Genomic DNA, 112,351 nt, shown 5'->3' with positions numbered 1-112,351 from the left:
CGGCACACCGTCCGAGGGCATGTGGGTGGAGATCCCGTGACCTCCGGGGGCCCTGGTCTCCGGGCCCTCGGTCTCCGGGCCCTGGTCCCGGAGACCGTGGGCCCGACGGGGATCTCCACCCCTGGGGCCGGCCCGCCTACTTCGCGGCGCGGGCCAGCCCCAGCGCGTATTCAGGCCACCAGTCCCCGGCCTTCGGGCCGCCCTTGCAGTCGCCGTCCGACTCCCCCGGGCGCTTGATCCACAGATAGGCGTCCACCAGCTCGTCGCCCGTCTCCGTCGTCGGGGTCTCGCCGAGGGCGCGGCCCGGCGGGTTGCACCAGTTCTCCGCGGGGTCGCCCCCGTCGTACGGGCCGTTGCCGTTACGACTGGTGTCGATCACGAACGGCTTGCCGCCGACCTTCGCCGACAGCCGCTTGCCGAAGTCCGTGCTGGCGGCCGTGGTCTGGAAGTTGGACACGTTCACCGCGAAGCCGTCAGCCGCCGCGACACCGGCCCGTTGCAGAGGCTCGAACAATGCGTCGGGCGACTGCCATCCCGCGTTGCCCGCGTCGACGTACACCGTCGTCCCGGGCTGCTGCTTCAGACGCTCGACCGCGCCCTTGAGCAGGGCGTACCGCTCCTCGTGGAACTCCTGCGGCGTGCACCCGTCCACCAGGTGCAGCAGCGCGTCCGGCTCCAGGATCACCGTGGCCCGGCGGTCACCGATGCCCTGGGCGACACCGTCCACCCACGCCCGGTAGGCGTCGCCGTCCGCGGCACCTCCCTTGGAGAACTGGCCGCAGTCCCGGTGCGGGATGTTGTACAGGACGAGCAGTGCGTCCCGGCCGGCCCGCTCGGCCGCCTCGGTGTAGCCCTTCGCGGCCCCCTGCGGATCGTCCGGGCTGAGCCACTCCCCCATGGGCTGTTCCGCGATCTTCCGGATCAGCTCGGCGTTCCCTTTGTCGCCGTCCCCCGCATAGGCGGCGACCTGCCGCGCGGCGCTGCCGTCGGGGTTGACCCAGTACGGGTCGTCGCCCTCGGGCTGTTGGCCGACGACGGCCGGTGCGTCCTTCCCCCCGCCGTCGGACGAGCCGGCCTCGGACGCGCCGTCGCCGGACGAGGAGCACCCGGCCAGCAGCAAAACCGCGGCCGCCCCGGCGACCGCACACGCTATTCGTCCGGTGTAACTGCCGTACATCCGCTCCCCCTTGTACTGATGCACTGCCCGGTCGAATCCATCCTGGCACAGCGACCCGAGCCCCGGACGCCCCCGCCCGGATCCGGACATCTTGCCAAAAACCCGCCGGGTGAGGCGCCGCGTCGGCCTACAGTGTCGTCCCGGTACGAACGACTCGACCTCCCGCGTCGTGCCCGGGCCACTCCCGCGGTCCGGGCAGCGCGGTGGAGGACCGGCCCGGCCGGCGCTCCGAGGGGGAGCGGACGCCGACCGGGCCAGGCTGGTTCAGACGTGACTCCGCTCCGGACCCTTCTCCGCCGTCAGGTACGCGGAGACGATGACGTTGGCCGTGTAGGCACGGGTCTCGTGGTCGTACGTACCGCCGCAGGTGATCAGCCGGAGCTCGGCCCGGCCGTCCTCGCGCGGCCCGTACGCCTTCTGCGCGTCGAAGCGTTCCCGGGTGACGACCTGGACGTCGTCGATGGTGAATTCGGCGACCTTCCCGTCGGATCTGCTCACCCGGACCTTCTCGCCCGGCCTCGCGGCGCTCAGTCCGTAGAACACGGCGGGCTTCGTCTCCGTGTCGACGTGGCCGACGAAGAGCGCGGCACCCTCCGTGCCCGGCTCGGTGCCCTCGGCGTACCAGCCGACGGCGCCCGGGGTCGCGAACGGCGGTGGCTCGATCGCGCCGTCGTCGTCGAGGCCCCGCCGTACGACGGTGGCCTCGATGTCGAGGGAGGGGATCTCGACCCGCTGCGGCGCGGCGCCGTCGAGCGGATCGTGGGCCGGCGGCAGCGGTGCGCCCAGGGGGCGTCCGACCGCCGCGACGTCACCGGTCGTCGGGGCCGAGTTGCCCGCGGTGGCCGCGCGGCCCCACAGCCACAGACCCAGCAGGAGTACGGCCCAGGCGACACCGGTCAGCAGGCGTCCGCTTCCGGCGGGACGATCCGCGGCGGACATGTCAGTGCTGCGCCGGGCGGCGGCGTCGCGCGCTGCGGAACGCGACGGCGACGGCCGCGACGGCGCCCAGTCCGAGGCCGATCACCGCGTGCCGGGTGCCGGGGCCCTCATCGGCCGCGGCCTTCTCGGCGAGCACCGCGGTGCCTCCGCCGCCGGCCCGCACGGGGGCGACGGGCGAGGGGCGGCCGTGGTGGACGACGGTGACGGTGCCGGTGGCCTTGCCGTGGCCGTCCTTGCAGGTCACCCAGACCTCGTACTCATCGGGTGCGGCGTCGGAGCGGATCCGGGCGTGCGCGACGAGGCCTTTGCCGTCGGCCGGTTCGAAGCGCGCTTCGGAAGCGAACGCCTCGGAGTTGCCGCGGGCCGACTTCCCCTTGCCGCAGACGTCGACCCTGAGTTCCACCTCCCCGCCGGGGGAGACACGGGAGGGGCTGACCGAGACCGTTCCGGTCCGGTCGTCGCTCACGGGAGCGGCGGGGACGGCGGGGACGGCGGGGACGGCCAGTGCAGCGGATGTGGGAAGGGATATCGCCCCGGCCGCGACTGCGGCACAGAACGTGAGGTGCAGTGAACGCATCGTAAACCTCCTGAGGGAAGGTTCACGCGCGAGGCGGCGTCCCGCATCCGCTGTAGGCCGGTCGGGTCACCGCACGGGCAGGTCCACGAGGTCGACGAGGTCGGCGATGGAGCCGACGACGGTGGAGGGCCGGAAGGGGTACCGGTCGATGTCGGCCTCCGAGGTCAGGCCGGTGAGGACGAGGAAGGTCTGCATGCCCGCCTCCAGACCGGCGAGCACGTCGGTGTCCATCCGGTCGCCGATCATGGCGGACGTCTCGGAGTGGGCGCCGATGGCGTTGAGTCCGGTCCGCATCATCAGCGGGTTGGGCTTGCCCGCGAAGTACGGCGCCTTCCCGGTGGCCTTGGTGATCAGTGCGGCGACCGAACCGGTCGCGGGCAGCGGGCCCTCGGCGGACGGGCCGGTCTCGTCCGGGTTGGTGCAGATGAAGCGGGCGCCGCCGTTGATCAGCCGGATCGCCTTGGTCAGGGCTTCGAAGCTGTAGTTCCGGGTCTCTCCCAGGACGACGTAATCGGGCTCGTGGTCGGTGAGGACGTAGCCGATGTCGTGCAGTGCGGTGGTGAGCCCCGCCTCGCCGATGACGTACGCCGTACCGCGCGGCCGCTGGTCGTCCAGGAACTGGGCGGTGGCCAGGGCGGAGGTCCAGATGTTCTCCACGGGCACGTCCAGCCCCATGCGCTTGAGGCGCGCGTGCAGGTCCCGGGCCGTGTAGATGGAGTTGTTGGTGAGGACCAGGAACGGCAACCCGGACTCCCGCAGCCGCTTGATGAAGGCGTCGGCCCCGGGGATCGGCGTGCCCTCGTGGATGAGGACACCGTCCATGTCGGTCAGCCAGGATTCGATCGGCTTGCGCTCTGCCATGTGACGGGCTCCTGCCGTACGCGCTGTGCACTCGAGGTGCTGGACGCCGGCGGCACCGCGTTGTGCAGCGCCGACGCCCTGATTTTAGACCGAGGGGCGCCGCCTGCGGTCAGCTGCCGGTGGCCGATTTCCAGGCTTCGACGTACTCGTCGAGGCCGGTGCTGATGGTGGACCGGTCCGGCTCGAAGATCTCCACGCCCTTCATCAGCCCGGCGAGCTCCACGGCGTTGGCGTCGGTGGCCTCGATGTCCTTGCGGACGCTGACCCGCCGCCGACCGCGCTGACGTCCTTCTGGGCCTGTTCGGAGAGCATGAAGTCGAGCGGTTCCTTGCCGCACCCGCTCCCAGCGGCAGCCCGTCGGCGTCCCGCGAGATCCTGTGGATCAGCAGCATCGGCAGTGCGGGCGGGGTGCCGATCAGCAGTGCCTCGCGGGGCCCCTGGCCGGATCAGTCCCGTACGCGGCGGATCCTCCGTGCCCCGGCCAGCGCGGCCACCCCACCGGCGAGCAGCACGCCCGACGCGATCCCGGCCGCTGCTGCCTGGTCCGCCCGCCCGGTGCGGGCCAGTTCGGGATCCTCCTCCGTGCCGCCCTCCTCGCCGGCGTCCGCACCGGGGCCGGTGGCCTCCAGGTCCGTGCCGCCGTCGAGGGCGCCCTCGACGATGTCGAAGGTGTAGTCCTCCGACTCCCCCACCCAGTCACCGTCGCCGTTCTTCTCCTCCGCCGCCGCCAGCCGCTGCACGACGGCCGCGTTGGCCGTGACCCGGCCGGGCTCGGTGTCCGAGGTGAAGGCCATCCGGACCTGGACGGTGACGGTGTCCCCCGCCGGGACGGTGAAGCCGGGGAAGTCGTCGTCCTCGCCGCCGCCGAAGACGCCGATCTGTTCGTGCCGCTCCGTGGTCTCCCAGGAGACCCGGTGCCGCGTGTCCGGGTCCGCCTCCTCGGAGAACTCCAGCTGGATCCGGGTGGGGGAGAGCGCGCGGCCCTCGTCGGTGAGCACCAGCACCGGGTGGATGGCCACGCACCGCTCGGAGGTGGTGTTGGTGAGGTCGAGGTACCAGGTCCCGTAGCCGCCACCGGCGGCGTAGGTGTCCGGGCCGCCGTGGATCCGGGTCTCGATCGGGAAGTGTTCGGCGTCCGGATCACCGCAGGTGGCCTGCCGGTCGTCGGCGACGACGGCGGTGGGTGCCGCCGGTGCGGAATCCGCCTGGGTGCCGCCGAGGAGGACGGCCGGTACCGCGAATCCGGCCGCCAGCCCGAACGTCCCGAGGGTGGAGAAGACACGGCCCTCGCGCGGCCGTGCGGGGGGTTTGGGGCCCATCGGAGAACACCCTTCGCTGCTCGCGAACGACCGGCGCGGAGGGCCACCGGCTGCCGCGGACGACGCTGCCACGCGTGCGCGGGGGCTGCCACCGCCTGCCGGTGAAGACCGCCCGTTCGGGCGTCGGAATCCGCCCGATCAGCTCTGCTCGGCCCGCTCCGCCGCGGCCCGCTTCCCCGCCCCACCCAGGTCCCCGGCCTCGCCCGCCCGGCCGAAGAGCGGCGCGAGGACGAGCTGGGCGGCGCCTTCGGCGACGGGGCGGTCGCCGCCACCGGCCACGGTGACGGGCACGGCGGTGGGGGCGCCCTCCCGCCGGGCACGCTCCTCGACGACGGCGCGGACCCCGCTCACGTAGGCGTCCTCGTGGGCGGCGACGACGCGTCCGCCGAGTACGACCCGGTCGATGTCGAGCAGTCCGACGAGGTTGGCGGCGCCCGCCCCCAGGACCCTGGCCGCCTCGGCGATGTCACCGCGGGCGGCGGCGGTGAGGCAGAGCACCTCGACGCAGCCGCGCCCGCCGCAGCCGCACGGGGGCCCGTCCAGTTGCAGGGTCTGGTGGCCGAACTCCCCGGCCCCGGTACGGGCCCCGCGGTGCAGGGCGCCGCCGAGGACGAGCCCGGCGCCGAGGCCGGTGCCCAGGTGGAGGTAGGCGAAGTCGGCCTCGGCGGGTTCGCGCAGCGCCAGACCCAGGGCGGCGGCGTTGGTGTCCTTGTCGACGACGACGGGCAGCCCGGTGTGTGCGGCGAGGGCGTCGCGCAGCGGGTAGCCGTCCCACTGGGGGAAGCCGGTGACCCGGTGCAGCACCCCGCCCCGGTGGTCCAGCGGCCCCGGCAGGGCGGCGCCCACGCCGAAGACCCGGCGGGCCGCGGTCCCGGGGGCCCGGGGTGCGTCCGCCAGTACGGTCCGCACCGCGCGGGCGGCCTGGGCGAGGACCTCGGCGGCCGGGGCCCCGAGGTCGAGCGGGAGGACACGGGTCGCGACCGTGGTGCCGGCGAGGTCGGCCAGGACGGCGGTGAGCTCGTCGCGGTCCAGGTGGAGCCCGACGGCGTACCCGGCGTCCGGGACCAGCCGCAGCACGGTGCGGGGTTTGCCGCCCGTGGAGGCGAGCCGGCCGGCCTCGGCGGCGAGCCCCTCGGAGCGGAGCCTCACGGTGATCTTGCTGACGGCCTGCGGGGTGAGTCCGGTGCGCTCGGCGAGCTCCAGGCGGCTGATGCCCTGCTCACCGGCGACGCGCAGCAGATCGAGGACGAGCGACGCGTTGTGGTGACGCAGGGCCGGCAGATTCGCTCCGCCACTCCTGCTGTTGCTCCTGTTCACGCCACCATTGTCTCCATCGCTTGCACTTTGGCAACACCGTTGCTTAAGTGGATCGCATGACTGCCAACGCTCCTCTCCGCGTCGGGCTCGTCGGCTACGGCCTGGCGGGTTCCGTCTTCCACGCCCCGCTGGTCTCCGCGACCGAGGGCCTCGTCCTCGACACGGTCGTCACGTCGAACGAGGAGCGTCAGGCGCAGGCCCGCGCCGAGTTCCCCGGCGTGCGTCCGGCCGCCTCGTCCGACGAGCTGTGGCCGCGCGCGGGCGAGCTGGACCTGATCGTGATCGCCTCGCCCAACAGGACCCACGTCCCGCTCGCGAAGGCCGCCCTGGAGGCGGGGCTTCCGGTGGTCGTGGACAAGCCGCTCGCCGGCACGGCCGCCGAGGCGCGTGAGCTGGCGGCCCTGGCTGAGGAGCGGGGGCTGCTGCTCTCGGTGTTCCAGAACCGCCGCTGGGACAACGACTTCCTGACGCTGGCCGGTCTGATCGAGGACGGCGAGCTCGGTGAGGTGCAGCGCTTCGAGTCCCGTTTCGAGCGGTGGCGCCCGCAGCTGAAGGGCGGCTGGCGCGAGTCGGGTGACCCGGAGGAGATCGGCGGCCTGCTGTACGACCTGGGCAGCCACGTCGTCGACCAGGCGCTGACCCTGTTCGGCCCCGCGGTGCAGGTGTACGCGGAGTCCGACGTACGCCGCCCGGGTGCGGCGGCCGACGACGACACCTTCATCGCGATCACGCACGCCGGCGGGGTCCGCTCGCACCTGTACGTGAGCGCCACGACCGCCCAGCTCGGCCCGCGCCTCCGGGTGCTCGGCTCGAAGGCGGGCTATGTGAAGTACGGCCTGGACCCGCAGGAGGCCGCGCTGCGCGAGGGCGCGCGTCCGGCTGCCGGTGTGCCGTGGGGCGAGGAGCCGGAGGCGCTGTGGGGCCGGATCGGTTCCGGCGAGTCCCCGCAGACCGGCGGCGGCGACCCGGTCCGCACCCTTCCCGGCGACTATCCCGCGTACTACGCCGCCGTCGCCTCCGCCCTGCGCGGCACGGGCGAGAACCCGGTGACGGCGCTGCAGGCCGCCGCCGCACTGGACGTCCTGGAGGCGGCGCGGCGCTCGGCCCGCGAGGGTGTGTCCGTAACCCTCCTTCCCCACCACGACGAGGAGCAGCACGCATGAGCACCGGTGCGCCGACCATCTCCGAGCTGATCGCGCAGGAGCGGCGTCTGACGCTGCCGCGTTTCGGCTACGACGACGCGTACGCGCTGGGCGGCCTGCTGGTCGCGCTGGCGCGTGAGCGGCACGCCCCCGTCGCAATCGACATCCGGCGGGGCGGCCAGCAGCTGTTCCACGCCGCGCTGCCGGGTTCGAGCGCGGACAACGACGCCTGGATCGACCGTAAGCGGAGGGTGGTGGAGCGGTACGGCGAGAGCTCCTACCTGGTCGGTACGCGGTTCCGGGCGAAGGGCACCACGTTCGAGGAGTCCTCGCGGCTGGACCTGGACACGTACGCCGCGCACGGCGGCTCGTTCCCGATCGCCGTGGAGGGTGCGGGCGTGATCGGCTCGGTCACCGTCTCGGGCCTGCCGCAGGCCGAGGACCACGCGCTGGTGGTGGAGGCGCTGGAGCAGTTCACGGCGCGTCCCCGGGCCTGACGCAGAGCGCGGCCGCCGGGATCCCGGCGGCCGCGCCCCGCCCCGCGTCTACGCGTCCTTGAGCTCCTGGCGCTGGCGGCCCAGGCCCTCGATCTCCAGCTCGACCACCTGTCCGGCGCGGAGGTAGGGCTTCGGCTCGGGCCGGCCCATGGCGACGCCCGCCGGGGTGCCGGTGTTGATGATGTCGCCCGGGTAGAGCGTCATGAAGTGGCTGAGATAGCGCACGACCTCGCCGACCGGGAAGATCTGCTCGGCCGTCGTGCCGTCCTGCTTGAGCTCCCCGTCGACCCACAGCTTCAGCGGCAGCGCCTGCGGGTCGGGCACCTCGTCCGCGGTGACGAGCCAGGGGCCCAGCGGGTTGAAGGTCTCGCAGTTCTTGCCCTTGTCCCAGGTGCCGCCGCGCTCGATCTGGAACTCCCGCTCCGAGACGTCGTGCGAGATCGTGTACCCGGCGACGTGGCCCAGTGCCTCCTCCGCGGAGTCGAGGTAGCGGGCGGTGCGGCCGATGACGACGGCGAGCTCCACCTCCCAGTCGGTCTTCCGGCTGCTGCGCGGCACCAGCACCGTGTCCTCGGGGCCCACGACGGTGTCGGGGGCCTTGAAGAACAGGATCGGCTCCTCCGGGATCGCCGCCCCGGTCTCGGCGGCGTGGTCGTGGTAGTTCAGCCCGATGCACACGATCTTGCCGATGCGTCCGAGGGGCGGCCCGACCCGCAGTCCCTCCGCGTCGAGCGGGGGCAGGACGTCGGGCGTCTGGGCCGCCTCCCTCACCCGGGTCAGCGCCGAGGCGTCGGCGAGGAGCTCGCCGTCGATGTCGGTGATGAGGCCCGAAAGGTCACGCAGGGTCCCGTTACGGTCCAGCAGTGCGGGGCGCTCCGAACCCGCCGTACCCACACGAAGAAGCTTCAACGGTCCATCTCCCCTTGGTCGAGATCGAGCCCGTCGATGGGTTGCGGCCAGCGAAAGGCTCGTCCGATCCTCCAAGACATCGGATCACTCCGCAAGACCCTGTTCACACACTGGACCCGCCGCCCCTATACGGCCGGGGCCACGGCGGCTTCGGCGGCCGGGGTCTCCCGGTAGAGGTAGGCGCGCTCGACCGCCGTCCAGGTGGTGCTGGTGACGATGTACAGGGCCGCCGCCAGCGGCACGTAGGCGACGGAGACGAGGGTCAGGAAGGACATCAGCGGCATGACCTTCGTCATCGCGCCCATGCCAGGCACGGGCTGCCCGTCGGGGCCGGTGGCCGGTGTCATCGGGTTCGCGGCCATCTGCCGCTTGGTGCGGCCGTAGTTGAAGGTGGCGACGGCGGCGACGACCGCGAAGAGCGCGAGGTAGACCAGCCCCTGCCCGCCGAAGGGGCCGCCGTCGGCGAGCGCGTGGTGCCAGCGTTCGCCGAGCGGGGCGCCGAAGAGCTCGTGGCCGAGCAGCGCGTTGGGCTCGCCGCCGATGCTCTGGCTGGAGAAGAGGTGGTAGAGCAGGAAGAAGGCGGGCATCTGGAGCAGGCTCGGCAGGCAGCCGGAGAGGGGTGAGACCTTCTCCTTCGCGTGGAGCTCCATGAGCGCCTTCTGCATCCGGTCGGGGTTCTTGGCGTGCTTCTTGCGCAGTTCCGTGATCTGCGGCTGGAGCCTGGTGCGGGCCTTCTGCCCGCGCGCCGCCGCCCGCGACAGCGGGTGGACGGCGAGCCGCACGAGGGCGGTGAAGAGGACGATCGCGGCGGCGGTGGAGGCGTGCTGGAAGAACGGCTGGAGCAGGTCGGCGAATGCGCCGACCAGGCTCGCGAAAGCGGACATGAACGCGGACATGGGTGAGCCCTCCGGGGGTCTCGTCGTGCCGGGGAGTGAATGACTCGGCAGGACGATCCGCGCAGGGGGTTCCCTCTACGCGGCCGTCAGGAGGGCGGAGCCGGGTGCTCGGGGCCTGGTGCGCCCCCGGGCGTCGGGATCCCGTTGCGGGAGGAACGCGGTGCGCTTCTCCCGGTCGCGCATGGCGGTGCGCACTCTCGTACGGGGTACGGGGGCGGCGCAGCGGGCGCTGATGACGGAGCAGACGAGGAGTGCCGAGCCGGCGGCCGCGGTGGCGGCGAGCGCGACGGCTGCGGAGAGGCTGCCGCCCTCGGCGAGCAGGACCTCGGTGAGGAACAGGACGAGGAAGGCGGCGGGGCGGAAGAGACGGGCGACGGCGCGGCGTACACGGTTCATGTCGTCGTTCATCGGCCCTCCCCCCGCGTTCGCACCCGTACGTGTCCTCCAGCCGTTATACACGATGGGTGTCCGGCGGCCGAAGGCGCCGAAGGGGGCGGTGGGGGCGGTACCGAGTGTTCTCCCCCCGGTCCTCCGGCCTTCATGAGCACTCCGGTCGACTCCCTCTCACCTTCCCCCTGACCCGCAGTACCGTGTGGTCCATGCGCCCCGACACGCCTGCCGACCACATCACCGAAGCCGAGCGCCTGCTGCGCACCGCGGCGCAGTATCCCGAGGACCACGAACCGCTGTTCCTCCAGGCCGCGGCCCATCTGGAGCTCGCCGGTGAACGTGCCCGCGCGAGCACTCTCTACGACGAGCTGCTGGGACCCTCCGAGACCACGATCGAGCGCCCGCACCTGGTGAAGGCGCTCAAGGCGGCCAACCTGTGGGAGTACGGCCACGAGGCGGAGGCCCGCGCGATCATCGACGGCATCCGCACGGCCGGCCCGCCGGACGCCGCGGCGTGGGAGATCGCCGCGGAGACGCTCGAAGCGCACGACGAGCTGGAGGCCGCCCACGACCTCTTCTCGGCCGCGCTGACGCTGCTCCTCGCGCCGGGCGAGGAGGTCCCGTACACCACCCAGTCGCTGCTGATCGGGCGGCATCGGGTGCGCAGGCTGAGGGGCACCGCCCATGACGCGTGGGACGAGCTGGCCGACACGCTGCACACGGCCGCCGTCCCCCTCGACGAGCTGCACGACCCGAAGCGCCTGTGGGCCCTCGGCTCCTCCGACCCCCACGAGCTGCAGGCCGAGATCAACCGGATCCGCGCCGAACTGGGCACCTACCGCAGCGCGTTGTCCCGTCCGTTCCCGGTCGCCGTACTGCGCTGGCCCGAGGGCGAGCTGCGCGAGCTCCTCACCACCTACCCGGAGCTGGCCCAGGAGTACGTCTCGCACGACGACCACCTGGCCCGCCTGGAGGCGGCGCTGCGGGACCTGCACGCCACGGGCACGCCGAATCTCGGCATCGTGACGGGCACGGTCCCGTCCTACGAGGCCTTCGCCGCCTCGGAGGCCGCGTCCCCGTCCGACCCCGATCTGCTCCCCCAGTACGCCACCACGCTGGCGGCCCGCGGTCGCGCCGTCCCCTGGCCCCCGGCGCGCAGCGCGGCGTGCTGGTGCGGTTCGGAGCGCCCGTACCGCGACTGCCACGGGGCTTCCTGAAGCGTCGGCCCCTGCGGGAGGCCTCATCTGCCGGCGAACACGTCCCGCAGGTCCTCGTCGAGCCTCTTCGCGGCCTCGGCGGTGTCGGGCCGCTGCGCGGCCAGCAGCGCGTGCACATGGCTCTGCAGCACCTGCGTGAACGCGCCGTAGTACGGGGTACGCGGTCGCTGCACCGCCTCGGTCAGCGCCTCGCCGAGCGTCTCGATGTACGCGGCACGCGCCTCGGGCCCCTGCCCTTCGGGTGCTCCCTCCCCTGTGGCCGCCGCCGCCTTGGGCGCGTCACCGGCCGGGCGGAGCGCGGCGGCGACGCGGGGGTGGCAGGGCTTCGCGGAGACGCCGTACGCGGAGGCCCGGGTCGCGGCGAATCCCGCGTCGAGCAGGCAGCGTTCGCTCTCCCGTGAGGTCAGGAAGGCGATGAGGGCCCGGGCGTTCTCGGCACGGGGCGAGTCGCCGGTGACGGAGGTGACGGCGAGGTTCTGCCCGCCGAGCACCGCCTTCCCCGGCAGCCGTTCCACGGCGTACTCCTCCGGGTCCATCAGCTCTTCCAACGCCCCGTAGGCGTAAGGCCAGTGGCGCAGGAAGACCGCCCGGCCCCCGGCGAAGTCGGTGAGGGACTCCGTCTCGTCGGACGTGAGGGCGGCGGGCTGGACACGCCCCCGGCCGACGCGGTCGAGGAGCGTGTCCAGCCCCTTCTTCAGCTCCTCCTTGCCGGAGCTGTACCTCCCTTCGCTGTCGGTGAGTTCGACCTCGGCGTCGGCGAACGCCTCGACGGTGTTGACGGTCAGGCCCTCGTAGAGGTCGAGCTGCGAGGTCCAGCCCGCGAGGTCGTCCCCGCGGACCGGGTTGAGGCCGAGGGTCTTGACGGTCGAGTAGAGCTGGTCCCACGTCCAGCCGGCGGTGCCGGGGTGCCTCTCCTCCGGGATGTCTGCCGCCGTCAGCAGGTCGGGCCGGTAGTAGAGGAGACCCACGTCGGTGTTGAACGGGCGGGCGTAGGAACGGCCCTTCCAGACGGTCGTGGCATGGACCTGTGGGAAGAAGTCGCGTGCGTCGTCGGCGGGCGCGCCGCTCTCCGCGGGGGGCATGGGGCTGATGAGGCCGGCCTCGGCGAATTCGGGGATCCACGTGATGTCGAGGTTGACCACGTCGTAGCGGGCGCTGCCGGACTGCAGGGCGCCGAGGAGCTGACTGCGCTGCTGGTCGGCGGCGCCGGGCAGCTCGACGAGCTTGGCCTGCTCGGCTTCCGACCCGGCGTGCAGACGGTTCCACTCCTCTATGAGCTGCTGCCGCACGCTGCCGGAGCCGGTGACGTCGAGCCCGCTGGCGACGACGATGGGCCCTTCGGCCCTCTGCTCGCCCCGGCCGGGCCCCTGCGCGCCGCCGGGCCCTCCCGTGCAGGCGGCGGAGAGGAACGCGAGCAGACCGCCGAGGGCGACGGCCGTCCTCGCCCCGCGGCGGCGGGAGCGACGCTTTCCGCGGGTCATCGCGCGTCCCCCGTCCCGGTCCTGGCGACCTCCGCCGCGAGCTCGGCCGCGAGGTCGTCGGCCGCGTCCAGGCAGCGTCCACCGCTCGCCTCGGCGAGCCGGTCCCCGAAGCGCCCGCCCGCGCAGGCGCCGTTCTGCAGGGCCACCGTCACGATCCTCACGTGGGGTGTTCCGGCCGCGTCCGCGACCAGGTCCTTCCGCGCGGCCTCCCCGACGGCCTCCAGGTCCTCACCGTCGGTGACCAGGACCAGCAGCCGGGGCTGCTCCACGTCGGGTTCCTCGCGCAGGGTGTCGAGCGCCGCCCTCAGGCCCTCCGCGATGCGGGCGTCGAAGGCGGCGGTCCCCGCGCCGGCGACGGCCTTCTGCGCACCGGCCCTGGTGTGCCGCCCGAACAGCACGAGGTCCGTGGCGGTCTTCCCGTCCTCGACGGCCGCCGTCCGCACCCCGTACTCGTCCTCGGCCCCGAGCGAGCTCATCGAACGGGCCACGAGCTCCTTGGCACCCCCGGTGCCGTCCCAGACGCGTTTGTCCGCCGTCGAGGTCGAGTTGTCGAGGAGGTAGAGCACCTTGCCCGGCCCGAGCGCGCCCCGGTAGCGGCTCAGTGTGTCGGTCAGCGACGCGGACACGTCGGTGCCCCGGCGGGTCGCCGGGATCTGTTCACGGACGGCCGTCGTGTTGTCCTCGGCCCGCAGCACCGAGTCGGCTGCGGGCGGTGCCGGGCCGCTCGTGCCGACGCCACGGAATCCGTCGTCGGTGAAGGACCGCTGCGCGTCCCCGTCCGTGGTCAGCCATGTGTAGAAGGCCTCGACGGCCGCCGTGCGGTCCTCGGCGTCCCGGTCGGCCCCGGCCCAGGTGACCCGGACGAAGGGCACGTCCAGCATCGGCACGTCGGAGGGGTAGTGGGCCACCCGGTGCGCCAGCGCCTCCGTCGCACAGCCGGGGCGGCCGGCCCGGCCCGCCGACAGGTTGAACTGCGCCAGGGTCTGCTCCGGTACGAGCACGGCGGCCCGGTCCTCCAGCGGGTTGTGCGTGCCGTCGGCCAGTGCGCACATGAGCTCCCGCGCGGTGGCGGGCATGGGCCGCAGAACCTGCGCCATGTCCTGTTCGACCGTGGCCGCGCGCCCGGTGCCGGACGCGGCGTAGAGCGCGTGGGTCGCCAGCAGGGCGCCTTCGGTCCCCTCCGGGTCGGGGCGCAGGATCTCGACCGGCTGGGCCTTCTTCAGCCCGGAGATGATCGCGTCCAGCGGATCGTCGGTCTGCAGGGACTGCGGCAGCGACAGGGTGTCCGGGACGCCGAGGACCATCGGTGTGTAGGCGAGGGAACCCAGGCGTTCGAGGTCCACGACGCTCTTCGCCGTGTCCCCCGCGTGCGCCCCGGGCTCGTCGGTCCCGGAGGCGGTCCCGACAGCGGTACCCGGGGCGGTGCCCGCCCCGGTCGCGGCGCCGCCGCCCACGCCCCCGGCCGTCGCCCGCTGCCACGCGCTGCCGGCCGCCGGGATCCAGATGTCCGGCTGCGCGCCGACGTCACGCTGGGGCCGCGCGCAGTCGCCGGAGGGCGGGCAGGAGGTGGGCGGTTCCTGCCAGAGCGAGGAGGACCTGAGGGCCGCCACGGCGTCGGTGGCCTTGGCGTCGTACACCGTGATGCCGACGGTCCGGCAGCCGGCGCCGTCCCGCTCCAGGTAGGTGTCGGCGGCCTTCTTCACGGTGGCCCGCAGATCGGGGTCGGTGAGCACGCGCAGCTCCAGGGGCGAGGCACAGTCACCGCCCGGGGTGGGGGCCAGGAAGTACCACGCCCCTGCCCCGGCGAGCGTGACGACACCCGCCAGCACGAGGGCTGTCGTACGTGTCATACGGCGGGCCAGGACGAGGAGCGCGCGGCGCGACCGGGTGGCCGGTCGCTCCCGCCCCGTCGAGGTCACCGTCCGCGGGACGGCCGCCGGGGGCGGCGGAGGGGGCGGGGGCGGGGGCGGCGGAGGGGGCGGGGGCGGCGGGGGCTTCGCGTCCGCCGGGTGTGCGAGCACCACGTCGTCGCCGTGCCGCAGCTCGTCCGGGATCCACGGATGCCCGTCGACCGCCTTGAGCGGCTCCATCGCCCGGCGTATCCCGGTGACGATCCGGGTGAAGGTGACCGGTTCTCCCTCGCCCGTGGTCAGCAGCCGGTGCAGGGCGGCCGTGAACTCCGTCCCGGTGGCGGGGTCGCCGGGCGGAATCTCCACGCCCGGCTCGGCCGCGGTGAGCAGGGCGAAATTCTGTCCGACGGCGGGGTTGAAGGACCAGAGGGCGTTTCCGGCGAAGCAGCAGTCCAGGATGACGACGACCCAGTCGGCATCGGCGCGGCGTAGCTCGGGCATCACGTCGTCGCGCCAGGACAGGGTGTCCACGAAGGGGTGACGCCGGTCCCTGGTGACCCGGGAGTCGGTGAACATCAGGTTGAGGTCGCTGCCGTCGGTGCGCACGATGCCGTGCCCGGCGAAGTAGACGACCAGCAGCCCGGTCACCTCCTTGCGGGCGGCGGTCAGCACGGCACGCACCCGGAGGGGGTCCACGGTGGCCGTCGGACCGCCGTCCGTGGGGACCACGACGAGGTCCTCGGGGCCGAGCACTCCGGTGGTGCCGTCGGTCAGGGCCTCGCGCATGAGGCGGAGGTTCGTCGCGACGGCGGGAAGGTCGTTCCGGGTGCCCGTGTAGTGCTCGACCCCGATGAGTACGGCTCTGTGCCGCTTGGCTCCGTTCTCCTCGCCGCGGGCGTCGTACGGCGGCACGGCCGCTAGACCTCTCCGGGCTCGTCGCCGCCGTGCGTCCCGTCGGACCCGCCGGACGGGGGCTCGGCCTCCGGGGGCCCGTCCCGGTCGGTGTCACGGTCGGTGTCCCGGCTCAGGCCGGCACCGGGCCCGCGCGACGGCCCGTCGAGGGTGACGCGGGGCGACTCCCCGGGGTCGGCGAAGCGGCGCCGGTTGCGCAGCCAGGTCTCCACGGAGCGCCACGCGTTCTCGGAGACGCTGCGGGCCAGCTCGACGGAGACGACCAGGATGATGTCCTGGATCAGCTCCCCGCCCATCGCCTCGATCTGGGTGAGCGAGTCCTCACGGGTCAGGGCGAGTTCGTCCCGCGCCAGCGCGTCCTCGAGGACCGGTGCGTTCCTCAGCCAGGTGTTCAGGGCTTCGAGGTCGTCACGCCGGGTGTGCGTCCCGACGAGGCTGATCCGTAACTCGACCTTCTCCTGCCCCTGTCGCTGTTCCCGCGCGCCCGTGCCCGACCCGTCCGTCATGCCCGCCCCCATCGGCCCCAGCCCCTCGCCCGCGAGGGGCTGCTCACTGAACACAGAATCATTGCACGGGCGTTGACAGGGGACACCCCTCCGTTCAGCTCCATCTGGAGCGCGTTACGCGCCCCACCGGTCACTCCCGCGCCCACCGGCCGCCTTCACGCCCACCCGTCACTTCCGCGCGCACCAGTCACTCCGCGCGCATCGATCACGTTCACGCCAACGCCCTGGTCGCCCACACCCTCGCCGAGGCCGGGTAGTTCCTCACACAGCGTCCCCGGGGATCGTCTGCTCCGACCAGACGGTCTTGCCCTCGGGGGCGTACCGGGTGCCCCACAGCGAGGCGAGCTGGGAAATGATGAAGAGTCCCCGCCCGCCCTCGTCCACCGCCCCGGCGTACTTCATGTACGGGGCGGTGGTGCTGCCGTCCCGGATCTCGCAGGTCAGGCCCCGGTCGAGGATGAGACGCAGTTCCACCGGGGGGCGGCCGTAGCGGACGGCGTTGGTCACCAGCTCGCTGACGATCAGCTCGGTCGCGTCGGCCGTGTCGCCGTCGAGGTGCCAGTCGGCCATGGCCTTGGAGGTGAGGCGGCGCGCGGTCGCCGGGGCCGTCCTGTCGTAGGGCAGCTCCCAGGCGCCGTACCGGCCCTCGGGCATGGCGTGGGTCCGGGCCAGCAGCAGCGCGGCGCCGGGGAGGTCGTCGCTGTCGGGCAGGGCGTGGGCGACCGCGTCGCAGAGCTCCCGCATCGACCGGTCCGTGGGCGTGAGCGCCTGGCGCAGCGCTCCCGAGGAGGGCTGGGCGTGGCCCCGCAGCTCGCTGCTGTGCAGCACGAACAGGCTGCCCTCCCTGAGCGGGAAGGAGACCTCGGCGACGGGGGTCCGGTCGGCGGTCCCGAGGGGCGGCCCCACGGGCAGACCCACCACGAAGGCGTCACCGCCCGGTTCGACGACGAGGGGGGCGGGATGGCCGGCGGACGCCACCGTGCACGTCTCGGTGAACGGGTCGTACACGGCGTACGCGCAGGTCGCGGCCAGCGGTTCCCGGTGCAGCGCGTCGCTCTTCGGCAGTTGGGCGCGTTCCTCCGCCAGCCGTGCCGCCGTGTCGTAGAGGCGGGCGAGCAGTTCGTCGGGCTCCAGGTCCAGCGCGGCCAGCGCGTGCACGACGGTGCGCAACTGCCCCATGGCGGTGGCCGCGTGGATGCCGCCCGCGGCCACTTCCCCGATGACGAGGGCCGTACGGGCCCCGGACAGGGCGATCGTGTCGAACCAGGTGCCCGCGCCCCCGCCGGGCAGCAGCAGGTGGTCCGTCTCGACGGCGGGCTGCGGCGAGGGGCTCTGCGGCAGCAGCCGGCGCTGGAGGGCGCTGGCGATGGTGTATTCGTGCACGTACCGGCGGGCGTTGTCGATGCCGAGGGCGGCACGGGACGCCATCGCCGCCACCACGGGGACGTCCTCCTCGGTGAACGGCTCCGAGTCACCGCACCGGTAGAGGCTCACCAGCCCGAGGACCGCCCCGCGCAGCGTCAACGGCGCCAGCAGCAGCGTGTGCGCGGCGTCCCTCCGGATGGATCGGGCGCGCACGGCGTCGGCGTCGGCCCACGGGATGTCCTCCAGCGGGTGGACGCGGGCCCGCAGGTCGGACAGCACCCGCTGGTAGGGGGTCCCGATGGCCACCGACCGTACGTCCCCGACCGGGTGCGCGGCCTGGTTGCCGCCGCCGTACGCGGCACGCCGCAGCGGTACGTCGGGGGCGAGCGGCCCGGGCTCGGGGGTCTCGCCGCGCAGGACCGCGTCGACGACCTCGACGACGCCGACGTCCGCGTAACCGGGGACCAGCGCCCCCACCAGGTCACGGCAGGTGGCGTCGACGTCCAGCGTCCGGCCGACACTGTCACGGACGGCGGCGAGCGCCATGTCCCGGCCCAGGCGCCGGACCTGCTCGCTGACGTCGACCACGGAGACGGCGGCCCCCAGGACGGCGCCCTCGTCGCTCTGCCGCACCCCGTGCCCCTCCTGGAGCCGGAACGCCGTCAGGGCGAGGGTGCGCCGTGCGCCTGTCCGATCGTCGGAGCGTGCGCGGAACGGCCGCTCGACCCCGGGCACGCCGGTGCGCAGGACCTCCCGTACGAAGTCCTCCACCCGCTCCGGTTCCTCGAAGGCGCACACGTCACGGAAGGGCCGTCCGCGCAGCCGCTCGGTCTCGTCGGTGCCGCTGCCGGGGGTGGAGCCGGTGCCGGGGGCGGGGTCGACGGCGGGGTCGCTGATCTTCAGGAGGCGGAGCTCCGGGTCCAGCACGTGGACGCGTACGCGGGCCTGGGTGAACAGCACGTCCAGCAACGCCCTCCCGACGACATCGCCGCCCACCCCCGGCCCACCGCTCCCACCGGCCTCCCGGAAGGCCCATCCGGCCCCCGCGACGGGCTCCAGCCGCAGCCCCGCGCCCGCCTCGCCGCCGTTGCCGTGCGCGGCCTCTCTTTCGCCCGCCAGTACGTCCATCACGCGCAGCCCCAGCGCATCGGCGGTCGAGGTCCCGAAGCGCCGCTCGGCCGCCCTGCTCCACCCGGTGATCACCCCGGTCCCGTCCACGACCATCAAGGGCGCGTCAGCCATGAACCCAGCTCCTTCGCCCCCTCACGGGACCCGGAACCCGAGCCTCCGCGCACGCGGACACGTACGCAACCAGCATCGGCCCCCGGCCCGGCACCCGCTACCGGAGGAGAGCGGCCCGCGCGACGGCGTGCCCGGATGCCGGGGCCCCGCGTTCCGTCACCGTTGCCCGGGCGGAGCCCCCACGCCCCGGAGGACCTCGACGCGCTGCGCCGGTGAGCCCGAGTCCGCCCCGCGCGGCTGTGGTCGGCGCGATACTGCTCCGGGGCCGGCAGGTGACCGGCGGGAGGATCCGGGGGACGGATGCAGCCGCACGACGTGATCGAACAGCGGTACGAGCTCACCGAGTTATTGGGGCGGGGTGGGTTCGGGCAGGTCTGGCGGGCCTTCGACAACCGGGTCAGGCGCCAGGTGGCGGTCAAGATCGGCTACCCGCGAACGGCGGACGAGGCACGCCGCCTCGCCCTGGAGGCCGAGCTCGCGGGCAACCTCACCCACCCGAACATCGCGGCCCTGTACGACTACGGCGAGACCTCGCACGCGGGCCGGGAGCTCGTCTACCTGGTGATGGAACTGGTCACGGGCGACACCCTCGCCACGGTCATCGGCCGGGGCGTCCCGCCCGTCCCGTCCTCCCTCGCCTGGGCACAGGACATCTGCGAGGCGCTGGGGGCCGCCCATGACAACGGCGTGGTGCACCGGGACATCAAACCGGCCAACGTGATCGTCACCGGCCCCGGGCGGGGGACGGCGAAGGTACTCGACTTCGGTATCGCCAGACACCGGGCACACCCCGGCATCACCGTCGAAGGACACGTGATCGGCTCGGCACCGTACATGGCACCGGAGCGCTGGAACAGCGGCGCACCGGTCGACGGGCGGGCCGATCTGTACGCCCTGGGCTGCGTCCTGACGGAGTTGCTGACAGGACGACTCCCCTTCACCGGAAGCGAAGTGCACGAACTGCTCGCCCAGCACATCGCGGGCACACCACCCCGCCCCAGCTCGTTACGCCCGGGCCTGCCCGAGGCCGCGGACCGGCTGGTGCTGGACCTGCTGGCCAAGGAACCCGCGCACCGGCCCGCACACGCCCGCCAGGTGGCCGCCCGGCTGGCGGACATGATCCGACGGGCCCAGGACCCGACCGTGGACCACACGGCGCCCGGCCACCCCACACCGCCGCACGCGCCCGCCGACCCCGCGTACACCCCGACCGCCCAACAGACGGCGCCCGGCCCGACGGCCGACCCGGCGGTCGACCCGACAGCCGATCCCGTCGACCGGTCGGACGACCCGGTACGCCTGGCGCTGAGCCGACGGCTGGACGAGGCCCTGGCCCACTGGTCCACCGGCGACGAGACCGAATTCGTACGGCGGCTGGATCCGCTGATCCGCGATCTCGTCAGGGAGCTGGGGCCGGACGACCCCCTGACCGTCGAGACGGGCTACCAGCGGGCCATGTACTCCTGGCAGACGGCACAGAACCGGGCCGGGCTGGAGGACATGCTGCCCCGGCTGATCCGGAACCTCGGTCCCGGCCATCGCCGCACCATCGACGTCCAGGCCGTCCTGACCGGCGACCTCGCCGCGCGGGGGAACGTGGACGGCAGGCCGTTCCTCCCCGAACTCAGGGAGATCATCGACCGGTCCGCGCAGTTGCTGGGCGCCCACGACCCCATCACCCTCACCGCCCGCCTCGACCTGGCCGACGCCCTGGACCGCGAGTACGTCGAAGGCCGGCCCGTGCGGGGCACGGGCGTCCGCACCGACGACCAGGCCGCCCGCCGCCGCGCCCTCCTCGAACCGCTTCTGCCCGACCTCGTCCAGGGACTGGGCGCCGACCACTCCCGCGTCATCGCCACGACGCTGCGCCTGGCCCTCGACACCTACCAGCTGGGCGACCACCGAGCCGCTCTCCCCCTGTACGAGCGGCTGCTGCCGACCTCCCCCGCCGCCCTGGCCAGGAGCGACGTACGCCTGCGGATCCAGCACGCACACTGCGTCGCCGAGGCCGACGACCCCGAACGCGCCCTGGCCCTGCTGGACACCCTGCTCCACACACTCAGGAACAGACCGGGCAACGACTACGCACGCCAGGCACCCCCGGCACTCACCCTGCGTGCCGCGCTCAAGAAGCGGATCCGGCAGGATCGACGGGCGGCGAACCACAACACCCGCACCTGGTTCCGCCGGTGAGCACCCCGGCCACCGTGCCGCTCCTCAGCTCCACCGCGCCGCGGCCTGCGGCTTCGAGGCCGCCCGGATCATCCGCACCTGCCCGATCTCGGCGACGTTCTTCATCAGCTCGGCGTTCAGCCAGGCGATCATGTGCCCGACGGTGTCGTCCGGCGGGGTCTGCCACGGTAGTGCGGAGGGGGCTTCCAGATCGGCGTCGGTGAGTCCGTCGAGGACCGCCAGCCACTGCGTACGCAGATCCCGAAGCCAGGCCACGGCCGCCGCACCGTCGCCGGGCCAGGTGACGTCCGTACGCTCCCGGGGCGTACGTCCCCGCGCGATATCGATGGCGGTGCTCCACCACCACCCGATGTGCCAGGTCACCCAGCCGATCGTGGGAACGGGCACGGGGTCGGGCTCGGTGTCGGCCCAGTCCGGCACCCAGTTCCCGGCGGCGTCCGGCCGCACCGTCCACGTCAGGTCGGCGGGCTCCCACAGGAAGTCCTCGGGCGCGAGGCGCTCCAGGTGGTACGTGAACAGTGACCAGGTCATGTCGAACTGCCAACGCAGCAACTCACGGCGGGGATTGCTCATCGCGCGATCCTCGCACGCGGCCTCCGGGCACCTCCTTCGAATTACGCTCAGCCGTCATCCCGCTCCGCTCGCAGCCACCTGAGCTGGGCCTCGCTGAGCGGAGGCTCGAACCCTGCCGGGAACATGAGCATCCGCGGCTGCGGCCACATGCTTTCGGGCCCGTGCTCGCCACAGTGCAGCGCCAGGAGATGCGGGCCTGTCCCGCAGGCCTCGTGCTGGTACGTACGGCCGTGCGCCTGGCAGAAGTACGAGAACCTCCAGCAGTCGTCCTCATCGGCCGGCGCATGGAGACCGGGGTCACGGATGATCAGCGTCACCGGTTCCTGGCGGTCGAACCGGGGGATGGGCCGGGGGTCGCACCAGAGCAGTCGTTGGGGAAGCACGCGGCCATTCTGGGCCGTCGGCAGGTCGCGGCGGGGGCGGGCCGGATACGGGCGCCGCGAGTGGAGTGGGGCCCGGTGAAGTCCGGCGCACACCGGCGCCATCGATTCGAGCAGGAGCAATTTCGCCGTCATTGATCACGAAGAAGACCGGGCATAGGAAACTGGAGAGTGATGAGCACCGCAAAACCGTCCTCCCCCGGCGTCTCGGCCCGGATGAGCCGCCAGGCACGCCGTGACACCGCGCCCGAGGTGGCGGTCAGGAAGCTGCTGCACGCGTCCGGCTACCGCTACCGCCTTAACGAGCGCGTGCCGGACATGTCCCGGCGCACGATCGACATCGCCTTCACACGGGCCAAAGTGGCCGTGTTCCTGGACGGATGCTTCTGGCACGGCTGCCCCGAGCACGCCACGCAGCCGAAGGCGAACTCCGAGTGGTGGCGACAGAAGCTCGACCGCAACATGGCGCGGGATATGGAAACGACCGAGCATCTGACGGCGGCAGGGTGGACGGTGCTGCGGTTCTGGGAGCACGAGGCACCTGTCCAGGTGGCCGAGCAGGTGGCCGAGGCGGTCGATCGGGAACGATCGAACCGAGGAGCGCAAGGATTGGGTGGGGACCTGTGAGCGAGCTGCGGTTCGTGGATGTGTGCGCGGGCGCGGGCGGTCTGGCTCTGGGCCTGGAGCAGGCGGGCTTCGATCCGGTGCTCCTGTTGGACAACAAGCCGGTGGCCTGCCAGACGTTGCGCCTGAACCGTCCGGCATGGGACGTGCTGGAAATGGACCTCCTGGACTTCGTACCCGACGAATACCCGAAGACCTACGACGTCGACCTGCTCTCGGCAGGGCCGCCTCGGGTGAAGTCCAGCGCGACCGCCGCCCGGGCGGAGACCGAGGAGGAGCAGCGCCTCCTGGAGGCAGCGGTTCTCCTCGCCCATTCCATCCAACCGCGCGCTCTCCTCATCGAGAACGTGCCAGGGCTCGTGGCAGCTCCGGACTTCGAGCCCCTACGCACATTCATCCGCACGGAGCTGGAACACCTCGGATATCGGCTGCACTGGTTCGTCCTGAACGCGGCCGACTTCGGCGTACCGCAGGATCGCAAGCAGGGCGTGCTGGTAGCCCTGAAGGAGCGGTACTCCGACCGCTTCCGGCCGCCGTTGCCGACGGTCGAGAAGCACGTGTCGGTGGGCGAGGCCCTCCGCCGTTCCATGGCGGAACGCGGCTGGTCCGGCGCTGATGCCTGGGCGACTCAGGCCGCCGCCGTGGCGCCGACGCTCGTCGGCGGCTCGGACAACCGCGGCGGAGCTGATCTCGGACCGACAGGGACGAAGAGGGCCTGGGCGCGCATGGGGGTCAACGGGGGCGCACTCGCTGATGAGGTCCCGGGACCCGATCTCGACGGCACCGCCGGGATGATCAAACTCACCGACTCACAGGCTGCTCTCCTACAGAGCTTTCCGAGTGAGTGGCAGTTCGCGGGCAGGAAGACCGCGCGCTACCGGCAGATCGGTCATGCCTCTCCACCGCCGGTCGGCAGGGCCCTGGGCAATGCCCTCGCGGAAGCTCTCGGCGCCTGACAGCACACACATCAGCCCTGACTCCGCTGCGAGTTGATCTTGATTGGCCGGCTACACTTCGCCCATGACCCATGCACTTCATTCACCACGCCTATCTGCGGGTTTCCGCATCGTGGATCTTTTCGCCGGACCCGGCGGCCTCGATATCGCGGCCACGGTGATGGGACTGAAGAGCATCGGAGTCGAGTGGGACGACGCGACCCGTGCGACGCGCGAGGCAGCCGGACTGCTGACCACCAAGGAAAAGGATGTCGCCCTCCTGAGCCCGTGCGACGGACAGGTGGAAGGCGCGAATGTCCTCACGGGCGGGCCCCCGTGTCAGTCGTTCTCTGTGGCCGGTAACCGAAAGGGCCATAAGGCCCTGGAGGACGTCAAGCGCCTGGCCACTCGCTTGGTCGGTCACAAAGAACTCTCCTCCTTTCAAACGGCTTGGAAGACCGTCAAGGCCGAAACCGACAAGATGTCGGACGAACGCACCGGCCTCGTTCTTCAGCCACTGCGCTGGATCATGGAGGCCGAGCTGACAGAAGAAAAGGAGCGCTACGACGTAGTCGTACTGGAGCAGGTACCCACCGTCCTGCCCGTATGGAAGCATTACGCCGAGCTCCTCAAAGAGGTCGGCTACGCCGCCGATGCCCACGTGCTGCACGCCGAGGAATTCGGCGTCCCACAGACACGCCGGCGTGCCGTCCTGATCGCCCAATGGGACCCGAAGAACGTAGGACGGCGGGTGGAATTTCCCAGCGCCACTCACCAGCGCTACAGCAAGGGAGCCACTCGCCTCCGTAAGCAGCCCGCCTCGGAGCACGACCAGGAGGAGCTGCTGTTCCCCACGCCTCGAAAGGCGAAGCTGCCGGTCGAGCCCTGGGTTGCGATGCGGGACGTACTCACTGAGCGTCCACGCGACTTCGAAGTGGTCTCCAACTACGGATCAGGTGGCGACCCCAAGAACCGAGGCCGTCGCACTTCTGACCAGCCTGCAGCGACGATCACGGGAAAGGTCCGGCGCAACCGCGTCTTCCTTCTGAAGGAGACCAAGTTCGGGACCAAGGAGATCGGCGAGGAGTTGGAGCGGCTCACGTTCGAGGAAGCCGGCCTCCTCCAGTCGTTCCCGAAGCGCTACCCCTGGCGGTCCACCGATGTGGCCCAACAGATCGGCAACGCCATCCCGCCCCTTCTGTCCCTGCACATTCTCAGCAGTGCGCTCCGGCTCGGCCCGCCGAGCGAGGAATTGATCAACAAGCTGGCGGCATGGGAACCGAAGCACTCGGATGATGCGGCCGATGAGGTTCTCACCGCGGACGCGTGAACCGGACGGGGCTGCCGTGACAGGCCCCGTCCGGACGTGCTCGAACTTCTCAGTCCTGTGGAGCGGCGGAGCGAGCCCTGTCCCGCAGCGGCGCCTCTGCGGCGAAGCGCTCGAACATCCGAGTAAGGACCTCGCAGGAGGATCGCCGGGCGGTGCCGTCCGCCGGCCCTTCGGGGAGTCGGTCCCACGGGACGGCCGAAGCTGATTCCACCTCTTCGATCCAGTCGGAGAGTGCGAGGTGATCGGGTACGTCGTCGGGAGCTATCACCTCGTACATGAGCGTGCTACCGGCTACGTTGACCGCCGTGCACAGCGCGTTGACCCGATCCCCGAGTCGCGTGGCTCCCTCTCGCGACAAGTCCTCGAGGACCCGCACCAGAGCCAGGGCTGTGGGTTTGTGATCGATGGTGGAGAGCCGAAGAGCGGTGTTGATCATGTCCTGGTTCCCGCAGGCGATCTCTGCGGTGGCGTAATCGGACCCGTCCCTGAACATCTCGGCGGTCCACCACAGCCGGGAGAAGGCCTGACTGTAGTGGGGGCCGACGAACCTGACGCCGCTGACCTTCTTCGGATCGTCGGCGGTCCCTCCGAGCGGCAGGTGTCTCCACAGGACGTAGTCCGGCGCCACGGCCAGGGCCAGGAAATTCCACAGTCCCGGGTCCGCCGCTTCGCCGCGGGTCATCCGCAAGGTCGCGTGCAGTCGCGGCGCCAGCCAGGCATCGGCATCGGTTCTCGCCTCGTCGAACCGATTCATGGCCTCGTCGACGAGCTCTCGCACCGGTTCGACGCTCCATCGGACGGAGTCGCTGTCAATCGGTGTGCTCGCCCGAAGAATCGCCACCTGCGGCAAGCCGTCCTTGCCGGCGCGTACACCGTGGGTGAGGAAGGCCGTGGCTGCATTGCCCGCCAGCAGAGCGAGCCGTTCGGGAGGCTCAACATGGTGTCGACTCATCGACGGAGACCTTCCTGGGCACGATTCACGGCGCGGATGTTCGCCGTCAGATTCTTGGGCACCTGCCCTCGTCTTCCCGCTGCGTAGTGGACCCGTGACTGGATCTCCGCCCAACCCCGTCCGTCGGCTCGGCGGCTGTGCGCCTCCGCCAACGCTTCGGCGAGGGGGACGCCCGGAAACACCTCAGGAAGCATGGAGCGCAGCACCGACTCCCTCCATCCGCTCGGAAGGTGCGGGGTGCCGTCCTCGTCGAATTCGAGGTCGCTCAACGCCGAGTGGAACATGGTCGCCCATGCCTCGCCCGCGATCTGCGCGGCCACCATCCCGGCGGTCGCCTTCTCCAAGGGACCACGAGCACCGGACAGCAGCTCGGGAAGTCCTTCGAAGGACGTATTGATCAGGATCGCCGGCAGGTCCCCGCCGGTGTCGATCAACCAAGGCGCGTCCACGAAGCGGCGCAGCCATTCCTGGGGGCCCTCCCGGAAATCCATCTCCAGGATCTCCAGATCGCGTTGCCTGGTCGGCGTACGGGCAAGCAGGTCCACGACCCAGGGCCTATCCGTCCTGCCGATGACTCGCCCGTCGATTCCACCGTGGCTGCCGACGACGTTCACGTCGAGGAGCGCGCGTGCCGCGTGGGTGGAGCGGCGCACCCGGACCTCACCACGCCAGTGGGTGTCACCCCGACGCCGCTCCAACCGAGTCACGACACGGGTGTTGGTGGCCCCTTCGGTCAGTACGGCGACACAGCTGACCCCGGACCACGGCCCCTCGTCCAGCTCGTCCGTGGGAAGGGAGACCTCCAGGTCGAGGACACCCTCGGTCCAGTCGTCCCGCTCGACCTGATGAAGGGCGACGACCTGGTCGCGTTGGGAGATCAACGAGAGCTGCAGGGGCTTCCCGTCCATGGTCGCCCCTCGAACGGTGACTTCGATCTTCCCGATCAGGGTCGGGTACGCGTACACAGTGCTCACGCCGAAGTCTCCCGTGCCTGCTGGATGTCCACGATCACACCGGCCATGGCGGCGGCCACGGGGTGGCTGCGGACTGCCGTGACGCCCTCGAAGCGAGCCGAACGCACATCCGGATCGATGAGCACTCGTCCGTCGACGACCTGGCAGTTCTCCTTCGCGGACAGGTCCGCCCATTCCAACGAGGGGCGGCCCCCTGATCGCACGTCGAACTTGACCACCGGCAGCATCTGCCAGCGGCTGTCACGCTGCGGGACGGTGAGCGTCACGTCCAGGGTCCAGGCCCCTTCCCCGTCCACCTTCCCGACGACCCGGTCCACGAGTGGGTGCCCTGTGCTACGACGACCGCTCGCTGCCGCAGGCGCGTCGATACGCAGTAGCTTTCGGAGGATTTCCGGGCCGGTCGAGTCGGCGCCGACGGTCCGCCGACCTATCACGCTGCGCAGCGCGCCATCCATAGCGGTGTTGAACTCGGTCAAGCGCCGTGGCGCGTTGGCGTAGGCGGCGGTGAGTTCCTCGGTCGTCCCCCACCTGTCGTGCTCCGGTGGCTCCGCGGCCCGGAGGAACGCCTCGGCCGCGTGCGTCGCCGGGCCGTCCTCACCTGTGGCGAAACCGGCGAGCAGGACGGCTTGGAACGGATCCACTCCTGCGCCCAGGCCCCGTGGCGTACGGGCCGTGACAGACATACGGGTGCCGCGCATGCAGATGATGCGGCTGTGCTTCTCGTCATTGTCCGCAGCGGGAGTTACCAGGAGTACGGCACGATGGTCATGCCCTCCGGCTCTGCGCCCGTCGGCCCGCAGCGGCGGGACGGTGAAGTGCACGTCCCTGGCCGCCACCTGGTCTGGGCCTGTGAGTTCCTCGACCGTTTCGCCGTCGAGGTACGCCTGGACGGCGTGTACCAGCGCCGGGTGCCGGTCGAGGGGGTCGACCCGCTCTTCATGAACCACGACTTCACCGTTGCGAAGCGCGCGGACCGAGGCTTCCAGCATGGCCGACGTCGAACGCCCCGAGGTCATGGCAGCCCAGAAGTTGTCGGACAGCGCCCGACCGAGGGCCGCGTGCAGGTCCTCCAGGCTGTGGTTGCTCCCGGCGGCGTCGTGAGCACCGACGACGAGGAAGGACGTTCCCGGATCGTCGCTGTCCCGATCGAGCCGTAGATCGGCGACCGCCCGTTCATCGGCCCACCAGGACCGGGCCACACCTTCGTGCTCCTTCTCCGTGTCCGACTCGCCGAGCCAGGCGGGTCCTGCGTAGGCGATTCCGTCGACCTCCCGCCAGGGAAGGTCCAGACGACCGACCACCCGACGGACGGTCCGCCCCTCATGCGTCTCCGACAGGGTGCTGTTGATCAGCACCAGGCCCAACCGGCTGGCCGCCCACAAGGTGGCCTTGCCCAAGCCGTAAGAGCCGCCGGCTCGGTCGTTGCTTTTGTGACTGTCGAGTTGCCGGCGGACCACGGCGGCGTATCGACCGTCTCCGTACTCGGGTCCGGTCAGACCGGAGGCGTTGTAGTCGTCGACCCGGAGAAGCAGGAGGGAGGAGTCCTCGCGCAGGGCTCGCAGCCCTTCGGCGAGGGCCCTGCCCACCTTGTGCCGGGACTGCGCCGCCGCTGCGTAATGGGGCTCGAGCTCATCCCACTTCAATGCGGACAGGAAGGAGTGCAGGTGTTCGCCGGTGAGCTCGTGCAGGGTGAACCGCACGCGCACCGGACGCGACGTATCCAGTCGTTCGTCCAGGGAGTTCTGCGTGACTTCCCTGGCCAGCACAGCGAGGTTCGCGTCGAAGGCGAAGACAGCCGCGTTGCCGTACTCCCGGCCACCGTCCTGGTGCGCGACCCTGTGGTACCAGCTGATCGGCCGGTTCGATCCGGCGTCGGCGTCCCTGGTGATCAGGGTGGCGAGATCCGTCTCCAGGATCTCGGCGATCTTGACCAACACCTCGGGCCTCGGCCGGGCCCTGCCCGTCACCCACGCCGAAACAGCCGCACGCGTCAGGCCCAGCTGCTGGCCGAGCCCCTGCTGCGACAGCCCCTTGCGACGGAGCTGCCGCCCGAGCCAGACACCGAAGTCCTCGCTGTCCTCCATTGCCCCACTCCTTCTTCATACCGAGCGGGGACACACGGTAGCACCGCCTTTGACGCCAGTGCTTCGTCAAATGTTGTTTGACGCACACGATCCGCCCAGGCGCCAGCGGAGGTTGTTTTTATTCTTTCCCTTCTGATCGGCTGGCCGATCAGCGGGTGCTACTGTTCATCTCGGCAACTCCCAACCCGGTCCGGGCCGTTGAGGGATGCGCCTCCTGACGGTGCAGAGCTCTGCCCTCATGTTCGATCACGAAGCGGTCTTTACGTACTCCAATTCGGTCAAGAGCACCCATTGGCGTACCTACTGGGAGGGGAACCCCACATGATCGAGGACGACGACGCCTGGATGGCCTGGTTCATCCGGAAGTACGACGAGCTGGAGGACCCGGAGCTCCGGGCCGAGCTCCTGGCCGGTCACGGCATCCACCCCCAGGTCCTGGCTACGGAACGGCGGCGCCTCGCCCGCCCCTCGCGCACCACCGCACCCTCGGAGCCGGTCGCCACCCCTTCCGACCCTCCCGTGCGCCGCATCTCCCGGGCCACCCGGCGTCCCACCACCCCTCGGCGCGCCGGTCGCCCTCGCACCTACCAGGTCACCCGCACCCGCCGGGTCCGTACGAACGGACGGACGGTGACGGTCGTCACGAGGACCGTCACGACGGTCACGACCGTCACCACGGTCACGACCACCGACAGCTGAGCCCGAGCCCCTAGCTGCACCTCCACTCAGCAGCTCCACGTTGTTCCGCGGGGTGCCGGCATACAGCCGGCACCCCGTGCTCCCCCCGCGCGTCCTGGTTCGTTCGCCCTTTGAGACAGGTGCCTCATGACCGACCGGCAGCTCGCCGACTCCTCGCTCCCGCCCGTGATCGAGACCGTGATCCGACAGTCCGCCACCGTCCTGAAGACCTATCAGGTCGATCCGGGGCTGATACAGGAGCACGCCAACGGCGAGCGTCGCATCACCCAAGGCGGCTACGGTGAACGCCAGTTGTACGAACTCGTCCAGAACGCCGCGGACGAGATCGCGGCCGCGCCCGGCGGCAAGTTGCACGTGGTCCTCACCGACAACCACCTGTACTGCGCCAACGTAGGCAGTCCCGTCACGCCGGAGGGAGCCGAGACGATCCTGCGAATGGGCGTCTCCCGGAAGCGCGGCGGGCAGATCGGCCGGTTCGGTGTCGGCGTCAAGTCCGTTCTCTCCGTGAGCGACTCACCCCAGTTCTTCAGCGGGAACGGCACCTTCGGTTTCGGCTTCGACAAGGAGTGGTCCGCTGCCGAGATCGCACAGGCTCTCGGCCAACAGGGTGATCTCCACATGGACACCCCGGTGCTCCGCATGGCCCGTCCTCTCGACGTCGAGCAGGAACGCGCCGACGACGACACCTTGGACAAGCTGCTGCGCTGGGCCACCACCGTGGTCCGCCTGCCACTGACGAAGGGTGCCGCTGAACGCCTCGCCCGCGACATCGTCGGGCACAGGGGTCGCAACGGACGCGAGACCGACGCCTTCCCCGCCCACTTCCAGTTGTTCTCCCCTCATGTCGGCGAACTGTTCCTGCACGACCGCCGCTCGATGCCACCCGTCCGCCGGGAGATCTCGATCGAGCACAAGGGCAACTACCGGACGCTCAAGGAGGTGGCGAGCGGCGCCAAGCAGACGACTGAGCAGTGGAAGGTGTTCTCGGCCTCCTACTCCCCTACCGGCGAGGCCGAGGAGAGCGCGGGCGAACTTCACGGCCGGCCCGTTTTGGAGGTCTCCTGGGCGATGCCCGAGTACACCGTGCGGAACGGCCTGTACACCGTGCCTGTCGGCAAGGGCTCCTTCTGGGCGTTCTTCCCCACCAAGTACGAGGTGTCGTTGACCGGCATCCTCAACGCACCGTGGAAGACGAACGAGGACCGCCAGCACCTTCTCGACGGGAGTCCTTTCAACCGTGAACTCCTGCAGGTCGCGGCACGGTTGGTGATCGACACCCTGCCCTCGCTCGTGCCCGCCGAGGATCCCGCCGCCTACCTCCCCCTGTTGCCGGGGCGCACCAAGGAGAAGCTCAACTGGGCCGACGAGTACTTCCTGCGCCGCGTGTGGGAGTACGCCGCCGACAGCCCTTCCCTGCCCGACCAGAACGGCGTGCTCCAGCGGCCTCGCGAGCTCTTCATCACGCCGCCCAACCTCGACAAGGAATGGGTCCAGATCTGGGCCGAGTACAGCGGTCGCCCGGCCGGCTGGCTCCATCCGTCCGTCGACGCGTCCGACACCACTGTCCGACGCGGCAAGATGAACCACATCCTGGATCAGGCGGGGAAGACGCCCGAGAGCATCAAGGACTGGCTCGAAGCTCTCGTCTCCGACGGCTCGGCGGAAGCCTCGACCCACGCCATCGAGATCTTCTCGCTGATGGTGCTCAAGGACCAGGCCGCACGGCTGCGCGAGGACTCAGCGATCACCGCCGCAGCTCGCCGGGCGAAGATCGTCCTGACCGAGGGCCACGGCATGGTCGCACCTGTCGCCGGAGAGATCTACCACCGGACCTCGGCCGACACCCTCCGTGACGACATGGTCTATGTGCACCCGTCGATCTCGGATCGACCCGAGATGGCCAGGCACCTGCACAACATCGGCATCAGGGTCGCCGACGCGCAGGGACGGTTCGAAGGCGTCCTCGACCAGGGTTTCGCCACCTATGACACCGCCGCCTGGTCCAACTTCTGGGTTCTGCTCAGGAGCGCCGGAGGCAGCGCGCAGACCGAGCGCATCCGCGCGAAGGTGCCGAAGCCCTCGCACACGCTGCGCGTCCGGACCCTGGACGGCCGGTACCGACCGATGCGCGACTGTCTCCTGCCCGGACCGGTGGTACCCGCCGACGGGAGCCGGGACAAGGGCATCACCGTCGACATGGACTTCCACGACAGCGACAGGCCCGTGTTCCGCGACTTCGGGCTGTCCGACCGTCCGACCGGCGGACATCGGCCACAGGGTGAGACCTGGTTCGAGGAGTACCGACAGGCTGTGCACGAGAAGCACCTTCGCGGCCTGCCGAGCACAGCACCCCGCCCCAACATCTCCCGACTCGTCGTCGAGGGCGCCGCGACCCTGGGCCCGCTGCACCTCCTGCCGGTGCTGTCCGACGAAGGCCGCGGCGCCTTCGTGTCCGCCCTGCCGGCGTCCGACATCTCGCAGCACTGGCAGATGCGGTACGGAACCAACGGCAACACGCGCACCCCCGTGGTGTCTCCGCTGCGCTGGATGATCTCCAGGCACGGCCTCGTACGCACCTCCATGGGTCTGACCCGCGTGTCCGAGGCCGTCGGTCCCCAGCTCAAGGCTTTCCATTCCGTGCTGCCCGTCGCCGACATCTCGGACGAGGCGGCGCGCCGGCTGGGCATGCCCACGACCACCGATGAGGTCCCCGCCGGTCGCTGGGGCAAGCTGCTGGACCTACTCCTGCAGAGCGAGGACGACGCCTTCATCGGGCATGCCTATGCCCTGCTGCACCGCGTCGAGTTCGAGTTCCCGGACGATGTGCTCACCCGGTGCCGAGTGGGGAACTCCTGGGAAGGACGCCCGGACAACGAGATCGCCGTCGCGACGGGAGACTCGGAATTCAAGGAACTCGTGCGCGAGGGACTCCCTGCGCTGCTCGTCGCCGAGAAGTCCGACGCCGCCTCCGCAAAGGCGATGATCGAGGACTGGGGCATGCTCAAGGTCTCCGACGTCATCAGCCGGGAGATCGACGCGGTGAAGATCGGGCGGGCCTCCTCCCTCATCGAGGAGTTCCCCACGGTCAAGGCCCGCCTCGGCCAGGCAGGAAACAACTACAAGATCCAGCGCTGCTCCGAGCTCACGCATGTGATGCGTACGCCCATGGGGAGCAAACGGAAGCCCCTCACGTTCTCCAGGAAGGGGCAGACCCTCTTCGTCCTGGACTCCCTCGACCGCCTCCAAGTGCTCCAGGCCGCGGACGAGGAGTTCAAATGGGGCTTCGGGCTCGCGGGTTGCAGCCAGGCCCTCGCCCTCCAGGAGAGGCAGGAGCACGATCAGGCCCTCCAGAAGCGGCTGCGCGAGGTCCGGGAGGCCGAGAGCGTCATCGACAAGATCGCTCTCCTCCTCGGCGAGGAAGCCCTGCGTGGCGGGCTTCCGCCCGGGCTCATGGAGAGCGAGCTCCACGAGCACGGGAGCGAGCCGAGCCTTCGACGCGTCGCCGAGATGGCGTTCAACGCCCATGGCGAGGCGATCCTGCGGATTCACTCCCACGATCTCACGCTGAACTTCCCCACCCGGGCGCCCGCGTCCTTCAGCGGGGGCCAGAAGGCCCTGCTCTTCGTCACCGATCTCGGGTTCCCGGACTCCTTCGCCGGCGCCCAGGTGCCCTCCTTGGAAGCCCGTCTGGAGGTGGAAGGGCCGATCGAGTTCCCGGCCCTGCACCCCTATCAGGAAGACCTCGCCCAAGCACTTCTGGGCCTGCTGGAGAACCCGATGCCGCAGCGCGGCATGCTCAGCCTGCCGACCGGAGCCGGAAAGACGCGTGTCACGGCGGAAGGCGTGATCCGCTGGATCCGTGACCGCGAGAGTCTTCCGGGCCCGGTCCTGTGGATCGCTCAGACCGAAGAGCTGTGCGAGCAGGCCGTGCAGAGCTGGAGTTTCGTGTGGTCGAAGGTGGGCCCTGAACACCCTCTGGTCATCAGCAGGTTGTGGGCGTCCAACGAGGCGACTCCGGTCGACGGACGACCCCATCTGGTCGTCGCGACCGACGCCAAGCTGGACCGCTGTCTGACGGAGGAGAACTACACCTGGTTGCGGGAGGCGGCCTCGCTCGTCATCGTCGACGAGGCACACACCGCGATGTCCAAGCGCTACACACGTCTCCTGGAGCAGCTCGGCCTCACCCATCACCGGACCAGCCGGCACCTGGTCGGTCTGACCGCGACCCCGTACAAGAACAACGCGGAACTGACCCGACTTCTGGTTCAGCGCTTCGGCAACAGGTTGGACACGGGGGTCTTCGACGGCGACCTGTCCGTCGCCATCAAGTCCTTGCAGCACATCGGAGTCCTGGCCCAGGTGAGACACCGAGAGCTGAAGGGTGCCGCCATCGCCCTGACAGCTGACGAGCGTGCCCAGTCCGACACGTTCGCCACCCTGCCCAAGGGCGCGGAACAGCGGCTCGCCGAGGACCACGACCGCAGTCAACGCATCGTCGACGAGATCGCCGCCATGCCGTCCGACTGGCCGGTGCTGGTGTTCGCCACCTCCGTCGCCCATGCCAAGCTGCTCGCGGCCAAGCTGGGTGACAGGGACATCAAGGCCGCGGCCATCGACTCGAGCACGCCCACGAACGAACGCCGCCAGCGGATCAGCGACTTCCGCAAGGGCAGGACCCAGGTGCTCACGAACTACGGCGTGCTCACGCAGGGCTTCGACGCACCGGCCACCCGGGCGGTGGTCGTCGCGCGGCCGACCTACAGTCCGAACATCTACCAGCAGATGATCGGACGTGGTCTGCGCGGCCCGAAGAACGGTGGCAAGGAGAGCTGCCTGATACTGAACGTACGTGACAACATCACCAACTACGGTGAAGAGCTCGCGTTCACCGAGTTCGAGTACCTGTGGGACGAGGCCCAGTGACACCCGTCCTCCCCGCAGAGCACCCGCTCACCCCCGCGCAGCAAGCCGTGGTGGAGCAACCCTGGGATGCCCGGGTCCTGGTCACGGCCGGTGCGGGCGCCGGCAAGACACACACCCTCGTGCGACGACTCGACGTGTTGGTGGAGCGCGAGGAGCTGGAGGCCGGGGAGATCCTGGTACTCAGCTTCTCCCGTGCCGCCGTACGCGAGCTCACGGAGCGGATCGAACGGCACGCCGCCGCCGCACAGCGCATCCGTGTCCAGACCTTCGACGGCTGGGCCGCCGCACTGCTCAACCGCGCCTATCCGGACGTGGACTGGGGGACGTACACCTTCGACAGCCGCATAGAGGCGGCCACCGAGGCGATCGACAAGGGTGCGGTCGAGGGCGGCGAGTACGTGCCCGCGCATGTGGTGATCGATGAGGTCCAGGACCTCGTCGGCGTACGTCGGGAGATGGTCGAGGCATTGCTGGACCGCTTCCAGGAGAACAGCGGCTTCACCGTGGTGGGGGATTCGGCTCAGGCTGTGTACGGCTTTCAGGTGTCCGATCCGGAACAGCGCGCCGAGGAGACCGACCGCTTCCTGGAGTGGGTGCGAGCCACATTCGGCGAGGAGCTCGTGGAGCTCCACCTGGGCGACAACTTCCGGGCCCGTGGCGAGACGGCTCGGATGGCTCTGCCGTACGGCACCCCGTTGCAGCGACTGCCCCGCGATCCGGCTGCGGCCGGTGGCGAGGCGGAGCGTATCCACGGTGATCTCCGTGCGCTGCTGTTGTCGACGCCGAACTTCGGGAGCCTGGAGGACGAGTTCGTACTGGCGGCTCTCCGGGACTATCCCGACACCACTGCCATCCTGTGCCGCGACAACGGTCAGGCATTGACGTTGTCCGGCATCCTGGCCGCAGCCGACGTGCCGCACACACTGCAGCGTTCGGCCCGCGAGCGCTCCACGCCTGTCTGGATCGCCGAGCTCCTCGCCGCGACCGGCACGACCGCCCTCACCAGGGAACGCTTCGAGGAACTGCTGGCAGACCTGCCCATCCCCGCCGGCAGCGTGCCGGAAGCGTTGTGGCGGTCCGTACGGAAGGTGGCGCGCGGCCGTGGTCGGGGAACCCTCGATGTCGTCGCACTGCACCGCGCGGTCGCCGAAGGGCGGCTGCCGGATGAGCTCACCGCGGCGCCGCCTTCCTCGCTCGTGATATCGACGATGCACCGGGCCAAGGGCTTGGAGTTCGATCGGGTCCTGATCGTCGAACCACGAACACTGAAGGAGCCGGCTCCCGTCAGGAAGAAGAAGTACGACTACGATCCGGCTGCCGAGGCCCGGCTGCTGTATGTGGCCATGACGCGGGCCCGGGACGATCTCTACGTCCTGGACGCACCCAACTCGTGGCTCGTCCGGAAGGACAAGAGGATCGACCGCTGGTACCTGGGCGGTCGTAGTGCCTGGGCCCGTAACGGGATCGAGCTGATCGGTTCGGACGTCTCCCACGAACAGCCCCCCGGCACGGAGGGGTTCCAGCAGGACGCAGAGGAACTCCGACGTCATCTGGTGACCGATGTCGCCGCCGGTGCCGAGGCGGAGCTGGTCCTGTTGCACGACATCCCTGTCGACTCGGACCAGTCACCTCCGTACGCGGTGGTGGCCGGGGGGCGACAGATCGCCATGGTGTCCGAACGCTTCAGAACGGACCTGACCCGGTTGCTGCGCCGCACCTCCCGCTCCGAGGTCGATCGATGGCCGCCGTTGATCACCGGCCTGAGGATCGACTGCGTGGAGGGCGTGGCGGGCAGCACCGCCGCCACCGAAGCCGCAGGCCTGGGCTCGCACGGCGCCTGGGTCGCCCCCCGTTTGTGCGGCCTGGGGCGCTTCCACTGGTACGCGAACGACTCCGAGGGGAACACAGAATGAGCGGGTCGGCCCACCAGGCGCACTACGAGATGCGCGACTCGCTCGTCGAGGCCCTCCGTCAGGACCTGCTCGGCCCCGTGGGTGGGGTGGACGAGGTGCTCACGGATGACGCGCCGATCACCATGTATCCGGTCGGTGTGCTCTTCCCGCGCTCCCGTCCGGACGGGGCCGGCAGCGCCGCCCAGGCCGGAACGACCGAACAGGGCGAGCTGGAGTCCGAGCGGGACGGGTTGGACACCTTGCCGCTCGGCGTCCGTCGGGACATCGAGGAAGGACCGGGTGATCTGGGCGTCTCGCTGGCGAACGTGCGGATGCCGTCGTCCATCGGCCTCACTTTTGCCGTCGACCCGGCCGTCTCGGAACGGATCCGGTTGACCGTGAGCACCGCCGTCTACCTTCCCGAGGACGCCGAGGGGAAGCCGGTGGCCGCGAAGCGGACCGAGGCGCGGAGCACGAAGGCCCAGCGGGAGCATTGGCGGCGTTCCGCCCTGCGGATCGAGCCCGTCGATGTGGACGTCACTCGCCCCGGGCTGCTCGACGCCTTCGTTCTTCACCCGGGGCTGGAACTGCGTGTGCTGGTCCGCCCCCGCTCCACGGACGGGACCGTGACCGTGACGGCCACGGTCGTCAACAGTCTCGAGGTCGGCCGGTACGACCTCCGTGACGCGCATTGCTTCTACCAGCCGGTGCTGAGCATCACCGCGGAGGACGGCACCAGCCCGATGTTCGTGGTGCGGCCCACCACTCTCGGAGCGGTCGACCCGGAGCAGGCGCTGAGCAGGCTCCTGCACCGCCATGTGCCGAGCTTCGCCATCGGCCACGGATGCGCGGCATATTGGGATTGGACGCCGCCTCCCGTGGGCGCCGTATCGACGGAACGTCCTACGGTCACCGCCCTGCGGACGGAGTTCGTCCCTTCCCACGAGGTGCTGCTGACCGATTCCAACCCTGGGATCGACGACAAGCCGCTGACCATGTATGGGTTGGGAACAGACCCGACGCATGAGGTCGTGTCGGCGCTGCGCGCCCTGCTGGCAGGGTACGAGCGTTGGATCCTGACCCAGGAGGAGCAGGCCGGTCTGCTGAGCGGCACGGAGGACGGCACCGCTGCGGCGGATCAGATCCTGCTGTGCCGCCGAGCTCTGCGCCGGATGCGTGAGGGCGTGGATCTGCTGGAGGACGCCGAGCGACCGGACATCATGCGCGCGTTCCGGCTGGCGAACCTCGCCATGGCCGACCAGCGAGCACGTACCGTGTGGATCAAGGGGGGCAGGTCCGGCCGGCCGGACGAACAGGCCGGCCGGTGGCGGCCCTTCCAACTCTCCTTCATGCTGCTCTGCCTGGCCGGGATCGTCGATCCCGAACACAACGACCGGGAGGTCTCCGACCTGCTGTGGTTCCCCACAGGCGGCGGTAAGACGGAGGCATATCTCGGGCTGATCGCTTTCACCACCTTCTTCCGAAGGCTGCGGGACGGATCCGCAGGGGCGGGTGTCACCGTTCTCATGCGGTACACGCTCCGGCTGCTCACGCTCCAGCAGTTCGAGAGAGCCGCAGCACTGATCTGCGCCATGGACCTGCTGCGGGCCGCCGACCCGGAGCGGCTGGGACACGAGGAGATCTCCATCGGCATGTGGGTGGGCCGCTCGGCCACTCCCAACTCGCTGACGGCCGCCGAGAGCAAGCTGGCCGACCTCGTACGCCACGAGAACCTCCAGTTGCAGACGGAGAACCCGGTGCAACTGCGCAACTGCCCGTGGTGCGGTGAGCCGATGCGCCCCCGTGACTACGCGGTCGACAGGAACGCCGTACGCATGACGGTGAACTGCCCCTCAGGGAGCTGCCCCTTTCGCCGAGGACTGCCGGTGCATCTCGTCGACGAGGCCGTCTACGCCCATCGTCCGACCCTGGTCATCGCGACGGTGGACAAGTTCGCGTCGATGCCCTGGCGCCCCGCCTCAGCGGCTCTGTTCAACCGGGACATCGACGGGGTCAGGCCGCCCGAACTCATCGTGCAGGACGAGCTGCACCTCATCTCCGGCCCGCTCGGTACGCTCACCGGCCTGTACGAAACGGCCGTCGATGCGTTGGCCGAGCGCCCCAAGGTCATCGCATCGACCGCGACCATCCGACGCGCCGGCGAGCAGGGCACCCGCCTGTTCGACCGTAGGGTGGAGCAGTTTCCGCCCGGCGGCCTCGACGCGAGGGACTCCTGGTTCGCCGTCGAGACGCCTCGCGAACGCAAGGCGGCCCGCTGCTACGTCGGCCTCCTGACCTCCAGCACCAGCCAGGCCACCTTGCTGATCCGGGTGTACGCGGCGCTGCTTCACCGGGCGCATGCCCATGACGCTCCTCCCGAGGTGAAGGACGCGTACTGGACCTTGGTCGGCTACTTCAACAGCCTGCGCCTGCTGTCTGCGGCGGAGCTCCAGGTCCTCGACGACGTCCAGGAACGGCTGGGTCATCTCGCGGCGCGGGACGCCCTCAAGGCGCGTCGCGCTGACGCTCTCACGGAATTGAGCAGCCGAGCGAACGCCAGTGACATCTCCCGCCGCCTCAAGGACATCGAGCGACGGCACCCCAGCCCGGACGCACTTGACGTACTGCTGGCCACCAACATGATCTCCGTCGGTGTAGATGTCGACCGACTCGGGCTGATGGCCGTGATGGGGCAGCCGCAGACCACCGCCGAGTACATCCAGGCGACAAGTCGCGTCGGCCGACAGCACCCCGGCCTCGTCGCGATCATGCTCAACTCCACCAGGTCCAGGGACCGTTCCCACTACGAGGACTTCCAGAGTTTCCACTCCGCCCTGTACCGCGAGGTGGAGTCCACGAGCGTCACACCCTTCTCCGCACGAGCCCGTGACCGAGGCCTGCACGCCGTGGTGGTGGCTCTGGCTCGGTTGATGCTGCCTGCCGCACGGGCCAACGACGCGGCCGCACGCGTGGAGGACTTCCTCACCGATCTCCACGACGAAGTCGGAAGGGTTCTCCTCGCCCGGGTCGCGACGGTCGAGGAGGCCGAGCTCGAAGCCACCACCGCGGCCTTCGAGCAGTTCATCGAATGGTGGAGGAGCGAGGCGCACGACCACCCGAACCTCGTCTACGAGGCAACACGTGCCTCGCGCGGACCCGCGCTGCTGGCCAATTACGACGACGAGTCGGCCACCGTTTCGCCATGGAAAACACTGTGGAGTCTGCGCGACGTAGACGCCTCGTCCACCTTCTTCGAGGAGCGCTGACCATGGGTCCCGTACCGCCCCGCACCCGCCGCCGCGGCCTCCCCTCGACAGCGGCACGAAGCGCTCGCAAGCTCGGCGAGATCCGTCGCGCCCAGCTCATCACGACCTACGGCGTCGGAGCCATGATCGCTGTGGAGAACGAGTCCTTCCTCATCCGGGGCATCGACTCGTGGGACATCTCCGAGGCCCCCTTCATCTCGGAGCCGCGTCTGGCTCAGCAACTGGGAGTCTCCGGGTTCCGGATGCCTCCCGCTCCCGATGCCGACTCGGCCCGGGACGGGGTACGAGCGGTGCGCTTCCCGGAGATGTACTCATGCCCTCACTGCCATCAGTTGCAGCCCTTCCGAAAGTTCAACTCTCCGGCCGGCCGGGCCGAGTGCTCGACATGCCTGGAAAGCCTGGTCCCGTCCCGCTTCGTGATGGCGTGCACCCACGGTCACCTGGAGGACTTCCCCTACTGGAAGTGGGTCCACCGAGGTAACCGGACGGGCACCGGCAGCTGTGGGGGCCAACTGACCTTCCAGGCCGACGGCTCGACCGCATCCCTGCGTGCCGTGCAGATCGGTTGCAGCTGCGGCGTGGAGAAGGTCTCCATGGAAGGGTCGTTCCGACGCCAGGCCCTCCGGGACCTCGGCATCCGGTGCAGTGGCCGCCGCCCCTGGCTCAAGGACGCTCCGGCCGAGAGCTGCCAGGAGCCACCCCGCACCCTCCAGCGTGGTTCCTCCTCGGTCTGGTTCCCGGTCATGCACTCGGCCCTGTCCATCCCTCCGTACAGTCAGGGAATCGCCAAACTCGTAGCACCCTTCTACGACGGCTTGAGGGAAGAGGACCCCGCCTCCATCAAGACGTTCGTACGCGTCATGAAACTGCTTCTCCACCACCCGAAATACACTGACGACGACGTCGTGGCGGAGGTGCAGCGGAGGCGAGCGGACGAGATCGCCGCCGAGGAGCAGGTCGATGAGACGGAAGCCGCCAAGCGTGTCGGCGACTACCGGCGGAAGCTCTACGAGGGCGAGTACCGAAGCCTCTCCACGCCTCACCCCGAAGATGCCACGGAAGAACAGGAGTTCGTCTGCGAACCCCCTCTCGCCCCGCTCGGCACCTTGCGCTCGTCACACGGGCTGGCCCAGGTGATGCTGGTCAAGCGACTGCGTGAGGTACGGGCGCTGCAGTCGTTCCGAAGGGTGGAGGAGCCGAGTCCGGCCGACTCCCAGCTTCGCCAGGCAGCGATCTCATTGGCGAAGCCGAGGTGGCTTCCGGCATTCGAAGTGAGCGGTGAGGGTGTGTTCCTTCGCCTGGATCAGGAGCGACTGCGGGCATGGGAGGAGCAACCGGCTCAGGTCGCTCGCGCCGCTCGGATCCGCGAGAACCACGAGAGGCTGCTGTCGGCACGGGCCGGCGACTCGGACAAGCCGATTCCTCCCTCACCCGCCACTCCTCGCTTCCTCCTTCTGCACGCCTTGGCCCACATACTGATCAACGAATGGAGCTTGGACGGCGGCTATCCGGCAGCGTCCCTGCGAGAACGGCTCTACAGCGAGGAGAACATGGCGGGTGTGTTGATCTACACAGCCACCAGTGACTCCGCCGGCAGTCTCGGCGGCGTCGTCGCGCAGGGGGAACCTGGCCGCCTCGCCTCTTCCCTCCAGGCCGCTCTACGCAGAGCGAGTTGGTGCTCGAACGACCCTCTGTGCATGGAGGCGGAGGCGAGCGGCGCGGACAGCCTGAACATGGCCGCTTGCCACGCCTGTCTACTCCTCCCCGAAACGAGCTGCGAGAACAACAACATATTGCTCGACCGCGCCGCGTTGGTGGGGACGCCGGATGGTCGGGTGCCGGGCTTCTTCACCCTCTGACCCGAAGGCGCAGGCGGTCGGGAGCAGGCAGGGCGCCCCGACCGCCTGATCAGGTCCCTTCCCCGGCCAGGTACAGCAGAATGGTGGGATGTCGTCCACCGATGCTCTGCTGGCCGAACTGGGCGGACACATGGCCGCAATGGTTTCGGAATCGCGCGTGTATGTCCGGGTCGGTCGATTCGCCGAGGCGTTCCCCGACATTACTGAGCTGACTACGCAGATCCATGGACTGCTCGGCAGCGTCTTCGACGACGTGGCCTGGAAGCGCTTTCTCATGGTGCAGGAACTACCGACGCCCCTGCGTATCGTGCACAGCCTGGAGCCCATCGAAGTCGATGAGGCCGCGGCATTCATGGTTTCCGTCGCCACGCGCGACATCGTCTGGCCATCGCACCGCCTCATGGACAACGACGTAGCCGCATTCGCCGCGAAGCAAGTGGTGGGCTTGCTGGGCCAGGGCTCGACATGGTGGACCAACCACGACTCCGACTGCGGCGCTACCAACTCGGTGACACCGGTCTTCGACAGCCTGATCGCCGGGACGAACGGAGAGGTCTTCGCCATGATGATTCAAGTAGCGGACGATTGACCGGCCCCGGTTCGTGATCGGCCCGGCCGGAGCATGCCTCCGTGCTCAGGTCGGTGCCTGCGGCGACAGCGGTTGACCGCGTGGGACAGAAGTGCCGGAAACCGAGCGCCGTACCGGCTGCCCCCTCCGCCGATGACGTCAGACGTGGGAAGCCGCAGTCAGCAGCGTGAACGCGGACCATGCGTGAAACGAGACAGTCAGTGCATGCCCCTGCGTGTCCTTGGAGTCCCGGACCAGTACGGCCTCTGGGCTGATGGCGACCTCGACGCAGTTGTCCCCTCCGCCTCCGCTGTAGGTGCTCTTGAACCAGACCGGTTCCGCGGTGCTCATTGCCCTCCTCGCATCTGTTCCAGCAGGCTCGTCGTGTCCTGATGACTCAGGGCCTGCGAGCGCATCTTGCCATAGCGCTGGAGCATGTGACTTGCAGCTTTCGGATCGTTGATGAGGATGCTGGTGCCGTGCCCCTCGACGTATCCGGCCCACCGGTGGTCGGCAGTTTCGGCCAGGTACATTTCGCCTTCGAAGCCGGCGTGGTCCTCCTGGACCAAGGGCATCACCTGGAGTTCCACGTTGCGGTAGCACCCGACGAGAAGCAAGTGGTCGAGGAGTGCCTTCGTCACCCGCTCACCACCCAGACGCCGCTCCAACAGGGCTTGTTCGATGACGAAACTGAAGGTGGTGTTGGGGCGGTCGATGAGGAGTTGCTGGCGGGCCAATCGATCCGCCACCTGGCGTTCTGACTGCTCCCGGGTAAGCGGGGGCAGATGGCGGTCGAAGACCGCCTGAATGTACGGCTCGGGCTGCAGCAGGCCGGGGATGACCCTGCACTCGTAGGTGTAGAGCGACGTCGTCTCCTCCTCGACTGCCGCCCACTGCAGGAACCACGAAGCCAGGCCCGTCTTCCGTGTCAGGCCTCTTGCCGCCGCCGCCAGTACCCGGGCCGCCGCAGCCCCCAGTACCGCTTCCGAGCGCTCCAGCAGGTCCCTCGGCGGGAACCGCTTGCCCTGCTCGATCTTCGCGATGTACGCCGCCGAGTACTGCACCAGGGGTGCGAACTGCTCCTGTGTAAGGCGGGCTTCGTCCCGCAGTGCCTTGAGTACCGCCCCGAAGGTCCTCAGGGCGTCGGACACCTCCGGCTCACCACAGTTTCCGTTGCCCCCGCCCCTGCCACCGTCGTTGTCCGTAGCCATCCCGTGGCCGCCTTTCCCTGTGCTTGACCCGTCCGCAGGGCCCACTCGTGCCGTACCGTGCGTCGTCCGTGCTGCGCCACCGCTCGGCCGCACCCATGGTTACGTAACGTGACCCACCCGGTCCAGCGCGTGAGCCGGTACAGGTCGGTCTGTATCGGCGCCGTGCCTGTCACAGGCCCTTTCTCCACTCCAGGCTGAACCCCATGCCCACCTTTCACCCCGAATCCCCAGCCCCCGCACGGGTGTTTGCCCAGCGCTTCTCCGCCACCCGGCGTGGAGCACGCCTCGCCCGCCTGCTCGCCGATTTTCAGCTGGCCGAGTGGGGACACCCTCGCGGTACGGGCGACCACGACGCCGTCACGCTCGTCGTGGCCGAACTGGCCGCGAACGCCGCGCTGCACGGCCGCGTAGCAGGTCGGGACTTCGCACTGGTCCTCACGCACGACGCCTACCGGGGGGTCATCCGCATCGAGGTGTCCGACACCCACCCCGCTCAGCCGACCCACGCCGTGCCCGCCCTCGACGAGGACCACGGACGTGGCCTGGTGCTCGTCGACGCCCTCACCACCCGCTGGGGCGTACGCGACCGCGTCGGCCCGGGCAAGACGGTCTGGGCGGAGTACGCACTGCTCGCCGGGCACCCTTCTCCGCACGCACATGCCCCCGTACGCAAGGGGACTCGCTGACCGCCCGGCTGCGTACAAGAACGTCTCTTACGCGCCCGTCTTCTGCCCACCGGACATCCGGCGCGCCCCCCTCCGGTCCCTCGACGCCTTCGATCTGGCCCGAGGGCTGCGGACAGGTGCCGTTCATGCTCGGCCGCCCTCACCAGGCTCCTCGCTGGGGCTGTTCCCCGGGCTGGGTGACACCGAGCCGGAGCCGACGGACGTCAGAAGGGAAGCACTGGACGCGTAAACGCCCGGTCCGTCGCCCAGTTCGCGGCGCCGCGCGCCCAGCGGTTCCGGCTCGCGCAACGAGCGAACCGAGCAGGTGGTCGTGGACACGGAATCGGGCGCCTGGGCAGCGGTGTACGAGGTGCGCGGCCGGTGGCCGGCCCGCCAGGCACCCACCGGCCGAACGGATGCGTCTTCACGTCGGGCCGCAGGGCCAACGCCTGGTGTGCGCAGGTAGTCGCAGGCGCGCTCACCCACCGACGAACTCGCGCCCTGCGGCGGCTGAGGACGCAGGCCGGCCCGGGGCTTCCTGTCCGTCGCCGGAGTGCGAGCGCCTGCGTCACCGCAGCGGCGCTGTCACTCACAGCGCCAGCCCGGCAAAGACCAACGCCCTCCGACGACGGACAGCCACATTCGCGGCGAGGGCAGCCCCCACGACGCCGTCCCGAACCGCCCGGTCGTGGCGTCATAGGGAAAGAGCGGACAACAACTAGCTCGATATGGGGCGGTTTGACTGTCTGCGATTTCCCATCGAGTCCACAGTCCTGAGCCGACGCGGGGGGCCACCCACGGCCCCGCCTGACCCCGCCGGGCCCGCCTGGCCCGCCAGTCGGCCGAGGGCTCCTCGCGTCCGCCGCCGACCACCTCCGTCACGAGGCGGAGCTGACCCACCGCCTCCTCGCGCGGTCCCCTTGGCGGGTTCTGGCCGAGGACGCCGGCACGCTCGGCGCCACGGGGGCAGCGGACCGCGCCCGGCGCCTGCTGGCGAACATACTGGGGCTTCCAGCGGTCACAGGCGCCGAGCAGCAGCCCACCACAGCGTGCCGGGCCCGTCGGCGAGGGGACGCGGCGTGCGTGTCAGGAGGCATCGACGGTGCTGAACCTGGCCTTGGACACATCCACCGAGTTGGGGATCATCGCCTGCGGCCTCAACAGGTCGCGCAGCAGGAAGTCCAGCAACTCGGCACCGCTCATCCCCTTCAGCCTCTGCGCCATCGGGGGATTGACCTGATCGAGTCGCAGGATCTCGACCACGGCCCGGTCGACCAGTCCGGGGATGATGTCGGAACCCGCGAGGATGTTGTTGTGGAGGAGTTCGGGGCGCACCAGCTTGCCCTTCGACCCCGCGTAGGACATCTGGTTACCCCGGTCCATGTGGGCCATTTGGCGCGCCAGTCGATGTGCCTGCCGCTCCTCCACGTTGTTGATGTGCTCGAAGGCGGCAAAGGAGTCCTGCATCTCCTCCTCGCTCAGCTCGCCCCGCGTGAACCGCCGCGTCGCTTCGGAGGGGCTGCCCTTGGACGCCTCGCTCACCAACTGGTCCGGCTTGTCGGGCGCGGTGTGCATTGTGGGGTAATCGCGCTGGACGAAGTCGCTCAGCATGAGCCAGCCCTGGCTCAGCAGTCCGGACTCCTCCAGTCCGAGTTCGATACGGGAACTCGGGCCCTCGCCCTCCTTGCCCACACCGAAGCGTGACTTGCGGCCCTGCATGCCCGCGGGCTCGATGTAGAAGAAGACGAAGCCGTCGTTGGCGAGCATGAACTGGTCGACGTTCATGGTGTTGTGACTGTCGCCGATGCTCCCCTGGTCGAGCTTCGTCTTCGACTTCAGGCTCTTGTCGGCGGACTCCTCGATCCCCTTACTGCGAGCCAGCGGGGTGTAGTGAGCGACCACACTCTGCTGCAGCGCGCTCGTCAACTTCGTCCTGACATCCTGAATCCAGGGGGCCTCGCTCGGGCCGATCTCCCCGCGCTGGTCCGCTCGGTTCATCTCCGACATCTCACGCACGTAACTGGCGCCCTCCATGCCCAGTCTGCCGGTTCCGTACAGGGAAGCCTCGTCCTTCCAGAGGGCCCCCCGGTCGGTCATGTCCTTGTAGGGGACCGCTGCTTCGGCAGGCATCCGACTGTCGCGGTCGACCTGGCCACCGAGGAGTTCCACCTCGTTCCTGATGACATCCAGCGCTTCCTCCAGGTACTTCCGATCCGCCTTGCCCGCCCTTTCCACGACTCCGATGGCCTGGCTCTGGATCTCCCCCAGCAACTCCAGACAGCGCATCGGGTCGCGTTCGGTGGCGCTGTCGTAGGCATCGATCGCGGTGCGCACCGGTTCCGTCAGCGCGCTCATGGGGGCGGGCCTCCCGATGAAGGACTTCCACGTGGCGCTTGTGGAGGGCGGGCTCTTGATCTGCTTCTTCAACTCCTCGTGCCCCTTGCGCTGCACCGCCACCGCGGCTCCCCCGGCTGCGTCAGGTGCACGCTAGACGGAAGCGGAGTGCCCGGACGCCCCGGGTGGTGTGAGGTCAGGGGCCATGCCCTGGGCGAGTCGGCGGCCGTTGGCGGCAGACCGTCGCTCGAAGGCGTCGTTCTCGTCGGAGACCTTCGCGCCCCCGCCGTGGTCGGTTCCCGCTACCGGTCCCATGGCCTGCTGGTGGACGTGGTCGACCTCGTGGAACATCGTCTCGTCGTCCAGGCGGGGCTTCTGACTGAAGATGTCCGAACCGGTGGTGTACGCGATGGCGCCGAACTGCACCGCCGACCGCTGCGCGACCGGGCCGGTGTGCACCCGGACGTGGTCGAAGCTCATCCCGTACGCCTGTTCCGCCCGGCTCCGGATGCGCGGCTCCAGCGGGCTGCCCGGTGACGCGAGAGCCTCGCCCACCGACACCCGGCGCTGGACGGCGGGGCCCTCGTCGGCCTGCCCAGGTTCCGGGTGGCCACAGCCGGATCCGTGCGTGTGGCGTTCCTCCTCGACCGCGCGCGAGACAGCCGCGTTCCCCGCCAGTCGCTGGAGGTGCAGCAGGCGGTCGGCCGCGCTGTTCCGCGCGTTCGCGGAGGAGCGCCCGACCGGGCGGTCGGCCCGTGTGACGGCCTGTGTCTCATGTGCGCGCACGGCGCTCCTTTCGGCGTGGGACGGCTCACCGGCAACCCTTACCCGTTCCGTGTGCTTGCCGACAGGGCCGACGGGGCAGTATCGCGGGCACCGCCTCCGTGCCGTCGGGGCTGAGCCTTCGGAAGCGTCCGCGCTCGACGCGTGTACTGCCGTGCCGCTGTGCCGGACCGTTCGGAGGGACCTCACGAGTGCCGTACCCATGCTCACTCATCAAGTGCGCACTGTGACATTTGTGTGGCGCACTGTGAAGCGGTTGCTCTAGAGTCTGGCGCCTCGTAGCAATCGTCTCGCCGTAATCCGCGGCTATGAAGAGGAATTGGGGCCACCTTGACGGTTCCTGCTCAGCCGAACGGCCCGGGGCCATCCCACAGCCGGTACTCCCATACCGGGACCACCCGCCTGCTCTGCGCGGGTCCGTATCTCCAGGCGCGTTTCCGGCGCCGTGTCGTGGAGGAACTGGTCGAACACGACGGAAGGGCTGTGGCGCCGTCGGTCGGGGTCGACGTGGTCCCCGTGCTGGCGCACGCGTTGCGGGCCCGCAGGCTCGAACTGCAGGCCGGGGGCCTCGTCGCGCTGCTGTGGACCGTCTTCTGGCTGACCGACCTGTACGGGGACGGCTTCGGTTGGATGACCTCCTGGAGCCTGGCCGACGGGTACGGCCAGAGCTACACGGAACGCCAGTTCTTCCTCCCCACCGACCTGTTCCAGGAGGGCGGTTACGTCCAGCGCTATCCGGGCTCCGGCGTCTGGGCGCTCAACTACGCGATCATCAGCGGACTGCTGTGGCTGGTCCGGAACGTGTCGGGGCGCGGCACCAGTGTGTACTCCCTGGACGGCCTGCTGCCCGCGCGCACCGGCTGGGTCGGCCTCCTGCCCTACCTGCCCCGGCTCCTGCTGGCCCTCTACTGGGCGGCGGCGCTCGCCGCCGTGTGGAACAGCTCCGGGAACTGGATGGCCGTGGTCTTCCCGCTGCTGCTGGTGATCCCCGTGTGGCGGCACCGCAACGCGGTCGAGACGGTGATGTACGACCGTCTCCGCATCGAGGCGTTCGAGCAACGGCCCCGGGAGGAACCGACCGGTTCCGAGTGGCTGCGGGAGATCGGCCTGGCCATCGACAGGGAGCAGAACTCCGGAGTCGTCCTGTACGAACCGAACCGGCCCTTCGTCGGGTCCGGGCGGGCGTTGGAGCCCTGGTCCCTCGTGATGGACCTGCGTCGCCGGCCGGAAGCCGACTCGGAGCCGCTCACCGCGGCCGGGGTGCTGAACTGCGTACGGGAGAGGCTGGCCGATCTCGGCCGGCTCCCGGTGCCGTCGTCCGGTCTGGACCGTCTCAGGGATGTCGAGATCGACGAGCTGGTCTATCTGCCGTCCGGGCCCCCGCGACACGAGGTCGATCACGGGGAGGCCGCGACGACGATGCACCGGCTCGCCTCCATCGGTGAGGGCGGGGAGGCCCGTCGGCACTTCCTCCGGGTCCGGGTCAGCGCCTGGGAGCACCAGATGGTGATCTCCGTACTGATCCGGGTGCACACCCAGGGCGAGCTGCTGGTGCTGGAGGTCGTACCGCACGTACTGGACCCGCTCAAGCCGGAGTTCGCTCTCGTGGACGCCATCATCGAGCGGGGACGCGCGTATCCGGCGATCTCGGCGGCCCGGGCCCTGGTGGCCGCACCGTCCGCCGGGGTGGCGGCGGCGTTCTCCGCCGCGCGCTCGCTGGACAGCACGTTCCGCTGGGCTTCGCGCCGCTCCGGGCAGGGGGGCGTGCCGGGAGCCGCTGCCGAAGGAGCCGCGGCGTCCGTACGTGAACTGGCGTCCGTGCGCAACGAGTCACCGCTCCAGCGGATGGACGTCAGCCGCTATCTGAGGACGATCCAGGAGCGCATCGGTACGGGGGCGCTCCAGGCGCTGAGCGAGAAGGGTCATGACACCGGGCAGCTGGAGCAGCAGATCGTCCAGGTGAGCAACGGCGGCGTCTTCATCGGGACGATGAGCGGGGGCGCGGTGGCGACCGGCCAAGGGGCCAGGGCTCGGGCCGATGGTGCGCTGCGGCAGGCGCGCGACCGGCGGAACGGCCGGTGACGGGTCGGCGGGAACGACGGGTCGCGGTGTGCACCGTGGGTACGGCGAACGAGAGAACAGGGGAGCGGCGACATGGGTGGAAGTGACGAGACGGAGCGTGCCGGCCGGGGGCCGGACACCGGCGAGGAGCCGTCGGGTGCGGAGCCGTCGGGTGGTGACCCTTCGGGTGCGGAGCCTTCGGGTGGTATCGCCATCGGCGAGTTCGACGGAGGCGCGGTCGCGGCCGGGTCGCGGGCGGAGGCCGAGGACGCCGGCAGGCGGATCGGCCGGCCGCGCGGCGCGGACGGGCCGCCGCCCGTGATGGCCCCGGTCCCGGGCGGCATCTCCATCGGCCGGATGACCGGCGGCGCGGCGGCGTCGGGCCAGGGCGCGCGGGCCACCGACCGGTCGGAGCGGTTCATCGAAGCGACACCTCAACTCGTGGACGCATTGAGGCTGTTGCGCGGCGAGTCGGGTGAGCTGCAGACGGAGGCCGCCGAGGCCGAGCGGGAGATCCAGGCCACCGGCGGGGTGGAACCCGGCCGGCTGCGGCGGCTGGCTGCGCTGGCCGGACGGGCGGCCGGATCCGTGGCCGGTCAGACGGCGGCCGGGGTGGCCACCGGAGTGATCACGGGGATGCTTCCGTGAGGGGGTGGGACGCCACGAGGCAACGGTGGGAGCCGTCCCCGGCTACGGACGACAGCCAATCGCGCGCGCTGGAGCGGGCTCTGCGGGTCGTGGCCGTCGCGGTGGCGGTGGCGGTCCTGGGCACGGTCGCCTTCGGAGGAGGACGGCTGCTGTTCCGGGACGACGAGGCGCACGGGGCCCAGGCGTCCGAAGGGGCCTCCCCGGGAAGTACGGAGACCACGGGAACAGCCCCTGGTGCCGACGGGACCGAGGAGGGCGACGCCGGGAGCGCGCCCCCCACCGCCGAGGAGCCGCCGCCCGGCTTCGTGGCGGAGGAGGACGTCGAGGGCTTCGGCGTACAGGTCAGGGAGGACTGGCAGCGACGGGAGGAACCGCGCACGGAGGGCACCGTCGTCTTCTACGAGGCGGACGGCGGTGAGGGCTTCCTGCAGATCTACCGGATCTCCGAGACTGGCTACACGCCGTACGACGCCCTGGAGGAGACGGACCGGCTGGTGGGCAGGACCGACGGTTACGAGCGTCTGCGGCTGGAGGAGCCCGACACCGCCGACGCGTCGCAGGCCGCCGAGCTGGAGTACCTCGTGCCGCGCGACGACGGGTCGGTCCGGCGGTCGTTGCTGAGGGCGTTCGTCGCCGAGGACGGGGTGCCGTGGGTGGTCCTCGTCGCCGGTCCCGAGGACGAGTGGGACGCCACGTACGCGGAGTCGGCCTCGGTGGCGGCCTCCTCGTTCTGCCCGCAGGGCTACTGCCCGGCCACGCCCTGATCCGGTGCGGCACCGGCCGGGGCGTGGTGCCGGGCAGGGCGCGGTGCGGCTGCGGGCCTGCCCCGGGGCCCCGCCCGTCACAGCCAGCCGTGGTCCCGGGCTATGCGGGCCGCGACATGGCGGTTCTCCGCACCCAGCTTCATCGCCGCCGCCGAGAGGTAGTTGCGCACCGTCCCGCTGGACAGCGAGGCGCGGGCGGCGATGTCCGCGACCGGGGCGCCGTTCTCGGCGTACGACAGGAGTTCCGCCTCGCGAGGGGTGAGGGGTGACTCGCCTGCCGCGATCGCGTCGGCCGCGAGCTCCTGGTCGACGTAGCGGCCGCCGGTGTGGACGGTACGGATGATCTGCGCCAGGTCGTGCGCCGACACCGTCTTCGGTACGAAGCCGCGTACGCCGACGCTCAGCGCGCGCTTCAGCGCGCCCGCCCTGGCATGGCTGGTCACGATCATCGTGGCGCACCCGGGCACGGAGGTCCGGAGCCGCTCGGCGACCGCCACGCCGTCGAGGCCGGGCATCTGGAGGTCGAGTACGGCGACGTCGGGGCGGTGCGCGGTGGCCATCGCCACGGCCTCGTCGCCGGTCGCGGCCTGGGCGACGACGCTGATGTCGTCCTCCAGGCCGAGGAGGGAGGCGAGGGCACCCCGGATGAGGTGTTCGTCGTCCGCCAGCAGGACCGTGATCATTCGGCTTCCTCCCAGGGAACGCGTGCGGTGAGGCGGAAGGATCCGCCGGGGTTCTGCTCCGTGACCAGTGTGCCGTTCAGCTCGGCCAGGCGTTCCTTCAGCCCGGCCAGGCCTGTGCCGGCGCCTTGTTCCGCGTCGGACACGCCGTCATTCTCCATCACCAGCAGGGCCTCGGTCGGACCCGCGGTGCGCAGGGACAGGGTGCAGCGGGACGCGCCCTGCGCGTGGCGGAGCACGTTCGTCGTACCTTCGCGCACCACCCAGCCGAAGGCCGACTGGACGTCGGAGGGCAGCCGCGACGCCGGGCCGTACTCGATGCGGCAGTCGATGCCCGCGGCTTCCAGGACCGAGCGTGCTCCGGCGAGCTCGGTGTGCAGGTCGGCGGTGCGATAGCCGCGGACCACCGACCTGATCTCACGCTGCGACTCCTGTGCGATGCGCTGCACCTCCACCATGTGCTCGACCGCCTCCGGCCTGCCACGGCGCGCGAGTTGGGCCGCGAGTTCACTCGTGAGCGCCACGACCGCGAGGTTGCGGCCCAGCACGTCGTGCAGGTCACGGCCGAAGCGCAGCCGCTCCTCGGCGACCGCCAGGCGGGCCTGCGTCTCGCGTGCGGCGGCCAGTTGCTCGATCAGCAGGACGCTCCAGCCGGATGCCCGGGACGCGACGGCCATGAACGGCGCCATGAGGCCGCTGGCACTGATGACGAGGACCAGGGCTGTTCCCCTGAGTCCCGCCACGAACGCCCCGGCCAGGCAGGCGACCGTGACGGCCGCCACGAGCGCGGATCCCGGGCGGCGTGGCAGCGCCAGCGCGGGCGGCCCGACGAAGAACATCACCAGCCACACCGTGAAGGTCGTCATGTCACCGTCGTCGATGTGGCCGGACGACCGGAGCACGCATGCCAGGGCCGCCATGGCCAGGGTCACCGCCGTGTACGCCACCGTGAACCACACGGGCCGTGGGCCGACGGCGAGGTAGTGGCGCAACGCGACACGCCAGAGCAGGAACTGGAGGGTGGCGTGTACGGCGCCCAGCGCGGCCACGAGTACCAGGAAGGCCGCCTCCGCGCTCGACTGTGCCACCCAGGCGGCCCACAGGCCCACCTCGGTGACGGCGAGGAAGCCGACGCTGCCCAGAGCGTAGCGGCGGTAGCGTTCGGGGCCGTCCTGGCCGCCGAGCCGCTCCACCCAGTCCTCCACGCTCGTGTTCAAGCTCATGGTCCTCAACTTCCCCAACTCCCCCGGTCCCCCGCTCGTCGGCGGTCGTAGTCAGCTGCGCGGGCTCCAACGGAACCACTGGCGCACACCCAGTGCTGCCACTCCTGTCCAGGCGAGGGCAGTGACCACCAGGCGGAGCTGGTCCATGCCGCCGAGGTCGCCCGTCCATCCTCCCCGTACGAGGTCCATCACCGGGGAGAACGGCAGCCAGGCGCTGATGTCGGCGGCCACGCCGGGCAGCACCTCGCGCGGCATGAAGACGCCGGATCCCGCCATGGTCACCAGCATGAAGGGGAGGAACGTCAGCTGCGAACTCTCCGCCGTCCGGGTGAAGGCGGCCGTCAGTGCGGCGCCGACCACCAGAAGCAGTACGCCGACGAGCATGCCCAGGACCACGAGGTGCGGGGCCGCCGGTGCGTTCGCGTCGAGGACCTGCGTCAGCCCGATGGACAGCAGCACGCTCTGCACCAGCACCAGGACCACGGCGGGCAGCGCGCCACCGGCGAGGATCTCCCAGTCGCGCACCTCCCCTGCGCGCAGCCGCTTGAGCACCAGGCTCTCGCGGCGGGTGACGTACACGCCGACGAGGTTCGTGTAGACGGAGAAGAACAGGGCCATGGCCAGGGTTCCCGGCAGCAGGACCGTCGCGATCGACAGGCCGGTGCCGGCCAGGTCGAGGCTCTTGACCAGGCCGCGCATGGAGAAGGCCATGACGGCCGGCAGGACGAGCGCGGTGAACAGGGCGGCCCGGCTGCGCAGCAGCAGGGTCATCTCCGCGCGGCCGAGGGCGGCCATGCGGGAGGCGGGGCCACGCCGGGAGGGCGGGGTGGTGGTCAGTGGCCGGGCGGTGGTGGTCGTCGTCATCGGGTCTCCTCGGTCTCAAGGTCCTTGGCGATCTCCATGAAGGCCTCTTCCAGTGATGCGGAACGGGCGTCGAGGGCGTGCAGCGCGACGCCGCTGTGCCGGGCCCAGGTGAGCAGTTCGGTGGTCGTGTGCTGCAGGTCCCGGGTCTCCAGGCGGACGGTCCCACCTTCGTTCGAGTGACGGGTCACGCCCATCGGTGCGAGCGGGGGGAGGTCGCCGAGGAAGCGGTCCTGGGGCAGGGTGAAGCTGATCCGGGAGGGGCGTTCGGCCACCACGTCGGCCACCCGCCCGGTGGTGGCTATCAGCCCCTTGTGCATGATCGCCAGCCGGTCGGCGAGCTGTTCGGCCTCTTCCAGGTAGTGCGTGGTGAGCAGCACCGTCGTGCCCTGGGCCTTGAGTTCGCGGATCAGCTCCCAGGTGTCCCGGCGGGACTGGGCGTCCAGGCCGGTCGTCGGCTCGTCGAGGAACAGCACCTCCGGCCGCCCGAGCAGGGCCAGCGCGAGGTCGAGGCGTCGGCGTTCACCGCCGGAGAGCTGCTTGACCCTCACGGTGCGCCGGTCGGACAGGTTGGTCAGTGCGAGGGCTTCGTCGGCGGGGCGGGCGCCGCTGGTGCAGCCCGCCCACATCTGTACGGTCTCCATGACCGTCAGTTCGGGCGGGAAGCCGCCCTCCTGGAGCATCACCCCGATGCGGTGGCGTACTTCCCCCCGGTCGCGGAACGGGTCATGGCCGAGCACCCGGACGCTGCCGCCGGTGGGGACGGCCTGGCCTTCCAGGAGTTCGAGCGTGGAGGTCTTGCCGGCGCCGTTGGTGCCCAGCAGGGCGAAGAGCTCCCCTTGGGCGACCGTGAAGTCGATGCCGCGTACGGCGTCGAACCCCTTGTAGCTGCGTTTCAGTCCCACCGTTTCGATGACTGTGTTCATGCACTCCACACTTCCGGCGATTCGGAGCCGGGGGCAGTGCGGTGTGTCATCGGCTTCGTATGACGGCTGTCATGCGGACCGGTGACATACCGCACTGCCGTCGGGGCCCGCCGCTGAGGGAGCGTGAAGGGCATGCACCACATCAGCGTCGTGCCGGAGAGGTACGGCCGGTGGGCGAGGCCGCACACCCACTTACGGCCGGCCCGCGTCCCCCCACACCGAACCCGGAGTGACATGTGAACAACTCCCGCGCGGCCGGTTCGGCCGCCGCCGCACTCGCCACCGCCCTCGTCCTGACCGCTACGCTCACCGGCCCCGCGACAGCGGCGGAGCCGGGACTCGCCACGACCACCGCCATCTCGACCACCGGCACCACGCCCGCCGCCACCGGCACCACGCCCGCCGCCGCCGTCGCCACGCCCGCCACGCCCGCGACCGACGGCATCACGCACGCGGAGAACGACCGCGTCCCCGAGGGCGCCGTCTGGACCGAGCACTACTTCCCGTCCGCCGACGGCTCCGACACCGAGCTGCACGCCGACGTCCTGCTTCCGGAGAAGCTGCCCGAGGGCGAGGAGGTGCCGGTCATCCTGTCGGCGGGCGCCTACTTCGGGCACTCGGGGGAGCTCTTCTACGAGGGCCTGGAGCACACCGGCCCCTCCGACCGCTTCCAGGACTTCATCGAGGGCACCGACCTGTTCGACCAGGGGTACGCCTTCGTCATGGTGGACCTGCGCGGCTTCGGCGGCTCCACCGGCTGCCTCGACTTCGGCGGACCCGGTGACCAGGGCGACGTCGAGGCCGCGATCGACTGGAGCGCGGCTCAGCCGTGGTCCACGGGCGCGGTCGGGATGTACGGGAAGTCGTTCGACGCGCTCACCGGCCTCATAGGCAACAACCTGGACCAGGACGCTCTGAAGGCCGTCGTCGCCCAGGAGCCCGTGTGGGACGCGTACCGGCTCATCCACTCCAACGGTGTGCCCCGTCCGAACGTCGTCGCCACCGCCCAGTCCTACGGCGCCATCGCCGCACAGCCCCAGATGCCGGACGACGAGGCGCGATACCTGGAGAACTCCCTCTACGAGCAGAAGCACCCGGAGTGCCTCACGGACAACGCGGCCGGATATCGCATAGCCGACCCGGACGACGCCTACTGGACCTCCCGTGACGCCTCGGAGAAGGCCAAGGGCTCCGACACCCCGCTGTTCTTCACCCAGGGCTTCATCGAGTCCAACACCAAGCCCGAGGGCATGGAGGACTTCCTCGCCCACCACCAGGGACCGCAGCGCGGCTGGGTCGGGCAGTGGGACCACGTGCGCGGCAACGACCGGGCCGAGGACGGGCGTCTGGAGATGGGGCGCGAGGGCTGGTTCGCGGAGACCCTGTCCTTCTACGACCAGTACCTCAAGGGTGTCGAGCCGAAGGTCGAATACCCCGCCTACGCCGTCGAGGACAGCACCGGCGCCTGGCGCGCCCAGGAGAGGTGGCCGGTCGCGGAGAGGACCACCACGCTCCGGCTGGGCGGCGGCTCGTACGTCGACGACGGCGGCGGCTCCGCGGCACAGGGGGCCCGGGAACCGTCCGGCACCGCGACCGCGCACGGGACCGCGCCCCGGATCGGGACCGGCACGGCGACCGCGCCCGGGACCGGGAAGCCGACCGATGTGCAGCGCGTCGAGAACGGCACCCGGAGCACCCTCAAGGCCCTGGAGAAGCAGGCCGAGGCCCCGGAGGAGCGGCAGGAGGCCGGCGGGGCCGGCTCCAGCTACGTCGTCCGGTCCGAGCCCGTCGAGCGGTCCACCCGCGTCACCGGAACCCCCCGGATCTCCATGGCCGCCGAGGGAGAGGGCAACGTCATGGTCAAGCTGTACGACATCGCCGAGGACGGCACGGCCGTCATGTTCGACGAGCAGGTCTCCCGGCTGGACTCCGACCGGCCGGCCTTCGACCTCAAGTCGACCGACTGGACTCTCCCGGCCGGGCACAGCCTGGCCGTGGAGATCGGCTCCGTCCGGACCGGCGACTGGCTCGACACCCCGTCCCTGCGGAAGATCGAGGTCAAGGACGCGCGGCTCACGCTCGCCCTGGACGACCCGGCCGACGACGTCGCCACCGGTGGCGCCCGCTCGCCGTACCTCGACACCTACCTCGACCGGCACACGGTGCGGCTGCCCGCCGGGCCAGCGGCCTTCACGGTGCCCTCGGCGCGCGGCGACCGCTGACGCAGGCGCACCCTGCTGTCACCGGCGCACGCCGCTGACCCCGAGCGCAGGAAATCCCCGGTCCGAAATTGCGGACCGGGGATTTCCTCGCGTATATTCAATGGTTCTGTGTGCCCACAGAAAAAGGCCCCTCACCGGGGGCCACTAAGAAACACCATATCCGGCAGGGAGCGATTTTGTCAACTCGCGGGAACGTCGAATTGCAGAAGGAGCAGGAATTCGTCGACCGGCTCTACGACCGCGTCGACGAGCTGCGCGGGGTCACCGCACAGCACGTCGAGGACGCGCTGACTCCGGTCGGTAACGGTCTGCAGGCCCGCCACGAGCGGGATGTGCTCGTCGCCGAGCGGTCCGGCCTGCTGGCGGCCCTGAATGCGGTCGACGGCTCGCTCTGTTTCGGCCGTATCGATCTTCGCGACGGCGCCGCGCACCATATCGGCCGTATCGGAATTCGCGAGGACGACAAGGAACACACGCCCCTTCTGATCGACTGGCGCGCCCCGGTGGCCCGGCCCTTCTATCTCGCCACCGGGCATACGCCCATGGGGCTGCGCCGGCGCAGACACCTCACCACCGAGGGCCGCACGGTGACCGAGCTGCACGACGAGATCCTCGACCTGGGGGACGACGAGCGCAGCGGCTTCGAGGACCCGAGCGGTGACGCCGTGCTGCTCGCCGCGCTGAGCTCCGCCCGCACCGGCCGCATGGGTGACATCGTGCGGACCATCCAGGCCGAGCAGGACCGCATCATCCGCGCCCCGCACCGCGGCGTCCTCGTCGTCGAGGGTGGCCCCGGCACCGGGAAGACGGCGGTCGCGCTCCACCGGGCCGCCTTCCTGCTGTACGAGCACCGTGAGCTCCTGGCCAAGCGCGCGGTCCTGGTCGTGGGCCCCAACCCCGCCTTCCTGCGCTACATCGGCGAGGTGCTGCCCGCCCTCGGTGAGACCGGCGTCATGCTCGCCACGCAGGCCGAGCTCTTCCCCGGGGTCCATGCCCGGGGCACCGACACCCCACGCGCGGCGGCCGTCAAGGGCGGCGTGGGGATGGCCGAGGCGCTCGCCCTCGCCGTACGCGACCGGCAGGCACTGCCCGAACCCGGCGCACCCGTGATCGTCCCGCACGACGACGGTGACCTCGTCCTGGACTGGGAGATCGCCTACGAGGCCCGGCAGGCGGCCCGCGAGACAGGGCTGCCGCACAACCTGGCCCGGCCGTACTTCTCGTTCCACGTCATCGACGCCCTCACCCGGCAGCTCACCGAGCGCATCGGCGCGGACCCGTACGGAGGCCCCAACTTCCTGGGCCCTGACGACGTCGCCCAGCTCGGCAAGGCCGTCGCCGCGAGCGAGGAGGTGCACGCCGCCGTCGGCGGGCTGTGGCCGCTGCTCACCCCGGAGGACTTCCTCGCCGACTACCTCGCCGAACCGGTGTACGTATCCGAGGAGGACGCGGACGCCCTGCGGCGCGCGCCCGGCGCCGGGGAGTGGACGCCCGCCGATGTGCCCCTCCTCGACGAGGCGGCCGAGCTGCTCGGGTCCGACGACAGCGCCGAGCGGGCCGCTGCCGAGGCGGAGCGGCAGGAGCGGGTGGCTTACGCGCAGGGCGTCCTGGAGCTGTCCCGGGGCTCGGAGTCGTACGAATTCGAGGACGAGGAGTCCGAGTTCCTGGCCGCCCACGACATCATCGACGCCGAGCGGATGGCGGAGCGGCAGGAGGAGGCCGACCACCGCAGTGCGGCCGAGCGCGCCGCCGCCGACCGGACGTGGGCGTTCGGGCACATCATCGTCGACGAGGCGCAGGAGCTGTCGCCGATGGCCTGGCGTCTCCTGATGCGCCGTTCGCCGACCCGCTCGCTGACGCTGGTCGGCGACCCGGCGCAGACCTCGGAGGAGGCGGGCATCGGCTCGTGGGACCGGATCCTGGAGCCGTACGTCGGCGACCGCTTCGAGCATGTCCGGCTGGGCGTCAACTACCGTACGCCCGCGGAGATCATGGAGCTGGCGGCCAAGGTCCTACGGGCTCAGGACCCGTCGTTCGAGCCGCCCGGGTCGGTGCGGTCCACCGGAGAGACGCCGTGGACGCGGGACGCCGGCGCGGATCTGGCGGGTGCGGTGGCGCGGGCCGTCGTGGAGCTGACGCCCGAGGAGGGCCGCCTCGCGGTGATCGCGCCCCGTGAGCTGCACGAGGAGATCGCGGCGCCGCTCGACGGGGTCACGCCGGGCGCCGAACCCGACCTCACCCGTGCCGTGGTGCTGCTGGGCCCGCGTGAGGCGAAGGGGCTGGAGTTCGACCACGTGCTGGTCGTGGAGCCGGGGCGGTTCGGGACGAGCGACCTGTATGTGGCACTGACCCGGGCGACCCAACGCCTGGGCATCGTGCACCGGGAGGAGCTGCCCGAGTCGCTGCGCTGAGCGGCCGGGGCGGCGCGTCCGTCCCGCGCGGGCAGGGCGCGGGACGGACGCGGTCGGCGGGGCAGGCGCAGAGACCCGGGCGTCGAGACCCGAGCGTCGAGACCCGAGCGTCGGACCCGGTCTGTTCACTCTTCCGGGGCCCGGAAGCGGAGCGTCCGTCCGACGCTTGAGCTTCGGGATCCGGGGGCCGGGATGCGGGGTCCGGGATGCGGGGTCCGGGATTCGAGCGATGCCTTCAACCGGTAGGGAAAGAAGGGGTTCAGGGAAAACCTCCCCGACCTCCCTGACCCGTCACGGCCAGCAAGTATGACTAATCGTGAGCGACTTGCGGCGCACCGTGACGACTGCTTACGGTGCGAGAACCGAACGACCCCGACACGGTGTTAGAGCACCAGGCCGGGGTCTCACCGCAAGATCGAAGAAAGCGATCCCGTGGCTACCCGGCACATTAACTCCGCCCTGCGCGCCCCCGCATCCTCGCGCCCGTACCCGATGGCCAACCCCGGCTACGGCAAGCGCTCCATGCCCGGCCAACTCCCGCGCAGCGCCGATGATTTCTCTCTGTTGCCCGCCCGTGAGCGGTACATCGCGGGATTCATCGACCAACTCCCCGACGGCGCCTCGATGGACGTCAAGAGCCTCGCCAGGCAACTCCCGCTGTACGGCCAGCAGGCCGTCGGCTCGGCCCTCAAGGCACTGGCAACCGCCGGATACCTCTGCCGCGTTCGATGCCTCCTCGGCGAGCAGGGCCAGGTCCGCTGGGTCTCGCGCACGTTCTGGTCGCGCACGGCCCGCGACAACGAGTGGTGGGCAGCCACCGAAGTCGCCCCGGCCACCCCGACCGCGCGGCCCAGCGCCCCCGTCACACAGCCCAGCCCCATCGAAACCCCCGCTCCCCCGGAGCCCACCTCCGCCGAAGCCTCCGCTTCCCCCGAGCGCACCCCTACGGAAGCCCCCGCGCCCCCAGCAGCCCCCGCGCCCGCCGTGCCCCCGCAGCGCGCCCCGGTCACCGCCGAGCCCTCCCCCGCCTACCTCGCGCTGGCGCGGCTCGGCCGCAGCGACTCCCGTCTGACACTGTCGGCCGCCGACTGCGGGGTCCTGGAGGCCCTGGCCGCCGAGTGGTTCGCGCGCGGCGTGGACGCCGACCACCTCACGCAGGCCCTCACGGCGGGGCTCCCCTCGCGGGTCGACTCCCCGGTCGCCTTCGTGCGCCACCGCCTCACCGACAAGCTCCCGCCGCACGTACCCGCCGCCCCGGCGCCGCCCGCACCGGGCACGCCCGTACACCGCGTGATGCTGGAGTGCACCAAGTGCGGCACCCCGGGCCGCCCCGAAGCCCTCCCCGACGGCCTCTGCCGCCCCTGCCGCCTGCCCGCCGGGGACGTGGCGCCCGAGGTGCCCGTGGGGCGGCCGAGCGAGGAGGAGGTCCGCGCGTTCACCGCCGGGCTGCGGAACCTGCTCAAGTCGCCCTGACGACCCGCACACACGTCCTGGCCGTTGCGGCGTGGCCCGCCTCGCCGGAGGAGACGCGGGCGGGCCAGATCAACTCCCCGATCCCGGCGGCGTCCTGAGCAGGCAACAGCCGCCGCCGGCCGGATCAGGCGTACGCGTTCACGCTGACCGGGCGTGTCCCTGTGTACGGCGTCCAGCCCTGGAGGGTGGCGGGCAGGCCCACGCGGCTGTTGCAGTCGATCACCTGGAAGTGCAGATGCGGTCCCGTGGAGGCTCCGGTGTTGCCCGACCAGCCGACGACCCGCCCCTGGGGGACCCAGTCGCCGGTGTTGTATATCGCCTTGTTCAGGTGCGCGTAGTGGGTGCACTGCCCGTTCGAGTGCCGGATGATCACCTCGATGCCGTTCTGCCAGTACGGAGACCAGTCCGAGACGACGATGGTGCCCGCCTGCGCCGCGGACACCTCGTAGTCGGCGGGCAGGCCGAAGTCCCAGGCGTACTCGTTGTAGGGCCCGGTGTGCGAGTACGTCCCTTCCGGCCCCTGGGTGACCGTGTACGCCTCACCCGCCGGGTACGGCAACTCGTAGTAGTAGTCGACGGCAGCGGCCGGGGACGCCCCCGTCAGCGTGAAGCCCACCGCCGTCAGCAGGGCACTCGCCCCGATCGCCACGCGGCGCAGAACTCTCTTCTTCCCACTCATACGCATCTCCGCTGGTGTGTCACGAGCACCGGACTCCGCACCCGTCGGGGCGAAGGAGTGCAAGCATCCGGCCCCTCCACTCCCTCCGGCAAGGGTGCCTGTCCGATCCCGGGGCAGAACCACGACCGGACTCCCGAACCGGTCCATGGAGCCGGGAACACCCCGGTGAGCCGCCTCGTTGACCCCACGCGCACTGCTCCGAACCGTGAACCGAGGGAGTCCGAGTACCTTGCCCGATGCCTCGTCCACCGTCCCCGTGCCCCCGCTCCCGCCGCTCGCAGCCCAGGCGGAGCGCCTGATCGAGCTCGGGGTGCACGAGCTCGCGCGGCTCTCCGCCGACGACCTGCGCGCCTTCGCCGAGAGCGCCGGCCGGGGAACGGACGACGCCCTCCTGGCGGTCCACCCGGACCGCGTCCCCGCCTCCGCCCTCGCACCGCTGCTCCGCCGCGACGGCAAGCCCGGCTTCGTCGTCGTCGACATGCCCGACGTCGACCGCTTCGCACCCTCGGCCGTCGAACCGCCCGACGCCCCGCTCTACCTCGTCACCGGCGTCGACCGGGGCGACCGCATGGCCAACTGGAGCCCTGAGGAGGCACTGCCGGCCCTCACCGAGGAGGACCGCACCCCGCTCCTGCTCACCGAAGGCATCCACTGGGTGCTCCAGCAGCCGGCCGTCCTCGAACGCAACCGCTGCTTCATGACCATCGGGTCCCGGCTGCGCAAGGCGAACGGCACCCTGGACGCCCGTACGCCCGCGATCTGGATCAGCAACGGCACGGGGAGGGACGGCCGCGAGCGCCGCGACGCCCCGAAGGTCGGCTGGTGCTGGTGGGGCAACCGCCACACCTGGCTGGGCTTCGCCTCCGCGACGGGCCGCACGAGCCAGGTGTCCTGATCAGCCCCAGGTGAGCGGGTCGAGATGCAGGTAGAACCGCAGCCGGCCGTCGTCCAGGGCAATGCCGTACCGCTCCGCGAACGTCACCTCCGCGGCCCGTGCCTGCTCCTCGTCCGCCCATGTCTCGCGCGCCTGGGCGAAGAGGAGTGCCAGATCGGTGTGGCGGTCGGCCCGCCCGAGGCGGCCCAGGTCGATGAAGCCCGACACGTCCAGGGTCCGCGGATCGACGATGATGTTGGGCAGGCACAGGTCACCGTGGCAGACGACCGTGTCGGCGACCTCCTGATCCCGGCGTCGGGGGATCTGCCGGACGAGGCGGGCCAGCAACTCCTCAGGGGGCGTGTGCTGCTGCTCCACGGGGAGGAACTCCGGGTTCACGGCGTCGCGGGCCACCACGTCGCGGGCCTCGGCCACCATGGCGTCCAGACCCCGGCGGAACGGGCACTCCGCCACGGGCAGCTCGTGCAGCAGGCGGACCGCGTCCGCGATGCGACCCCAGGAAGCCCGCAGGTCCTCGGCGGACAACTGGTCAGCGGGTGTGCCGGAGACGGCGCCGGTCACCAGGCAGGCGCCCGTGCCACCCGAGGACCAGTCGAGCACCCGGGGGCCCGGAACGCCCTGCCCGCTCAGCCACGCGGCCCGGTCACGCTCGGCCCGCAGACCGGCCGCGTCCGCAGGGGCTACGCACTTGGCGTACCGCGTCGCGTCCGCGCTGCGGAAGACGGAGGCGCCCGACTCCCCCGAGGTGACCGGCAGCCACGCGCCGGCCTCCGTGCCGAGCAGCGCCGCCGGTGCGGTCGGCCCGGGGTGATCGCTCATGGCGGGAAGTCTAGGGCGGGCGGGGCGTCGCGACATCGCCCGCTGCGGCACCGGACGGCCCGGCATGCCCGCCCACCCCACCGCATCGGGCACAGGATGTCGGGTCCGGAAGGGTGGGTCCTTCCTAACGTGAGGAAGCGAAAGGGAAGGAGTCCGGAATGCTGGACCGGCTGAACCAGGCCATGGAGCAGATCGAGTCACACCTCGACCAGCCGCTCGACGTGGCCGGTCTCGCGCGGATCGCGATGACGTCGGAGTACCACTTCCGGCGCATGTTCTCCGCGCTGGCGGGCCTCCCGCTGTCGGAGTACGTCCGGCGCAGACGGCTCACCGTGGCGGGCGCCGAGGTGCTCGCCGGTGACCGGACGCTGCTGGACATCGCGACGCGCTACGGCTACGGCTCGGGCGAGGCCTTCGCCCGGGCGTTCCGCACCATGCACGGTGTGGGGCCGGGCGAGGCCCGGCGGACCGGTGCGGTTCTGCACTCCCAGCAACGGATGTCCTTCCGCCTCATCGTCGAAGGGAGCAGCAGCATGCGGTACAGGATCGTGGACAGGGCGGATTTCCGGGTGGTCGGCAGGAAGGCCCGCGTCCCGCTCGTGCACGAAGGGGTCAATCCGGCGATCGCCGACTTCATCCGGGGCCTCGGCAAGGACACCCTGGGGCGCATCGCCGCCCTGTCCGACCAGGAGCCGGCGGGGATCGTCCAGGTCAGCGACAAGCTCGACCCGAGTCGGGCCGAGGGGACCGAACTCGACTACTACCACGGGGTGGTGACGGGCGCCGAGGTGCCCGAGGACATGGACGTCCTGGACGTCCCGGCGGGCCTGTGGGCCGTCTTCGAGAATTCGGGGCCGTTTCCGCAGGCGCTCCAGTACCTGTGGCGGGACGTGTTCACGCAGTGGTTCCCGTCGAATCCGTACGCGAGCAGGCCGGGGCCGGAGATCCTGAGCGTGCGCCTGTCCGAGGACGGGACCCAGGCGGACGCAGAGCTGTGGATCCCGGTGGAACGGTCCGCCGTCTGAGCGGGTCCGCTACCGGGCGCCGCCCAGCCTCTCCTCGATCCAGGCGATTCCGAAGTCCAGGACCTCGCCGGCTTCGAAGAGATGGCTGTCGGCCGCACCGACCGTGCCCCGGCGTCCGATTCCGGCGGCCAGCATGTCGCGGACAGCGGGTCGTACGCCGGGTGTTCGGCCCGTACGGCGTCCTGCCAGGGCTGCGGCCGGTCGGCGAGGTCGTACGGCGGGGAGTCGTTCCAGCCGCAGGTCACCATCAGGGTCCCCCGCTCCCCCACGGTCTCGCACAGGGCTCCGATGAGGGTCGGGGGACCTCCGGCCACGTGACCGATGGCGGACAACCGCGTGTGGAACATGACGGTGTCGCCCTCGGCGAGGCCCAGCGCGGTCAGCTCGCGGACGAGCCGACCGCGGGTCACGGGGCGGTCGGCACGCGTGGGGAGGGCGGCCCGGCCGGGGCGCGGTTCGTCCATGGGGGCGACGCTACCGCTCGCACGGCTGAAGGAGCGTTGCCGAGGGAGCGTTCTCGACGAAGACGGGCGCGAGTCCCGGCGCGTTCCGGGAACCGCATGGCGTGATTCAGCCGTCCTCAGGCCCGAAACACCGCGCGAGTCACAGTGGGTGCCGTGCGGGACACGCCACGTATCCAAGGAGCAGCATGACCGCCCACGGCAGTACGCGACCCCGGAACGACCGTCAGACCCGCAGCACCCGCACGGTCCTCAGGGACTGCGCGAAGGGCGTCCTGGTGCTCACGCTCACCCTCGGAGCCACCACGGCCTGCAGCCAGTTGTCGGACGGTGTCGACGAGGCGTCCAAGGGCGGCAGTCAGAAGTCGAGGGACTGGAAGGTCGGCGACTGTGCCGGACCGGACACGAGCCGGTCGAAGGACGGCTTCCAGGGGCTCGACTGCGACGACCCGAAGGCGACGATCAAGGCGCTCGCGGTCAAGGACGGGGAGTTCTTCGCCGGTGCCGTCGAGTGTCCCGCCGGAACCGACGAGATCATCTCGGTGAAGGTGTCCTTCGGCGGGGACGCCTCCAGCGGCGGCATCCCCAGCAAGACCATCTGCGGACGCAACCTCTCCGGTGACCACCCGGGGGACGCGGGCGCGGGCGGCGGCCAGCTCGTGGTGGGGGACTGCGTGAGCGAGGACGCGAAGGAAGTGGCCTGCGCGAGCGGCGGGAGCAAGGTCCTCGCCCTGACCAAGACCGCCGAGGAGTGCCCGGCGGAAGCCGACAACCCCATCGAGCTCTTCCCGAGCCCCGGCCGCCCGTACGACGCGATCTGCACCAGCAAGGCCTGACGGGCCGCGACCGGGCCCGTTCCCTCCGGTCGTGGCCCGACGGCAGGGGGCCGCGCACAGTCGGTGCGCCGATGTGTGCGCGACTCCTTGACGTGCCCCTGCCCAGATGGCTTTATGGGAGCGCTCCCACGCCGTCCGGCGTGTGCGTCACCCCGGCACCCACCCTCTGGAGTCGCAGTGAGATCAGCGAAGAGCACCGCACCGCGCACAGCACGAATGAGCCCCTTAGTCGTCCTCCTCAAGGGCATGGCCGCCCTTCTCGGAGTCGCCCTGCTGGGCGCGCTCGGCCCGGCCTCGGCGCAGGCCCGGCCCGCCCGGGCGGAAGCGGCCGCCACCGGTCTGCACATCAGCGACGGCAGGCTGGTGGAGGCCAACGGCAACGACTTCGTCATGCGCGGCGTCAACCACGCGCACACCTGGTACCCGGGCGAGACGCAGTCGCTGGCCGACATCAAGGCCTTCGGCGCGAACACCGTCCGCGTCGTCCTCTCCGACGGCCACCGCTGGACGAGGAACGGCCCCGACGAGGTCGCGGGCATCGTGGAGGACTGCAAGGCCAACCGGCTCATCTGCGTACTGGAGGTGCACGACACCACCGGTTACGGAGAGGACGCCGCGGCGGGCACGCTCGACCACGCGGCCGACTACTGGATCAGCCTCAAGAACGTCCTCGCGGGCCAGGAGGACTACGTCATCGTCAACATCGGCAACGAGCCCTGGGGCAACACCGACCCGGCCGGCTGGACCGTGCCGACGACCGCCGCCGTCCAGAAGCTGCGCGCCGCCGGATTCGCCCACACGATCATGGTGGACGCGCCCAACTGGGGCCAGGACTGGCAGGGCGTCATGCGCGCCAACGCCCAGGCCGTGTACGACGCCGACATCACGGGCAACCTGATCTTCTCGATCCACATGTACAGCGTCTACAGCACGGCCCAGGCGATCACCGACTACCTGAACGCGTTCGTCGACGCCGGACTCCCCCTCGTCATCGGCGAGTTCGGCGGCCCCGCCGACCAGTGGGGCGACCCGGACGAGGACACGATGATGGCCACGGCCGAACAGCTCGACCTCGGCTACCTGGCGTGGTCCTGGAGCGGCAACACCGACCCGATCCTCGACCTGGCGATCGGCTTCGACCCGAGCCGGCTGAGCTCCTGGGGCGAGCGGATCTTCCACGGCGCGAACGGCATCGCCCAGACCTCCCGGGAAGCCACCGTCTTCGGCGGCGGCACCCCGGGCGACACGGAGGCCCCCACCGCCCCCGGCACCCCGACCGCCTCCGCGGTGACGGCCACCTCCGCGACCCTGACCTGGCCCGCGGCCTCGGACAACGTTGCCATCGCCGGTTACGACGTCGTCCGCGTCAACGGCACCACCGACACCACGGCCGCCTCGTCCACCACCAACGGCGTCACCCTGACCGGCCTCACCGCGGACACGGCGTACACGTTCGCCGTCTACGCCCGCGATGCGGCGGGCAACCGCTCGGCGCGGTCCGCGACGGTGGCCGTCACCACCGACGAGGGCGGACCCACGCCGGGCGTGGGCTGCTCCGTCGGCTACCGGGTGACCGGCGACTGGCCCGGCGGTTTCCAGGGTGAGATCACCATCCGTAACACCGGGACCACCGCGCTCAACGGCTGGAACCTCGCCTTCACCTTCGCCGACGGCCAGACCGTCTCCAACATGTGGGGCGGGACCCCCACCCAGAACGGCGCCACGGTCAGCGTCGCCCCGGCCGGATACACGGCCGCGATCGCCGCGAACGGCTCGGTCACGGTCGGCTTCACCGGCGCCAAGAGCGCCACCAACACGGCCCCGACCACCTTCACGCTCAGCGGCACCGCCTGCACGACGGCCTGACCTCCATCAGGTCCCGGCCGGCAGGGCGTCCCATCCCCGCCGGCCGGAGCCTGCCGTACGGAGCCTGGCCGCACGGACCGCCCGTCATCGCTCCGCGTCGAGCGCACCCACCACACGACGGAGCTCACGGGCCCCCCGCGGGGACATCGCCCTCATCACCGTGTCGAGGAGTTCACGGGCCTCCCGCGGATCGCCGCAGCAGTCCCAGTGGGTGTCGCCCAGCTCGTCGTCCCGCCACAGAGCACCCAGCGGCTGCCGCACATGGCGCCTCCAGCAGCGGACCGCCTCGCTGACACCCCCGGGCACGAGGTAGTTGCGGCTCAGCTCCAGGCGGGCGATCTCCGCGAGCGCGCGCGAGGACATGCCGTCGATCACGGTGCTCGGACCGTCGGACACACGGTGTGCCCGGACGGCGCGGAGCCGTCCTGCCCGGCTACGCGGCATGCGTCCTTCGGATAGTCGTCATGCCGCACATGGTGCCACGGCCGCGCACGTCGTCCCAGGAGTTTTCCGGTGTCCCAACCCGGTTGTCAGAGGCGCCGATTACCTTCCTCGTGTACGGAAGTCCTCAGAGCCGTACACCCGGAACGGAAAGAGGAGCGACACGTGCGCATCGTCATCAGTGAGTTCATGAGCCTGGACGGCGTCGTGCAGGCGCCCGGCGGGCCCGAGGAGGACACCGACGGCGGATTCACGCAGGGCGGCTGGTCCCACCCGTACTTCGACGAAGTGGTCGGCGGAGCCTTCGACAGCGCGACGAAGGACGCCGACGCCCTGCTCTTCGGGCGCCGCACCTGGCAGAACATGGCCGCAGCGTGGCCGCAGCGGGCAGGTGACCCCTTCGCCGACCGGATGAACTCCCTCCCGAAGCACGTCGTCTCCAGCACCCTCGGGGACGACGAGCTGACCTGGGCCAACACCACCCTGATCCCCGGCGGATCGGCCGTCGCCCGCATCCGGGAACTGCGCGCGGCCGAGGGCCGTGACCTGCTGGTCATGGGGAGCCCCACCCTCGCGCGGACCCTGCTGAAGGAGGGCCTGGCCGATGAGCTGCGGCTCATGATCATGCCCGTGATCGTCGGCGGCGGGAAGACGATCTTCCCGGGGGACGGTGCGCTGCGCCCGCTCGAACTGGTGTCGACGGTGACCAGCGGCACAGGCGTACACCTCTGTACCTACCGCGCGGCCGCCGAGGCGTAGGCCGTGTCCCCGGGCCGGGCGGCGTCCGTGCTGGGAGGCTGCTGCCATGGCCTCTCTGCCCCGGATCGCCCCCATGCTCGCCACCCCCGGCCGGCTTCCCTCCGCCGCCGTCGACACGCAGTGGGCGTACGAGGTGAAGCAGGACGGCCAGCGCGCCCTGGCCTATCTGCCGGGTGACGGCACGCTCCAGCTGCTGGCCAGGTCCGGGGCCGACATCACCCCGGCGTATCCGGATCTGGCGGCGCTCGGGACCGCGCTCGGCGACGTGACCGCCGTGCTGGACGGCGAGATCATCGCCCCGGACGAACAGGGGCGTGGCGACTTCGAGCGGCTCCAGTCACGGATGGGCCTCTCCGGATCGCCCGGGAAGGCCGCCCGCATGGCGCAGCGGGTACCGGCCCATCTGGTGCTGTTCGACGCCGTGTTCCTGCACGGCCGGAGCCTCGTCCCGCTGCCCTACGCCGAGCGCCGGAAGGCGCTGGAGGAGCTCGGGCTGCACGGCCCGCGATGGTCGACACCCGCAGCGGTCGTGGGGCACGGCGAGGAGGCCCTGGCCAGGACACGTGAGGCCGGGCTCGAAGGCGTCATCGCGAAACGGCTGAGCTCGGTGTACGAGCCGGGGGTGCGCGCCCGTACCTGGATCAAGATCCGCCACTCCCGCACCGTGGACGTGATCGTCGGCGGCTGGGTACCCGGACGCGGGCGGCTGGGCGGTCTGCCCGGTGCGCTGCTGGTCGGCGAGCGGCAGCAGGGCGGCGGCCTGCGCTACGCGGGCAGTGTCGGCACGGGGTGGAGCGACGCCGAGCGGCACAGGCTCGCCGAGCTGCTCCGCGTCGCCTCGGTCGGCACCTGCCCCTTCGAGGAGACGCCGCCGGTCGCCGGTGCGCGGTGGGTGCTGCCACGGCTGGTCGGCGAGGTGCGGTACGCGACGCGGACGAAGGCGGGACGGCTGCGCCACCCCTCCTGGCACCGGCTGCGACCGGACCTGGCGCCGGACGACATCGCGTGAGCCGTGAGGCCGTGAGGCGCCGCGACGCCCGTCAGGAGGCCGTGCGCTTCTTCGCGGCGGCCGTCTTCCTCGCCGGCTGCTTCTTGGCCGCCGCCGATGTGGAAGCGGTCTTCCTGGAGCCCGTCTTCTTCGCGGCCGGCTTCTCGGCGGCCGCCCTCTTCGCGCCCGAGGCGGTCTTCTTACGGGTACGAGCCCTGCCGGGCTCCATCTCGTGCACGGTCGCGTCCGCCGCGTCCTCGCCCCGTGTCTCCTTGGCGGCCTTCACCGACGCGTTCAGCGCGGCCATCAGGTCCATGACCTTCCCCGACTCCTCCTCCTCTTCCCCTGCCGGCACCGGAGGCGCCTTGCCCTCGGACTTGGCCGCGAGCAGCTCCTCCAGGGCCTCCCGGTAGCGGTCCCGGAAGCCGGAGATGTCGTCCAGGGCCATGCTGTCGGTGAGCTGCACGGCGCGTTCGATCTCGTCCTCGTCCAGCTCGGTCTCCCTGGGGGCGAGGGACTCGGGGCTGCGGATCTCGTCCGGCCAGCGCATCGAGTGCAGCACGATCGCGTCCTCCCGCACCCGCAGCAGGCCGAGCCGTTCCCGGTTGTGCCAGGCGAACTTGGCCACGGCGACCTTGTCGCTGCGCTCCAGCGCCTTCCTCAGCAGGGCGTACGGCTTCGCCGCGACCTGGCCGTCGACCGCGAGGTAGTAGCTGTCGCTGATCCGTACGGGGTCGATGCTGTCGGCCTCGACGAACGCGACGATCTCGATGGCCTTCGCCGTCGGCAGCGGCATCCGGTCGAGTTCCTCGTCCGTGACGGGCACGGTCCGGTCCTTGGCGACCTCGTAGCCCTTGCCGATCTCGTCCTGCGAGAGGACCTTGCCGTCGACCTCGCACACCTTGCGGGTGCGGATCCGGCCCATGTCCTCCCGGTGGTACTGGTGGAAGGAGATCGCGTGGTTCTCGGTGGCGGACACCACCTTGATCGGGATCGTGACCAGCCCGAAGCTGATCGCTCCTGTCCACAGGGGCCGCGGCATCCCGTACCTCCAGATCCCCCTGAGTCGCTGAGCCGGGAGGCGGACCGGAGCGCCTGGAAGGGAGATCCGGGCCCGAGAGGGCCTTGGCGCGGCCGGACCACCGCCCGTACCCCCGATCCTCGCGCGCCCTTCCGCGGACCGCATGTGGATCACCGCACGGACCTCATGTGGATCACCGCGGACCGGTCACGGTCGCGGCAGGTCCATCTCGGCGACCACCTCGTCCTCGTCCATCTCGCCGGTCCGGCGGAAGCCCAGCCGCAGATAGAACCCCTCGGGCCCGCCCTCCCCCTCCACCCAGCTCACGGTCACGCGCTTCTGTCCGCGTCGCAGGATCTCCTCGCAGACGGCTTCCACGGCGAAGCGCCCGTATCCCTTGCCCTGTTCGCCGTCGGCGACGGCCAGCCGCCAGAGCCCGGAGCGGAGCCGGTCCTCAGGGTTCGTGGGGTCGAAGCGCACGTCGAAGAAGGCCATCACGAAGGCGACCAGCCGGTCACCGTCGTAGACCAGCCGGGGCCAGGCCGTCCCCGGCTCGGCGTACGCCTCGGCCAGTGACCGCGCGACAGGGGCGACGAACCGCTCCTGCCCGGGTGCGACCTTCAGCCGGCACGCGTCGAGGACATTGTCCGGAGTCACCTTTTCCAGGCGGAGCTGCGCTGTCATACGCGCACCGTACGGGCGCATCCGGGCGCCGGGCCACCGAATTCGCGCAGGGCCCGGCGCCGATGAGAGCCGTGCGCAGGGACCCCGGAGACGGGTCTCACAGGGAAGCCACTCTTTTCTGATCTGCTTCAAGCAGGCTATAAATGAGCAACTTCGAGCACCATTCGCCTGGATTCACGCAGCCCGCACCCGCGAAGGACGCCCATGCCGCTCATATCCACCGGTGACATCACGCACGGCGCCCGGACCGGCGCGACCGGCGTCGGGGCTTTCAACGTCGTGCAGATCGAACACGCGCAGGCCATCGCGGGCGGGGCGGAAGCCGCCGGGCTGCCGGTGATCCTCCAGGTCAGCGAGAACACCGCCCGCTACCACGGGTCCCTCGAACCCATCGGGCTCGCCTCACTCGCCGTCGCACGGGCCGCCGGTGTACCGGTCGCCGTGCACCTGGACCACGCCGTGTCGGCCGGACTGGTGCGTGAGGCGGTCCAACTCGGCTTCACCTCCGTCATGTTCGACGCCTCGGCGCTCCCGTACGCCGACAACGTCGCCGCGACCCGCGAGATCACCGCCTACTGCCACGACCACGGCGTCTGGGTGGAGGCGGAACTCGGCGAGATCGGCGGCAAGGACGGTGCGCACGCCCCCGGCGTACGCACCGACCCGGACGAGGCGCGGGCGTTCGTCGAGGCCACGGCCGTCGACGCGCTGGCCGTGGCCGTCGGCAGTTCGCACGCGATGCTGACCCGCGACGCCGTACTCGACTTCGCCCTCATCTCCCGGCTGCGCGACGCGGTGGGGGTCCCGCTCGTCCTGCACGGCTCCTCGGGCGTCGGTGACGCGGGCCTCGCCGCGGCGATCGGCGCCGGGATGACGAAGGTCAACATCTCCACCCACCTGAACAAGCTGTTCACCCGGGCCGTCCGCGCCTACCTGGACACCCACACCGAGGCCGCCGACCCCCGCGCCTACCTCGGCCCGGCCCGCGACGCCGTCGCCGCGGAGGTGGCCCGCCTGCTGGGCGTCCTGGCCCGGCCCGGGCGATAGGGTTCGACGCGAGCGAGGGGCCCCGAGGAGGACCAGGTGGCGGCACACACACGATGGACCAGGCTGCTGGAGATCCTCAGCGACCGGGGCCACCTCGACGTGCTCGACGCCGCCGAACAGCTCGGCTGCTCCGCCGCCACCGTCCGCCGCGACCTCGACGAGCTCGCCCGGCAGAACCTGCTGACCCGCACCCGGGGCGGCGCGGTCGTGAGCACCGTCGCCTACGACCTGCCGCTGCGCTACAAGGCGGCCCGCAGGGCCGACGAGAAGCAGCGCATCGCGAAGGCCGCAGCCGAGCTCGTCCCGACGGGCTCCACCGTCGGTCTCAACGGCGGCACGACGACCTCCGAAGTGGCCAGGGAGCTGGCCCTGAGGCCGGAGCCGTCGGGCGGAGGCGTGGCGCTGACCGTGGTCACCAATGCGATCAACATCGCCAACGAGCTGGCGGTCCGCCCCCAGGTGAAGATCGTCGTCACCGGCGGGGTGGCCAGGCCGAATTCGTACGAGCTGGTCGGCCCGCTGGTCGATTCCGTCCTGCGCACGCTCGCCCTGGACTACACGATCCTCGGCGTGGACGCCGTGCACCCCCGCTTCGGGGCGGCCACGCACGACGAGTCGGAGGCCGGGGCCAACCGTGCCCTCGCCGAGTGCGCGGGCACGGTGATCGTGGTGGCCGACAGCTCGAAGCTCGGCCGTCGAGCCTTCGCCCAGGTCTGCGAGACCGCCGCGGTGTCGGTCCTGGTCACGGACCGGGGCGCGCCCGAGGACGTCGTCGAGGAGTTCACCGGCCTGGGGATCGATGTCCTGCGGGTGTGATCCCCGTCCCTGAAAAAACGGCCCCGCGGCCACACCTCTCCCACCCGCACCACGTCATTTGCATATACATGCGAGCGAGTGCATACTCTTCCCATGTCTAAGGTTCTCACCTCCCTGCCCACCGGCGAGCGCGTCGGCATCGCTTTCTCGGGCGGCCTCGACACCTCGGTCGCGGTCGCGTGGATGCGCGACAAGGGTGCCGTCCCGTGCACCTACACCGCCGACATCGGCCAGTACGACGAGCCCGACATCGCCTCGGTGCCCGGCCGCGCCAAGGCCTACGGCGCCGAGATCGCACGCCTGGTCGACTGCCGTGCGGCGCTGGTCGAGGAGGGCCTGGCCGCGCTCGCCTGCGGCGCGTTCCACATCCGCTCGGGCGGCCGTGCCTACTTCAACACGACGCCGCTCGGCCGCGCCGTCACCGGCACGCTGCTGGTCCGCGCGATGCTGGAGGACGACGTACAGATCTGGGGCGACGGCTCCACGTTCAAGGGCAACGACATCGAGCGGTTCTACCGCTACGGTCTCCTCGCCAACCCGCACCTGCGCATCTACAAGCCGTGGCTCGACGCCGACTTCGTCACCGAGCTCGGCGGCCGCAAGGAGATGTCGGAGTGGCTGGCCGCCCACGGGCTGCCCTACCGCGACAGCACGGAGAAGGCGTACTCCACCGACGCCAACATCTGGGGCGCCACCCACGAGGCGAAGACGCTGGAGCACCTCGACACCGGCGTGGAGACCGTCGACCCGATCATGGGCGTCCGCTTCTGGGACCCCTCGGTGGAGATCGCCACCGAGGACGTCACCATCGGCTTCGACCAGGGCCGCCCGGTGACGATCAACGGCAAGACGTTCGCCACCCCGGTCGACCTGGTGATGGAGGCCAACGCCGTCGGCGGCCGTCACGGCCTGGGCATGTCGGACCAGATCGAGAACCGCATCATCGAGGCGAAGAGCCGCGGCATCTACGAGGCGCCCGGCCTGGCGCTCCTGCACGCCGCGTACGAGCGTCTCGTCAACGCGATCCACAACGAGGACACCCTCGCCCACTACCACAACGAGGGCCGGCGCCTCGGGCGGCTGATGTACGAGGGCCGCTGGCTTGACCCGCAGGCGCTGATGGTCCGCGAGTCGCTGCAGCGCTGGGTCGGCTCGGCCGTCACCGGCGAGGTGACGCTGCGTCTGCGGCGTGGTGAGGACTACTCGATCCTGAACACCACCGGCCCCTCGTTCAGCTACCACCCGGACAAGCTCTCCATGGAGCGCACCGAGGACTCCGCGTTCGGCCCGGTGGACCGCATCGGCCAGCTCACCATGCGCAACCTCGACATCGCCGACTCGCGCGCCAGGCTCGAACAGTTCGCCGGTCTCGGCCTCGTCGGCACGACCCAGCCCACGCTGATCGGTGCCGCTCAGGCGGCGGCGACCGGTCTGATCGGCGCCATGCCCGCGGGCGGCGCCCAGGCCATCGCCTCGCGCGGCGAGGTCTCCGGCGACGACGAGCTGCTGGACCGCGCCGCGATGGAGTTCGGCACCGACTGACGGGGCCCGTCCGGCAGTCCGTCCGGCGGGGGTCCTATCCTCGGATTCTCGGCGCGTACGCCGACGGATACGCAGGGAAGCGAAGGTGGCGGCAATGGCGAAGGTTCCGGCAGCGGCAGTGGCGGCGGGCGGTCTCCTCGGCGGGTACGGACTCGCCCGCTGGACCGGGAAGCGCCCGCTGGGCGGCGTCGCACTGGCCGCCGCCGGATCGGTCGCCGCGTACGAGTGGAACCGGCAGGCCGGGCCCCGCGCGGCCACCGGGCTGACCGTCGCCTACGTCGCCGCCTTCGCGGGTTCGCATCCCCTGGCCAAGAAGGTCGGTGCCTGGCCCGCGGTGTTCACCGTGGCCGGTGGTGTCGCCGCCGCTTCCTGGGCGGTCACCCGGCGCGGCACCCGCTGACGAACAAGGGGTGTGCCCGTCCCGCCGGACGGGCACACCCTTCGGTCAGCCGCCCAGCGCGTGGGACACCGAGTAGATCACCAGACCGGCCAGCGCCCCCACCACGGTGCCGTTGATCCGGATGAACTGCAGGTCGCGGCCGATGTGCGCCTCGATCTTCTTCGACGTCTGGTCCGCGTCCCAGCCGGCCACCGTGTCGCTGATCAGCGAGGTGATCTCCGCACGGTAGGTCGTGACGACATACGCCGCCGCGTCCTCCAGCCAGCCCTCCAGCTTGGCCTGCAGCCGCTCGTCCGTGGACAGCCTGGTGCCCAGGGACATCAGCGAGGCACGGGCCCGCATCCGCAGCTCACTCCGCTCGTCCTCGGCAGCCGACATGATCATCGTGCGGACGGAGGACCACGCGGAGGCGATGACGTCCTGGACCTCACCGCGCCCCAGGATCTCCGACTTCAGCCGCTCCACCCGGGCCCGGGTGTCGCTGTCGGTCTGGAGGTCGGCGGCGAAGTCCGTCAGGAACGTGTCGATCGAACCGCGCGCCGGGTGGCCCGGCATGTCACGCATCTCCGTGACGAAACGCAGCAGCTCCTTGTAGACCCGCTCCCCCACCCGCTTGTCGACGAACCTCGGCGTCCAGCCGGGCGCCCCGCCCTGCACCGCGTCCATCACGGAGTCGCCGTGCAGGACGAGCCAGTCGTGCGCCCGTACGCAGACGAGGTCGACGACCCTGCGGTGACCGCCGTCCGAGACGATCTTCTCCAGCATCTTCCCTATCCCCGGGCCGACCTCCGCCGCGTCCGCCCGCCGGGTGATCGCCTCCCCGACCACCGCCTGCACATCGGAGTCCCGCAGCACGGTCAGCGCACCGCGCAGCGCGGTGGACAGCTCGGCGGTGACCCGGTCCGCGTGCTCCGGGTCCGCGAGCCACGTCCCGAGCCTCGAACCGACGCCCAGGGCGTGAATTCGGTCACGAACGACGTCTCCGGAGAGAAAATTCTCGCCGACGAAGGAACCGAGTGACTCCCCCAACTGGTCCTTCTTGGTGGGAATGATGGCGGTGTGCGGAATCGGCAGACCGAGCGGGCGCCGGAAGAGCGCCGTGACGGCGAACCAGTCCGCCAGCGCACCGACCATCCCCGCCTCGGCAGCCGCTGCGACGTAGCCCGGCCAGCCGCCCACACCCGCGTTCTCCGCCCAGGTGGCGAGGACGTACACGAGCGCGACGAGCAGGAGCAGACCCGTGGCGGTGGCCTTCATACGGCGCACACCGCGCCGCTTCTCCTCATCGGCGGCGGTGTACGCGAACCCTCCCGACGGCGGCCTCGACCGCCCCTCCGCCGCGGCCTCCGGCCCGGCCGCCGTTCCCTGTCCCGCGTCCTGTTCCATCCACTCCACCCGTCCGCGTACGCGTCACGCCGTGCCGTACGCATTGTCCCTACCTCACCTACTCCTGGGCCGCACGTCGAGTTCCCCAGGAGCTGTCGCATCATGAGAACAACCCGGACACCGGGCCGGACACCGCAAGGAGAACCACCGCAGATGCCCAGGCGCCAGGGGTACGCCCTGCTCATCGCCCTCGTGGCAGGCACCGCCGCACTCGCCGCCGCCGTCGCGTTCGGCACGTCGCTGACCGCCGGGAACCGTCAGACACCGCTCGGCGCACCCGACAGCCGCGGGGCGGCCCGCAACCCCGCCGCCCCGGCCAACTCCACCGGGACCTGGGTCGCCACCTGGACCGCGGCCCCCGTCAGCGCGGAACCGGACACCCGGCGGGGTTATCCCGGGCGTGTCATCCGCAACATCGTGCACACGAGCGTCGGTGGAGACGCCGCCCGCATCACGCTGTCCAACCTCTTCGGGACCACCCCGCTCGTCATCGACCAGGCCACCGTCAACACCCGGCGGGTGGCCTTCGGCGGACAGCCCACCGTCACCGTCGCCGCGGGCCGACAGGTCGTCAGCGACCCGGTCGTCGTCCCCGTCGCCCCCGACGCCGACCTGGAAGTGGCCTTCCGCACCCCGTACGCCTCCGGTCCGGTCACGCAACACCCCAACACCCACCAGACGTCGTACCTGGCCGACGAGCACGCCACCTGGAGCACCACCCGGTGGCGCTACCTGACGGCCGTCGACGTCCGCAACACGACGTCACCCGGAGCGATCGTCGTACTCGGCGACTCCCTCACCGCCGGCAGCGGCTCCACCACCGACGCGGACAGCCGCTGGCCCGACGTCCTCTCCGACCGGCTCCGGCACGCCTACGGCATCGCCAACCAGGGCATAGCGGGCAACCGCCTGCTGCGCGACAGCCCGCTCGCACGGAACGGCGTGACGAACCTCGGCGGCCAGAGCGGCACGCACCGCTTCGAGCGCGACGTACTGAACGTCGCGGGCGCGCAGACCGTGATCATCGCGCTCGGGATCAACGACGTGCAGCAGCACCCCCAGGAAGCGGACCCCGACCGCATCACGACCGGCCTCCGCGCCCTCACCGAACGCGCGCACGCCCGTGGCCTGCGGGTGGTCGGAGCGACACTGACCCCGTTCCAGGGCTACGCCACCTGGTCGCCCGAGAGCAACCGCGTGCGCCTGGCGGTCAACGAAGAGATTCGCGCCGGCCGGATCTTCGACGCCTTCGTCGACTTCGACCGCGCCGTACGCGACCCGTACGCACCCAACCGGATCCTGCCCGAGTACGACTCGGGCGACCAGCTGCACTTCAACGACGCGGGCTACCGCGCCCTGGGCCAGGCCATCGACCTCGGCACGGTGGACGGCACCCCGAAGTCCGACACCTTCTGATCACGGCGCCTCCTGATCGCGGCGCCTTCTGATCGCGCGGGACGGCCCCCAGGGGCCGTCCCGGTCAGCCGAGCTCCTTGCGCCCGTCCCCCGTGTCCGGCTTCCGCAGGCGGTACTCCTCCGCCTCCCTGCGCCGCTGCCGCTGCGCCTTGGTCCACTTCCGCACCACTCCCACCCCGCCCATCAGTGCGAACCCGGTCACCCGCACGCGCGGGGCGCCCGGCTCCGGTTCACCGGCGTCCTTCGTCTGCTCGTCGAAACCGCCCATGAAGCCGAGGCCGTTGACGTGCAGGTCCACATGGGGCGGAACCTTCACGTCGATCCCGCCCATGACCGCGAAACAGCGGATCACGACCTCGCGGTCCTCGAAGTTCGCCTCGCGCAGATCGATGTCTCCGCCGCCCCACACCGCGACCGCGGTGAACGCCCGCCCCACCGTCCACCGGCCCTTGCGGCCGAACCCGCTCCAGAAGGCGAACGCCCACGTCGAGGTCGCCGGGCCACCGATCCGCCGCGACCAGTCCACGTCCCCGGAGGCCCCTCGGACCGTGGCCGGCGACACACCGACCACCGGCGCCACGGCCGCACCCGGCGCCGGGAGATCGCTGACGAGGGGTACCAACTCGCCGTGCGTACGCGCCTTGAACGTCGCGTCGAGCCGCTGCTCGAACTCGTCCATCTCCAGCCGGCCCTCGGCCACGGCCTCCCGCAGGGTCTCGGCGACCCGCTCACGCTCGGCGTCGGAGGCACGCATGTCCGGGTTTTCACTTGTCATACCGCGCAGCCTATAGAGCTACCGCGGGACGGGCCTAGACAGCAGGATCCGACACGTACATCTTCGCGATCACGGACTCGATGTCCGGCTCCCGCACCGACAGATCCACCAGCGGATAGTCGGCCGCGATACGCGCCACCAGCGGGGCGGCCGACGCCGCCGCCGGGAACGCCAGCCACTGCCGCGGCCCCTCCACCTTCACCACCCGCACCCCCGGCTCCGCCCCGAGCTCGATCGGCGGAAGCTCCCGCTCCAGGTCCACGACCAGCGTCCGCTCGCTCTTGCCCACCTCGTGCAGCCCCGCGAGGGCACCGTCGTACACCAGACGGCCGTGGTCGATCACCATCACCCGCTTGCACAACTGCTCGATATCGGTCAGGTCGTGCGTGGTCAGCAGCACCGTCGTCGACCGCTCCGCGTTCAAGTCCCGCAGGAACCCCCGCACCTTGGCCTTGGAGACCACGTCGAGCCCGATCGTCGGCTCGTCCAGGTACAGCACCTCGGGATCGTGCAGCAGCGCCGCCGCGATATCGCCCCGCATCCGCTGCCCCAGCGACAGCTGACGCACCGGAACCTCCAACAGTGCCGACAGGTCCAGGAGTTCGACGCACCGGTCCATGTTCTCCCGGAAACGGCTGTCCGGGATCCGGTACATGCGGTGCATCAGCCGGTACGAGTCCCGCAGCGGCAGGTCCCACCACAGCGTCGTACGCTGCCCGAACACCACACCGATCCGGTGCGCCAGCTTCGTACGCTCCCTGGAGGGATCGATGCCCGCGACCCGCAGCCGGCCGCCGCTCGGGGTGAGGATGCCCGTCAGCATCTTGATCGTCGTCGACTTGCCCGCCCCGTTCGGGCCGATGTAACCGACCATCTCCCCACGCGGCACCCGGAAACTGATGCCGTCCACCGCCCGCACCTCACGCCGTTCACGGCGCAGAAAGCCCGTCTTGCGGCGCACGTCGAAGACCTTCTCGACGCCGTCGAGCTCGATGAAGTCCATGTCGTCCACGCCCACTCCTCAGCTTCCCGTACTGCGGTACGACCGCAGTCCCACACGCCATGCCAGCCCCGCGAGGACCCAGCACCCCGCCGCCACCACCGGCGGCAGGAACGCCACCCACCGGGGCAGGTCCAGCGGATAGTCCCGCCCCAGCACGTACAGGGCCGGCAGCCAGCTCACGAACGCCAGCGGCACCACGAAGGTCACCCCGCGCACCAGGTCCTTCGCGAAGACCGTGGGCGGGTACTGGAGCATCGTCGTCCCGCCGTACGTGAACGCGTTCTGCACCTCGGAGGCGTCCTGGGCGTAGAACTGGAAGGCAGCCCCCGCCACGAACACCGCCCCGAAGATCGCCGCCCCGCTCAGCACCATCAACGGCAGCATCACCACCTTCAGCGGCGACCACGCGATGTCCAGCGTCAGCAGCGCCCAGCCCAGCACCAGCAGACCCTGAGTGATCCGCCCCAGCCTGCGCAACGCGAACCGGTCCGCCGCCACCTGCGCCAGCACCGGGACCGGCCGTACGAGCAGCGTGTCCAGCGTGCCGTCCCGCACCCGGCGCCCCAGCCGGTCCATCGACCCCAGCACCAGATCGGACAGCCCGAACGCGGTCGCCGACGTCCCGTAAAGCAACGCGACCTCCGGCAGGGTGAACCCGCCCAGCACGTCGACGTGCGCGAACATCAGCATGATCGTGACGAAGTCGAATCCCGTCGACACGAAGTTCCCCACGGCCGTCATCACGAACGACGTGCGGTACGCCATCGTCGAGCGCAGCCACATCGCCACGATCAGCCCGTACGCCCGCACCCCCTCGACCAGCCGGGAACGCTCCGCGAACGCGGTCCCCTCCGGCTCCACGACCGCGGCACGCCCCACCCGGACCTCAGCCACCCTGGACCACCACCCTCCTGGTCGCCACCGACTGCAGGAGCCTCCCCGCAAGCAGCAGCACCGTCGCCCAACCGGCCTGGAAGGCGTACGCCCGTACGACGTCCCAGCCCGCGTACGTGCCGAGGAACACATCGGCCGGGACCTGGAGCAGCGACGACCACGGCAGGACGCGGGCCACCTCCCCCAGCCATCCGGGGAACAGGTTCAGCGGCAGCATCATCCCCGAGAAGAACAGCCCGGCCAGCCAGGCGATCTGCATCGCCCCCGCCCCGTCCATCAGCCAGAACGCCGACAGCGCGACCAGGAAGCGCACCGCGAAGCTCACCACGACACCCAGCGCCACCGACACCAGGAAGGCGAGCCAGGTCCACGCAGAGCCAGGCAGGGCCAGATCGAAGGCCAGCGCGCCGAGCACCAGCGGCACGATCCCACGCCCCAGCAGATGGAACGCGGCCCGGCTCAGGTCCCCCGCGAGCCACCACAGCTGCAGATCGGCGGGCCGGTACAGATCGACGGCGATGTCACCCGTACGGATCCGTTCCATCAGTTCGTCCTCGAAGCCGCCGCCCATCATCGCGCAGGTCATCAGCAGGGCCTGACCCAGCCACACATAGGTCAGGGCCTGCGACATGTCGTAGCCGCCGAGCTGCGGCCGCTCGTCCCACAGGGCGATGTAGGTGTACGCCATGATGAAACCGAAGACGGTGTTGGTGAACACCCCCGCGAGCGTCGCCATCCGATAGGTGGCATACCGCCGGAACCCACCGGCCGCCACCACGGCGTAGAGCCGCACCTCGCCCCCCTCGTTCAGCCAAAGCGCCCGACTGTAGTCCAGGGCGATCGGCCGCCGCGACCCCATTTCCGCGAAGGGATCCCAGGGTTATCCGCCCGAAAAGTGCACTATAGGAAAATCATCCGCAGTCGAGGAGCCTCCACAGTCATGAGCCACGAGCCACCGCAGCACAGCGGAGACCCTGGTCAGCAGGGCACCGAAGGATGGACCCCCCGAGACGCCTCGGCCGCGGCCCCCACCCCCGACCCCCAGCACCCGAACGGCGCACAAACCACCGAGGGGCGCAGAAAACACCCCGAGCGGCCCAAGCGCACCGGCTGGCGCCGGGCCCTCCCCACCTGGCGCATGACCCTGGGCGGCGTACTGCTCCTCGCCCTGCTCCTCGTCGGCGGATTCATCGCCGGCTACCAGCTCATCGACATCCCCGCAGCCAACGCCACGGCGACCGCCCAGGCCAACGTCTACGTGTACGCCGACGGGAAGACCGTCATCGCCCGGGACGGCGAGATCAACCGCGAGAAGATCCCCCTGGACCGCATTCCCCCCACCATCCGGCGCGCCGTACTCGCCGCCGAGGACCGGGACTTCTACTCCGAGGACGCCATCGACGTCAAGGCCACCCTCCGCGCCGGCTGGAACACCGTCACCGGCAAGGGCAGACAGGGCGGGTCCACGATCACCCAGCAGTACGTCAAGAACTACTACCTCGGCCAGGAACAGACCATCGTCCGCAAGGCCAAGGAATTCTTCATCTCCATCAAGCTCGACCGTGAACAGAGCAAGGACGAGATCCTGGAGGGCTACCTCAACACCAGCTACTTCGGACGCAACGCCTACGGCATCCAGGCCGCCTCCCACGCCTACTACGGCAAGGACGTCGAAGACCTCGACGCCGGCGAAGGCGCCTACCTCGCCTCCCTGCTCAACGCCCCCAGCTCCTACGACGTCGTCGCCCACCCCGAGAACAAGAAGGCCGTACTCGCCCGCTGGGACTACGTACTGGACGGCATGGTCAAGCACGACTGGCTCACCCCGGCCGACCGCGACGCGATGACCTTCCCCGTCCCCGGCAAGGCCAAGCCCGCCACCGCGCTCTCCGGCCAGCGCGGCTACATCGTCCAGGCCGTCGAGGACTACCTCACCGAGAACAAGATCATCGACGAGGACACCCTCGCCACCGGCGGCTACCGCATCACCACCACACTCCAGAAGAAGAAACAGGACGCCCTCGTCGAAGCCGTCAAGGACAACGTCCTGTCCAAGACCAGCGACGACCGCGACGCCGACCGCAACGTCCGCGCCGGCGGCGCCTCCATCGACCCCGCCAACGGCCACGTCGTCGCCCTCTACGGCGGCGTCGACTACACGAGGCAGTACGTCAACAACGCCACCCGCCGCGACTACCAAGTCGGCTCCACCTTCAAACCGTTCGTCCTCGCCGCAGCCCTCGCCAACGGATCCACCACCCAGAAGGACCGCACCATCACCCCCAACACCCGCTACGACGGCACCAACGAACGCACCGTCCAGGCCTCCACCGGCTCCACCGGCTACTCCCCCGCCAACGAGGACGACGTCGACTACGGCTCCATCACCGTCCGCGAAGCCACCGACAAATCCGTCAACGCCGTCTACGCCCAGATGGCCCAGGACGTCGGCCCCGACACGGTCAAGGACACCGCGATCGCCCTCGGCATCCCCCGGAGCACCCCCGACCTCACCGCGACCCCCTCCATCGCGCTCGGCCCCGCCACCGCCAGCGTCGTCGACATGGCCTCGGCCTACGCCACCCTCGCCGACCACGGCAGACAGCGCCCCCACACCCTCGTCGCCAGGATCAGCAAGAACGGCACCGAGCTCGACCTCCCGACCCGCACCACCCGCCGCGCCATCAGCCGCGAAGCCGCCGACACCACCACCTCCGTCCTGCGCAGCGTCGTCGACGGCGGCACCGGCACCGCCGCCCAGGGCGCGGGCCGCCCCGCCGCCGGCAAGACGGGCACCGCCGAGGAGGACAAGGCCGCCTGGTTCGCCGGCTACACCCCCGACCTCGCCACCGTCATCGCCGTCATGGGCCAGGACCCCGAGACCGGCGTCCAGAAGCCCCTGTACGGCGCACTCGGCCTGGCCCGCATGAACGGCGGCGGCGCACCCGCCCAGACCTGGGCCGCCTACACCCGCGCCGCCCTCGAGGGCAGCGAGGTACAGGGCTTCGAGCTGGAAGCCGACGAAGGCCCCGAAGAGCCCGACCCGGACGAGAGCGCGGAAGGCGAGGACACCGAGGAAGCCGGAGGCACCAGGGCACCGCGCGACCGCCGGGACGACGGAGACACCGAGGAACCCGGCACCGGCGAAACCCGCGAACGACGCGACAGCACCCGCTCCCGCGCCCCCGACGGCGCCTCCGGTGCCACTCGCGCCCCACGGGCACCCCGCACCGCGACACCCGCCGCCACCACCTCACGCGCACCCGCCACCCGGGAACCCGCCGAAGGCCGGCCCGCCGGCCGACAGGGCGAGGACGAGAACGACAGGACCGGAACAGACGGAAGGGGCGGCCAGGGCCACCCCGGCCCCGACCGCCCCTGAACACCCGGCACCCTCAGTGCCCGGACGTCGCCTTCAGCCCCACCACGGCCACCAGCAGCAGACAGACGAAGAAGATACGGGCGGCCGTCACCGGCTCGTTCAGCACGACCATGCCCAGCACCGCCGCACCCGCAGCGCCGATCCCCACCCACACGCCGTACGCCGTACCGATCGGCAGCGTCTTCGCCGCCTGCGACAGCAGCACCATGCTCGCCACGATCCCCAGACCGGTGAACACACTGGGCCACAGACGGGTGAACCCCTCGGTGTACTTCATCCCGATCGACCAGCCCACTTCCAGCAGACCGGCGACGATCAACAGAACCCACGCCACGACGGCACCTCCACGACGACACACGCGAGAACGCGTGACCAACAGGGGTGCGTCGTCTTTGCGGAAACCCGGTACGGCGCGTCTCGTCGGGGTCACACCACCGTAGCAACAAACAGCGGAAAGGCCTGGTGACAACGGTCACCAGGCCCACTCACCCACGCCTGACTACAGATACAGCCCGGTCGAATCCACCGAACCCTCGAACCGGTCCGCCGCCACCGCGTGCAGATCCCGCTCCCGCATCAGCACGTACGCCACACCCCGCACCTCGACCTCGGCACGGTCCTCGGGGTCGTACAGCACCCGGTCACCCGGCTCCACCGTCCGCACGTTCTGGCCGACCGCGACCACCTCGGCCCACGCCAGACGCCGGCCGACCGCCGCCGTCGCGGGAATCAGGATGCCCCCGCCCGACCGCCGCTCACCCTCGGGCGAATCGGACCGGACCAGGACGCGGTCGTGCAGCATCCGGATCGGCAGCTTGTCATCGGTGGTGCTCATGCCGTTGTCGCTCACGACCCGAACCTACCTGCCCCGAACCGGCCCACACGCCCCAGGGCCCGCTCTCAGCGCCTCTTCCGCCGAGCGGAGACCGTCAGCAACGCCACCGCACCGGCCACCACCAGCGCCGCCGGAATGACCCGCTCCAGCCGCGGCGAACCGTCCTCGGCCACGAACTGCGCCTTCACGTCGGAAACCGAACGGTTCACCGCGACGAACGCGCGCCCCGCAGTCCGGTCCACCGTGGAAGCGACCTTGGCCTTCGCGTCACCGATCATCGTCTTCGGGTGCACCCGCACCCCGATCTCGTCCAGCACCACCGCAAGCTGCTCACGCCTGCTGATGATGTCCGCCTCGATCTGCGCAGGGGTCCTGGTATCCGACACTGCGCCGCCTCCGTGGTCGTCGTCGGGGTAAACCTTCATCGACAGTCTGTCAGCTCGGCCGCCCCTCCACCCGGCGGCACCCCCTATTACGCTCGTTGCCACACACCCCGCGTGCCACTCGAGGAGAGACATGAGCGAGCGACTCCAGACCGGCGACACCGCCCCCGCCTTCACCCTTCCGGACGCCGACGGCAACGAGGTCTCGCTCGCGGACCACAAGGGCCGCAAGGTCATCGTCTACTTCTACCCCGCCGCACTTACCCCCGGTTGCACCAAGCAGGCCTGCGACTTCACCGACAACCTGGATCTCCTCGCCGGCGCGGGATACGACGTCATCGGCGTGTCGCCCGACAAGCCGGAGAAGCTCTCGAAGTTCCGGGAGCAGGAAAACCTGAAGGTCACACTGGTCGGGGACCCCTCCAAGGAGACCCTGGAGGCGTACGGCGCCTACGGCGAGAAGAAGCTCTACGGCAAAGTGGTGACGGGCGTGATCCGCTCCACGTTCGTGGTCGACGAAGAGGGCAAGGTGGAGAAGGCCCTCTACAACGTCAAGGCGACCGGCCACGTCGCCAAGATCATCAAGGACCTCGGGATCTGACCCGTTCGTGCGGATCCTGGCCGAAGATGATGTGAGCGAGATCGCAATCACCCGTTGATTCGGTTTGCAACCGCCATGACTGCGCAGAAGCCTTTCCTGGAACACCGTTCGACGAAAGGAACCGGCCATGGCGGCCTCCGATCCCCACCAGGCGGCCGACCCGGATGCGGTCAAACGCCACCCGGCGCTCTTCCGCGCCATCCGGAAGCGCCAGAATCCCCGGCTCCGTCGGACCGACATCACCGTCACCGACGACCAGGCGGTCAAGCGTGCGGTGAAGGCGGCGTCGCTCGGTAACGCCATGGAGTGGTTCGACTTCGGCATCTACTCCTACCTGGCCGTCACCATCGGGCATGTCTTCTTCCCGTCCGGGAACGACACCACCCAGCTCCTCTCGTCGTTCGCGACCTTCGCCGTGGCCTTCCTCGTACGGCCCCTGGGCGGCATGTTCTTCGGCCCCATGGGTGACAAGATCGGCCGCAAGAAGGTCCTGGCCCTCACCATGATCCTCATGGCGATCGGCACCTTCGCGATCGGTCTGATCCCCTCCCACGACACCATCGGCGTCTGGGCGGCCGTCCTGCTGATCTTCTTCCGGATGCTCCAGGGCTTCTCCACCGGCGGCGAGTACGGGGGCGCCTCGACCTTCATCGCCGAGTACGCCCCCGACAAGCGCCGCGGCTTCTTCGGCAGCTTCCTCGAATTCGGCACCCTGGCCGGATACGTCGGCGCCGCCGGACTCGTCACCCTCCTGTACGCCGTCCTGGACACCGGCCAGATGGAGTCCTGGGGCTGGCGCATCCCGTTCCTCGTCGCCGGCCCCCTCGGCCTCGTGGGCCTCTACCTGCGACTCCGCCTGGACGAGACCCCCGCCTTCCAGAAGCTGGAGGGCGGCACCGCCCACGCCACGGAGGCCGCCGACCACGTCGAGTCCACCGCCAAGGGCGACCTCGCCAAGATCTTCCGTCGGCACTGGCCGACGCTGATCCTCTGCATCGCCCTGGTCGGCGCGTACAACATCACCGACTACATGTTGCTGTCGTACATGCCGACGTACCTGTCGGACGAGCTCGGCTACAGCGAGACACACGGCCTGCTCATCCTGCTCGGCGTGATGGTCTTCCTGATGCTGATCATCAGCCAGTTCGGCAAGCTGTCGGACCGCTTCGGCCGTAAGCCGCTGCTGATGGCCGGCATGCTCGGCTTCCTGTTCCTGTCACTGCCGTCCTTCCTGCTGATCCGTCAGGGCAGCATCCCGGCGATCATCATCGGCATGCTGATGCTGGGCCTCTCCCTGGTCTGCCTGCTGGGCACGATGTCCGCCGCCCTCCCGGCCCTGTTCCCGACCAACGTCCGCTACGGCTCCCTGTCGGTCGGCTACAACCTCTCGGCCTCGATCTTCGGCGGCACGACACCCCTGGTGATCACCGCCCTGATCAGCTGGAGCGGCTCGAACCTCATGCCGGCGTACTACTCGATGGCGGCGGCCCTGGTCGGTGTGATCGCGGTGGCCTTCATGAAGGAAACCGCCAACCAGCCCCTGGCCGGCTCCCCGCCCTCGGTGGAGACGGAAGCGGAGGCGGCCGAAATCGTCCACGCCCAGAGCCCGGACCCGAAGTTCTGACGCACCTCGCAAGGAAGGGCCTGTACCGCTTCCCCTCAGAGCGGTACAGGCCCTTCCGCATTTCGTCGCATGGTGGACGTGACCTCACTTACCCACCCCGGCGGTCGCCCGGTACGATGGCAGGCGGCTAGCGGCGGTGGTGCAACCGGCGACACAGCAGACTTAGGATCTGTGGCCCGTGAAACGGCTTGAGGGTTCGAATCCCTTCCGCCGCACCACAAACGGCCTGCGAATCGAAGAATCGATGCGCAGGCCGTTTCTGTGTCCGGAAGAACTCAGCCCACCAGCTCCCGCACCACCGGCGCCAGCGCCCGGAACGCCTTGCCGCGGTGGCTGATCGCGTTCTTCTCCGCCGGCGTCAGCTCCGCGCAGGTCCGGGTCTCGCCGTCGGGCTGGAGGATCGGGTCGTAGCCGAAGCCGTAGCCGCCGGCCGGGGTGTGGCGCAGGGTGCCCGTGAGGCGGCCCTCGACCACGCGTTCCGTGCCGTCGGGGAGCGCCAGGGCCGCGGCGCAGGCGAAGTAGGCCCCGCGGTGAGGGTCCGCGATGTCGCCGAGCTGGGCGAGGAGCAGGTCCAGGTTGGCCTTGTCGTTGCCGTGGGCGCCGGACCAGCGGGCCGAGAAGATGCCGGGGGCTCCGCCGAGTACGTCGACGCAGAGGCCGCTGTCGTCGGCGATGGCGGGATGGCCGGTGGCCCGGGCCAGGGCGTGGGCCTTGAGGAGGGCGTTCTCGGCGAAGGTGACGCCGGTTTCCTTGACGTCGGGGATGTCCGGGTACGCGTCCGCGCCGACGAGGTCGTGAGTCAGACCCGCGTCGGCGAGGATCGCGTGGAGTTCGGTGATTTTCCCGGCGTTGCGGGTGGCGAGGATCAGGCGCGTCATGCGTCGATTATCGCCGCACGGTCACGGCGTGCAGACCTTGCCGATCTCGGTGGCCGCGTCGGTGACCGGGGTGATGTCGGGGGTCGCGTCGCCCTTCTCGATGGACTCGCGGACGTTGGTGACGCCTGACTGGAGGTCGTCGACGGCCTTGCTCAGGTCGGCGTTGTCCGTGGTGTCGCCGAGGTCCTTGAGTTCCTTGTCGATCTGGTCGAGGGATTCCGACGCCTGCGTCGGGTCGTTGGAGGCGTCGGATATCGCCTGCTGGAGGCTGTCGACGCTGGTGGCGATGGCGTCGGCGGTGCGGACGCAGTCCAGTGCCTTGTCGACGGCGCCGCAGCCGACTGCGGCGGTGAGGGTCAGCAGAGTGGCCGTGACGGCGAGTGCGGTGCGGTGGTGACGTCGGCGCAAGGCCATGGTGCGGTCCCTCCCCGGGGGGTTGATACGTGGACGGACGCACGGTTCGACCCGTGCGCCCGTACTTCACATGACGCTGTGCGCTGCGTACTTGGTTGCTTCTTTACTCGCCGAGTGTGCGGGCGAGTGCCTCTTCCTGGAGCTTGGCCAGGTCGGTGCAGCCGGCGGTGGCGAGGTCGAGCAGCGCGTTGAGCTCGTCGCGGTCGAAGGGCTCGGCCTCGGCGGTGCCCTGGACCTCGACGAAGCGGCCGTCGCCGGTGCAGACGACGTTCATGTCGGTGTCGGCGCGGACATCCTCCTCGTAGCAGAGGTCGAGGAGGGGCACGCCGTCGACGATGCCGACGCTGACCGCGGCGACTGTGCCGGTGAGCGGCTTGCGGCCGTGCTTGATGATCTTCTTGCCCTGGGCCCAGGCGATGGCGTCTGCGAGGGCGACGTAGGCGCCGGTGATGGCGGCGGTGCGGGTGCCGCCGTCGGCCTGGAGGACGTCGCAGTCGAGGACGACGGTGTTCTCGCCGAGGGCCTTGTAGTCGATCACCGCGCGCAGGGAGCGGCCGATGAGGCGGCTGATCTCGTGGGTGCGGCCGCCGATCTTGCCGCGTACGGATTCGCGGTCGCCCCGGGTGTTGGTGGAGCGGGGCAGCATGGAGTACTCGGCGGTGACCCAGCCCTCGCCGCTGCCCTTGCGCCAGCGCGGAACGCCTTCGGTGACGGAGGCGGTGCAGAAGACTTTGGTGTCGCCGAAGGAGATGAGTACGGAGCCTTCGGCGTGCTTGCTCCATCCGCGTTCGATGGTGACGGGGCGGAGCTGTTCGGGGGTGCGGCCGTCGATACGAGACATGGCGTCGAGCCTAGCGGCTGGCGGCGCCGGGTCCGTTCGGGTGGAGGGTACGGGGGAGGCGGACACGACGCAGGCCCCGCTCGGACCGGTGAGGGCCGGGGGCGGGGCCTGTGGTGCGGACCTGGGTGGGTCAGCCGGTCACATCATGTCTTCGATGTCGGCGGCGATGGGGTCGGCGTCGGTGCCGATGACGACCTGGATCGCGGTGCCCATCTTGACGACGCCGTGGGCTCCGGCGGCCTTGAGCGCGGCTTCGTCGACCTTGCTGGGGTCGTGGACCTCGGTGCGAAGGCGGGTGATGCAGCCTTCGATCTCGTCGATGTTCTCGATACCGCCGAGCCCGGCGACGATCTTCTCAGCCTTGCTGGCCATGTCCTTCTCCCTGGTCTGTACGTGCGTGGGGCGGCCCACCATGGGTCCGTTTCGTCACGGTAACTCACGGTTGGCCCAACTTCACGGGCGGGTATCCGCACAGTCCCCAATGATGACGATCACCGGCGCCCTGCCTTCCGGCGGGGCTCCGCACCGTGTCGCAACTGGTCTACACCAGTGTGCAACGACTGCCAAGCCTGGCGTGTTCCGGGAGGATGCCGATGAGTGCGAACGCGGCGGCGCAACCGCAGCGGAAGTGGTGGAACGGACCGGTCCAGGGACTGCAGAAGGTCGGCCGGAGCCTGCAGTTGCCGGTGGCCGTGCTGCCCGCGGCGGGCCTTCTCGTCAGCCTCGGCAACCTCTTCGACTCCTACCTGGACGGCGCCTTCTGGAACAAGACGTCCAAGGTCCTGCTCAGCGGCGGCAACGCCATCCTGGACGGCACCGTCGGACTTCCCCTGCTGTTCTGCATCGGGGTGGCCATCGGCTTCGCGAAGAAGGCGGACGGCTCGACGGCCCTCGCCGCCGTCGTCGGCTTCCTCGTCTACCGGGGGGTGCTGGCGGCCTTCCCCGTCGACGGTTCCGTGACGGAGGCCCTTCCCGACGGCACACCTCAGAACCCGGGCGTCCTGGGCGGCATCCTCATCGGCCTGCTCACCGCGGTCGTGTGGCAGCGCTACCACCGCACGAAGCTGGTCGACTGGCTGGGCTTCTTCAACGGACGCCGCCTGGTGCCGATCCTGATGGCGTTCCTCTGCGTGATCCTGGGTGTCCTGTTCGGCCTGCTGTGGCAGCCCGTCGGTGACGCGCTGACGTGGTTCTCCAAGCAGCTCATCGATCTCGGCGCCTGGGGTGCGGCCATCTTCGGCTTCGCGAACCGCTTGCTGATCCCGATCGGCATGCACCAGTTCCTGAACACGTTCTTCTGGTTCCAGGCGGGCGAGTTCACCGGTGGCGACGGCAAGACCGTGCAGGGCGACATCTCCCGCTTCTTCGCGGAGGACCCGACGGCGGGGCAGTTCACCTCGGGGTTCTTCCCCATCATGATGTTCGGCCTGCCCGCCGCGGCGCTGGCCATCGCCCACACGGCACGGCCGGAACGGCGCAAGGAGGTGACGGGCCTGATGGTGTCCGTCGCACTGACGTCGTTCGTGACGGGGGTGACGGAGCCACTGGAGTTCTCGTTCATGTTCGTCGCGCCGTTGCTGTACGGCGTGCACGCGGTGCTGACCGGTCTCTCGATGGGCGTGACGTGGGCGCTGGGCGTGCACGCGGGGTTCAGCTTCTCGGCCGGGCTGATCGACTACGTCGTCAACTGGCACCTGGACACGAAACCGTGGCTGATCATTCCGATCGGGCTGTGTTTCGCGGTCGTCTACTACGTGGTCTTCCGGTTCGCGATCACCAAGTTCAACCTCCAGACCCCCGGGCGCGAACCCAGGGAGGACGAGGAGAGGATCGAGGAGGACCTCACGAAGTAGGCTGTCCCCGACTCCGCGCGAGGCCCCTGGACCTGATGGTCCGGGGGCCTTCGCCGTGTCACCCAGGGTGCCGGTGGGACTACGCCGGAGGCGGGGTGGAATATCGAAGGTTCCTTATCCAACCCTCACGTGCTAAAACTGGTCTACACCACTGAGTGGTCCAGACCACGCGGCCGTTCTGTCGCCGGGTTCTTCGAGTCGCCGCCTCCCTTCTGTCAATGACCTGGGCGGCACCTTGCCCCATGGAGGAAGTTGATGAGTACGGATACCGCTGCGGCGGCACCCGAGAAGAAGAAGGGCGCGGGCGTCATGGCCGTCATGCAGCGCATCGGCCGCAGCCTCATGCTGCCGGTCGCCGTGCTGCCGGCGGGCGCCCTCCTGGTCCGGCTCGGCAACCCGGACATGCTCGGGCGCGATTCGTTCCCGGACTTCGTCGTCAAGATCGCCGGCTTCATGGCGGCGGGCGGCAACGCGATCCTCGACAACATGGCGCTGCTGTTCGCCGTCGGTATCGCGATCGGCTTCGCCAAGAAGTCGGACGGCTCCACCGCGCTCGCGGCGGTCACCGGCTACCTGGTGTTCAAGAACGTCCTCGCCACCTTCACCGACAGCAACCTCCCCGAGGTCGCGGAAGTGGTGGACGGCAAGATCGTGATGAACGAGGCGCCGGTCAACGCCGGCGTACTCGGCGGTGTGGTGATGGGCATAGTCGTCGCCCTGCTGTACCAGCGCTTCTACCGGACGAAGCTGCCCTCCTGGGCCGGTTTCTTCGGCGGCCGCCGCCTGGTGCCGATCCTCTCCGCGTTCGCGGGTCTGCTCATCGGTATCGTCTTCGGGTACATCTGGCCGGTGCTCGGCACGGGCCTGCACAACTTCGGTGAGTGGCTGGTCGGTTCGGGGGCGGTCGGCGCGGGCATCTTCGGTGTCGCCAACCGTGCGCTCATCCCGGTCGGCATGCACCACCTGCTGAACTCGTTCCCGTGGTTCCAGGCCGGTTCGTTCGAGGGCAAGAGCGGTGACATCAACCGCTTCCTGGCCGGAGACCCGACGGCCGGACAGTTCATGACCGGCTTCTTCCCGATCATGATGTTCGCCCTCCCGGCGGCCTGCCTCGCGATCGTCCACTGCGCCCGTCCCGAGCGCCGCAAGGTCGTCGGCGGCATGATGTTCTCCCTCGCGCTGACCTCGTTCGTCACCGGTGTGACCGAGCCGATCGAGTTCACGTTCATGTTCATCGCCCCGGTGCTGTACGCGATCCACGCGGTGCTGACCGGCGTCTCGATGGCCTTGACCTGGGCACTCGGCATGAAGGACGGTTTCGGCTTCTCCGCCGGGCTGGTCGACTTCCTGCTGAACCTGGGCATCGCGTCGAAGCCCTGGATGCTGGTGCTGGTGGGGCTCTGCTTCGCAGTGGTCTACTACGTGGTCTTCCGGTTCGCGATCACCAAGTTCAACCTGCCGACGCCGGGCCGTGAGTCCGACGAGGAGCTCGCCGAGCTCCAGAAGGCCGAGGCCAAGTAGCCCGGCCGGCCGCTTTCGCACGACACACGGAAGCCCCCACCTCCCCGCCGCGCGGGGGTGGGGGCTTCCGTCGTACAGCGGTCAGACCTCGTACACCGCGCCCGGCACCGCCAGCTCGACCGGGCCGTCGTAGACCTCGCGGGCGTCGGCGAGGTTGCGTTCGGCGTCCGTCCACGGCGGGATGTGGGTGAGGACGAGGCGCCCCGCTCCGGCGCGTGCGGCGTACTCGCCTGCTTCGCGGCCGTTGAGGTGGAGGTCCGGAATGTCCTCCTTGCCATGGATGAACGATGCTTCACAGAGGAACAGGTCGGTGTCCTCCGCGAGTTCGGCCAGCGCCTCGCAGGCGCCCGTGTCACCGGAGTACGTGAGGGAGCGCCCGTTGTGCTCGACCCTGATGCCGAACGTGTCCACGGGGTGGCGGAGCTTCTCCGTACGGACGGAGAAGGGGCCGATCTCGAAGGAGCCGGACTTCAGCGTGTGGAAGTCGAAGACCTCGCCCATCGCGTGGTCGGACGGCGTGTCGGCGTGGGCCGTGGTGAGCCGCTGCTCGGTGCCTTCGGGGCCGTACACGGGGATCGAGGCGGGGCGTCCGCCGTCGAAGCGGTAGTAGCGGACGACGAAGTACGCGCACATGTCGATGCAGTGGTCGGCGTGCAGGTGGCTGAGGAAGATGGCGTCGAGGTCGTAGAGACCTACATGGCGCTGCAGCTCGCCCAGGGCGCCGTTGCCCATGTCGAGGAGCAGCCGGAAGCCGTCGGCCTCTACGAGGTAGCTCGAGCATGCCGATCCCGCGGACGGGAACGAGCCGGAGCAGCCGACGACGGTGAGCTTCATGGAGCGTGAACCTCCGAGGCGTGGGAACGGGGGAGGGTTCGTGCGGTCCGTCGAGCGTAAGGCGCGAAACCACTGGTCGCTCCTCCACGGCCTGCCGTTGTGGGGGAACTCACCTGTGCTGTCACCGGTTCGATGGAAGGCCCGGTGTCGCCGGTCGCCGGTACGGTCGGGTCATGAACACGTGGTGGTGGGTGGCACTGGTCGGCGTTGTCCTGTTGGCGCTCGTGGTGACGGCGTCCGATGCGCGGGGCCGGGGCGGGCGGGGGCCTCGGCGGCCGGGCGGGCGTACGCGTCCTCCGGGGCGTGCCCCTGAGCGTGCCCCGGAGCGGAAGAAGGGGCGACCGCACGGGAAGCCGAGGCCCGGGGAGATCTGGTGGGCGGATGTGCCGTTCGAGGACGGTCCGGGGTCCAAGGACAGGCCGTGCCTGGTGCTGTCGGTGCGGGGCGGCACGGTGGTCGTCGCCAAGATCACCAGCAAGCACCATGAGGAGCGGCCGGGGGTGATCGCGTTGCCGTCGGGTGTGGTGGGGGACGCCCGGGGCAGGCAGAGCTTCCTGGAGACGGATGAGCTGCGGGAGGTCCCGGTGTCGGGGTTCCGTCGGAAGGCGGGCGAGCTGGACCCGGGGATGTGGCGGCGGGTGCGTGGGCTGGGGTGAACGCGCGGGAGGCGCGGTGCGGGATGTCCTCCCGTCCCGCGCCTCCCGGCTGAAGGGGTGTCAGGCCCAGAGCTGGCCGTGCAGGGTCTCGATGGCGGCTTCGGTCGTGGGGGCGGTGTAGACGCCCGTCGACAGGTACTTCCAGCCGCCGTCCGCGACGACGAAGGCGATGTCCGCGGACTCGCCCGCCTTGACGGCCTTGCGGCCGACGCCGATGGCGGCGTGGAGTGCGGCGCCGGTGGAGACGCCCGCGAAGATTCCTTCCTGCTGGAGGAGCTCACGGGTGCGGGTGACGGCGTCGGCGGAGCCCACGGAGAAGCGGGTGGTGAGCACGGAGGCGTCGTAGAGCTCGGGGACGAAGCCCTCGTCGAGGTTGCGCAGCCCGTAGACGAGGTCGTCGTAGCGGGGTTCGGCGGCGACGATGCTGACGTCCGGCTTGTTCTCCCGGAGGTAGCGGCCGACGCCCATGAGGGTGCCGGTGGTGCCGAGGCCTGCCACGAAGTGGGTGATGGAGGGCAGGTCGGTGAGGATCTCGGGGCCGGTGGTGGCGTAGTGGGCGCCGGCGTTGTCCGGGTTGCCGTACTGGTAGAGCATGACCCAGTCGGGGTGCTCGGCGGAGAGCTCCTTGGCCACGCGTACGGCGGTGTTGGAGCCGCCCGCTGCGGGGGACGAGATGATCTCGGCGCCCCACATGGTGAGCAGGTCGCGGCGTTCCTGGGAGGTGTTCTCCGGCATGACGCAGACGATGCGGTAGCCCTTGAGCCTGGCCGCCATGGCGAGGGAGATGCCGGTGTTGCCGCTGGTGGGTTCGAGGATGGTGCAGCCGGGTGTGAGGCGTCCGTCCTTCTCCGCCTGCTCGACCATGTGGAGCGCGGGGCGGTCCTTGATCGAGCCCGTGGGGTTGCGGTCCTCCAGCTTGGCCCAGATGCGGACGTCCTCGGACGGGGACAGTCGCGGGAGCCGGACCAGTGGGGTGTTGCCCACGGCGGCGAGCGGGGAGTCGTACCGCATCAGCGCATGCCGCCGGCGACGGCCGGGAGGATGGTGATGTTGTCGCCGTCGGTGAGCTTGGTGTCGATGCCGTCGAGGAAGCGGACGTCCTCGTCGTTGAGGTAGACGTTCACGAAGCGGCGCAGCTGGTCGCCGTCGACGATGCGCTCACGGATGCCGTTGTGACGGCTCTCCAGGTCGGTGAGGAGATCGGCGATGGTCTCCCCGCTGCCCTCGACCGCCTTGGCGCCGTCGGTGTAGGTGCGGAGGATGGTCGGGATGCGGACCTCGATGGCCATGGCGTGGGCTCCTGTCGAAAGCGGGGAGGTGGCGGGGGCGCGCGACTGCGACCCCCGCGCGGGGGTGGTGCGTACGTGGTGGCGCTCGGACCGCGGCTCAGGCCGTGCGGTTCACGGGCAGGCGGAAGCCGGACACATCGCGCTGGACAGCCTGCACAGGTCGACGTGCAGCCGCGCGACGAGCAGCATGCCCGGCGTCTTTTCGCTCACGTCATGGGGAACCATGCGCTCATCGTATCGATTCCCCGCCCGGAATCCCGAGTGTGATCCCACATGGTGGATGGTATGCGTTCGCCATGTGGACTCCGGACGGGGATCGGTGCATCCGGAACCGTTCCTGGGGCGTCAGACGGCCGTGGGGTAGGCCTCGACGACCTCGACGTCTTCTTCGGTGATCTCGCCGTCCACGATGCGGTACGAGCGGAACTGGAAGGGGCCCGCTTCGTCGGTGTCCGCGGTGGAGACCAGCACGTAGTGGGCGCCGGGTTCGTTGGCGTAGGTGACGTCGGTGCGGGAGGGGTACGCCTCGGTCGCGGTGTGGGAGTGGTAGATGATCACCGGCTCCTCGTCGCGGTCGTCCATGTCGCGGTAGAGCTTCAGCAGGTCCGTGGAGTCGAACTCGTAGAAGGTGGGCGAGCGGGCGGCGTTGAGCATGGGGACGAAGCGTTCGGGGCGCCCCGTGCCGGCCGGGCCGGCGACCACGCCGCAGGCCTCGTCGGGGTGGTCCGCGCGGGCGTGCGCGACGATCTGGTCGTGGAGCGCCTGGGTGAGGGTCAGCATGGCGCCCAGGATAGGACCGTCCGCGCCTCATGTGCCGGACGGCCCTTCGCAGACGGGACGGGCCCGTACCGAGTTGAGGTACGGGCCCGTCCGGATGCGGGGACGCGGAGTCCCGTGGATGCTGTCCGGAGATCAGCCGGCGTTCACCGAGGCGTGGTCCGGACCGCTGTCCGGCGTCGTGGCCGTGGAGTCCTTCTCCTCGGCCTTGAAGCGGCGGACGAACTCGAGGAACGTGTTCAGTTCGCGCTTCACGACGGGTGCGAGCAGGTACAGGCCGATGATGTTGATCACGGCCAGCGTGAAGAGCACCGCGTCCGCCATGTCGATCAGGGTCTGCAGCGTGAGCAGGGAGCCCGCGACCGCGAACACCGTGTAGATGATCTTGTAGATGGTCTCGCTGGTCCTGGTCCGGCCGAAGAGGTACGTCCACGCCTTGAGGCCGTAGTAGCCCCAGGTCAGCACCGTGGAGATGGCGAACAGCATGACGGCGACGGTCAGGATGTAGGGGAACCACGGCATGACGGTGGCGAACGCGTCGGAGGTGATGGTGACCCCGCCGATGTCCTCGCCCGAGCGGGCCTCGTCCCAGCTGGCCGGGTTGGCCACGACGATGGTCAGCGCGGTCATGGTGCACACGATGACGGTGTCGATGAACGGTTCCAGCAGGGCGACCAGGCCCTCGCTCGCGGGGTGCTTGGTCTTCACGGCGGAATGGGCGATGGGGGCGGACCCCAGACCGGCCTCGTTGGAGAAGGCGGCCCGCTTGAAGCCGACGATCAGTGCGCCGATGATGCCGCCCGCGACACCCTCGGGGTCGAACGCGCCGTCGATGATCGTGCCGATGGCGGCAGGCAGGTGGGAGACGTTGACGGCGAGCACGGTGAGGCAGGCCAGGATGTACAGTCCGGCCATCGCGGGGACGAGGCGGCTGGTCACGGAGGCGATGGAGCGGATGCCGCCCAGGAGCACGATGCCGACGATCGCGGCGACCAGCAGGCCGAAGAGGAGCGCACCGGCGGAGGACCCGATGACCCCGTCCTCGCCACCGGTGACCGAGACGAGCTGGGCGTAGCTCTGGTTGACCTGGAAGAGGTTGCCGCCGAAGAGCCCGAAGAAGAGGATCATCGCGGAGGCGAGGACCGCGAGGACCTTGCCGAACTGCTTGCCCCGGTTGCCGAATCGTTCGGCGAGTCCCTTGGGCAGGTAGTGCATGGGCCCGCCGGAGACGGTGCCGTCCGCGTGCACTTCCCGGTACTTCACGCCGAGGGTGACCTCGACGAACTTGGTGGCCATGCCGAGCAGGCCGCAGAGGATCATCCAGAACGTGGCGCCGGGCCCGCCGATGGTCACGGCCACGGCCACACCGGCGATGTTGCCGAGTCCGACCGTCCCGGACACGGCCGCGGTGAGCGCCTGGAAGTGGTTGACCTCGCCCGGGGCGCCCTTTTCGTCGAAGCGGCCCCGCACGACGTCGATGGCGAGCCGGAACTTACGGATCTGGATGAAGCCGAACCAGCCGGTGAAGACCAGACCGGCCACCACGAGCCAGGCGACGATCAGTGGCAGACCGGTGCCGAAGACGGGCACCTCGTAGAAAACGACTTTCCCCAGCCATTCGGCAATGGGTTCGAAAAAGCCGCTCACGGCTTCGTCGACGCTTCGGGTCATGGAGTCAAGTGACATCTGGCTACCTCAGTGGCGCAGGACTGTCCGGGCGTGGGGCGCGGAGAGTGCGGGTGCGGACTTGGAGCAAGCGCCGGTGTCCGTTCGGCGTGTGGGGGCCGGCGGGTCCGTGGACGCGGACCTGCCCGTGCCTGTGCTGCGTTCCGGCGATCGGCCGGGGCTCATCGGTCCGGCGAGGGGTGGGGCCGAAAAATGAGTTGTGCAGTAGTACCACAGCGCCCAGGCCCCGATGCGTGACGCACGTCACGCCGAAATGGGTGAAAGCCGCCGTTCCGGGCCCCTCTCACGAAACGGCGACGGTATCGTTATGCGGATTTGAGCATCCGTTGAGCGAACGCCTCGTGAACGGGCGCCGCCCCTACGGCATCAGCGTCTCGACGAGCGTTTCCTGCAACGCGCCGAGCCAGAGATAAGCCATCACCATCGGCTTGCGCGGATCGCTGTCGGGGAGCCGGTAGAGCGAACCGTCGGTCCCCTCGTCCTCGTCGGACACCTCCAGGCGGGTGCCGATCGTGAGCCGGAGGTCGTTGAGGGTGCCCAGCCAGTTGCGGCACTCCTCCGGGGCGAGCCTGAGCACCGCACCGCTGTCCGCCACGGGCGAGAGGGCGTCCAGGGTCCGCACGACGGCGAGGGCGTCCTCGCGCTTGCGGGTGCGCAGGTCGTTCTCGGTGAAGCGGCGGAATTCGGCGGACGCCTCGCGCAGCTCCTTGTCCTCGTTCCCGTACGCCTCGGGGAAGAGCCGGGCCAGGGCGGGATCGGAGGGCGGTTCGCTGGGGCCCTCGGCGAAGAGGGCGGCGAGCGGATCCTCACCCTCGGCCGGTTCGTCGCCGGGCCCGATCATTTCGAGCAGCTGGACGGCGAGGGAGCGCAGGATGGCGATCTCGACCTCGTCGAGTGCGACGGCCGCGCCGCCGCCTGGGGTGGCCTCGAAGTGGCCGGCCATGAATTCTCCGATGGTGGTTCGGGCGGAGGGGCAGCGGTCGGTCAGTTGCGATCCTGGGTCAGCGTCGCCCAGAGGCCGTAGCCGTGCATGGCCTGGACGTCGCGCTCCATCTCCTCGCGACTGCCGCTGGAGACGACCGCACGGCCCTTCTGGTGCACGTCGAGCATCAGCTTGTGCGCCTTGTCCTTGGAGTAGCCGAAGTAGGCCTGGAAGACATACGTCACATAGCTCATGAGGTTGACCGGGTCGTTGTGCACCAGCGTCACCCAGGGGACATCGGGCTCAGGGACAGCGAAGGTCTCCTCGGCCGAGTCGGGACGTTCGATCTCTACGGGGGCAGCAACGCTCACCCACCCCATGCTGCCACCAGGAGGGGTCCCGCGCATAAACGGAGGCCACATCTCGTCACTTTGACGAATAGGGGGTAGCATCGCCGACATGAACTCAGCGGACCTTGGGCGACGGGTCGGTGTTCCGTCGACCGCGCTCTTCACCGACCAGTACGAGCTCACGATGGTGCAGGCCGCACTGAAGGCGGGCACCGCGGACCGGCGCTCCGTCTTCGAGGCCTTCACCCGCCGACTGCCCGAGGGACGGCGCTACGGCGTCGTCGCGGGCATCGGGCGGGTGCTCGACGCGGTGGAGAACTTCCACTTCGACGACGAGATGCTCGGCTTCCTGCGCGACCAGCACATCGTGGACGGGCCCACCGTCGACTGGCTGGCCGACTACCGCTTCAGCGGCGACATCTGGGGCTACCCGGAGGGCGAGGTGTACTTCCCGGGCTCACCGCTCCTGCGCGTCGAGGGCTCCTTCGCCGAGTGCGTGCTGCTGGAGACCGTGATCCTGTCGATCCTCAACCACGACTCGGCGATCGCCGCGGCGGCGTCCCGGATGTCGGCCGCGGCCGGCGGCCGAAGGCTCATCGAGATGGGCGCGCGGCGCACGCACGAGCTGTCGGCGGTGGCGTCGGCCCGTTCCGCGTACATCGGCGGCTTCCACACCACCTCGGACCTGGCGGCCGGCTTCCGGTACAACATCCCGACCGTCGGGACGAGCGCGCACGCCTTCACCCTCCTGCACGACAGCGAGCGGGACGCCTTCCGGGCGCAGGTCGACTCGCTGGGCCGGGGTACCTCGCTGCTGGTCGACACCTACGACGTGACCGAGGCGGTCCGTACGGCGGTGGAGGTCGCGGGGCCGGAGCTCGGCGCCGTGCGCATCGACTCGGGCGACCTGCTGCTCGTCGCGCACCGGGTCCGGCAGCAGCTCGACGAGCTGGGTGCCACGGAGACGAAGATCGTGGTGACCTCCGACCTCGACGAGTACGCGATCGCCTCGCTGGCCGCCGCGCCCGTCGACGCCTACGGGGTGGGAACACAGCTGGTCACCGGGAGCGGGCACCCGACGTGCTCCATGGTCTACAAACTGGTGGCGCGTGCGGGGTCCGCCGATCCGGCCGACCCGCTGGTGCCTGTGGTGAAGAAGTCGCTGGGCGCGAAGTCGTCGAGGGGTGGCCGCAAGTGGGCGGCACGCCGTCTGGACGAGACCGGGGTGGCCGAGGCCGAGGTGATCGGCACCGGCGACGTCCCGGAGGAGCTGGCGGAACGGCAGATGCAGGTGCGGCTGGTCCGGGGCGGCGAGGTGGTCGGCCGGGAGCCGCTGGAGGCCGCCCGGGAACGCCACGTCGCGGCGCGGGCCGGGCTGCCGATGTCGGCGATGCAGCTGTCCCGGGGAGAGCCGGTGCTGCCCACGGAGTACGTGTGAGGCCAGGCCGTCGCACGGGGGCGGGGCCGGAGGGAGACCCGAGGTGTGCGCCCCCTCCCGCCGGGTACGTCCAGTCCCTAGGCTGAATGGCCGAATGACATCCCCGCAACCGCCCCCGTCCCCGTCCTCGTCCCCACTTCCGTCCCCGTATCCGTTCCCGCCTCGCGTCACCCGCCCGGCCCCCACCGAAGGACAACCGTCATGCATCGCGCCTTGATCGTCGTCGACGTTCAGAACGACTTCTGCGAGGGCGGCAGCCTCGCGGTGGCGGGCGGCGCCGATGTCGCCGCCGCCATCACCGACCTGATCGGTGATGCCCAGCCGGGTTACCGCCACGTCGTGGCCACCCGGGACCATCACGTCGACCCCGGTGACCACTTCTCCGCGACCCCCGACTTCGAGCACTCCTGGCCGCCGCACTGCGTCGCCGGCACGGAGGGCGTGGGCTTCCACCCCAATTTCGCCCCCGCCGTGGCCTCCGGCGCGATCGACACCGTCTTCGACAAGGGGGCGCACGCCGCGGCGTACAGCGGCTTCGAGGGTGTCGACGAGAACGGCACGGGGCTCGCCCAGTGGCTGCGCGAGCGGTCCGTCACCGCCGTGGACGTCGTCGGCATCGCCACGGACCACTGCGTACGGGCCACGGCCCTGGACGCCGCCCGGGAGGGCTTCACCACGCACGTCCTGCTGGACCTGACCGCCGGTGTCGCCGAGGGGACCACCGAGCGGGCCCTGGAGGAGCTGCGGACCGCCGGCGTGGAGCTGTCGGGCAAGCCGGTCGTCTGAGACCGGCTCCGAAGCGCGGCAGCTGCCCCTCCCGGGCGCTCAGGCCGCCGGGCGGGCCGGTCCCGCGTATCCCGTGGCCCCCAGCAGCGCCCGTATCGGGTGCCAGAGCTCCTGACCGGTCCGCTGCGCCGTGCGCCAGAGCAGCCCGTCCGGGTGGTGCAGGACGGCCGTGATCTCGTCCGGGGTGGGCGGCTGGGCGTTGCCCCTGAGGTACACGGCGCGCAGCCCGAGGTTGCGCAGCCTGGTCAGGGCGCGCGCCCGGTTCACGGCGTGCACCAGCACCCGTACCGGCTCTCCGGGGCCGGTTCCGCCGAGCGGACCGTTCAGGGTCAGTGCCACCACCACGGTGCCGTTGGGCAACCTGCAGAAACCTCCGCCTGCCATGCTTCGCGCTCCCCCGTAAGACTTCGTGTCAATAAGGATCCGGTAGGACGCACCTAAACACGATCGGCCGCCGCCCGCTAGAGGGGCGACGGCCGATCATGCCGCGACCTGCGGCTTTGCCGATTACTTGGTCGAGGGGCCGACCTTCACGGTGATCGTCGAGCCGCTGAGAGGCTCGTTCACGATGGAGATCCGGGTGTTGGTGTCAGTGACATCGACACTTCCGGTCGGGTTCTCCTCGTACCAGTACGTCCCCTTGCGGTCGTCGAAGACCGGGACGCCCGACGAGGGCTTGATCCTGAGCGGCACGTCCGCGTTGTGCAGCGTGAAGCCCTTGTTCGGGTACCGGCTGAACGGTGCGTCGAACGGCTGGATCTTGTTGCGCAGGAGCGACCCGTCCGCCCACTTCAGCGGCTTGGCGTGCGAGTCCACCGGCAGGATCAGACCCTTGCCGGGGTGGACCGAGGTGTTGTTGTCCTTCTGGGAGGTGTCCCAGAGCCACACCATCAGACCGTTCTGGTAGGCGTAGTGCTCGACCCAGTCCGGGCGGGTGGTGGAGAAGCCGAAGTTGTACGGGCCGACCTCGAGGGTCTTGTCGTACGAGACGTACTGGCGGTTCTCGGCGATGTAGTACTGCGGGTAGTCGTCGGCGAACGACTCGCCGATCCGCGAGAAGCCCTTGGCGGTCCAGCCGCTGTCGTCGCCCTCGGCGCCGTCCGTGAAGAGCGCGGTGCCGTCGGCGGTGACGGTGATGGCGTCGGCCGCGAAGCCCTTGCCCCCGGCGCCGCCGTCCGTCTGGTAGCGGAAGCGGACGTCGATCTTCTTGCCCGCGTAGGCGTCCAGCGGGAACGAAAGCTTCCTGTACGCGCCGGAGACGTCGGTCAGGGCCGGCTTGTCGCTGGCGTCGCGCGGGATGGCCTGGCCGTCGGCCGTGCCGTCGAGCGCGGTCCAGGCGGCGCCGCCGTCGTCGGACACCTCGGTGTAGAGGTAGTCGTAGTCGGCCTCGATGTCGTACCAGCCGGAGAGGTCCAGCGAGGCCGACGTCCTGCCGGTGAGGTCGACCGAGCGGGTCAGGGTGTTCGACAGGTCGTCACCCATGTCGCTCCACCACTGCTTCGAGCCCTCGGCGGGCTTCGTGACCTCGGTGGTGACGGCCTTCTCGGGCAGCTCGACGACGAGCGCCTGCTTGTTCTTGGTGTTGTACTCCGCGACGCCCAGCTTGTGGGTCGACTCCGTGGCGGCCTTGGCCGTGTCGTAGTCGAGCCAGCCCAGCTGGAGCTTGTCCCAGGCGGTCATGTCGCCGGGGAGGTTGCCGATCTCGCCGTCGCCGGTGCCGAGCCAGGAGCCCGCCGACATCAGGGACCAGAAGCCGACGGAGTTCTCGCCGCCGCCGGAGGTGTCGTACAGGTCGGGGAGGCCGAGGTCGTGCGCGTACTCGTGGGCGAAGACGCCCAGGCCGCCGTTCTCGGGCTGCGCGGTGTAGTCGCCGACCCAGATGCCGGTGTCGCCGATCTCGGCGCCACCGGCCTTGTTGCCCTCCGGACCGGTCGCGCCCGCGTCGGTGCCGTAGGCGTACCAGCGGTGCGCCCAGAGGGCGTCGGTGCCCTGCGCGCCGCCGCCGGCCGATTCGTCCTCGCCGGCGTGGACCAGCTGGAAGTGGTCGATGTAGCCGTCGGGCTCGTTGAAGTCGCCGTCGCCGTCGAAGTCGTAACGGTCCCACTCGTCGTACTGCGCCAGGTCGGCCTTGATCTCGTCCTGGGTGCGGCCCTCGGCCTTCTGGCCCGCGACCCAGGCGGTCACGCCGTCGCGGACGGTGTCCCAGACGTTGGCGCAGTTGGTGGAGCCGCAGTAGTTGGAACCGTAGCGGGCCTCGTTGTACGGGACCTTGACCCAGTCCGAGACCTCGCCGTCGACGGAGTAGCGCCCGGAGGACGTCTTCTCGTAGTACGTCTTCAGCGATTCCTTGCCCTTGCCCTCACCGAAGTAGAGGTCCTGGAAGTGGGCCCGGTCGTAGTCGGCCTGCCAGGCGGTGCTGTTGTCCTTCGCCGGGTCGGGCTCGGCTATCTCGTTGTGCAGCGGGCCGGCCGCGCCGCCGTACTTCTTGACGGGGGGCTTCGGGCCGTCGCCGTCGGGGTCGAACATCGTGGTGTCGTCGACCTGGTCGCCGAACTCCACGAGGATGGTGAAGATCTTGTCCGTCTTCTCGCGGCCGAGCTCGACGTACTTGCTCCTGCCGAGCTTGACGACCTTGGAACCGCCCTTGGCGGTCACCTTCTTGTCACCGGACAGGACCTGCTCCAGCGCGGCCTGACGCTGCGCGTCCTGCTCCTTGCTGAAGGGGCCTTCCAGGTCGTGCTCGTGCGCCTTGACCGGCGCGGGGTCGCGCCGGTCCACGATGGAGGCGCCCGGTTCCGGTGTTCTGTCGTCCGCCTGCGCCGTGGCGAAGGCGGATGCCGTCGCGGCGGTGGCGGCGAGGCACACGGCTACGGCGGTGGCGCGTAGCGCCCGTCTCTGAGTGGTCACTTGATGCAGTCCTCCCCGGCGTTCGCGTCCGCGGCCAGGGGGTGGATACGGGGCCGCGCGCGTTCAACGCGTCACAAGTGACGACATTCGATCGGAGTTATGAGAGAAAAGACAGATCTTGACTTGAGCACACCAAGTGCACTATGCGGGAGCCCTCTTCCGGAATCCGGACAGGACCCGCACCGGTGAGATGTCCGACCGGCGCGCCGTCCATTCCTGTCGGCGCCGACGTGACTCCGTGCGCCCCCTGTGCACCGGTACCGTGGGTTAGGTCACGCTTACTCCCCGATCCTCCCGGGCATCCACCGTCATAGAGTCGATTGACCGTGCGAACGCGTCGAGAGACCTCCCTATCCGACACCCCGAGGACGGATACCGCCATGCCGCGTCCGACTGCCGCACAGCTCTCCTACGGTTCGGCCACCGTCGTCCTGTCGACCCTCGCCATGCTCCTGCTGTTCCGCACGGAATCGACCGTCGGTGTCTCCGCCGTCGGCACCGCGGCCCTGGTGCTCGGCCTGCTGGTGGCCCTGGCCCTGCCGGCCCGTACGAAGCCGACCCGTCAGCAGGCGGCCCGCAGGGCGACGGCACCGCCCACCGCCGCCCGTACGCACCGCACGATCGAGGACATCGAGATCGCCGCCGCTCAGCGGGCGAGCGTCAAGGAGCACTCGCTGCACCGCTGAACTCCCGCCGCTCGCGCTCAGGGGACGCTGACGACCACGGTCTTGCCCGCCTTGTCCTGCAGAGCCTGCCGGTAGGGCTTGTCCGTGAACATCAGCACGATGTTGATGAGCCACCACAGACAGGGGCAGCACAGCAGCGCCGGGAGCCAGAGCACGACCGCCCGCATCAGCGACGAACTCGTGTCGGGGACCGAGCCGTCGTTGAGCATCGCGACGCGCATCTTCAGCAGCCGCTTGCCGGGCGTCCGGCCGTCCTTGCGGGTGAAGTACGTGTCGTAGGCGACGTAGACCACCAGGCCGATCAGCGACCACACCAGCTGATGGCTCGAGTAGGTGTTGCCGATGGCGTTGCCGAAGTCGTCGTTCCCGTCGTCCGACGTGACGTCGACCGCCCCGCCGAAGGGCAGCGAGATCAGGTACAGCGGGATCGAGATGATGAGGAAGTCGATCAGCCGCGCCAGGATGCGCTTCCCCGGCTCGGCCAGCGGGGGCATCCCCGCCAGCGGGTCCGCGCCACCGTAGGGGCCTCCGGAACCGTACCGATCGTTCGGCGGCGGAGGCGGCAGCGGCCCGCTGCCGTAGGGCGAACCGCCGTGCGGAGGCGGGGGCCCCTGCGGCGGCCGCTTCGAGAAGGGGTCGTCGTCGGGCGGCGGGGGCGGTGGTTCGTTGGTCATGGGGGCAGTGCACCCCGGGCCGCGAGGGCCCGCAACGGCTGGGGTCCCTTCGGGGGACGGGGCGTCAGCACACGGGCGTACGCGCCGCTTCGGGCTCGCGGCCCCGTCGGAGTCAGGCCGGGTTCTTCAGCGCGTAGAAGGCCATCGGGGTGTTCGGCCGGAACCCGATGCGCGGGTACACGGGCGCCCCGGCCTCGGTCGCGTGCAGGGTCGCCCGGGTCAGGCCGGTGGCCCGGCCCCCCTCGTACAGGGCCTTGCGTGTCACCGCTTCACCGTAGCCCCTGCGCCCCCACGCCGGGGCCGTGGCGACGAGCACGACGAAGAGGCGGCCGGCCACGTCCACCGTGGCCGCGCACGTCACCGGCTCGCCGTCCCGCAGGCCCAGGTAGGCGTGGACGCGGTCCTTCCACAGCGCGGAGCCGTCGAGCCCGTCGCGGCCGTCCTCCAGGGGGAAGCCGTAGGCCTGGGAGTTGAGGTCGGCGTAGGCCGTCAGGTGTGCGTCGGTGGTCACCCGTACGAACGTCAGGTCGGGGTGGACCGGTTCGGGGAGCGGCAGCAGGTCTCCGGCCATGCCGGTACCGGGAAAGGCGTGTTCGAGGCCCGCCCCGTCGGCGGCGGCCCCGAGTGCCGCGCGTGCCTCGTCGGTGAGGAGGTCCTCGAAGACCCACAGGAACCCCGACCGCTCCTTGGCGCGCATGATCCGCACCACCTCGGCCAGCCGCTGCCGCAGGAGACCGGGGTCCGCGCCGACGTCGGTCAGGGTGACGCAGTTCCAGAAGGCGAACCGTGAGTCGGCCCAGCGCACGGCGATGCCGGGCAGGTCGCGCACGTCGGCGGACGCGTCCCGGTCGAGGACCATCGCACGCCAGCCCACGACGAGTTGTTCCAGCGACTCGGTCGCGTCCGCGAGATCCTGCACCCTGGACTCCTGGGAGTGTGACGGGGAGGGGGCGCCTGCCGCCCCCTCCGTGCGGAAGCTGTCAGCCGGCGACGAACGTGCGTGCCGCCTTGTCGTGCCAGCACTGGCGCCAAGGACGGTCGATCAGGCACCAGAGCACGTTGACCACACCGATGACGACCAGGCCCAGCACCCCGTACACCAGCCAGCGGCGCAGCGCCGCGCCCAGGCTCGGGGCGTCGTGCGACTCGATGTCCCGCACTTCGAGACCGCACAGCTTCTTGCCCAGCGTGCGCCCCCACTTGGCGGTGGGCACGGCCTCCAGGACGAAGCCGAGGATCAGGAAGGCGGCGATCACCGCGCCGAACAGTCCGGCCGTGGTGGAGTCCACGAGCCAGACGGTGACCGTCTCGCCGGAGGTCTTCGCGGCTTCGATCTTCTGGTCGATGTGGTCCGTCGCCCGGGTGACCAGCGGGAAACCGATCGCGCCGACGAGCGCGCCGAGGACGACGGTGTCGAGGATCCGGGCGGCAAGCCGCTTGCCGAGTCCGGCGGGCCTGGCGGAGGCCTGGGAGCGGGCGAGCTGCTGGAAGGGGTCGTCGACCGGGGGCTTCCAGGGGACGACGGGCTGTTGATGCTGCTCGGCCCCGGCAAGGGGGCCCTGCTGCTGTGCGGGCACCGGGCTCTGCTGCTGGGGCCGGTGGTGCTGGGGCTGGGGTTGATGGGGCTGATGGGGTTGGGGCTGATGGAGTTGGGCCGGCTGCTCGGGCCGGGCGAGCTGGTGGACCTGCTGCGGCCAGGGCGGGGCCCCGCCACCGGGCCCCTGCGCCGGCGGCGTGCTCGGCCCCGGGGGCTGTGCCCGCTGCGGGGTGGGCGACGGGACGGGAGCAGGAAGCTGCGGGGTGGGCGACGGAAGGGCGGCCGGGAGCTGCGGGGTGCCGCCTGGCGGCACGGCGCGGATCGTCATCGTCCCGTCGGCGGGCGCGGGCCCCTCGTCGCGTGGACGCGGCGGGCGGGCGGCGGTGCCGGGGCCCACCGCGCGGATCGTGACCGTCCCCTCCGTCGGCGGGCGGTCGCCGGCACCGCCGCTGCCGGGCCGGTCGGCACGGATGGCGACGGTGCCGTCGGTCACCCGATCGTCGCCGTCCCGCATACCGGGCAGGGCACCGGCCGTCGAGGCCGGGGCGTCCTGCCGCCGAGGATCCGCGGGGGCCTCTGCCGGTGCCGGGGCGGCGGGCGGTGACGCGGGGTCGGACGAGTGCGCCTCGGGCGTACGCGGGTCCGGGCCGCCGCCCCAGGAGACGCGGTGGTCGCGTTCGCCGCCGAAGCCGCCCTGCCGGGAGGTGTCGGCCTGCCAGGCGGACGCCGGCCGGGGCCGGCCGGGGGCGGCGTCCGCCTCACCGTCGGCCGCCGTGCCCGTCCCGTCGGCCTGGTCGACCTCGTCGAGGTACATCGGCCCGGTCTCGTCCAGGGCCGGGCCCGGAGGGGCCGTGTCGGCCACCGGGGCGGGCGGTGCCGTGGGAGTCGTCTCGCCCTGCGGGGGCGCGGGCCGGCTCGTGCCGGGGACCCACGAAGCACCGTTCCAGAACCGGACGTATCCGGGAATGGACGGGTCGGGGTAGTACCCCTCGCGGGGGCTTTCGTCGCCGGGTGCCGGGGTTGGGGCGCTCATCACCGTGGTCCCGTATCTCTTCGAGGCCTCAATACAAGGGTCCACATCTATCAGACCTCCGAGCACCGCCGTACCCGTCCTGCCGTTTGGACCACTTTCAGGGTCCGGGGAAGTTTTTCTGGGAAGTCGCGTCATAGACGTCCGGGAGGGCGCTCTCTCCTTGTGCGGACCGGTCACAGGACCGGCCCCTACGAGCATCGGAAGGTCGTACACCCTCATGCAGAACGCCGTGGAACGCGAACTGGAAGTGAAGCTGGTCCTGTCGCCCGAGCGGTCCGTGGCCGTGCCCGCCCGGCTGTCCTACTTCACCGACGACCCGTACGCCGTGCACATCACCTTCCACATCGGCTCCGAGGCGCCCGTGCACTGGACGTTCGCCCGTGAGCTGCTGGTGGAAGGGGTGTTCCGGCCGTGCGGACACGGCGACGTACGGATCTGGCCGACGAGGACCGAGGACCAGGCCCTCATCTGTGTCGCGCTCACCTCGCCCGACGGCAACGCCCTCCTGGAGATGCCGTCGGGCGCCGTGGCCGCCTGGACCGAACGCACCCTGCGGGTGGTGCCGCCGGGCACCGAGGGCGCCCTGCTCGGACTGGACGGGGCCCTGTCCGAGCTGCTGACCCCGCTGCCTGCCGACGATCTGTGGCTGAGCGACCCGTGGGCGCAGGACGAGCCGCAGGACGGGGAGTCCTGAGCGGGTGCGGGGCCGTCAGAACAGCTTGCCGGGGTTCAGCAGCCCCAGCGGGTCGAAGGCGGCCTTGATGCCGCGCTGCAACTCGATGCCCACCTCGCCCAGTTCTCGGGCCAGCCATTCCTTCTTGAGTACGCCGACGCCGTGCTCGCCCGTGATGGTGCCGCCCAGTTCGAGACCGAGCGCCATGATCGCGTCGAAGGACTCGCGGGCCCTGCGGGACTCGTCGGCGTCCGTGTGGTCGAAGCAGACGACGGGGTGGGTGTTGCCGTCGCCGGCGTGGGCGCAGACGCCGATGGTGAGTCCGAACTCCTCGGCGATCGCGGCGGTTCCGGCGATCATCTCGCCCAGCCGGGAGCGCGGTACGCACACGTCGTCGATCATCGTGGCGGACTTGACGGTCTCCAGGGCGGGGAGGGAGAGCCGGCGGGCCTGCAGCAGGAGTTCGGACTCGGCCGCGTCGTCGGCAGGCACGACCTCGGTGGCACCGGCAGACGTGCACAGTTCCCCCACGGCGGCGAGATCGGCCGCCGGGTCGGGTGTGTCGAAGGCGCAGAGCAGCAGCGCCTCGGTGGTCTCGGGGAGGCCCATGGACGCCATCGCGTTGACGGCGCGGACGGTCGTACGGTCCATCAGTTCGAGGAGTGACGGAGTGTGTCCGCGCTCCATGATCCGGCACACCGCGTCACAGGCCGCCGTCGCGGAGGGGAACTCGGCGGCGAGCACGAGCTGCCGCGGCGGCCGGGGCCGCAGCGCGAGGACGGCCTTGACCACGATGCCGAGGCTGCCCTCCGAACCCACGAAGAGCCTGGTGAGGTCGTATCCGGCGACGCCCTTGGCGGTGCGCCGCCCGGTGTTCAGCAGCCGCCCGTCGGCCAGGACGACCTCCAGGCCCAGGACGTACTCGGCGGTGACGCCGTACTTCACGCAGCACAGCCCGCCGGACGCGGTGCCGATGTTGCCGCCGATCGTGCACGTCTCCCAGCTGGACGGGTCCGGCGGGTAGTACAGCCCGTGTTCGTCGACGGCACGGGACAGTGCGGCGTTGACGACGCCCGGTTCGACGACGGCGATCCGGTCGACCGGGCTGATCTCCAGGATCCGGTCCATCCGCACCAGGGAGAGCACGATGCAGCCGTCGGAGGCGTTGGCCGCTCCCGAGAGGCCCGTCCGAGCCCCCTGGGGGACGACGGGGACCCGTAGGGCGGTGGCGGTCCGCATGACGTGCTGGACCTCCTCGACCGTGCGCGGCAGCACCACCACGGCGGGGGTTCCCGCCTCGCAGAAGCTCGCCATGTCGTGGGCGTACGAGGCGGTGATGTCCGGATCCGTGATGAGCGCCTCGGCCGGTAGTCCCGCACGCAGTCGTCCCTGGAGATCGTCCATCGTCCCAGCGTGGCACCCAGGGCCAATGGTGTGAACCCGTCTGCGCCCGCGTTCGTCCAACGCGATGCGATCTTCGTACTGACGCAGAGTGATGGCCATGGATGCCAAGCCGCAGCAGAACCCGGAGCCGATCCCCTCCACCCTGCCGCCCCAGGGTGCGACGTCCGTTCCGCCGCCTCCCGCACCGATGCGCACGACGCTCCGCAGGGCGGCGTTCGGCGCGATCGCCGGCGCCGTGCTCGTGACCGGTGCGGTGATCGTCGTACCGGACGACGCCGAGGAGGCCGCGCCCCCCGTCCCGGGACCCGTGGCGCGGGCCGAGGCCGCCGCCGCTGCCGGTTCCCCCGCCTCCCTCTCCGACCTGACGGCCCTGATCGGGGACCGCCAGAAGTGGGTGGAGACCCACCCTTCGGACGCGCGGTCCTGGGCGGTGCTCGGTACGGCGTACGTGGAGTGGGGGCGGCGGTCGGCGGACGCGGCGTACTACACCCGGGCCGAGCAGGCCCTCCAGCGGTCACTGGCCGCCCAGCCGGGTGAGCGCGGGAACGCGGAGGCCTGGGTGGGTCTCGGGGCGCTCGCCAACGCCCGGAACGACTTCCTGGCCGCGAAGAAGTGGGGCGAGACGGTCCGCGCTCGGGAGCCGAAGAACTGGACGGCGTACCCGGTGCTGATCGATGCCTACAACGGCCTCGGCGCCTACGCGTCGGCGGCCAAGGCGACGGAGAGGTTCGGCACCCTGCGCAAGGGCGCCCCCGCCCTGACCAGGACGTCCGAGATGTACCGCAACCAGGGCTGGCGCGAGGACGCCCTGGCCACCGCCCAGGAGGCGGCGGACCACGCCACGGGGCCTGCCGCGAAGGCGGCGGCCCTGCACCGGCTCGGTGACCTCGCCGCGGAGCGCGGGGAGCCCGCGGAGGCGCTCGCACAGTACGACGCGGCCCTGCGCACCGACCGCGGCCACCTCCCCTCCCTCGCGGGGCGGGCCCGCGCCCTGGCCGCCCTGGACCGCACGGACGAGGCGCTGGCCGACTACCGGACGGTGACGACGAAGCTCCCCCGCCCCGAGTACGTCCTGGAACTGGGCGAGCTGTACGAGTCCTTGGATCTGGACGGGGACGCCCGTACCCAGTACGCGAAGCTCCGCGAGCTCCTCACCCGGGCGAGATCGGCCGGCGTCGACGCGGCGCTGACCGAGGCCCGCTTCGAGGCCGACCACGGCGATCCGGAGGCGGCCGTGGAGCTGATGCGCACCGAGTGGGCGGCGAAGCGCCGCAGTTCGGCGGTGTCGGACACGCTGGCCTGGTCGCTGCACCGGGCAGGCCGGAGCGAGGAGGCCCTGCAGTACGCGGAGCGGGCGGTGGAGACCGGTGTGCGGAACGCCTCGTACGCCTATCACCTGGGCGTGATCGAGAGTGCGCTCGGTCAGGACGGCCCGGCTCGCGGCCATCTGGAGCAGGCCCTCCGCACGGACCCGTACTTCTCACCGCTGGCCGCCCCCCTCGCTCAGGAGGCCCTGGACGAGCTGGGCGAGCCGGCGGCGGGCGGCCCGGCGGACATGCGGCCGCCGGCCCCTGAGCCGTCCGCCGGGCCCTCCCGGGAGCCTGCGCCGAAGCCCCTGCCGTCACCGTCGGCCTCGGCTCCGGCGGCTGCGCGGGCGGAACCCGGAGCCTCCGCGACCCCGTGACCGCGTGCGAGGGCCCTCCTCACGGCCGGACGCCGGGAGGAGGGCCCTCACGCACGGGTGGCTACAGGTTGCCGCGCTTCTCCTGCTCGCGCTCGATCGCTTCGAACAGGGCCTTGAAGTTGCCCTTGCCGAAGCCCATCGAGCCGTGCCGCTCGATCATCTCGAAGAAGACCGTCGGGCGGTCCTGGACCGGCTTGGTGAAGATCTGCAGCAGGTAGCCGTCCTCGTCGCGGTCGACGAGGATCTTCAGCTCGCGCAGCGTCTCCACGGGCACGCGGGTCTCGCCGGCCCACTCCCCCAGGGTGTCGTAGTACGAGTCAGGGGTGTCCAGGAACTGCACACCGGCCGCCCGCATCGCCCGCACGGACGCGACGATGTCGTTCGTGGCGAGCGCGATGTGCTGGACGCCCGCGCCGCCGTAGAACTCCAGGTACTCGTCGATCTGCGACTTCTTCTTCGCGATCGCCGGCTCGTTGATGGGGAACTTCACCTTCAGCGTGCCGTCGGCGACGACCTTCGACATCAGGGCGGAGTACTCGGTGGCGATGTCGTCGCCCACGAACTCCTTCATGTTCGTGAAGCCCATGACCGTGTTGTAGAAGGTCACCCACTCGTTCATCCGGCCGAGCTCGACGTTGCCGACGCAGTGGTCGACGGCCTGGAAGGTCCTCTTCGCGGCCGGCTCGACGATCGGGTCGGCGGCCCGGTAGCCGGGGAGGTAGGGCCCGTCGTAGCCACCGCGCTCGACCAGCGTGTGGCGGGTCTTCCCGTACGTCGCGATGGCGGCGAGCACGACCGTGCCGTGCTCGTCCTTGA

General features: G+C 70.6%; 102 protein-coding genes, 1 tRNA gene, 3 pseudogenes and 1 riboswitch (2 of these 107 only partly in view). Of the genes and pseudogenes, 44 read left to right on the top strand and 62 right to left on the bottom strand.

Annotation, left to right across the window (positions count from 1 at the left end; all coding sequences use genetic code 11):
* Nucleotides 1-40: the end of a radical copper oxidase GlxA gene (glxA, locus tag ABT001_RS14685; protein WP_351276670.1), read on the top strand. The gene continues 1,895 nt to the left of window position 1, outside the view; 40 of the gene's 1,935 nt are visible here — the last part of the coding sequence; its start codon lies beyond the left edge, outside the window; it ends in the stop codon at nucleotides 38-40.
* A 96-nt stretch (nucleotides 41-136) separates the two neighbouring features.
* Here glxA and ABT001_RS14680 read toward each other — a convergent pair whose 3' ends face one another.
* The 8 genes and pseudogenes from ABT001_RS14680 to ABT001_RS14645 form a co-directional block, all read right to left on the bottom strand.
* Complete coding sequence (locus tag ABT001_RS14680; protein ID WP_351276795.1) at nucleotides 137-1,177, bottom strand: glycoside hydrolase family 6 protein; 1,041 nt, start codon at nucleotides 1,175-1,177, stop codon at nucleotides 137-139.
* 264 nt (nucleotides 1,178-1,441) lie between these two features.
* Nucleotides 1,442-2,116, bottom strand: coding sequence for a class F sortase (locus tag ABT001_RS14675; protein ID WP_351276668.1), 675 nt, complete (start codon nucleotides 2,114-2,116; stop codon nucleotides 1,442-1,444).
* A 1-nt stretch (nucleotide 2,117) separates the two neighbouring features.
* Complete coding sequence (locus ABT001_RS14670; protein ID WP_351276666.1) at nucleotides 2,118-2,693, bottom strand: hypothetical protein; 576 nt, start codon at nucleotides 2,691-2,693, stop codon at nucleotides 2,118-2,120.
* A 66-nt stretch (nucleotides 2,694-2,759) separates the two neighbouring features.
* Nucleotides 2,760-3,554 (bottom strand): HAD-IIA family hydrolase, encoded by a 795-nt coding sequence (locus tag ABT001_RS14665; RefSeq protein ID WP_351276664.1) that lies wholly within the window; start codon nucleotides 3,552-3,554, stop codon nucleotides 2,760-2,762.
* Nucleotides 3,555-3,663: 109 nt separating this feature from the next.
* Nucleotides 3,664-3,887 (bottom strand): annotated as a pseudogene (locus tag ABT001_RS14660) (2-aminoethylphosphonate ABC transporter substrate-binding protein); the annotation flags it as partial.
* A gap of 11 nt (nucleotides 3,888-3,898) precedes the next feature.
* Nucleotides 3,899-3,988, bottom strand: a pseudogene (locus ABT001_RS14655) (GntR family transcriptional regulator); the annotation flags it as partial.
* 12 nt (nucleotides 3,989-4,000) lie between these two features.
* Nucleotides 4,001-4,873 carry a hypothetical protein gene (locus tag ABT001_RS14650; RefSeq protein WP_351276662.1) on the bottom strand — a complete coding sequence of 291 codons (873 nt, stop codon included), beginning with the start codon at nucleotides 4,871-4,873 and terminating at the stop codon, nucleotides 4,001-4,003.
* Nucleotides 4,874-5,011: 138 nt separating this feature from the next.
* Nucleotides 5,012-6,190, bottom strand: a complete 1,179-nt coding sequence (locus ABT001_RS14645) for an ROK family transcriptional regulator (protein ID WP_351276660.1) — start codon at nucleotides 6,188-6,190, stop codon at nucleotides 5,012-5,014.
* 56 nt (nucleotides 6,191-6,246) lie between these two features.
* On the opposite strand from ABT001_RS14645, the gene ABT001_RS14640 reads away from it, so the two are divergent.
* Both ABT001_RS14640 and ABT001_RS14635 read left to right on the top strand, forming a co-directional pair.
* Nucleotides 6,247-7,353 carry a Gfo/Idh/MocA family oxidoreductase gene (locus ABT001_RS14640; RefSeq protein ID WP_351276658.1) on the top strand — a complete coding sequence of 369 codons (1,107 nt, stop codon included), beginning with the start codon at nucleotides 6,247-6,249 and terminating at the stop codon, nucleotides 7,351-7,353.
* A complete protein-coding gene (locus ABT001_RS14635; protein ID WP_351276656.1) occupies nucleotides 7,350-7,829 on the top strand; it encodes a heme-degrading domain-containing protein in 480 nt (159 codons plus the stop codon). Before ABT001_RS14640 ends, ABT001_RS14635 begins: the two co-directional genes overlap by 4 nt.
* A 48-nt stretch (nucleotides 7,830-7,877) precedes the next feature.
* On the opposite strand, the gene ABT001_RS14630 is transcribed toward ABT001_RS14635, so the two are convergent.
* The 3 genes from ABT001_RS14630 to ABT001_RS14620 form a co-directional block, all read right to left on the bottom strand.
* Nucleotides 7,878-8,738: a fumarylacetoacetate hydrolase family protein gene (locus ABT001_RS14630; RefSeq protein WP_351276654.1), complete on the bottom strand. Its 861-nt coding sequence runs from the start codon at nucleotides 8,736-8,738 to the stop codon at nucleotides 7,878-7,880.
* A 125-nt stretch (nucleotides 8,739-8,863) separates the two neighbouring features.
* Nucleotides 8,864-9,634: a YidC/Oxa1 family membrane protein insertase gene (locus ABT001_RS14625; protein ID WP_351276652.1), complete on the bottom strand. Its 771-nt coding sequence runs from the start codon at nucleotides 9,632-9,634 to the stop codon at nucleotides 8,864-8,866.
* A gap of 75 nt (nucleotides 9,635-9,709) precedes the next feature.
* Entirely contained in the window at nucleotides 9,710-10,042 is a 333-nt protein-coding gene (locus ABT001_RS14620; RefSeq protein WP_351276650.1) for a DUF6412 domain-containing protein, read from the bottom strand.
* A 191-nt stretch (nucleotides 10,043-10,233) separates the two neighbouring features.
* On the opposite strand from ABT001_RS14620, the gene ABT001_RS14615 reads away from it, so the two are divergent.
* Entirely contained in the window at nucleotides 10,234-11,241 is a 1,008-nt protein-coding gene (locus ABT001_RS14615) for an SEC-C metal-binding domain-containing protein (RefSeq protein WP_351276648.1), read from the top strand.
* A 23-nt stretch (nucleotides 11,242-11,264) separates the two neighbouring features.
* Here the strand turns inward: ABT001_RS14615 and ABT001_RS14610 are convergent, their stop codons facing one another.
* From ABT001_RS14610 to ABT001_RS14595, 4 genes are all read right to left on the bottom strand, one after another.
* Complete coding sequence (locus tag ABT001_RS14610; protein ID WP_351276646.1) at nucleotides 11,265-12,722, bottom strand: extracellular solute-binding protein; 1,458 nt, start codon at nucleotides 12,720-12,722, stop codon at nucleotides 11,265-11,267.
* On the bottom strand, nucleotides 12,719-15,484 hold the full coding sequence (locus tag ABT001_RS14605) for a caspase family protein (RefSeq protein WP_351276644.1): 2,766 nt from the start codon (nucleotides 15,482-15,484) through the stop codon (nucleotides 12,719-12,721). The genes ABT001_RS14610 and ABT001_RS14605 overlap by 4 nt, the downstream gene beginning before the upstream one ends.
* 5 nt (nucleotides 15,485-15,489) lie before the next feature.
* Nucleotides 15,490-16,044: a hypothetical protein gene (locus tag ABT001_RS14600; RefSeq protein WP_351276642.1), complete on the bottom strand. Its 555-nt coding sequence runs from the start codon at nucleotides 16,042-16,044 to the stop codon at nucleotides 15,490-15,492.
* A gap of 207 nt (nucleotides 16,045-16,251) precedes the next feature.
* A complete protein-coding gene (locus ABT001_RS14595) occupies nucleotides 16,252-18,597 on the bottom strand; it encodes a SpoIIE family protein phosphatase (RefSeq protein ID WP_351276640.1) in 2,346 nt (781 codons plus the stop codon).
* Between the two features lie 300 nt (nucleotides 18,598-18,897).
* Here ABT001_RS14595 and ABT001_RS14590 point away from each other — a divergent pair, with 300 nt between their 5' ends.
* Nucleotides 18,898-20,790 (top strand): serine/threonine-protein kinase, encoded by a 1,893-nt coding sequence (locus tag ABT001_RS14590; protein WP_351276638.1) that lies wholly within the window; start codon nucleotides 18,898-18,900, stop codon nucleotides 20,788-20,790.
* A gap of 24 nt (nucleotides 20,791-20,814) precedes the next feature.
* Here ABT001_RS14590 and ABT001_RS14585 read toward each other — a convergent pair whose 3' ends face one another.
* Complete coding sequence (locus tag ABT001_RS14585; RefSeq protein ID WP_351276636.1) at nucleotides 20,815-21,363, bottom strand: DinB family protein; 549 nt, start codon at nucleotides 21,361-21,363, stop codon at nucleotides 20,815-20,817.
* A 47-nt stretch (nucleotides 21,364-21,410) separates the two neighbouring features.
* On the bottom strand, nucleotides 21,411-21,746 hold the full coding sequence (locus ABT001_RS14580) for a hypothetical protein (RefSeq protein ID WP_351276634.1): 336 nt from the start codon (nucleotides 21,744-21,746) through the stop codon (nucleotides 21,411-21,413).
* A gap of 171 nt (nucleotides 21,747-21,917) precedes the next feature.
* Between ABT001_RS14580 and ABT001_RS14575 the strand changes: the two genes are divergently transcribed.
* The 3 genes from ABT001_RS14575 (at nucleotide 21,918) to ABT001_RS14565 (ending at nucleotide 24,632) form a co-directional block, all read left to right on the top strand.
* Complete coding sequence (locus ABT001_RS14575) at nucleotides 21,918-22,370, top strand: very short patch repair endonuclease (RefSeq protein ID WP_351276632.1); 453 nt, start codon at nucleotides 21,918-21,920, stop codon at nucleotides 22,368-22,370.
* A complete protein-coding gene (locus ABT001_RS14570) occupies nucleotides 22,367-23,323 on the top strand; it encodes a DNA cytosine methyltransferase (protein WP_351276630.1) in 957 nt (318 codons plus the stop codon). Before ABT001_RS14575 ends, ABT001_RS14570 begins: the two co-directional genes overlap by 4 nt.
* 64 nt (nucleotides 23,324-23,387) lie before the next feature.
* Nucleotides 23,388-24,632 (top strand): DNA cytosine methyltransferase, encoded by a 1,245-nt coding sequence (locus ABT001_RS14565; protein ID WP_351276628.1) that lies wholly within the window; start codon nucleotides 23,388-23,390, stop codon nucleotides 24,630-24,632.
* Nucleotides 24,633-24,681: 49 nt separating this feature from the next.
* Here ABT001_RS14565 and ABT001_RS14560 read toward each other — a convergent pair whose 3' ends face one another.
* Genes ABT001_RS14560 through ABT001_RS14550 form a run of 3 tightly spaced genes read right to left on the bottom strand, consistent with a single transcriptional unit; the run spans nucleotide 24,682 to nucleotide 28,642 of the window.
* Nucleotides 24,682-25,584: a DUF6339 family protein gene (locus tag ABT001_RS14560; protein ID WP_502967471.1), complete on the bottom strand. Its 903-nt coding sequence runs from the start codon at nucleotides 25,582-25,584 to the stop codon at nucleotides 24,682-24,684.
* Nucleotides 25,581-26,558 carry a hypothetical protein gene (locus ABT001_RS14555; protein WP_351276624.1) on the bottom strand — a complete coding sequence of 326 codons (978 nt, stop codon included), beginning with the start codon at nucleotides 26,556-26,558 and terminating at the stop codon, nucleotides 25,581-25,583. The genes ABT001_RS14560 and ABT001_RS14555 overlap by 4 nt, the downstream gene beginning before the upstream one ends.
* A complete protein-coding gene (locus ABT001_RS14550; protein ID WP_351276622.1) occupies nucleotides 26,555-28,642 on the bottom strand; it encodes a helix-turn-helix domain-containing protein in 2,088 nt (695 codons plus the stop codon). The genes ABT001_RS14555 and ABT001_RS14550 overlap by 4 nt, the downstream gene beginning before the upstream one ends.
* Before the next feature lie 321 nt (nucleotides 28,643-28,963).
* On the opposite strand from ABT001_RS14550, the gene ABT001_RS14545 reads away from it, so the two are divergent.
* The 6 genes from ABT001_RS14545 (at nucleotide 28,964) to ABT001_RS14520 (ending at nucleotide 41,873) form a co-directional block, all read left to right on the top strand.
* Nucleotides 28,964-29,341 (top strand): hypothetical protein, encoded by a 378-nt coding sequence (locus ABT001_RS14545; RefSeq protein WP_351276620.1) that lies wholly within the window; start codon nucleotides 28,964-28,966, stop codon nucleotides 29,339-29,341.
* A gap of 126 nt (nucleotides 29,342-29,467) precedes the next feature.
* Nucleotides 29,468-34,267 carry a DEAD/DEAH box helicase gene (locus tag ABT001_RS14540; protein ID WP_351276618.1) on the top strand — a complete coding sequence of 1,600 codons (4,800 nt, stop codon included), beginning with the start codon at nucleotides 29,468-29,470 and terminating at the stop codon, nucleotides 34,265-34,267.
* A complete protein-coding gene (locus ABT001_RS14535; RefSeq protein ID WP_351276616.1) occupies nucleotides 34,264-36,180 on the top strand; it encodes a UvrD-helicase domain-containing protein in 1,917 nt (638 codons plus the stop codon). Before ABT001_RS14540 ends, ABT001_RS14535 begins: the two co-directional genes overlap by 4 nt.
* Nucleotides 36,177-39,425, top strand: a complete 3,249-nt coding sequence (locus tag ABT001_RS14530; protein WP_351276614.1) for a helicase-related protein — start codon at nucleotides 36,177-36,179, stop codon at nucleotides 39,423-39,425. Before ABT001_RS14535 ends, ABT001_RS14530 begins: the two co-directional genes overlap by 4 nt.
* A 2-nt stretch (nucleotides 39,426-39,427) precedes the next feature.
* Complete coding sequence (gene drmB, locus ABT001_RS14525) at nucleotides 39,428-41,284, top strand: DrmB family protein (protein ID WP_351276612.1); 1,857 nt, start codon at nucleotides 39,428-39,430, stop codon at nucleotides 41,282-41,284.
* A gap of 88 nt (nucleotides 41,285-41,372) precedes the next feature.
* Nucleotides 41,373-41,873: a hypothetical protein gene (locus ABT001_RS14520; protein WP_351276610.1), complete on the top strand. Its 501-nt coding sequence runs from the start codon at nucleotides 41,373-41,375 to the stop codon at nucleotides 41,871-41,873.
* A gap of 138 nt (nucleotides 41,874-42,011) precedes the next feature.
* Here the strand turns inward: ABT001_RS14520 and ABT001_RS14515 are convergent, their stop codons facing one another.
* A complete protein-coding gene (locus tag ABT001_RS14515) occupies nucleotides 42,012-42,203 on the bottom strand; it encodes a DUF397 domain-containing protein (protein ID WP_351276608.1) in 192 nt (63 codons plus the stop codon).
* Complete coding sequence (locus ABT001_RS14510; protein WP_351276606.1) at nucleotides 42,200-43,063, bottom strand: helix-turn-helix domain-containing protein; 864 nt, start codon at nucleotides 43,061-43,063, stop codon at nucleotides 42,200-42,202. Before ABT001_RS14510 ends, ABT001_RS14515 begins: the two co-directional genes overlap by 4 nt.
* A gap of 203 nt (nucleotides 43,064-43,266) precedes the next feature.
* Between ABT001_RS14510 and ABT001_RS14505 the strand changes: the two genes are divergently transcribed.
* A complete protein-coding gene (locus ABT001_RS14505) occupies nucleotides 43,267-43,749 on the top strand; it encodes an ATP-binding protein (protein ID WP_351276604.1) in 483 nt (160 codons plus the stop codon).
* A gap of 1,065 nt (nucleotides 43,750-44,814) precedes the next feature.
* Here ABT001_RS14505 and ABT001_RS14500 read toward each other — a convergent pair.
* Together ABT001_RS14500 and ABT001_RS14495 are read right to left on the bottom strand one after the other, a co-directional pair.
* On the bottom strand, nucleotides 44,815-46,185 hold the full coding sequence (locus ABT001_RS14500; RefSeq protein ID WP_351276602.1) for a hypothetical protein: 1,371 nt from the start codon (nucleotides 46,183-46,185) through the stop codon (nucleotides 44,815-44,817).
* Between the two features lie 30 nt (nucleotides 46,186-46,215).
* The gene (locus tag ABT001_RS14495; protein WP_351276600.1) at nucleotides 46,216-46,848 is read right to left on the bottom strand and encodes an eCIS core domain-containing protein; all 633 of its coding nucleotides are present in this window, start codon (nucleotides 46,846-46,848) and stop codon (nucleotides 46,216-46,218) included.
* A 327-nt stretch (nucleotides 46,849-47,175) separates the two neighbouring features.
* Here ABT001_RS14495 and ABT001_RS14490 point away from each other — a divergent pair, with 327 nt between their 5' ends.
* From ABT001_RS14490 to ABT001_RS14480, 3 genes are all read left to right on the top strand, one after another.
* Nucleotides 47,176-48,927, top strand: a complete 1,752-nt coding sequence (locus ABT001_RS14490; RefSeq protein ID WP_351276598.1) for an AbeC-like domain-containing protein — start codon at nucleotides 47,176-47,178, stop codon at nucleotides 48,925-48,927.
* A gap of 72 nt (nucleotides 48,928-48,999) precedes the next feature.
* Nucleotides 49,000-49,554 (top strand): hypothetical protein, encoded by a 555-nt coding sequence (locus ABT001_RS14485; RefSeq protein ID WP_351276596.1) that lies wholly within the window; start codon nucleotides 49,000-49,002, stop codon nucleotides 49,552-49,554.
* A complete protein-coding gene (locus ABT001_RS14480; protein ID WP_351276594.1) occupies nucleotides 49,551-50,318 on the top strand; it encodes a serine/threonine kinase C-terminal domain-containing protein in 768 nt (255 codons plus the stop codon). Before ABT001_RS14485 ends, ABT001_RS14480 begins: the two co-directional genes overlap by 4 nt.
* Before the next feature lie 77 nt (nucleotides 50,319-50,395).
* Here ABT001_RS14480 and ABT001_RS14475 read toward each other — a convergent pair whose 3' ends face one another.
* Genes ABT001_RS14475 through ABT001_RS14460 form a run of 4 tightly spaced genes read right to left on the bottom strand, consistent with a single transcriptional unit; the run spans nucleotide 50,396 to nucleotide 54,008 of the window.
* Nucleotides 50,396-51,001 carry a response regulator transcription factor gene (locus ABT001_RS14475; RefSeq protein ID WP_351276592.1) on the bottom strand — a complete coding sequence of 202 codons (606 nt, stop codon included), beginning with the start codon at nucleotides 50,999-51,001 and terminating at the stop codon, nucleotides 50,396-50,398.
* Entirely contained in the window at nucleotides 50,998-52,221 is a 1,224-nt protein-coding gene (locus ABT001_RS14470; RefSeq protein WP_351276590.1) for a sensor histidine kinase, read from the bottom strand. Before ABT001_RS14470 ends, ABT001_RS14475 begins: the two co-directional genes overlap by 4 nt.
* Before the next feature lie 51 nt (nucleotides 52,222-52,272).
* The gene (locus ABT001_RS14465) at nucleotides 52,273-53,085 is read right to left on the bottom strand and encodes an ABC transporter permease (protein ID WP_351276588.1); all 813 of its coding nucleotides are present in this window, start codon (nucleotides 53,083-53,085) and stop codon (nucleotides 52,273-52,275) included.
* Entirely contained in the window at nucleotides 53,082-54,008 is a 927-nt protein-coding gene (locus tag ABT001_RS14460; protein WP_351276586.1) for an ABC transporter ATP-binding protein, read from the bottom strand. Before ABT001_RS14460 ends, ABT001_RS14465 begins: the two co-directional genes overlap by 4 nt.
* Before the next feature lie 236 nt (nucleotides 54,009-54,244).
* Between ABT001_RS14460 and ABT001_RS14455 the strand changes: the two genes are divergently transcribed.
* The 3 genes from ABT001_RS14455 to ABT001_RS14445 all read left to right on the top strand — a co-directional run bounded on the left by ABT001_RS14455 (nucleotide 54,245) and on the right by ABT001_RS14445 (nucleotide 60,114).
* Complete coding sequence (locus ABT001_RS14455) at nucleotides 54,245-56,230, top strand: CocE/NonD family hydrolase (protein WP_351276584.1); 1,986 nt, start codon at nucleotides 54,245-54,247, stop codon at nucleotides 56,228-56,230.
* Between the two features lie 200 nt (nucleotides 56,231-56,430).
* Complete coding sequence (locus ABT001_RS14450) at nucleotides 56,431-58,641, top strand: HelD family protein (protein WP_351276582.1); 2,211 nt, start codon at nucleotides 56,431-56,433, stop codon at nucleotides 58,639-58,641.
* A gap of 432 nt (nucleotides 58,642-59,073) precedes the next feature.
* Nucleotides 59,074-60,114 carry a MarR family transcriptional regulator gene (locus ABT001_RS14445; RefSeq protein ID WP_351276580.1) on the top strand — a complete coding sequence of 347 codons (1,041 nt, stop codon included), beginning with the start codon at nucleotides 59,074-59,076 and terminating at the stop codon, nucleotides 60,112-60,114.
* Between the two features lie 124 nt (nucleotides 60,115-60,238).
* Here ABT001_RS14445 and ABT001_RS14440 read toward each other — a convergent pair whose 3' ends face one another.
* Nucleotides 60,239-60,793: a M23 family metallopeptidase gene (locus ABT001_RS14440; protein ID WP_351276578.1), complete on the bottom strand. Its 555-nt coding sequence runs from the start codon at nucleotides 60,791-60,793 to the stop codon at nucleotides 60,239-60,241.
* A 229-nt stretch (nucleotides 60,794-61,022) separates the two neighbouring features.
* Between ABT001_RS14440 and ABT001_RS14435 the strand changes: the two genes are divergently transcribed.
* Entirely contained in the window at nucleotides 61,023-61,688 is a 666-nt protein-coding gene (locus tag ABT001_RS14435) for a DUF5701 family protein (protein WP_351276576.1), read from the top strand.
* On the opposite strand, the gene ABT001_RS14430 is transcribed toward ABT001_RS14435, so the two are convergent.
* The gene (locus ABT001_RS14430) at nucleotides 61,689-62,507 is read right to left on the bottom strand and encodes an APH(3'') family aminoglycoside O-phosphotransferase (RefSeq protein WP_351276574.1); all 819 of its coding nucleotides are present in this window, start codon (nucleotides 62,505-62,507) and stop codon (nucleotides 61,689-61,691) included. It lies immediately after the preceding gene.
* A gap of 158 nt (nucleotides 62,508-62,665) precedes the next feature.
* Between ABT001_RS14430 and ABT001_RS14425 the strand changes: the two genes are divergently transcribed.
* A complete protein-coding gene (locus ABT001_RS14425) occupies nucleotides 62,666-63,532 on the top strand; it encodes an AraC family transcriptional regulator (protein ID WP_351276572.1) in 867 nt (288 codons plus the stop codon).
* 9 nt (nucleotides 63,533-63,541) lie between these two features.
* On the opposite strand, the gene ABT001_RS14420 is transcribed toward ABT001_RS14425, so the two are convergent.
* The gene (locus ABT001_RS14420; RefSeq protein WP_351276801.1) at nucleotides 63,542-63,667 is read right to left on the bottom strand and encodes a hypothetical protein; all 126 of its coding nucleotides are present in this window, start codon (nucleotides 63,665-63,667) and stop codon (nucleotides 63,542-63,544) included.
* An 11-nt stretch (nucleotides 63,668-63,678) separates the two neighbouring features.
* A pseudogene (locus tag ABT001_RS14415) lies at nucleotides 63,679-63,996 on the bottom strand (AAC(3) family N-acetyltransferase); the annotation flags it as partial.
* 185 nt (nucleotides 63,997-64,181) lie between these two features.
* Between ABT001_RS14415 and ABT001_RS14410 the strand changes: the two are divergent.
* Nucleotides 64,182-64,829: a hypothetical protein gene (locus ABT001_RS14410; protein ID WP_351276570.1), complete on the top strand. Its 648-nt coding sequence runs from the start codon at nucleotides 64,182-64,184 to the stop codon at nucleotides 64,827-64,829.
* Nucleotides 64,830-65,045: 216 nt separating this feature from the next.
* Entirely contained in the window at nucleotides 65,046-66,695 is a 1,650-nt protein-coding gene (locus tag ABT001_RS14405) for a cellulase family glycosylhydrolase (RefSeq protein WP_351276568.1), read from the top strand.
* Between the two features lie 84 nt (nucleotides 66,696-66,779).
* Here ABT001_RS14405 and ABT001_RS14400 read toward each other — a convergent pair whose 3' ends face one another.
* On the bottom strand, nucleotides 66,780-67,139 hold the full coding sequence (locus ABT001_RS14400; protein ID WP_351276566.1) for a hypothetical protein: 360 nt from the start codon (nucleotides 67,137-67,139) through the stop codon (nucleotides 66,780-66,782).
* Between the two features lie 162 nt (nucleotides 67,140-67,301).
* Between ABT001_RS14400 and ABT001_RS14395 the strand changes: the two genes are divergently transcribed.
* Entirely contained in the window at nucleotides 67,302-67,895 is a 594-nt protein-coding gene (locus ABT001_RS14395) for a dihydrofolate reductase family protein (protein ID WP_351276564.1), read from the top strand.
* Nucleotides 67,896-67,941: 46 nt separating this feature from the next.
* Nucleotides 67,942-68,904: an ATP-dependent DNA ligase gene (locus ABT001_RS14390; protein ID WP_351276562.1), complete on the top strand. Its 963-nt coding sequence runs from the start codon at nucleotides 67,942-67,944 to the stop codon at nucleotides 68,902-68,904.
* Between the two features lie 31 nt (nucleotides 68,905-68,935).
* On the opposite strand, the gene ku is transcribed toward ABT001_RS14390, so the two are convergent.
* Both ku and ABT001_RS14380 read right to left on the bottom strand, forming a co-directional pair.
* Complete coding sequence (gene ku, locus ABT001_RS14385; RefSeq protein WP_351276560.1) at nucleotides 68,936-69,925, bottom strand: non-homologous end joining protein Ku; 990 nt, start codon at nucleotides 69,923-69,925, stop codon at nucleotides 68,936-68,938.
* A gap of 186 nt (nucleotides 69,926-70,111) precedes the next feature.
* Nucleotides 70,112-70,588, bottom strand: coding sequence for a GNAT family N-acetyltransferase (locus ABT001_RS14380; protein WP_351276558.1), 477 nt, complete (start codon nucleotides 70,586-70,588; stop codon nucleotides 70,112-70,114).
* A 204-nt stretch (nucleotides 70,589-70,792) separates the two neighbouring features.
* Here ABT001_RS14380 and ABT001_RS14375 point away from each other — a divergent pair, with 204 nt between their 5' ends.
* The 4 genes from ABT001_RS14375 to ABT001_RS14360 all read left to right on the top strand — a co-directional run bounded on the left by ABT001_RS14375 (nucleotide 70,793) and on the right by ABT001_RS14360 (nucleotide 74,393).
* Nucleotides 70,793-71,635 (top strand): class II fructose-bisphosphate aldolase, encoded by an 843-nt coding sequence (locus ABT001_RS14375; RefSeq protein ID WP_351276556.1) that lies wholly within the window; start codon nucleotides 70,793-70,795, stop codon nucleotides 71,633-71,635.
* A gap of 36 nt (nucleotides 71,636-71,671) precedes the next feature.
* Nucleotides 71,672-72,451 carry a DeoR/GlpR family DNA-binding transcription regulator gene (locus tag ABT001_RS14370; protein WP_351276554.1) on the top strand — a complete coding sequence of 260 codons (780 nt, stop codon included), beginning with the start codon at nucleotides 71,672-71,674 and terminating at the stop codon, nucleotides 72,449-72,451.
* Between the two features lie 93 nt (nucleotides 72,452-72,544).
* A complete protein-coding gene (gene argG / locus ABT001_RS14365; protein WP_351276552.1) occupies nucleotides 72,545-73,993 on the top strand; it encodes an argininosuccinate synthase in 1,449 nt (482 codons plus the stop codon).
* 94 nt (nucleotides 73,994-74,087) lie between these two features.
* Complete coding sequence (locus ABT001_RS14360; protein WP_351276550.1) at nucleotides 74,088-74,393, top strand: hypothetical protein; 306 nt, start codon at nucleotides 74,088-74,090, stop codon at nucleotides 74,391-74,393.
* A gap of 45 nt (nucleotides 74,394-74,438) precedes the next feature.
* Here ABT001_RS14360 and ABT001_RS14355 read toward each other — a convergent pair whose 3' ends face one another.
* Nucleotides 74,439-75,779, bottom strand: a complete 1,341-nt coding sequence (locus tag ABT001_RS14355; protein WP_351276548.1) for a DUF445 domain-containing protein — start codon at nucleotides 75,777-75,779, stop codon at nucleotides 74,439-74,441.
* Between the two features lie 153 nt (nucleotides 75,780-75,932).
* Here ABT001_RS14355 and ABT001_RS14350 point away from each other — a divergent pair, with 153 nt between their 5' ends.
* Nucleotides 75,933-77,195, top strand: coding sequence for an SGNH/GDSL hydrolase family protein (locus tag ABT001_RS14350; protein WP_351276546.1), 1,263 nt, complete (start codon nucleotides 75,933-75,935; stop codon nucleotides 77,193-77,195).
* A gap of 64 nt (nucleotides 77,196-77,259) precedes the next feature.
* Here ABT001_RS14350 and ABT001_RS14345 read toward each other — a convergent pair whose 3' ends face one another.
* Genes ABT001_RS14345 through ABT001_RS14330 form a run of 4 tightly spaced genes read right to left on the bottom strand, consistent with a single transcriptional unit; the run spans nucleotide 77,260 to nucleotide 80,660 of the window.
* The gene (locus ABT001_RS14345) at nucleotides 77,260-77,949 is read right to left on the bottom strand and encodes a DUF1707 SHOCT-like domain-containing protein (RefSeq protein ID WP_351276793.1); all 690 of its coding nucleotides are present in this window, start codon (nucleotides 77,947-77,949) and stop codon (nucleotides 77,260-77,262) included.
* A 55-nt stretch (nucleotides 77,950-78,004) separates the two neighbouring features.
* Complete coding sequence (locus tag ABT001_RS14340) at nucleotides 78,005-78,973, bottom strand: ABC transporter ATP-binding protein (RefSeq protein ID WP_351276790.1); 969 nt, start codon at nucleotides 78,971-78,973, stop codon at nucleotides 78,005-78,007.
* 18 nt (nucleotides 78,974-78,991) lie between these two features.
* Nucleotides 78,992-79,867: an ABC transporter permease gene (locus tag ABT001_RS14335; protein WP_351276544.1), complete on the bottom strand. Its 876-nt coding sequence runs from the start codon at nucleotides 79,865-79,867 to the stop codon at nucleotides 78,992-78,994.
* Nucleotides 79,860-80,660 (bottom strand): ABC transporter permease, encoded by an 801-nt coding sequence (locus ABT001_RS14330; RefSeq protein WP_351276542.1) that lies wholly within the window; start codon nucleotides 80,658-80,660, stop codon nucleotides 79,860-79,862. Before ABT001_RS14330 ends, ABT001_RS14335 begins: the two co-directional genes overlap by 8 nt.
* A 147-nt stretch (nucleotides 80,661-80,807) precedes the next feature.
* Between ABT001_RS14330 and ABT001_RS14325 the strand changes: the two genes are divergently transcribed.
* The gene (locus tag ABT001_RS14325; RefSeq protein WP_351276540.1) at nucleotides 80,808-83,249 is read left to right on the top strand and encodes a transglycosylase domain-containing protein; all 2,442 of its coding nucleotides are present in this window, start codon (nucleotides 80,808-80,810) and stop codon (nucleotides 83,247-83,249) included.
* Between the two features lie 13 nt (nucleotides 83,250-83,262).
* Here ABT001_RS14325 and ABT001_RS14320 read toward each other — a convergent pair whose 3' ends face one another.
* From ABT001_RS14320 to ABT001_RS14310, 3 genes are all read right to left on the bottom strand, one after another.
* On the bottom strand, nucleotides 83,263-83,583 hold the full coding sequence (locus ABT001_RS14320; protein WP_033298982.1) for a DMT family transporter: 321 nt from the start codon (nucleotides 83,581-83,583) through the stop codon (nucleotides 83,263-83,265).
* A gap of 46 nt (nucleotides 83,584-83,629) precedes the next feature.
* A riboswitch (guanidine-III (ykkC-III) riboswitch) is annotated at nucleotides 83,630-83,695 on the bottom strand.
* 53 nt (nucleotides 83,696-83,748) lie between these two features.
* Entirely contained in the window at nucleotides 83,749-84,084 is a 336-nt protein-coding gene (locus ABT001_RS14315) for a GroES family chaperonin (protein ID WP_351276788.1), read from the bottom strand.
* A 65-nt stretch (nucleotides 84,085-84,149) separates the two neighbouring features.
* On the bottom strand, nucleotides 84,150-84,470 hold the full coding sequence (locus ABT001_RS14310; protein ID WP_351276538.1) for a DUF3618 domain-containing protein: 321 nt from the start codon (nucleotides 84,468-84,470) through the stop codon (nucleotides 84,150-84,152).
* Between the two features lie 130 nt (nucleotides 84,471-84,600).
* Between ABT001_RS14310 and bcp the strand changes: the two genes are divergently transcribed.
* The 3 genes from bcp to ABT001_RS14295 all read left to right on the top strand — a co-directional run bounded on the left by bcp (nucleotide 84,601) and on the right by ABT001_RS14295 (nucleotide 86,910).
* Complete coding sequence (bcp, locus tag ABT001_RS14305; protein ID WP_351276536.1) at nucleotides 84,601-85,068, top strand: thioredoxin-dependent thiol peroxidase; 468 nt, start codon at nucleotides 84,601-84,603, stop codon at nucleotides 85,066-85,068.
* A 127-nt stretch (nucleotides 85,069-85,195) separates the two neighbouring features.
* Nucleotides 85,196-86,692, top strand: a complete 1,497-nt coding sequence (gene proP, locus ABT001_RS14300; RefSeq protein ID WP_351276534.1) for a glycine betaine/L-proline transporter ProP — start codon at nucleotides 85,196-85,198, stop codon at nucleotides 86,690-86,692.
* Between the two features lie 130 nt (nucleotides 86,693-86,822).
* A tRNA-Leu gene (locus ABT001_RS14295) sits at nucleotides 86,823-86,910 on the top strand.
* 57 nt (nucleotides 86,911-86,967) lie between these two features.
* On the opposite strand, the gene rdgB is transcribed toward ABT001_RS14295, so the two are convergent.
* From rdgB to ABT001_RS14275, 4 genes are all read right to left on the bottom strand, one after another.
* Complete coding sequence (gene rdgB / locus ABT001_RS14290) at nucleotides 86,968-87,570, bottom strand: RdgB/HAM1 family non-canonical purine NTP pyrophosphatase (protein WP_351276532.1); 603 nt, start codon at nucleotides 87,568-87,570, stop codon at nucleotides 86,968-86,970.
* A gap of 21 nt (nucleotides 87,571-87,591) precedes the next feature.
* The gene (locus tag ABT001_RS14285) at nucleotides 87,592-87,984 is read right to left on the bottom strand and encodes a DUF8711 family protein (RefSeq protein WP_351276530.1); all 393 of its coding nucleotides are present in this window, start codon (nucleotides 87,982-87,984) and stop codon (nucleotides 87,592-87,594) included.
* Nucleotides 87,985-88,087: 103 nt separating this feature from the next.
* Complete coding sequence (gene rph, locus ABT001_RS14280) at nucleotides 88,088-88,825, bottom strand: ribonuclease PH (protein ID WP_351276528.1); 738 nt, start codon at nucleotides 88,823-88,825, stop codon at nucleotides 88,088-88,090.
* Nucleotides 88,826-88,963: 138 nt separating this feature from the next.
* Nucleotides 88,964-89,239: a PTS sugar transporter subunit IIB gene (locus ABT001_RS14275; RefSeq protein ID WP_351276526.1), complete on the bottom strand. Its 276-nt coding sequence runs from the start codon at nucleotides 89,237-89,239 to the stop codon at nucleotides 88,964-88,966.
* Nucleotides 89,240-89,418: 179 nt separating this feature from the next.
* On the opposite strand from ABT001_RS14275, the gene ABT001_RS14270 reads away from it, so the two are divergent.
* Together ABT001_RS14270 and ABT001_RS14265 are read left to right on the top strand one after the other, a co-directional pair.
* On the top strand, nucleotides 89,419-90,678 hold the full coding sequence (locus tag ABT001_RS14270; protein ID WP_351276524.1) for a PTS transporter subunit EIIC: 1,260 nt from the start codon (nucleotides 89,419-89,421) through the stop codon (nucleotides 90,676-90,678).
* A gap of 255 nt (nucleotides 90,679-90,933) precedes the next feature.
* A complete protein-coding gene (locus ABT001_RS14265) occupies nucleotides 90,934-92,199 on the top strand; it encodes a PTS transporter subunit EIIC (RefSeq protein WP_351276522.1) in 1,266 nt (421 codons plus the stop codon).
* Nucleotides 92,200-92,280: 81 nt separating this feature from the next.
* Here the strand turns inward: ABT001_RS14265 and ABT001_RS14260 are convergent, their stop codons facing one another.
* The gene (locus ABT001_RS14260) at nucleotides 92,281-93,033 is read right to left on the bottom strand and encodes an MBL fold metallo-hydrolase (protein WP_351276520.1); all 753 of its coding nucleotides are present in this window, start codon (nucleotides 93,031-93,033) and stop codon (nucleotides 92,281-92,283) included.
* Between the two features lie 173 nt (nucleotides 93,034-93,206).
* Between ABT001_RS14260 and ABT001_RS14255 the strand changes: the two genes are divergently transcribed.
* Nucleotides 93,207-93,689 carry a type II toxin-antitoxin system PemK/MazF family toxin gene (locus ABT001_RS14255; RefSeq protein ID WP_351276518.1) on the top strand — a complete coding sequence of 161 codons (483 nt, stop codon included), beginning with the start codon at nucleotides 93,207-93,209 and terminating at the stop codon, nucleotides 93,687-93,689.
* 60 nt (nucleotides 93,690-93,749) lie between these two features.
* Here the strand turns inward: ABT001_RS14255 and ABT001_RS14250 are convergent, their stop codons facing one another.
* From ABT001_RS14250 to clpS, 7 genes are all read right to left on the bottom strand, one after another.
* Nucleotides 93,750-94,700, bottom strand: a complete 951-nt coding sequence (locus ABT001_RS14250; RefSeq protein WP_351276516.1) for a PLP-dependent cysteine synthase family protein — start codon at nucleotides 94,698-94,700, stop codon at nucleotides 93,750-93,752.
* Nucleotides 94,700-94,978, bottom strand: a complete 279-nt coding sequence (locus ABT001_RS14245) for a MoaD family protein (protein WP_351276514.1) — start codon at nucleotides 94,976-94,978, stop codon at nucleotides 94,700-94,702. The genes ABT001_RS14250 and ABT001_RS14245 overlap by 1 nt, the downstream gene beginning before the upstream one ends.
* Before the next feature lie 111 nt (nucleotides 94,979-95,089).
* The gene (locus ABT001_RS14240; protein WP_324605446.1) at nucleotides 95,090-95,203 is read right to left on the bottom strand and encodes a putative leader peptide; all 114 of its coding nucleotides are present in this window, start codon (nucleotides 95,201-95,203) and stop codon (nucleotides 95,090-95,092) included.
* A gap of 120 nt (nucleotides 95,204-95,323) precedes the next feature.
* Nucleotides 95,324-95,758, bottom strand: coding sequence for a M67 family metallopeptidase (locus tag ABT001_RS14235; protein WP_351276512.1), 435 nt, complete (start codon nucleotides 95,756-95,758; stop codon nucleotides 95,324-95,326).
* Between the two features lie 132 nt (nucleotides 95,759-95,890).
* Complete coding sequence (locus ABT001_RS14230; RefSeq protein ID WP_351276510.1) at nucleotides 95,891-97,441, bottom strand: alanine/glycine:cation symporter family protein; 1,551 nt, start codon at nucleotides 97,439-97,441, stop codon at nucleotides 95,891-95,893.
* Nucleotides 97,442-97,799: 358 nt separating this feature from the next.
* Nucleotides 97,800-98,384: a DUF2017 domain-containing protein gene (locus ABT001_RS14225; protein ID WP_351276508.1), complete on the bottom strand. Its 585-nt coding sequence runs from the start codon at nucleotides 98,382-98,384 to the stop codon at nucleotides 97,800-97,802.
* A 41-nt stretch (nucleotides 98,385-98,425) separates the two neighbouring features.
* On the bottom strand, nucleotides 98,426-98,743 hold the full coding sequence (clpS, locus tag ABT001_RS14220; RefSeq protein ID WP_351276506.1) for an ATP-dependent Clp protease adapter ClpS: 318 nt from the start codon (nucleotides 98,741-98,743) through the stop codon (nucleotides 98,426-98,428).
* Between the two features lie 79 nt (nucleotides 98,744-98,822).
* Here clpS and ABT001_RS14215 point away from each other — a divergent pair, with 79 nt between their 5' ends.
* The gene (locus ABT001_RS14215; protein ID WP_351276505.1) at nucleotides 98,823-100,151 is read left to right on the top strand and encodes a nicotinate phosphoribosyltransferase; all 1,329 of its coding nucleotides are present in this window, start codon (nucleotides 98,823-98,825) and stop codon (nucleotides 100,149-100,151) included.
* A gap of 201 nt (nucleotides 100,152-100,352) precedes the next feature.
* Nucleotides 100,353-100,937, top strand: coding sequence for an isochorismatase family protein (locus tag ABT001_RS14210; protein ID WP_351276504.1), 585 nt, complete (start codon nucleotides 100,353-100,355; stop codon nucleotides 100,935-100,937).
* A 39-nt stretch (nucleotides 100,938-100,976) separates the two neighbouring features.
* On the opposite strand, the gene ABT001_RS14205 is transcribed toward ABT001_RS14210, so the two are convergent.
* Nucleotides 100,977-101,321, bottom strand: a complete 345-nt coding sequence (locus ABT001_RS14205; RefSeq protein WP_351276502.1) for a hypothetical protein — start codon at nucleotides 101,319-101,321, stop codon at nucleotides 100,977-100,979.
* A 123-nt stretch (nucleotides 101,322-101,444) separates the two neighbouring features.
* The gene (locus ABT001_RS14200) at nucleotides 101,445-103,844 is read right to left on the bottom strand and encodes an immune inhibitor A domain-containing protein (protein WP_351276500.1); all 2,400 of its coding nucleotides are present in this window, start codon (nucleotides 103,842-103,844) and stop codon (nucleotides 101,445-101,447) included.
* A 380-nt stretch (nucleotides 103,845-104,224) separates the two neighbouring features.
* On the opposite strand from ABT001_RS14200, the gene ABT001_RS14195 reads away from it, so the two are divergent.
* Nucleotides 104,225-104,530: a hypothetical protein gene (locus tag ABT001_RS14195; protein WP_351276498.1), complete on the top strand. Its 306-nt coding sequence runs from the start codon at nucleotides 104,225-104,227 to the stop codon at nucleotides 104,528-104,530.
* 17 nt (nucleotides 104,531-104,547) lie between these two features.
* Here the strand turns inward: ABT001_RS14195 and ABT001_RS14190 are convergent, their stop codons facing one another.
* From ABT001_RS14190 to ABT001_RS14180, 3 genes are all read right to left on the bottom strand, one after another.
* Nucleotides 104,548-105,204, bottom strand: a complete 657-nt coding sequence (locus ABT001_RS14190; protein WP_351276496.1) for an RDD family protein — start codon at nucleotides 105,202-105,204, stop codon at nucleotides 104,548-104,550.
* Between the two features lie 112 nt (nucleotides 105,205-105,316).
* Nucleotides 105,317-106,123: a GNAT family N-acetyltransferase gene (locus ABT001_RS14185; protein ID WP_351276494.1), complete on the bottom strand. Its 807-nt coding sequence runs from the start codon at nucleotides 106,121-106,123 to the stop codon at nucleotides 105,317-105,319.
* Between the two features lie 61 nt (nucleotides 106,124-106,184).
* Entirely contained in the window at nucleotides 106,185-107,774 is a 1,590-nt protein-coding gene (locus ABT001_RS14180; protein WP_351276492.1) for an RDD family protein, read from the bottom strand.
* A 217-nt stretch (nucleotides 107,775-107,991) separates the two neighbouring features.
* Here ABT001_RS14180 and ABT001_RS14175 point away from each other — a divergent pair, with 217 nt between their 5' ends.
* On the top strand, nucleotides 107,992-108,468 hold the full coding sequence (locus tag ABT001_RS14175; protein WP_351276490.1) for an SsgA family sporulation/cell division regulator: 477 nt from the start codon (nucleotides 107,992-107,994) through the stop codon (nucleotides 108,466-108,468).
* Nucleotides 108,469-108,483: 15 nt separating this feature from the next.
* On the opposite strand, the gene ABT001_RS14170 is transcribed toward ABT001_RS14175, so the two are convergent.
* Nucleotides 108,484-109,851, bottom strand: a complete 1,368-nt coding sequence (locus ABT001_RS14170) for an FAD-binding oxidoreductase (RefSeq protein WP_351276488.1) — start codon at nucleotides 109,849-109,851, stop codon at nucleotides 108,484-108,486.
* A 97-nt stretch (nucleotides 109,852-109,948) separates the two neighbouring features.
* Here ABT001_RS14170 and ABT001_RS14165 point away from each other — a divergent pair, with 97 nt between their 5' ends.
* Complete coding sequence (locus ABT001_RS14165) at nucleotides 109,949-111,535, top strand: tetratricopeptide repeat protein (protein WP_351276486.1); 1,587 nt, start codon at nucleotides 109,949-109,951, stop codon at nucleotides 111,533-111,535.
* A 61-nt stretch (nucleotides 111,536-111,596) separates the two neighbouring features.
* Here the strand turns inward: ABT001_RS14165 and hppD are convergent, their stop codons facing one another.
* Nucleotides 111,597-112,351, bottom strand: partial view of a 4-hydroxyphenylpyruvate dioxygenase gene (gene hppD / locus ABT001_RS14160; protein WP_351276484.1) — the 3' portion only. It continues 391 nt past the right edge of the window; 755 of the gene's 1,146 nt are visible here — the last part of the coding sequence; its start codon lies beyond the right edge, outside the window; it ends in the stop codon at nucleotides 111,597-111,599.

Source organism: Streptomyces sp. NPDC002793 (assembly GCF_040295485.1).
Lineage (GTDB): Bacteria > Actinomycetota > Actinomycetes > Streptomycetales > Streptomycetaceae > Streptomyces.
This window is presented reverse-complemented; position numbering and strand designations above follow the sequence as displayed.

Excerpts from the sequence above, each read along its gene's own strand:
- ABT001_RS14420 (WP_351276801.1), bottom strand. The coding sequence starts at position 63,667 with ATGCTGGCCGCCGGAATCGGACGCCGGGGCACGGTCGGTGCGGCCGAC.
- ABT001_RS14520 (WP_351276610.1), top strand. The coding sequence starts at position 41,373 with ATGTCGTCCACCGATGCTCTGCTGGCCGAACTGGGCGGACACATGGCC.
- ABT001_RS14390 (WP_351276562.1), top strand. The coding sequence starts at position 67,942 with ATGGCCTCTCTGCCCCGGATCGCCCCCATGCTCGCCACCCCCGGCCGG.
- ABT001_RS14565 (WP_351276628.1), top strand. The coding sequence starts at position 23,388 with ATGACCCATGCACTTCATTCACCACGCCTATCTGCGGGTTTCCGCATC.
- ABT001_RS14400 (WP_351276566.1), bottom strand. The coding sequence starts at position 67,139 with ATGCCGCGTAGCCGGGCAGGACGGCTCCGCGCCGTCCGGGCACACCGT.
- ABT001_RS14440 (WP_351276578.1), bottom strand. The coding sequence starts at position 60,793 with ATGAGTGGGAAGAAGAGAGTTCTGCGCCGCGTGGCGATCGGGGCGAGT.
- ABT001_RS14315 (WP_351276788.1), bottom strand. The coding sequence starts at position 84,084 with ATGAGCACCACCGATGACAAGCTGCCGATCCGGATGCTGCACGACCGC.
- ABT001_RS14425 (WP_351276572.1), top strand. The coding sequence starts at position 62,666 with ATGCTGGACCGGCTGAACCAGGCCATGGAGCAGATCGAGTCACACCTC.
- ABT001_RS14595 (WP_351276640.1), bottom strand. The coding sequence starts at position 18,597 with ATGGCTGACGCGCCCTTGATGGTCGTGGACGGGACCGGGGTGATCACC.
- ABT001_RS14615 (WP_351276648.1), top strand. The coding sequence starts at position 10,234 with ATGCGCCCCGACACGCCTGCCGACCACATCACCGAAGCCGAGCGCCTG.
- ABT001_RS14505 (WP_351276604.1), top strand. The coding sequence starts at position 43,267 with ATGCCCACCTTTCACCCCGAATCCCCAGCCCCCGCACGGGTGTTTGCC.
- ABT001_RS14475 (WP_351276592.1), bottom strand. The coding sequence starts at position 51,001 with ATGATCACGGTCCTGCTGGCGGACGACGAACACCTCATCCGGGGTGCC.
- ABT001_RS14175 (WP_351276490.1), top strand. The coding sequence starts at position 107,992 with ATGCAGAACGCCGTGGAACGCGAACTGGAAGTGAAGCTGGTCCTGTCG.
- ABT001_RS14205 (WP_351276502.1), bottom strand. The coding sequence starts at position 101,321 with ATGGCAGGCGGAGGTTTCTGCAGGTTGCCCAACGGCACCGTGGTGGTG.
- ABT001_RS14215 (WP_351276505.1), top strand. The coding sequence starts at position 98,823 with ATGAACTCAGCGGACCTTGGGCGACGGGTCGGTGTTCCGTCGACCGCG.
- ABT001_RS14180 (WP_351276492.1), bottom strand. The coding sequence starts at position 107,774 with ATGAGCGCCCCAACCCCGGCACCCGGCGACGAAAGCCCCCGCGAGGGG.
- ABT001_RS14285 (WP_351276530.1), bottom strand. The coding sequence starts at position 87,984 with ATGGCCTTGCGCCGACGTCACCACCGCACCGCACTCGCCGTCACGGCC.
- ABT001_RS14510 (WP_351276606.1), bottom strand. The coding sequence starts at position 43,063 with ATGGCTACGGACAACGACGGTGGCAGGGGCGGGGGCAACGGAAACTGT.
- ABT001_RS14675 (WP_351276668.1), bottom strand. The coding sequence starts at position 2,116 with ATGTCCGCCGCGGATCGTCCCGCCGGAAGCGGACGCCTGCTGACCGGT.
- ABT001_RS14265 (WP_351276522.1), top strand. The coding sequence starts at position 90,934 with ATGAGTACGGATACCGCTGCGGCGGCACCCGAGAAGAAGAAGGGCGCG.
- ABT001_RS14195 (WP_351276498.1), top strand. The coding sequence starts at position 104,225 with ATGCCGCGTCCGACTGCCGCACAGCTCTCCTACGGTTCGGCCACCGTC.
- ABT001_RS14635 (WP_351276656.1), top strand. The coding sequence starts at position 7,350 with ATGAGCACCGGTGCGCCGACCATCTCCGAGCTGATCGCGCAGGAGCGG.
- ABT001_RS14465 (WP_351276588.1), bottom strand. The coding sequence starts at position 53,085 with ATGACGACGACCACCACCGCCCGGCCACTGACCACCACCCCGCCCTCC.
- ABT001_RS14430 (WP_351276574.1), bottom strand. The coding sequence starts at position 62,507 with ATGAGCGATCACCCCGGGCCGACCGCACCGGCGGCGCTGCTCGGCACG.
- ABT001_RS14350 (WP_351276546.1), top strand. The coding sequence starts at position 75,933 with ATGCCCAGGCGCCAGGGGTACGCCCTGCTCATCGCCCTCGTGGCAGGC.
- ABT001_RS14245 (WP_351276514.1), bottom strand. The coding sequence starts at position 94,978 with ATGGCCATCGAGGTCCGCATCCCGACCATCCTCCGCACCTACACCGAC.
- ABT001_RS14405 (WP_351276568.1), top strand. The coding sequence starts at position 65,046 with ATGAGCCCCTTAGTCGTCCTCCTCAAGGGCATGGCCGCCCTTCTCGGA.
- ABT001_RS14515 (WP_351276608.1), bottom strand. The coding sequence starts at position 42,203 with ATGAGCACCGCGGAACCGGTCTGGTTCAAGAGCACCTACAGCGGAGGC.
- ABT001_RS14550 (WP_351276622.1), bottom strand. The coding sequence starts at position 28,642 with ATGGAGGACAGCGAGGACTTCGGTGTCTGGCTCGGGCGGCAGCTCCGT.
- ABT001_RS14255 (WP_351276518.1), top strand. The coding sequence starts at position 93,207 with ATGAACACGTGGTGGTGGGTGGCACTGGTCGGCGTTGTCCTGTTGGCG.
- ku (WP_351276560.1), bottom strand. The coding sequence starts at position 69,925 with ATGCCGCGGCCCCTGTGGACAGGAGCGATCAGCTTCGGGCTGGTCACG.
- ABT001_RS14575 (WP_351276632.1), top strand. The coding sequence starts at position 21,918 with ATGAGCACCGCAAAACCGTCCTCCCCCGGCGTCTCGGCCCGGATGAGC.
- ABT001_RS14250 (WP_351276516.1), bottom strand. The coding sequence starts at position 94,700 with ATGCGGTACGACTCCCCGCTCGCCGCCGTGGGCAACACCCCACTGGTC.
- rdgB (WP_351276532.1), bottom strand. The coding sequence starts at position 87,570 with ATGACGCGCCTGATCCTCGCCACCCGCAACGCCGGGAAAATCACCGAA.
- ABT001_RS14275 (WP_351276526.1), bottom strand. The coding sequence starts at position 89,239 with ATGGTGGGCCGCCCCACGCACGTACAGACCAGGGAGAAGGACATGGCC.
- ABT001_RS14190 (WP_351276496.1), bottom strand. The coding sequence starts at position 105,204 with ATGACCAACGAACCACCGCCCCCGCCGCCCGACGACGACCCCTTCTCG.
- ABT001_RS14640 (WP_351276658.1), top strand. The coding sequence starts at position 6,247 with ATGACTGCCAACGCTCCTCTCCGCGTCGGGCTCGTCGGCTACGGCCTG.
- clpS (WP_351276506.1), bottom strand. The coding sequence starts at position 98,743 with ATGGGGTGGGTGAGCGTTGCTGCCCCCGTAGAGATCGAACGTCCCGAC.
- ABT001_RS14485 (WP_351276596.1), top strand. The coding sequence starts at position 49,000 with ATGGGTGGAAGTGACGAGACGGAGCGTGCCGGCCGGGGGCCGGACACC.
- ABT001_RS14270 (WP_351276524.1), top strand. The coding sequence starts at position 89,419 with ATGAGTGCGAACGCGGCGGCGCAACCGCAGCGGAAGTGGTGGAACGGA.
- ABT001_RS14560 (WP_502967471.1), bottom strand. The coding sequence starts at position 25,584 with ATGAGTCGACACCATGTTGAGCCTCCCGAACGGCTCGCTCTGCTGGCG.
- rph (WP_351276528.1), bottom strand. The coding sequence starts at position 88,825 with ATGTCTCGTATCGACGGCCGCACCCCCGAACAGCTCCGCCCCGTCACC.
- drmB (WP_351276612.1), top strand. The coding sequence starts at position 39,428 with ATGGGTCCCGTACCGCCCCGCACCCGCCGCCGCGGCCTCCCCTCGACA.
- ABT001_RS14460 (WP_351276586.1), bottom strand. The coding sequence starts at position 54,008 with ATGAACACAGTCATCGAAACGGTGGGACTGAAACGCAGCTACAAGGGG.
- ABT001_RS14470 (WP_351276590.1), bottom strand. The coding sequence starts at position 52,221 with ATGAGCTTGAACACGAGCGTGGAGGACTGGGTGGAGCGGCTCGGCGGC.
- ABT001_RS14170 (WP_351276488.1), bottom strand. The coding sequence starts at position 109,851 with ATGGACGATCTCCAGGGACGACTGCGTGCGGGACTACCGGCCGAGGCG.
- ABT001_RS14650 (WP_351276662.1), bottom strand. The coding sequence starts at position 4,873 with ATGGGCCCCAAACCCCCCGCACGGCCGCGCGAGGGCCGTGTCTTCTCC.
- ABT001_RS14380 (WP_351276558.1), bottom strand. The coding sequence starts at position 70,588 with ATGACAGCGCAGCTCCGCCTGGAAAAGGTGACTCCGGACAATGTCCTC.
- ABT001_RS14210 (WP_351276504.1), top strand. The coding sequence starts at position 100,353 with ATGCATCGCGCCTTGATCGTCGTCGACGTTCAGAACGACTTCTGCGAG.
- ABT001_RS14625 (WP_351276652.1), bottom strand. The coding sequence starts at position 9,634 with ATGTCCGCGTTCATGTCCGCTTTCGCGAGCCTGGTCGGCGCATTCGCC.
- argG (WP_351276552.1), top strand. The coding sequence starts at position 72,545 with ATGTCTAAGGTTCTCACCTCCCTGCCCACCGGCGAGCGCGTCGGCATC.
- ABT001_RS14340 (WP_351276790.1), bottom strand. The coding sequence starts at position 78,973 with ATGGACTTCATCGAGCTCGACGGCGTCGAGAAGGTCTTCGACGTGCGC.
- ABT001_RS14235 (WP_351276512.1), bottom strand. The coding sequence starts at position 95,758 with ATGCTGACCCTCACCCAGGCGCTCCACGACCAGATCGTCGCGCACGCC.
- ABT001_RS14410 (WP_351276570.1), top strand. The coding sequence starts at position 64,182 with ATGACCGCCCACGGCAGTACGCGACCCCGGAACGACCGTCAGACCCGC.
- ABT001_RS14620 (WP_351276650.1), bottom strand. The coding sequence starts at position 10,042 with ATGAACGACGACATGAACCGTGTACGCCGCGCCGTCGCCCGTCTCTTC.
- ABT001_RS14325 (WP_351276540.1), top strand. The coding sequence starts at position 80,808 with ATGAGCCACGAGCCACCGCAGCACAGCGGAGACCCTGGTCAGCAGGGC.
- ABT001_RS14530 (WP_351276614.1), top strand. The coding sequence starts at position 36,177 with ATGAGCGGGTCGGCCCACCAGGCGCACTACGAGATGCGCGACTCGCTC.
- bcp (WP_351276536.1), top strand. The coding sequence starts at position 84,601 with ATGAGCGAGCGACTCCAGACCGGCGACACCGCCCCCGCCTTCACCCTT.
- ABT001_RS14670 (WP_351276666.1), bottom strand. The coding sequence starts at position 2,693 with ATGCGTTCACTGCACCTCACGTTCTGTGCCGCAGTCGCGGCCGGGGCG.
- ABT001_RS14165 (WP_351276486.1), top strand. The coding sequence starts at position 109,949 with ATGGATGCCAAGCCGCAGCAGAACCCGGAGCCGATCCCCTCCACCCTG.
- ABT001_RS14230 (WP_351276510.1), bottom strand. The coding sequence starts at position 97,441 with ATGTCACTTGACTCCATGACCCGAAGCGTCGACGAAGCCGTGAGCGGC.
- ABT001_RS14345 (WP_351276793.1), bottom strand. The coding sequence starts at position 77,949 with ATGCGTGCCTCCGACGCCGAGCGTGAGCGGGTCGCCGAGACCCTGCGG.
- ABT001_RS14355 (WP_351276548.1), bottom strand. The coding sequence starts at position 75,779 with ATGGAACAGGACGCGGGACAGGGAACGGCGGCCGGGCCGGAGGCCGCG.
- ABT001_RS14360 (WP_351276550.1), top strand. The coding sequence starts at position 74,088 with ATGGCGAAGGTTCCGGCAGCGGCAGTGGCGGCGGGCGGTCTCCTCGGC.
- ABT001_RS14240 (WP_324605446.1), bottom strand. The coding sequence starts at position 95,203 with ATGGTTCCCCATGACGTGAGCGAAAAGACGCCGGGCATGCTGCTCGTC.
- ABT001_RS14665 (WP_351276664.1), bottom strand. The coding sequence starts at position 3,554 with ATGGCAGAGCGCAAGCCGATCGAATCCTGGCTGACCGACATGGACGGT.
- proP (WP_351276534.1), top strand. The coding sequence starts at position 85,196 with ATGGCGGCCTCCGATCCCCACCAGGCGGCCGACCCGGATGCGGTCAAA.
- ABT001_RS14225 (WP_351276508.1), bottom strand. The coding sequence starts at position 98,384 with ATGGCCGGCCACTTCGAGGCCACCCCAGGCGGCGGCGCGGCCGTCGCA.
- ABT001_RS14585 (WP_351276636.1), bottom strand. The coding sequence starts at position 21,363 with ATGAGCAATCCCCGCCGTGAGTTGCTGCGTTGGCAGTTCGACATGACC.
- ABT001_RS14610 (WP_351276646.1), bottom strand. The coding sequence starts at position 12,722 with ATGACCCGCGGAAAGCGTCGCTCCCGCCGCCGCGGGGCGAGGACGGCC.
- ABT001_RS14540 (WP_351276618.1), top strand. The coding sequence starts at position 29,468 with ATGACCGACCGGCAGCTCGCCGACTCCTCGCTCCCGCCCGTGATCGAG.
- ABT001_RS14590 (WP_351276638.1), top strand. The coding sequence starts at position 18,898 with ATGCAGCCGCACGACGTGATCGAACAGCGGTACGAGCTCACCGAGTTA.
- ABT001_RS14545 (WP_351276620.1), top strand. The coding sequence starts at position 28,964 with ATGATCGAGGACGACGACGCCTGGATGGCCTGGTTCATCCGGAAGTAC.
- ABT001_RS14260 (WP_351276520.1), bottom strand. The coding sequence starts at position 93,033 with ATGAAGCTCACCGTCGTCGGCTGCTCCGGCTCGTTCCCGTCCGCGGGA.
- ABT001_RS14680 (WP_351276795.1), bottom strand. The coding sequence starts at position 1,177 with ATGTACGGCAGTTACACCGGACGAATAGCGTGTGCGGTCGCCGGGGCG.
- ABT001_RS14375 (WP_351276556.1), top strand. The coding sequence starts at position 70,793 with ATGCCGCTCATATCCACCGGTGACATCACGCACGGCGCCCGGACCGGC.